107 protein-coding genes and 1 pseudogene (2 of these 108 cut by a window edge) are annotated in these 115,343 nt (G+C 60.3%); 66 read left to right on the top strand and 42 right to left on the bottom strand.

The features are described 5' to 3' along the window. A protein-coding gene (locus tag CPA54_RS00785; protein WP_249085371.1) for a lyase family protein crosses the window boundary here: on the top strand, window positions 1–641 show its final stretch. It extends 766 nt beyond the left edge of the window; only the last 641 of its 1,407 coding nucleotides appear in the window; the start codon falls outside the window, past its left edge; its stop codon occupies window positions 639–641. A gap of 79 nt (window positions 642–720) precedes the next feature. On the opposite strand, the gene purF is transcribed toward CPA54_RS00785, so the two are convergent. From purF to CPA54_RS00770, 3 genes are all read right to left on the bottom strand, one after another. Beyond that, window positions 721–2,163 carry an amidophosphoribosyltransferase gene (gene purF, locus CPA54_RS00780; RefSeq protein ID WP_086431176.1) on the bottom strand — a complete coding sequence of 481 codons (1,443 nt, stop codon included), beginning with the start codon at window positions 2,161–2,163 and terminating at the stop codon, window positions 721–723. Between the two features lie 140 nt (window positions 2,164–2,303). Then, window positions 2,304–2,858 (bottom strand): CvpA family protein, encoded by a 555-nt coding sequence (locus CPA54_RS00775; RefSeq protein ID WP_081562928.1) that lies wholly within the window; start codon window positions 2,856–2,858, stop codon window positions 2,304–2,306. A gap of 52 nt (window positions 2,859–2,910) precedes the next feature. Further along, entirely contained in the window at window positions 2,911–3,219 is a 309-nt protein-coding gene (locus tag CPA54_RS00770) for a hypothetical protein (RefSeq protein WP_193699548.1), read from the bottom strand. A 300-nt stretch (window positions 3,220–3,519) separates the two neighbouring features. Between CPA54_RS00770 and CPA54_RS00765 the strand changes: the two genes are divergently transcribed. The 3 genes from CPA54_RS00765 to CPA54_RS09200 all read left to right on the top strand — a co-directional run bounded on the left by CPA54_RS00765 (window position 3,520) and on the right by CPA54_RS09200 (window position 7,966). After that, a complete protein-coding gene (locus CPA54_RS00765; RefSeq protein WP_249085370.1) occupies window positions 3,520–5,211 on the top strand; it encodes a Hint domain-containing protein in 1,692 nt (563 codons plus the stop codon). A 149-nt stretch (window positions 5,212–5,360) separates the two neighbouring features. Further along, a complete protein-coding gene (locus tag CPA54_RS00760) occupies window positions 5,361–6,068 on the top strand; it encodes a hypothetical protein (RefSeq protein ID WP_103765352.1) in 708 nt (235 codons plus the stop codon). Further along, complete coding sequence (locus CPA54_RS09200; protein ID WP_249085369.1) at window positions 6,065–7,966, top strand: ShlB/FhaC/HecB family hemolysin secretion/activation protein; 1,902 nt, start codon at window positions 6,065–6,067, stop codon at window positions 7,964–7,966. Before CPA54_RS00760 ends, CPA54_RS09200 begins: the two co-directional genes overlap by 4 nt. Here CPA54_RS09200 and hemA read toward each other — a convergent pair. Then, window positions 7,963–9,171, bottom strand: a complete 1,209-nt coding sequence (gene hemA / locus CPA54_RS00750; RefSeq protein WP_043560936.1) for a 5-aminolevulinate synthase — start codon at window positions 9,169–9,171, stop codon at window positions 7,963–7,965. The genes CPA54_RS09200 and hemA overlap by 4 nt on opposite strands. Window positions 9,172–9,367: 196 nt before the next feature. Between hemA and CPA54_RS00745 the strand changes: the two genes are divergently transcribed. Beyond that, on the top strand, window positions 9,368–10,633 hold the full coding sequence (locus CPA54_RS00745; protein WP_086431179.1) for an MFS transporter: 1,266 nt from the start codon (window positions 9,368–9,370) through the stop codon (window positions 10,631–10,633). 114 nt (window positions 10,634–10,747) lie between these two features. Here the strand turns inward: CPA54_RS00745 and CPA54_RS00740 are convergent, their stop codons facing one another. Further along, window positions 10,748–17,878 (bottom strand): autotransporter domain-containing protein, encoded by a 7,131-nt coding sequence (locus CPA54_RS00740; RefSeq protein ID WP_249085368.1) that lies wholly within the window; start codon window positions 17,876–17,878, stop codon window positions 10,748–10,750. 250 nt (window positions 17,879–18,128) lie between these two features. Further along, window positions 18,129–19,745 (bottom strand): NAD(P)/FAD-dependent oxidoreductase, encoded by a 1,617-nt coding sequence (locus tag CPA54_RS00735; protein ID WP_249085676.1) that lies wholly within the window; start codon window positions 19,743–19,745, stop codon window positions 18,129–18,131. Window positions 19,746–19,939: 194 nt separating this feature from the next. On the opposite strand from CPA54_RS00735, the gene CPA54_RS00730 reads away from it, so the two are divergent. The 3 genes from CPA54_RS00730 to CPA54_RS00720 all read left to right on the top strand — a co-directional run bounded on the left by CPA54_RS00730 (window position 19,940) and on the right by CPA54_RS00720 (window position 23,503). Further along, window positions 19,940–21,046: a cation diffusion facilitator family transporter gene (locus CPA54_RS00730; RefSeq protein ID WP_249085367.1), complete on the top strand. Its 1,107-nt coding sequence runs from the start codon at window positions 19,940–19,942 to the stop codon at window positions 21,044–21,046. Continuing rightward, entirely contained in the window at window positions 21,027–21,977 is a 951-nt protein-coding gene (locus tag CPA54_RS00725; protein WP_086441335.1) for a cation diffusion facilitator family transporter, read from the top strand. The genes CPA54_RS00730 and CPA54_RS00725 overlap by 20 nt, the downstream gene beginning before the upstream one ends. 170 nt (window positions 21,978–22,147) lie before the next feature. Next, window positions 22,148–23,503 (top strand): chloride channel protein, encoded by a 1,356-nt coding sequence (locus tag CPA54_RS00720; RefSeq protein WP_103765828.1) that lies wholly within the window; start codon window positions 22,148–22,150, stop codon window positions 23,501–23,503. Window positions 23,504–23,551: 48 nt separating this feature from the next. On the opposite strand, the gene CPA54_RS00715 is transcribed toward CPA54_RS00720, so the two are convergent. Continuing rightward, window positions 23,552–24,634 (bottom strand): WD40 repeat domain-containing protein, encoded by a 1,083-nt coding sequence (locus tag CPA54_RS00715; RefSeq protein WP_249085366.1) that lies wholly within the window; start codon window positions 24,632–24,634, stop codon window positions 23,552–23,554. Beyond that, window positions 24,631–25,695, bottom strand: coding sequence for a GTP-binding protein (locus CPA54_RS00710; protein ID WP_248460380.1), 1,065 nt, complete (start codon window positions 25,693–25,695; stop codon window positions 24,631–24,633). Before CPA54_RS00710 ends, CPA54_RS00715 begins: the two co-directional genes overlap by 4 nt. 231 nt (window positions 25,696–25,926) lie before the next feature. On the opposite strand from CPA54_RS00710, the gene CPA54_RS00705 reads away from it, so the two are divergent. The 3 genes from CPA54_RS00705 to CPA54_RS00695 all read left to right on the top strand — a co-directional run bounded on the left by CPA54_RS00705 (window position 25,927) and on the right by CPA54_RS00695 (window position 30,714). Then, window positions 25,927–26,916 carry an aldo/keto reductase gene (locus CPA54_RS00705; protein ID WP_081562594.1) on the top strand — a complete coding sequence of 330 codons (990 nt, stop codon included), beginning with the start codon at window positions 25,927–25,929 and terminating at the stop codon, window positions 26,914–26,916. A 251-nt stretch (window positions 26,917–27,167) separates the two neighbouring features. Next, a complete protein-coding gene (locus CPA54_RS00700; RefSeq protein ID WP_249085365.1) occupies window positions 27,168–28,808 on the top strand; it encodes a Hint domain-containing protein in 1,641 nt (546 codons plus the stop codon). Window positions 28,809–28,968: 160 nt separating this feature from the next. Further along, complete coding sequence (locus CPA54_RS00695) at window positions 28,969–30,714, top strand: Hint domain-containing protein (protein WP_249085364.1); 1,746 nt, start codon at window positions 28,969–28,971, stop codon at window positions 30,712–30,714. Between the two features lie 77 nt (window positions 30,715–30,791). Here the strand turns inward: CPA54_RS00695 and CPA54_RS00690 are convergent, their stop codons facing one another. Beyond that, the gene (locus tag CPA54_RS00690) at window positions 30,792–31,514 is read right to left on the bottom strand and encodes a hypothetical protein (RefSeq protein WP_249085363.1); all 723 of its coding nucleotides are present in this window, start codon (window positions 31,512–31,514) and stop codon (window positions 30,792–30,794) included. A gap of 106 nt (window positions 31,515–31,620) precedes the next feature. After that, window positions 31,621–32,253 carry a hypothetical protein gene (locus tag CPA54_RS00685; protein ID WP_249085362.1) on the bottom strand — a complete coding sequence of 211 codons (633 nt, stop codon included), beginning with the start codon at window positions 32,251–32,253 and terminating at the stop codon, window positions 31,621–31,623. Window positions 32,254–32,548: 295 nt separating this feature from the next. Here CPA54_RS00685 and CPA54_RS00680 point away from each other — a divergent pair, with 295 nt between their 5' ends. Beyond that, window positions 32,549–33,499 carry a DUF2272 domain-containing protein gene (locus tag CPA54_RS00680; RefSeq protein WP_081847765.1) on the top strand — a complete coding sequence of 317 codons (951 nt, stop codon included), beginning with the start codon at window positions 32,549–32,551 and terminating at the stop codon, window positions 33,497–33,499. Between the two features lie 7 nt (window positions 33,500–33,506). On the opposite strand, the gene CPA54_RS00675 is transcribed toward CPA54_RS00680, so the two are convergent. Beyond that, the gene (locus CPA54_RS00675; protein ID WP_043560957.1) at window positions 33,507–33,878 is read right to left on the bottom strand and encodes a rhodanese-like domain-containing protein; all 372 of its coding nucleotides are present in this window, start codon (window positions 33,876–33,878) and stop codon (window positions 33,507–33,509) included. 277 nt (window positions 33,879–34,155) lie between these two features. On the opposite strand from CPA54_RS00675, the gene CPA54_RS00670 reads away from it, so the two are divergent. Beyond that, entirely contained in the window at window positions 34,156–35,178 is a 1,023-nt protein-coding gene (locus CPA54_RS00670; RefSeq protein WP_081562599.1) for a cysteine synthase A, read from the top strand. Window positions 35,179–35,198: 20 nt separating this feature from the next. Here CPA54_RS00670 and CPA54_RS00665 read toward each other — a convergent pair whose 3' ends face one another. Continuing rightward, window positions 35,199–36,527, bottom strand: a complete 1,329-nt coding sequence (locus CPA54_RS00665) for an RsmB/NOP family class I SAM-dependent RNA methyltransferase (RefSeq protein ID WP_086431828.1) — start codon at window positions 36,525–36,527, stop codon at window positions 35,199–35,201. Between the two features lie 94 nt (window positions 36,528–36,621). Between CPA54_RS00665 and CPA54_RS00660 the strand changes: the two genes are divergently transcribed. The 4 genes from CPA54_RS00660 to CPA54_RS00645 all read left to right on the top strand — a co-directional run bounded on the left by CPA54_RS00660 (window position 36,622) and on the right by CPA54_RS00645 (window position 41,140). Then, window positions 36,622–37,299 (top strand): YggS family pyridoxal phosphate-dependent enzyme, encoded by a 678-nt coding sequence (locus CPA54_RS00660; protein WP_154980978.1) that lies wholly within the window; start codon window positions 36,622–36,624, stop codon window positions 37,297–37,299. Window positions 37,300–37,468: 169 nt separating this feature from the next. After that, window positions 37,469–39,439: a potassium transporter Kup gene (locus CPA54_RS00655; protein ID WP_043560963.1), complete on the top strand. Its 1,971-nt coding sequence runs from the start codon at window positions 37,469–37,471 to the stop codon at window positions 39,437–39,439. Window positions 39,440–39,441: 2 nt separating this feature from the next. After that, window positions 39,442–40,611, top strand: coding sequence for a radical SAM family heme chaperone HemW (gene hemW, locus CPA54_RS00650; RefSeq protein ID WP_249085361.1), 1,170 nt, complete (start codon window positions 39,442–39,444; stop codon window positions 40,609–40,611). Window positions 40,612–40,687: 76 nt separating this feature from the next. Continuing rightward, window positions 40,688–41,140, top strand: coding sequence for a DUF1489 family protein (locus CPA54_RS00645; protein ID WP_249079282.1), 453 nt, complete (start codon window positions 40,688–40,690; stop codon window positions 41,138–41,140). A gap of 3 nt (window positions 41,141–41,143) precedes the next feature. Here the strand turns inward: CPA54_RS00645 and CPA54_RS00640 are convergent, their stop codons facing one another. Beyond that, window positions 41,144–41,821, bottom strand: coding sequence for a 4-hydroxythreonine-4-phosphate dehydrogenase (locus tag CPA54_RS00640; RefSeq protein ID WP_232317267.1), 678 nt, complete (start codon window positions 41,819–41,821; stop codon window positions 41,144–41,146). Between the two features lie 138 nt (window positions 41,822–41,959). Between CPA54_RS00640 and pdxH the strand changes: the two genes are divergently transcribed. Then, a complete protein-coding gene (gene pdxH / locus CPA54_RS00635) occupies window positions 41,960–42,619 on the top strand; it encodes a pyridoxamine 5'-phosphate oxidase (protein ID WP_249085360.1) in 660 nt (219 codons plus the stop codon). 70 nt (window positions 42,620–42,689) lie between these two features. On the opposite strand, the gene CPA54_RS00630 is transcribed toward pdxH, so the two are convergent. The 9 genes from CPA54_RS00630 to rimP form a co-directional block, all read right to left on the bottom strand. After that, complete coding sequence (locus CPA54_RS00630) at window positions 42,690–44,117, bottom strand: nitronate monooxygenase family protein (RefSeq protein ID WP_043560968.1); 1,428 nt, start codon at window positions 44,115–44,117, stop codon at window positions 42,690–42,692. A gap of 75 nt (window positions 44,118–44,192) precedes the next feature. Beyond that, window positions 44,193–46,343 (bottom strand): polyribonucleotide nucleotidyltransferase, encoded by a 2,151-nt coding sequence (pnp, locus tag CPA54_RS00625; protein ID WP_081562601.1) that lies wholly within the window; start codon window positions 46,341–46,343, stop codon window positions 44,193–44,195. Between the two features lie 196 nt (window positions 46,344–46,539). Next, on the bottom strand, window positions 46,540–46,809 hold the full coding sequence (gene rpsO / locus CPA54_RS00620) for a 30S ribosomal protein S15 (protein WP_043560974.1): 270 nt from the start codon (window positions 46,807–46,809) through the stop codon (window positions 46,540–46,542). Then, window positions 46,793–47,767: a tRNA pseudouridine(55) synthase TruB gene (gene truB / locus CPA54_RS00615; protein WP_043560977.1), complete on the bottom strand. Its 975-nt coding sequence runs from the start codon at window positions 47,765–47,767 to the stop codon at window positions 46,793–46,795. Before truB ends, rpsO begins: the two co-directional genes overlap by 17 nt. 18 nt (window positions 47,768–47,785) lie before the next feature. Then, window positions 47,786–48,229 carry a 30S ribosome-binding factor RbfA gene (rbfA, locus tag CPA54_RS00610; RefSeq protein ID WP_043560980.1) on the bottom strand — a complete coding sequence of 148 codons (444 nt, stop codon included), beginning with the start codon at window positions 48,227–48,229 and terminating at the stop codon, window positions 47,786–47,788. Then, window positions 48,226–50,964: a translation initiation factor IF-2 gene (gene infB, locus CPA54_RS00605; protein ID WP_043560985.1), complete on the bottom strand. Its 2,739-nt coding sequence runs from the start codon at window positions 50,962–50,964 to the stop codon at window positions 48,226–48,228. Before infB ends, rbfA begins: the two co-directional genes overlap by 4 nt. A 16-nt stretch (window positions 50,965–50,980) precedes the next feature. After that, the gene (locus tag CPA54_RS00600; RefSeq protein WP_227449778.1) at window positions 50,981–51,646 is read right to left on the bottom strand and encodes a DUF448 domain-containing protein; all 666 of its coding nucleotides are present in this window, start codon (window positions 51,644–51,646) and stop codon (window positions 50,981–50,983) included. Continuing rightward, entirely contained in the window at window positions 51,621–53,162 is a 1,542-nt protein-coding gene (gene nusA, locus CPA54_RS00595; protein ID WP_043560987.1) for a transcription termination factor NusA, read from the bottom strand. The genes CPA54_RS00600 and nusA overlap by 26 nt, the downstream gene beginning before the upstream one ends. 34 nt (window positions 53,163–53,196) lie before the next feature. Further along, a complete protein-coding gene (gene rimP, locus CPA54_RS00590; protein WP_081563379.1) occupies window positions 53,197–53,784 on the bottom strand; it encodes a ribosome maturation factor RimP in 588 nt (195 codons plus the stop codon). A 261-nt stretch (window positions 53,785–54,045) separates the two neighbouring features. Between rimP and CPA54_RS00585 the strand changes: the two genes are divergently transcribed. The 3 genes from CPA54_RS00585 (at window position 54,046) to CPA54_RS00575 (ending at window position 56,926) form a co-directional block, all read left to right on the top strand. Continuing rightward, entirely contained in the window at window positions 54,046–54,627 is a 582-nt protein-coding gene (locus CPA54_RS00585) for a hypothetical protein (protein ID WP_154980972.1), read from the top strand. Window positions 54,628–54,710: 83 nt separating this feature from the next. Then, a complete protein-coding gene (locus tag CPA54_RS00580; RefSeq protein WP_081563380.1) occupies window positions 54,711–55,994 on the top strand; it encodes an AAA family ATPase in 1,284 nt (427 codons plus the stop codon). Continuing rightward, window positions 55,991–56,926, top strand: a complete 936-nt coding sequence (locus tag CPA54_RS00575) for a hypothetical protein (protein ID WP_043560993.1) — start codon at window positions 55,991–55,993, stop codon at window positions 56,924–56,926. The genes CPA54_RS00580 and CPA54_RS00575 overlap by 4 nt, the downstream gene beginning before the upstream one ends. A gap of 8 nt (window positions 56,927–56,934) precedes the next feature. On the opposite strand, the gene CPA54_RS00570 is transcribed toward CPA54_RS00575, so the two are convergent. Together CPA54_RS00570 and CPA54_RS00565 are read right to left on the bottom strand one after the other, a co-directional pair. Then, a complete protein-coding gene (locus CPA54_RS00570) occupies window positions 56,935–58,455 on the bottom strand; it encodes an ABC transporter substrate-binding protein/permease (RefSeq protein ID WP_052349215.1) in 1,521 nt (506 codons plus the stop codon). A 68-nt stretch (window positions 58,456–58,523) separates the two neighbouring features. After that, a complete protein-coding gene (locus tag CPA54_RS00565) occupies window positions 58,524–59,267 on the bottom strand; it encodes an amino acid ABC transporter ATP-binding protein (RefSeq protein ID WP_249085359.1) in 744 nt (247 codons plus the stop codon). A gap of 193 nt (window positions 59,268–59,460) precedes the next feature. Between CPA54_RS00565 and ccmA the strand changes: the two are divergent. Together ccmA and ccmB are read left to right on the top strand one after the other, a co-directional pair. Continuing rightward, window positions 59,461–60,042: pseudogene (ccmA, locus tag CPA54_RS00560) on the top strand (heme ABC exporter ATP-binding protein CcmA); the annotation flags it as partial. 54 nt (window positions 60,043–60,096) lie between these two features. After that, the gene (gene ccmB / locus CPA54_RS00555) at window positions 60,097–60,801 is read left to right on the top strand and encodes a heme exporter protein CcmB (RefSeq protein ID WP_081847766.1); all 705 of its coding nucleotides are present in this window, start codon (window positions 60,097–60,099) and stop codon (window positions 60,799–60,801) included. Window positions 60,802–60,867: 66 nt separating this feature from the next. On the opposite strand, the gene accC is transcribed toward ccmB, so the two are convergent. Genes accC through aroQ form a run of 3 tightly spaced genes read right to left on the bottom strand, consistent with a single transcriptional unit; the run spans window position 60,868 to window position 63,124 of the window. After that, window positions 60,868–62,223 carry an acetyl-CoA carboxylase biotin carboxylase subunit gene (gene accC / locus CPA54_RS00550; protein WP_043560997.1) on the bottom strand — a complete coding sequence of 452 codons (1,356 nt, stop codon included), beginning with the start codon at window positions 62,221–62,223 and terminating at the stop codon, window positions 60,868–60,870. Next, window positions 62,223–62,678: an acetyl-CoA carboxylase biotin carboxyl carrier protein subunit gene (locus CPA54_RS00545; RefSeq protein ID WP_043560999.1), complete on the bottom strand. Its 456-nt coding sequence runs from the start codon at window positions 62,676–62,678 to the stop codon at window positions 62,223–62,225. Before CPA54_RS00545 ends, accC begins: the two co-directional genes overlap by 1 nt. Continuing rightward, window positions 62,675–63,124: a type II 3-dehydroquinate dehydratase gene (aroQ, locus tag CPA54_RS00540; protein ID WP_249085358.1), complete on the bottom strand. Its 450-nt coding sequence runs from the start codon at window positions 63,122–63,124 to the stop codon at window positions 62,675–62,677. The genes CPA54_RS00545 and aroQ overlap by 4 nt, the downstream gene beginning before the upstream one ends. Before the next feature lie 174 nt (window positions 63,125–63,298). Here aroQ and CPA54_RS00535 point away from each other — a divergent pair, with 174 nt between their 5' ends. Then, entirely contained in the window at window positions 63,299–63,889 is a 591-nt protein-coding gene (locus tag CPA54_RS00535; protein ID WP_086431804.1) for a septal ring lytic transglycosylase RlpA family protein, read from the top strand. Window positions 63,890–63,900: 11 nt separating this feature from the next. Here CPA54_RS00535 and CPA54_RS00530 read toward each other — a convergent pair whose 3' ends face one another. Continuing rightward, a complete protein-coding gene (locus CPA54_RS00530) occupies window positions 63,901–64,878 on the bottom strand; it encodes a YihY/virulence factor BrkB family protein (protein ID WP_227449777.1) in 978 nt (325 codons plus the stop codon). 56 nt (window positions 64,879–64,934) lie between these two features. Then, the gene (locus CPA54_RS00525) at window positions 64,935–65,693 is read right to left on the bottom strand and encodes an aspartyl/asparaginyl beta-hydroxylase domain-containing protein (protein ID WP_227656466.1); all 759 of its coding nucleotides are present in this window, start codon (window positions 65,691–65,693) and stop codon (window positions 64,935–64,937) included. Window positions 65,694–66,159: 466 nt separating this feature from the next. Between CPA54_RS00525 and CPA54_RS00520 the strand changes: the two genes are divergently transcribed. Then, on the top strand, window positions 66,160–67,299 hold the full coding sequence (locus CPA54_RS00520; protein WP_043561002.1) for a type III PLP-dependent enzyme: 1,140 nt from the start codon (window positions 66,160–66,162) through the stop codon (window positions 67,297–67,299). A gap of 45 nt (window positions 67,300–67,344) precedes the next feature. Here CPA54_RS00520 and CPA54_RS00515 read toward each other — a convergent pair whose 3' ends face one another. Next, a complete protein-coding gene (locus CPA54_RS00515) occupies window positions 67,345–69,138 on the bottom strand; it encodes an ABC transporter ATP-binding protein (protein WP_249085673.1) in 1,794 nt (597 codons plus the stop codon). A gap of 153 nt (window positions 69,139–69,291) precedes the next feature. On the opposite strand from CPA54_RS00515, the gene nth reads away from it, so the two are divergent. Together nth and CPA54_RS00505 are read left to right on the top strand one after the other, a co-directional pair. After that, window positions 69,292–69,990, top strand: coding sequence for an endonuclease III (gene nth / locus CPA54_RS00510; protein ID WP_373364563.1), 699 nt, complete (start codon window positions 69,292–69,294; stop codon window positions 69,988–69,990). 116 nt (window positions 69,991–70,106) lie between these two features. Further along, on the top strand, window positions 70,107–71,051 hold the full coding sequence (locus CPA54_RS00505) for a glycosyltransferase (protein WP_043561007.1): 945 nt from the start codon (window positions 70,107–70,109) through the stop codon (window positions 71,049–71,051). Between the two features lie 7 nt (window positions 71,052–71,058). Here CPA54_RS00505 and CPA54_RS00500 read toward each other — a convergent pair whose 3' ends face one another. Next, window positions 71,059–73,275 (bottom strand): ComEC/Rec2 family competence protein, encoded by a 2,217-nt coding sequence (locus tag CPA54_RS00500; protein WP_249085357.1) that lies wholly within the window; start codon window positions 73,273–73,275, stop codon window positions 71,059–71,061. Between the two features lie 132 nt (window positions 73,276–73,407). Between CPA54_RS00500 and gltX the strand changes: the two genes are divergently transcribed. The 9 genes from gltX (at window position 73,408) to CPA54_RS00455 (ending at window position 85,392) form a co-directional block, all read left to right on the top strand. Then, on the top strand, window positions 73,408–74,811 hold the full coding sequence (gene gltX / locus CPA54_RS00495) for a glutamate--tRNA ligase (RefSeq protein WP_154980969.1): 1,404 nt from the start codon (window positions 73,408–73,410) through the stop codon (window positions 74,809–74,811). Continuing rightward, window positions 74,808–75,746, top strand: coding sequence for an aspartate carbamoyltransferase catalytic subunit (locus CPA54_RS00490; protein ID WP_249085356.1), 939 nt, complete (start codon window positions 74,808–74,810; stop codon window positions 75,744–75,746). Before gltX ends, CPA54_RS00490 begins: the two co-directional genes overlap by 4 nt. Then, window positions 75,743–77,020 carry a dihydroorotase family protein gene (locus CPA54_RS00485; RefSeq protein WP_103765816.1) on the top strand — a complete coding sequence of 426 codons (1,278 nt, stop codon included), beginning with the start codon at window positions 75,743–75,745 and terminating at the stop codon, window positions 77,018–77,020. Before CPA54_RS00490 ends, CPA54_RS00485 begins: the two co-directional genes overlap by 4 nt. Then, a complete protein-coding gene (gene plsY / locus CPA54_RS00480; RefSeq protein ID WP_043561018.1) occupies window positions 77,017–77,652 on the top strand; it encodes a glycerol-3-phosphate 1-O-acyltransferase PlsY in 636 nt (211 codons plus the stop codon). The genes CPA54_RS00485 and plsY overlap by 4 nt, the downstream gene beginning before the upstream one ends. Continuing rightward, window positions 77,636–78,844 carry a DNA-processing protein DprA gene (gene dprA / locus CPA54_RS00475; protein WP_249085355.1) on the top strand — a complete coding sequence of 403 codons (1,209 nt, stop codon included), beginning with the start codon at window positions 77,636–77,638 and terminating at the stop codon, window positions 78,842–78,844. Before plsY ends, dprA begins: the two co-directional genes overlap by 17 nt. 60 nt (window positions 78,845–78,904) lie before the next feature. Continuing rightward, window positions 78,905–81,631: a type I DNA topoisomerase gene (gene topA, locus CPA54_RS00470; RefSeq protein WP_043561693.1), complete on the top strand. Its 2,727-nt coding sequence runs from the start codon at window positions 78,905–78,907 to the stop codon at window positions 81,629–81,631. 178 nt (window positions 81,632–81,809) lie between these two features. Beyond that, window positions 81,810–83,687 carry a S41 family peptidase gene (locus tag CPA54_RS00465; RefSeq protein ID WP_249085354.1) on the top strand — a complete coding sequence of 626 codons (1,878 nt, stop codon included), beginning with the start codon at window positions 81,810–81,812 and terminating at the stop codon, window positions 83,685–83,687. Between the two features lie 34 nt (window positions 83,688–83,721). Further along, window positions 83,722–84,075: a DUF1491 family protein gene (locus tag CPA54_RS00460; protein WP_154980966.1), complete on the top strand. Its 354-nt coding sequence runs from the start codon at window positions 83,722–83,724 to the stop codon at window positions 84,073–84,075. 171 nt (window positions 84,076–84,246) lie between these two features. Further along, entirely contained in the window at window positions 84,247–85,392 is a 1,146-nt protein-coding gene (locus CPA54_RS00455) for an OmpA family protein (RefSeq protein ID WP_043561026.1), read from the top strand. Window positions 85,393–85,520: 128 nt separating this feature from the next. Here the strand turns inward: CPA54_RS00455 and CPA54_RS00450 are convergent, their stop codons facing one another. Then, window positions 85,521–86,129, bottom strand: coding sequence for a hypothetical protein (locus CPA54_RS00450; protein ID WP_249085353.1), 609 nt, complete (start codon window positions 86,127–86,129; stop codon window positions 85,521–85,523). 261 nt (window positions 86,130–86,390) lie between these two features. Here CPA54_RS00450 and CPA54_RS00445 point away from each other — a divergent pair, with 261 nt between their 5' ends. Further along, window positions 86,391–86,927 (top strand): hypothetical protein, encoded by a 537-nt coding sequence (locus tag CPA54_RS00445; protein WP_081562618.1) that lies wholly within the window; start codon window positions 86,391–86,393, stop codon window positions 86,925–86,927. Between the two features lie 41 nt (window positions 86,928–86,968). Continuing rightward, a complete protein-coding gene (locus CPA54_RS00440; protein ID WP_408902131.1) occupies window positions 86,969–88,966 on the top strand; it encodes a type IIA DNA topoisomerase subunit B in 1,998 nt (665 codons plus the stop codon). Between the two features lie 65 nt (window positions 88,967–89,031). On the opposite strand, the gene CPA54_RS00435 is transcribed toward CPA54_RS00440, so the two are convergent. The 3 genes from CPA54_RS00435 to CPA54_RS00425 all read right to left on the bottom strand — a co-directional run bounded on the left by CPA54_RS00435 (window position 89,032) and on the right by CPA54_RS00425 (window position 91,897). Next, on the bottom strand, window positions 89,032–89,868 hold the full coding sequence (locus CPA54_RS00435; RefSeq protein ID WP_043561701.1) for an aldo/keto reductase: 837 nt from the start codon (window positions 89,866–89,868) through the stop codon (window positions 89,032–89,034). 116 nt (window positions 89,869–89,984) lie between these two features. Further along, entirely contained in the window at window positions 89,985–91,115 is a 1,131-nt protein-coding gene (dinB, locus tag CPA54_RS00430) for a DNA polymerase IV (protein ID WP_249085352.1), read from the bottom strand. Window positions 91,116–91,132: 17 nt separating this feature from the next. Further along, window positions 91,133–91,897: a LexA family transcriptional regulator gene (locus CPA54_RS00425; protein WP_249085351.1), complete on the bottom strand. Its 765-nt coding sequence runs from the start codon at window positions 91,895–91,897 to the stop codon at window positions 91,133–91,135. A gap of 245 nt (window positions 91,898–92,142) precedes the next feature. Here CPA54_RS00425 and CPA54_RS00420 point away from each other — a divergent pair, with 245 nt between their 5' ends. The 4 genes from CPA54_RS00420 to CPA54_RS00405 all read left to right on the top strand — a co-directional run bounded on the left by CPA54_RS00420 (window position 92,143) and on the right by CPA54_RS00405 (window position 95,186). Continuing rightward, entirely contained in the window at window positions 92,143–92,790 is a 648-nt protein-coding gene (locus CPA54_RS00420) for a hypothetical protein (protein WP_043561032.1), read from the top strand. Between the two features lie 299 nt (window positions 92,791–93,089). Beyond that, the gene (locus CPA54_RS00415; protein ID WP_043561037.1) at window positions 93,090–93,494 is read left to right on the top strand and encodes a hypothetical protein; all 405 of its coding nucleotides are present in this window, start codon (window positions 93,090–93,092) and stop codon (window positions 93,492–93,494) included. After that, on the top strand, window positions 93,484–93,942 hold the full coding sequence (locus tag CPA54_RS00410) for a hypothetical protein (RefSeq protein ID WP_249085350.1): 459 nt from the start codon (window positions 93,484–93,486) through the stop codon (window positions 93,940–93,942). The genes CPA54_RS00415 and CPA54_RS00410 overlap by 11 nt, the downstream gene beginning before the upstream one ends. Window positions 93,943–93,956: 14 nt before the next feature. Then, a complete protein-coding gene (locus CPA54_RS00405) occupies window positions 93,957–95,186 on the top strand; it encodes a PBSX family phage terminase large subunit (RefSeq protein WP_081562625.1) in 1,230 nt (409 codons plus the stop codon). 12 nt (window positions 95,187–95,198) lie between these two features. Here the strand turns inward: CPA54_RS00405 and CPA54_RS09155 are convergent, their stop codons facing one another. Beyond that, window positions 95,199–95,330, bottom strand: coding sequence for a hypothetical protein (locus CPA54_RS09155; protein ID WP_256462226.1), 132 nt, complete (start codon window positions 95,328–95,330; stop codon window positions 95,199–95,201). Window positions 95,331–95,366: 36 nt separating this feature from the next. On the opposite strand from CPA54_RS09155, the gene CPA54_RS00400 reads away from it, so the two are divergent. From CPA54_RS00400 to CPA54_RS00375, 6 genes are all read left to right on the top strand, one after another. Next, the gene (locus tag CPA54_RS00400) at window positions 95,367–96,803 is read left to right on the top strand and encodes a DUF1073 domain-containing protein (RefSeq protein ID WP_154980962.1); all 1,437 of its coding nucleotides are present in this window, start codon (window positions 95,367–95,369) and stop codon (window positions 96,801–96,803) included. After that, window positions 96,800–97,729: a DUF2213 domain-containing protein gene (locus tag CPA54_RS00395; protein WP_052349251.1), complete on the top strand. Its 930-nt coding sequence runs from the start codon at window positions 96,800–96,802 to the stop codon at window positions 97,727–97,729. Before CPA54_RS00400 ends, CPA54_RS00395 begins: the two co-directional genes overlap by 4 nt. A gap of 35 nt (window positions 97,730–97,764) precedes the next feature. Beyond that, on the top strand, window positions 97,765–98,265 hold the full coding sequence (locus CPA54_RS00390) for a hypothetical protein (protein WP_249085349.1): 501 nt from the start codon (window positions 97,765–97,767) through the stop codon (window positions 98,263–98,265). Between the two features lie 56 nt (window positions 98,266–98,321). Then, complete coding sequence (locus CPA54_RS00385) at window positions 98,322–99,347, top strand: hypothetical protein (protein ID WP_052349250.1); 1,026 nt, start codon at window positions 98,322–98,324, stop codon at window positions 99,345–99,347. Between the two features lie 3 nt (window positions 99,348–99,350). After that, a complete protein-coding gene (locus tag CPA54_RS00380) occupies window positions 99,351–99,764 on the top strand; it encodes a hypothetical protein (RefSeq protein ID WP_181005249.1) in 414 nt (137 codons plus the stop codon). A gap of 66 nt (window positions 99,765–99,830) precedes the next feature. Continuing rightward, window positions 99,831–100,295: a DUF4054 domain-containing protein gene (locus CPA54_RS00375; protein ID WP_248630321.1), complete on the top strand. Its 465-nt coding sequence runs from the start codon at window positions 99,831–99,833 to the stop codon at window positions 100,293–100,295. A gap of 56 nt (window positions 100,296–100,351) precedes the next feature. Here CPA54_RS00375 and CPA54_RS00370 read toward each other — a convergent pair whose 3' ends face one another. Then, on the bottom strand, window positions 100,352–100,543 hold the full coding sequence (locus CPA54_RS00370; protein WP_043562128.1) for a hypothetical protein: 192 nt from the start codon (window positions 100,541–100,543) through the stop codon (window positions 100,352–100,354). Between the two features lie 137 nt (window positions 100,544–100,680). Between CPA54_RS00370 and CPA54_RS00365 the strand changes: the two genes are divergently transcribed. Genes CPA54_RS00365 through CPA54_RS00320 form a run of 11 tightly spaced genes read left to right on the top strand, consistent with a single transcriptional unit; the run spans window position 100,681 to window position 107,591 of the window. Then, window positions 100,681–101,070 carry a hypothetical protein gene (locus CPA54_RS00365; RefSeq protein ID WP_043562126.1) on the top strand — a complete coding sequence of 130 codons (390 nt, stop codon included), beginning with the start codon at window positions 100,681–100,683 and terminating at the stop codon, window positions 101,068–101,070. Beyond that, window positions 101,016–101,597 (top strand): LIC_12616 family protein, encoded by a 582-nt coding sequence (locus CPA54_RS00360; RefSeq protein WP_249085348.1) that lies wholly within the window; start codon window positions 101,016–101,018, stop codon window positions 101,595–101,597. Before CPA54_RS00365 ends, CPA54_RS00360 begins: the two co-directional genes overlap by 55 nt. 30 nt (window positions 101,598–101,627) lie before the next feature. Then, window positions 101,628–102,797 carry a DUF3383 family protein gene (locus CPA54_RS00355; RefSeq protein ID WP_248630319.1) on the top strand — a complete coding sequence of 390 codons (1,170 nt, stop codon included), beginning with the start codon at window positions 101,628–101,630 and terminating at the stop codon, window positions 102,795–102,797. 3 nt (window positions 102,798–102,800) lie between these two features. After that, a complete protein-coding gene (locus CPA54_RS00350; RefSeq protein ID WP_249085347.1) occupies window positions 102,801–103,244 on the top strand; it encodes a phage tail fiber protein in 444 nt (147 codons plus the stop codon). 11 nt (window positions 103,245–103,255) lie between these two features. Continuing rightward, on the top strand, window positions 103,256–103,720 hold the full coding sequence (locus CPA54_RS00345; protein ID WP_081562633.1) for a phage tail assembly chaperone: 465 nt from the start codon (window positions 103,256–103,258) through the stop codon (window positions 103,718–103,720). Between the two features lie 14 nt (window positions 103,721–103,734). Next, a complete protein-coding gene (locus tag CPA54_RS09150; protein ID WP_268235067.1) occupies window positions 103,735–103,857 on the top strand; it encodes a hypothetical protein in 123 nt (40 codons plus the stop codon). Further along, window positions 103,844–104,851 carry a hypothetical protein gene (locus tag CPA54_RS00340; RefSeq protein ID WP_249085346.1) on the top strand — a complete coding sequence of 336 codons (1,008 nt, stop codon included), beginning with the start codon at window positions 103,844–103,846 and terminating at the stop codon, window positions 104,849–104,851. Before CPA54_RS09150 ends, CPA54_RS00340 begins: the two co-directional genes overlap by 14 nt. Before the next feature lie 21 nt (window positions 104,852–104,872). After that, window positions 104,873–105,571 carry a hypothetical protein gene (locus CPA54_RS00335; protein ID WP_086431786.1) on the top strand — a complete coding sequence of 233 codons (699 nt, stop codon included), beginning with the start codon at window positions 104,873–104,875 and terminating at the stop codon, window positions 105,569–105,571. Continuing rightward, window positions 105,568–105,867, top strand: a complete 300-nt coding sequence (locus tag CPA54_RS00330; protein WP_043562113.1) for a phage baseplate plug protein — start codon at window positions 105,568–105,570, stop codon at window positions 105,865–105,867. The genes CPA54_RS00335 and CPA54_RS00330 overlap by 4 nt, the downstream gene beginning before the upstream one ends. Next, on the top strand, window positions 105,864–106,883 hold the full coding sequence (locus tag CPA54_RS00325) for a hypothetical protein (protein WP_249085345.1): 1,020 nt from the start codon (window positions 105,864–105,866) through the stop codon (window positions 106,881–106,883). The genes CPA54_RS00330 and CPA54_RS00325 overlap by 4 nt, the downstream gene beginning before the upstream one ends. Before the next feature lie 54 nt (window positions 106,884–106,937). Then, on the top strand, window positions 106,938–107,591 hold the full coding sequence (locus CPA54_RS00320; RefSeq protein WP_043562108.1) for a Gp138 family membrane-puncturing spike protein: 654 nt from the start codon (window positions 106,938–106,940) through the stop codon (window positions 107,589–107,591). 4 nt (window positions 107,592–107,595) lie between these two features. On the opposite strand, the gene CPA54_RS00315 is transcribed toward CPA54_RS00320, so the two are convergent. The 5 genes from CPA54_RS00315 to CPA54_RS00295 all read right to left on the bottom strand — a co-directional run bounded on the left by CPA54_RS00315 (window position 107,596) and on the right by CPA54_RS00295 (window position 109,829). Beyond that, complete coding sequence (locus CPA54_RS00315) at window positions 107,596–108,168, bottom strand: hypothetical protein (protein WP_043562106.1); 573 nt, start codon at window positions 108,166–108,168, stop codon at window positions 107,596–107,598. A 78-nt stretch (window positions 108,169–108,246) separates the two neighbouring features. Beyond that, window positions 108,247–108,402 (bottom strand): hypothetical protein, encoded by a 156-nt coding sequence (locus CPA54_RS00310; protein WP_156878807.1) that lies wholly within the window; start codon window positions 108,400–108,402, stop codon window positions 108,247–108,249. 148 nt (window positions 108,403–108,550) lie between these two features. Continuing rightward, a complete protein-coding gene (locus CPA54_RS00305) occupies window positions 108,551–108,919 on the bottom strand; it encodes a hypothetical protein (RefSeq protein ID WP_249085344.1) in 369 nt (122 codons plus the stop codon). A gap of 122 nt (window positions 108,920–109,041) precedes the next feature. Next, complete coding sequence (locus tag CPA54_RS00300) at window positions 109,042–109,377, bottom strand: hypothetical protein (RefSeq protein WP_143539976.1); 336 nt, start codon at window positions 109,375–109,377, stop codon at window positions 109,042–109,044. Between the two features lie 281 nt (window positions 109,378–109,658). Beyond that, window positions 109,659–109,829, bottom strand: coding sequence for a hypothetical protein (locus CPA54_RS00295; RefSeq protein ID WP_156878808.1), 171 nt, complete (start codon window positions 109,827–109,829; stop codon window positions 109,659–109,661). Between the two features lie 414 nt (window positions 109,830–110,243). On the opposite strand from CPA54_RS00295, the gene CPA54_RS00290 reads away from it, so the two are divergent. The 7 genes from CPA54_RS00290 to CPA54_RS00260 form a co-directional block, all read left to right on the top strand. After that, on the top strand, window positions 110,244–110,453 hold the full coding sequence (locus CPA54_RS00290) for a hypothetical protein (protein WP_249085343.1): 210 nt from the start codon (window positions 110,244–110,246) through the stop codon (window positions 110,451–110,453). 489 nt (window positions 110,454–110,942) lie between these two features. Then, window positions 110,943–111,572, top strand: a complete 630-nt coding sequence (locus tag CPA54_RS00285; RefSeq protein WP_249085342.1) for a Gp138 family membrane-puncturing spike protein — start codon at window positions 110,943–110,945, stop codon at window positions 111,570–111,572. A 66-nt stretch (window positions 111,573–111,638) separates the two neighbouring features. After that, entirely contained in the window at window positions 111,639–111,989 is a 351-nt protein-coding gene (locus CPA54_RS00280) for a hypothetical protein (RefSeq protein ID WP_249085341.1), read from the top strand. Next, window positions 111,976–113,202 (top strand): baseplate J/gp47 family protein, encoded by a 1,227-nt coding sequence (locus CPA54_RS00275; protein ID WP_249085340.1) that lies wholly within the window; start codon window positions 111,976–111,978, stop codon window positions 113,200–113,202. The genes CPA54_RS00280 and CPA54_RS00275 overlap by 14 nt, the downstream gene beginning before the upstream one ends. Continuing rightward, entirely contained in the window at window positions 113,199–113,795 is a 597-nt protein-coding gene (locus CPA54_RS00270) for a DUF2612 domain-containing protein (RefSeq protein ID WP_249085339.1), read from the top strand. Before CPA54_RS00275 ends, CPA54_RS00270 begins: the two co-directional genes overlap by 4 nt. Next, window positions 113,792–114,895 (top strand): glycine-rich domain-containing protein, encoded by a 1,104-nt coding sequence (locus CPA54_RS00265; protein WP_249085338.1) that lies wholly within the window; start codon window positions 113,792–113,794, stop codon window positions 114,893–114,895. Before CPA54_RS00270 ends, CPA54_RS00265 begins: the two co-directional genes overlap by 4 nt. 60 nt (window positions 114,896–114,955) lie before the next feature. Then, window positions 114,956–115,343: the beginning of a right-handed parallel beta-helix repeat-containing protein gene (locus CPA54_RS00260; protein WP_249085337.1), read on the top strand. It continues 1,622 nt past the right edge of the window; only the first 388 of its 2,010 coding nucleotides appear in the window; it begins with the start codon at window positions 114,956–114,958; the stop codon falls past the right edge of the window.

Genomic DNA, 115,343 nt, shown 5'->3' with positions numbered 1-115,343 from the left:
ACTTCACCAGCGGGGCCAACAAATTTGCCCTGCAGGGAGCGCATGATGCTCTGGTGCATCTCTCCTCTACCCTGCGGACGCTGGCGGGCAGCCTCTTCAAGATAGCCAACGACATCCGCCTGCTGGCCTGCGGCCCCCGGGCGGGGCTGGGTGAGCTGAACCTGCCGGTGAATGAACCCGGCTCTTCCATCATGCCCGGCAAGATCAACCCCACACAGGCCGAAGCCCTGACGATGCTGTGCCTTCAGGTCATGGGCAATGACGTGGTCGTAGGCATGGCAGGCGCTGGCGGAATGCTGGACATGAACGCCTACAAGCCCGTGATGATCCAGAACATCATGCAGAGCCTGACCCTGCTGCATGACGGCATGGAAAATTTCCGCCGCTTCCTCATCGAGGGCACGACCGCCAATGAGGACCATATCCGCCAGCAGCTGGACCATTCCCTTGTGCTGGTCACGGCCCTGTCCCCCAGCATTGGGTATGACAGAGCCTCGCAGGTCGCTCACCATGCCGTGGAGAACGGTCTCAGCCCCCGCCAGAGTGCGCTGGCTCTCGGCTTCATGACAGGTGAGGAGTATGACCGTGTGGCCGACCCGAAACTGATGCTCCAGCCGAACATCAAACCACCCAAAAACTGAGAGGCAGCATCCACACACAAAAAAGGCCTGGCAGAACCAGCCGCTAGGCCCTTTTTTATGCAGCGTGGGCTTGACCCACTTACTGCTGGATCAGATTGCCATCCTTGTCCACCAGTGTGATGGGGTAATCCCCGGAGAAGCAGGCATCGCAGTTTGTATGGTTCTCCACCGGCCGCCCCTGATGACCAAGGGCACGGTAGAGGCCATCGAAACTGATGAACGCCAGACTGTCCGCATTGATGGCCTTGCACATCTCTTCCAGCGAATGACGGGCGGCCAGAAGATGCTTCTCGGAGGGCGTATCAATCCCGTAGAAGCAGGGATGTTTGGTCGGTGGAGAAGTGATGCGCATGTGCACTTCCTTCGCTCCCGCTGCCCGGACCATGTCCACAATCTTGCGGGATGTTGTGCCGCGCACGATGGAATCGTCCACCAGAATGACCCGGCGTCCTTCCAGCACGGCCTTATTGGCCGAGTGTTTCATCTTCACGCCAAGATTACGGACCTGATCGGTCGGCTGGATGAACGTCCGGCCTACATAATGGTTGCGCACGATGCCCATCTCATAAGGCAGGCCACTCTCATGAGCATACCCGATGGCAGAAGGCACGCCAGAATCCGGCACAGGCACGACCACATCAGCGTCGACCCCACTCTCCCGGGCCAATTCGCCACCGATGCGGGTTCGCACTTCATAGACGGACTGTCCCTCCAGCACGGAATCCGGCCGGGCAAAATAGATGTATTCAAAAATGCAGAACCGGCGGCCAACATCCCCAAACGGCCAGAGAGATTTCACCCCATCCGCATTGATGACGACAATTTCACCCGGCTCGATGTCACGCACATAGTCAGCACCGATGATGTCCAGCGCACAGGTCTCACTGGCAAGCACCCAGCCGCCCTGTTTGTCCTCATGCCCGGGCATGCGGCCCAGAACCAGCGGTCGCACGCCCAGCGGGTCCCTCATCCCCAGCATCCCGTCATCCGGTGTCAGGGTAATGAGGGAATAAGCCCCCTTGATCTTCTTTGCCGCATCCATCAACCGCTCGATCACCGTGTCATAGAGCGAAATGGCGACAAGATGGACGATGACCTCCGTATCCATCGTGGAATGGAAAATACAGCCACGCTTTACCAGCGCCTTGCGCAGGGTGGCGGCATTGGTCAGATTGCCATTATGGGCCACGGCCAGACCACCAAAGGCGTAATCGGCATAGATGGGCTGGACATTGCGCACATGGCTGCCACCCGTTGTGCCATAACGGTTGTGCCCTATGGCCGCCTCCCCCGGCAGGCCTGCTATCACGTCCTGATTGCCAAACACATCCCCGACAAGGCCCAGCGCCTTGTGCTGGTGGAACGTGTCGCCATCAAAACTGACGATACCGGCCGCCTCCTGACCACGATGCTGGAGGGCATGCAGGCCGAGAGCTGTCAGCGCTGCCGCATTCGGCACACCCCAGACACCAAAAACACCACATTCCTCATAGGGACGACTGGACGATTCAGGAAAAGACATATCGATGGAGCAAACCTGACGGGCGAATCCCGCTCATATCTAAGTGGCACAGCGGCACAGGCAGCCAACCCCTTGAAAAAACCGGCCATTGCCCTTCTTCAGGGCAGCCTGTCCGTCAGGGTGATGCCTGCGACCCCCCTTCAATGGCTATTCGATGGCAGAAAGGCAAGATGTTCCGACCATGAAAGCGGTATATATCCCTGCAAAAAAGCCACGCCACGCACCACGAAGGGTGCAAGGACGCTCCCCTGCATGGCGGCTTCCAGCCAGTCCTGCGCCAGATAGCTGCCCGCACAGAAGAGCAGCACCAGCACGACATAACCCCGCACCAGCCCGAAACCAGCCCCAAGCAGCGCGTCCAAGGGGCCGGAGAGCAGCCCTCTCATGCCACGGGCCAGCTGGCTGGTCACCAGATTCAGAACAATCATGACCAGAACGAACAGCCCCAGCCGCCCGCCCCAGGTGAAAACAGCCGTCCCCTGAAAGGTAGGGGAAACAAGCGGAGCCAGATGGGACAAGGCCACGCCCCCCCAGCGGCCTACCAGCCAGAAACTGCCTATCCAGACCAGCAGGGCTCCGCTCTCGTGCGAAAGCCCTCTCACCAGCCCCCAGAGGGCCGACAGGCCAACAAGAACCAGCATGGCCCAGTCCATCGCGCCAAGATGCTCCAGAAATGTTCCGTGCAGGCCTGTCATTGCGGCTCCCGTCGCTCTTCCACCATCAATCCCGCTACCTGCCACCAGCCTGTCAGGGCAGCTTCGTGGAGCGGTAACGGCCCCCCTTGCGGGCCCGGATGCCACGTTTCAGCAAATCGGATGAAAGGTCAATCCGCTCACTCAGTTCCTGCCAGATGGCACTTTCATCCACACCATGCTGCTGCCATATCTTCCGTATCTCCAGCAGGAACACCGCACTATCCTCGACCAGGGCCTTCGGCTCCCCGTACAGATAGTCCAGAAGACAATCGGTAGCCTGCTCGGCCAGCATCTTGCATTCCTGCCCATCCTTGTTTCTGACCCCAGCCATGGCTGGCCCATATCGTGCAGACTGTGTCATTTCGGCTCCCATCATATCCACCCTGCCCCTCCTGCAAAAGAGGAGAGGGCACACAGGTCTGTTACCCACATTCAAGGGAGGAACAGAAATTAATAAAAATTCAATAATAAATTTATTAATACTATGTTAGTGAAAAATAATACAATTCATTAACAGGAAAATCTTTTCTTTTTCTAATACCATTCAAGGAATTCAGATATCATCGCTGAAATTACACCACAAAAATACCACAGAGCCTCATCATCATCTCCCTATTTCGTACAGAATCATCGACGGTCTGCACCCCACTGGAGAACAGTCATGTCAATCACATGGGAAAAACCACAGAAGTACTCCAACCTGTCTCCTGATACAGGGGGCGGCAATACTGCTGGTCTCCCCGGCTTCTGGTTTGGTCCGGAGACCCTCCCGAACCCAGCAACCGGGAACGTTTTCAACACCCGGCTCACTGCAACAAACCAGCTCACTTCTGCCCAGCCGATATATCAGCTGGCCATGGTCCAGGGCGTGAACATAAGCCAGTCGGGAGACAAGGCTGTTGTCCTCATGCATATCCCCAACACAAATGTTTTTGCTGTAACGTACCTGTCTTATGTAGGTTCGTTTACCTACAGGGATGTCATTCCTCCAACTCCTTCTGTCGTTGCAGAGTTTGCGATAAAGAATGTTCAATTCATAAAACAGATAGGGGACGGGCAACAGTATGCCCCTCTTCCTCCTGACGAACAACAGACGTATCTTGGCCTGTCCAATCTGGCAGCAGCCGTCCAAACCGGGAAGCATTATCTCTATCTACAGCTTGTCCCCAATACGGGCTTTGATTCCCTGAATCAGGGCAGCCCAGCGACACCGGGATCGCCTGTAACACTCAGCAATGTCGACTGGACCTTTGACACCGGCGTCACCAACATCGACATTGCCTGCTTCCTCCCCGGGTCCATGATCATGACGGATGCTGGACCTCGGGCTGTCGAAACTCTCGCTGTCGGTGACCTCGTCCTGACCGGCCCTGACGGCAACCAGAAGCTGGAGCCCATAACATGGGCAGGGCGGGGCCATATCGATGTCCAGCCCCATCTGCCGGATGACCGGGCAGGCTATGCCGTCTGCATCAGAAAAAATGCACTGGGAGATGGCTGCCCTGATGCCGACCTGTATGTAACATCAGAGCACACGCTCTATCTTGATGGCCATTTCGTCCCGGTGCGGATGCTCGTCAATCACCGGTCCATCCACTATGACCGTGAACGTCTCTCTTATGACTATTATCACTTTGAGACGGCAGAACACAGCATCGTCCGTGCCAACAGCGTGATGACGGAAAGTTATCTCAGCGGCAGCAGCCGCCGCAATTTCCATGAGATGACTTTCCTCCAGGAAGGAAATGTCGTGGCTTTCCCGCCCTCCAAGAGCTGGGAAAAGGATGCCTGCGCTCCGCTGACCGTGGATACCGCCTCCATCCGGCCACTGCATGAGGCGCTGGACGAGCGGGCGCGTGCCCTCGGTTTTGCCCGGCAGGTACCACCTGTCTCCCTGGTGCAGGATTCAGACTTCCATCTGGTCACCAATGCCGGGGACGTTCTCTATCCTGTCCGCCGGATACAGGACCGGGCCATCTTCCTTCTGCCGGAAGGCGTGACAGCCCTTTACCTTCGCTCCCGCACAAGCCGCCCCTGCGACACCATCGGCCCCTATGTGGATGACCGCCGTTTCCTCGGTGTCCTCGTCGGTGCCGTGGAGCTGTACCAGGAAAAGCAGACCCACCGCCTGACATCCCATATGTCGGATCCTCACGCTTCCGGCTGGGATGTGGTGGAGAACAGCCCCTGCCGCTGGACAAACGGCAACGCCCTCCTCTCTCTGGAAGAGTTTCCCACCATTCATGAGCGGGACATGCTGAGCATCCAGCTCCTGGCGGAAGGGCCCTATGTTGATGAGGCCGGGATAGCCCAGCCAACCATTTCCCTGCCTGAAAGTGTGGCACAGAGATGAGGCCCCTCCCGGCCTGTCCCAACCATATCGGGACAGGCCGGGACTGTTCCCACTCCCCCGAAATACTTTGCCACTCATGAAAGATACTTTATACATCCCCTGTCCGTGAACGGCTGCATTGTCTGTCCACCAAGGGGGGGTCATCTGTCATGGGTGCCTGCACCACAGCCATTCTGACCAGAATCCTGCCTGCCCTGCTGGCTGGCGGTGTACTGTATGTCTCTGCTCCCCGGTCAGCATTGGGCCAGAGCACACCGGTGGCCGGTTATTCCCCGGGCGCCCGGAGCGCAACCACCGCCAACACGATGCTCGACAGTGTCGTGGGCAACACCCATTCCCCCATAAAGAACCAGACCAGCCTTACCGGGGAACTTTACCATATTGCAGCGGATGGCACGGTCACGGCGCCCAACGGGCTGCTTGTCTCTCCCGGCGGGTGCCAGACACCGGGCACGGCCCATCTGCCAACCTCCATGAAAACTGCAGGGCCACACACGCCGTACCGCTTCGGCACGCTGAGACACGGCAAAGGGTTCGAGACGGTAACCATCGGAGTCAGCGCCCAGCCCGACCTGACCACGACAGACCCCAAGGCGCCCAGGGCACGCCGTGCCACCCTGAATGCCTCCTTCGGCCCGACCGGGCTTTACATTCTCCCGGAACCCTGCGCCCGCACCGGCTCCAGCGACAGCGCCCTGACGCTGGATGCCGCCGCCAGCCTGGCCAGTGCCGACGGGAATGCCTTTACCCTTGCAGGAAACCGCTCCAGCGAAATTCCCGTCAACAAGGCGGAAACCCTGCCTGATGGAGATGTGGAGCTGCGCAACAGTGCTCTCCCCGGTGCTGCTGCCCCGTGACCGTCAGCCCGTTCCGTCTTTTCGCCCTGCCCGTCCTCTCTTTCCCGTCCTGCGGGTCCGCCATGGCTCTGGCAGCCCTGTTTCTACCGGGAACAGCCATGGCCCAGACCATTCCTCCGGCCAGCACCCCCGCCGGGATTCCGGCTACAGCCCTGCCCACCCCCCTGGGGTTTTTCAATCATCATACGATCGGCAGTCCCTCTGCCGATACCAGGGGGACCGAACCGGATACCAGCCGTACACCATCATCCCACCCCATCATCCCTCTCCAGCCGGGGACTGCGGGCCCCAACCCGACCCCGCATCTGGAAGACACTCTCGCCCTGCCCCGCCTCCAGGCCGTCATCCTGCAGCCGGCAGGCCATACAGGCAGCAGAACAGCCCAGCAGCCCATTTCTTCCGAAGGGCTGAAGCTGAGCCACGCACCCGGTCTCTATCGGGTAATCCTCCCCTATATCGGCCATCCTCTGACATTCCAGAAAATGCATGAGCTGACGGGAGCCATCGCCATCTTCTTCCGCCAGCATGACCGGGCCTTCATCAGCATCACCGTGCCTCCCCAGCGTGTACACGAGGGCGTGCTGCATATTGATGTCTCGGAATACCGGCTTGACCGCATCACCGTGCATGGCAACCGCTGGACACCTGCCTGGCAGGTCCGGCAGGCCAGCAACCTCACTCCCAACCAGACCATGGCCCTGACGGCCCTCCAGACAGACCTGGACTGGCTGAACCTCAACCCCTTCCGCACGGCGGACCTCATCTACCGCCCCGGCAGCCACCCCGGCAGCACGGATGTGGACATCAACGTGACAGACCGCTTTCCCGTCTATGGCTATGCCGCCATGAACAATCAGGCGGACCGCTCACTGGGCCGGCTCAACTGGTACACGGGGGCCTCATGGGGCAATGCTTTCGGGCTGGGACAGATACTGACCTACCAGTTCAACCGCACCTTCATGAACCGGTTCGACAACCACACGGGCAGCTGGACCATCCCGCTCCTCGGCCATAATGCCTTGCAGATTTTCGGGAACTATGCCCTCTCCCACCCGACCAGCAACACGCCGGGCCTCATCAACCGGGGTCTCAGCGGGCAGGTCTCACTGCGCTGGCTGCACATGTTCGACCATATTGCCCTTGGCCGGGATGCCGGGCTGGACGGCATGATCCAGCTCGGTTTTGACTGGAAAAACACCCATTCCGACCAGTTCTACCATGCCCACACCATCACGCTCTCCAAAGCCGCCACGGCCCAGTTTGTCGTGGGCTATACAGGGTCCATACAGGACCCGTGGGGGCAGACGCAGATCAACAACCAGTTTTTCTACGGTCCCGGCGGCCTGATGAAAAATGATACGCGGCGAGCCTATGAGAGCATCTTCCCTCTCTCCAGCCCCAATTATGTCTATGACCGGCTGATGCTCACCCGGACACAGAACCTGCCCTACGGCTTTTCTTCCACAACGAAGGTAACATTCCAACGGGCCAGCAAGAACCTGCTCTATAGTGAACAGCTCATGATCGGCGGCATGGGCAATGCTCGTGGCTATTTTGCCAATACATCCTTCGGCAGCAACGGCAATGCCGTCAGCGAGGAAGTCTTCACTCCCGCTCTCTCCCTGCTCCAGCTGGCTCACCTGCCCACACCGGGACAGCCGGACAGCAACAAGCTTGGCATCTTCTGGGACTGGGCGGACAACCGGCAGGTCCACCATGTGGGCACGGGCGCCCGGGCGGCCACCCTCGCCAGCGTGGGCGCCGACCTTACCGGCAGTCTGAACCAGCACATCAACGTCACTTTTGATGCTGGCATCCGCCTACGCCGCATCCACACGACGGAACTGGCAAACCGTCGTGGGACCTTCTGCGACTTTCAGATTGTCGGAGGCTTTTAAGCCTCCGAACGGGGCAGTTTCAGTTCTGTCCAGAGCGTGTCCAGCGCACTGACCAGAGAGGTCAGCTCCTCTTCCGTATGGAGCGGCCCCGGGGTCAGGCGCAGGCGCTCCGTCCCTCGGGGGACGGTCGGATAGTTGATAGGCTGGAGATAATGGCCGAAGCGCTTCAGCAGGCTGTCCGTCAGCTCACGGCAGAGGGTGGCATCTCCCACCATGACGGGCGTGATGTGCGACTGACCAGGCATGTAGGGGATTTTCACCTCGTCCAGCTTCTTCCTCAGCAGGGCCACGGCCTCCCGCTGCCCCTTGCGCTCGGCATCGCTGTGGCGCAGATGCCGGACACTGGCCAGCACACCCGCCGCAATCATCGGCGGCAGGGAGGTGGAGAAAATGAAGCCTGAGCCAAAAGAGCGCACGAAATCACACAGGGCAGCAGAGGCTGCGATATAGCCCCCCACCACGCCATAGGCCTTGCCCAACGTCCCCTCGATGACGGTCAGCCGGTGTTCCAGACCACGCTCCTGCGCTACGCCGCCACCCTGCGGGCCATACATGCCCACGGCATGGACCTCATCCAGATAGGTCATGGCGTTGTAACGGTCGGCCAGATCGCAGATTTCTTCAATCGGAGCAATGTCACCATTCATGGAATAGACGGACTCGAAGGCGATGATCTTCGGCGTATCCAGAGGCAGCTCTTTCAGCCTGGCCTCAAGGTCTTCAAGATCATTGTGCCTGAAGATGCGTTTCTCCGCACGGGAATGGCGGATGCCTTCGATCATGGAGGCATGATTGAGTTCATCAGACAGCACGACACAACCTTTCAGCCGTGCGGCCAACGTGCCCAGCGTCACCCAGTTGGAGAGATAACCGGAATTGAAAAGCAGGGCACTTTCCTTGCCATGCAGGGAGGCCAGCTCCTTTTCCAGCAGGACATGGTGATGGTTGGTGCCGGAGATGTTCCGTGTCCCGCCTGCACCTGCACCACTTTCATCCAGAGATTTATGGATGGCCTCCAGCACTGCGGGGTGCTGCCCCATACCCAGATAGTCGTTGGAGCACCAGACCGTTACATCACGCCCGACGCCATGGTGGAAGGCTTTGGGAAACCTGCCGACGTGACGTTCCAGCTCCGCAAAATAACGGTAGCTGCCATCAGCCCGGAGGCCATCCAGCGCATTCTGGAACAGGGTATCATAATTCATAGACATTGCTCTCCTCAGGGTCATCAATTTATGGTCCGCCCCCCAGAAAGCAAGGTTTAAACACTGTTATAAACGAAAACATGGTTACAGGACCCATTAAACAGGACTATCTGGCTACAGTTTTTTTACCCACTCCTCTATAGCTGGTGGCTCCATATCTCCCTAGGCGGGGAACATCGTTTGCCGGAGGCCTGTCTTGCCTGTTTCCGCTTCTTCCTCCTCTCCGGGTGGCCGGCCCGGATTCAGCGCCCTGCTGCCTTACTGGCAGGTCACCCTTGCTGCTTTCAGCGGCTGGTTTCTCGATGCCTTTGACCAGACAACCCTGATGTTCACCCTGCCCGACATTGCCCGGGATTTCGGCTGCACGCTGGCCGCCCTTGGCAGTGTCTTTCTGGCACAGGCTCTGGGACGGGCCGTAGGCAACACGGGTTGGGGCTGGCTCTCCGACCGTTTCGGCCGCAAGCCTGCCTTCACGCTCGGCATCCTCTTCTTCGCCCTCTTTGCCGCCCTCACGGGGACAACCCACAGCATCACCACGCTGGTCATCACACAATTCCTGTTCGGGATCGGTTTTGGTGGAGAATGGACGGCCTCCGCCACCCTGCTGATGGAAAGTGTTCCCGGCCCGCTGCGGCCTCTGGCCTCCGCCACCATGATGGCCGGTTACGAAATCGGCTATATGGCAGCGGCCGGAGCACAGGCCCTCATCCTGCCCCATCATGGCTGGCGTGTCATGTTTTTCATCGGGCTGCTGCCTGCCCTGCTCATCTTCTTCATCCGTTTCAGGGTGAAGGAAAGCCCTCTCTGGCTCGCTGCGCAGGAAGAGAAAAAGCGTCAGCACGATCAGGCTCCGGCAGAACCGGCCGCCTCTTTCTGGCAGACTGCCCGGCAGTTCTGGAACGGCGCCGCCTTCCAGGCCATTGCCTTCATGTGTTTTCTGGAGTTCCAGAAGGCCGCCCTCTACACATTCTATCCTGCCATCCTGCGGGACAACCACCATCTCAGCCCCCAGCTCATCTTCTGGCCGGTGGCCCTCTACTGCCTCGGCTCGCTTGCCGGGAAGATCCTCTGCGGGGCACTGGCAACCCGCTTCGGGGAAGGGCTCGTCATGCGGGTGGCGCTCGGAGCTGTCATGCTGCTGATCATCCCCTTCCTCACAGCTGGACCATGGGCCATCCTGCTGGCCTCCGCCTTCTTCATCGGGGCAGCGGCCTCCGGTATCTATGCTCTGGTGCCCCATTATCTCTCCCAGCGCTTCCCCGATGCAGGCCGCAGCGCAGGCATGGGCACCAGCTATGCTGTCGGCTCTCTGGGGCAGGGTGTGGCCGGGCGGCTGGTCCCCTCCCTTGCTCCGCTGCTGGCAGGAGGGTTGCCTGCTGCCGCCATCCTCTGCGTTCTTTCGGGAAGTTTCATCAGCCTCGGCATCACAGTCTTCCGCCCGAAAGACGTGCAGGATTTCTGAACCGTTCCGCCTTCCCTGAAGGCCTTTCTCCCTGGCAGAAGGGCATGAAAAAACGGGGTGGAGCCTGCGCCCCACCCCGTTCCTTCCAGCAGGAGATGTCCCCCGGTCCGCCTCTCAGAAGCGGACCTTGACGGACCCTGTCCCACCACTCTCGGTGGACTGGTTGCCATACTGCCCGATATAGGACAGGTCCAGGTCAACACGCTCGCTCACCCGGGCGGTCACACCAGCCTGCACGACGGCCGCATTTCTGGAAAGCAGCACACCGGCCACATCCATGTCACCGGCACCACTACCCATGGCGAAGGTCTCACGCTGGCGGGAGCCCGTCCGACCAAAGGCATGACGGTATGCAGCGGACAGGTGCGGCATGAAGACCGCCTTGCCAATGCCTACAGTCGTTGCCGTGCGGAAGCCGAAGCTCGAGAAGGTCACACCCGTATCCGTCCCGTGGCTGTGCAGGGCAGCCTCGTTGCCATGCTCACGATAGCTGTCGCTCTGCATGTTCACATAAGCCACGTTCATGAACGGCTCGAACATGCTGCGTTCCCCACGGAACTTGTAACCCAGCTCCCCGAAGCCCTGGGCCGTACCACCCAGATAGCTGCTGCTGAGACGCCCGCCATAATCACCCACGGCAACATGACGATGGGTATTGATGACGTTCCAGCTATAGATGGCCCCGAAGCGGAGATTCAGGCGACCCCAGTGCGTCCCGGCATAGGCACCAATGCTGATATTGTTGCTGTTGGCCGAGGAGGAACGACCACGCTGAACGTTGAACTGGGAATGACCGTAAGAGATCAGCCCGCCAACACGCCAGTTGCTATGGTTGATTGGCCCATCCGCCCCGATGACAAAGCCTGCGGTGTTATGGTGCATGAGGGCAGCATTGCCGTCCCCACTGTTGAAGCCCATGCCACCATAGGCCTGCCCCCACAGGACCGCATGATCGGAATAGCAGGCGCCATCCTTCCTGCGTGTCTTCAGGTCATAGAAGCTCTGGCCATTGTGACCATAGTCACAGTCGGCCGCAGCCAGACGGTTCAGGGCTGCATTGCGGATATAGAAGCTGTCCTGGATCAACCCTGTACGGATGGAGGCGTGAAGCTCACCAGACAGGTTGTTCAGCGCATGACGGGCCTGGTCTTTTGTCAGGACCGTCATGGCCTTGGCCAGATCACTGTTTTCGGAGATATGGTTCAGCCCTTCCCCGGCAGCGATCTCGTTGCGGGTCTGGCCCACATACTCGAAACCATGGATGGAACGACGCAGCATCACATCCACATCATTGCCCTGATAGACAAGACGAGGATCAAGATAGGCGTAATCCTGACCGATATTGGTCTCCAGGTCATCATAATGACCATTCACGCCACCATTGGCCGTCAGCACATGGTAGGCCTGACCATATTTCAGGGCCGTCGGGTCCTTCACCTTCAGAGCCAGCGTACCCCCCTGGAGGTCCGCCTTGCCTGAGACCAGAACCTGGTCAGACTTCAGCTCGCTGTAGGAGAAGCCGTCCGGTGCGACCAGCTGACGCCCGGTCGCCTCATTGCTCCCGCGGATGGACAGGACCGAGCCCTTGGCCATGGTCAGATCACCCATGACATGCAGGGCACCCGCATCTGTCTCGTTGCCAGCCCCCAGCATACCGCCGCTGGACACGACCGTGCTGCCCACGGAGCCATTACCGGCCAGAACGGCACCATGCTGCACGGTCATGGCAGAATGGCTCATGTTGCCATCAACAATCATGTCTCCGGACTGGATGTCCGTCGGACCATTGAAGCCGGAACCATCACCAGCAAACGTGAACACCCCAGTGCCCGTCTTGGTCAGGGCATGATCACCGGCACTGCCATCATCCGTCAGGACGACATTATTGCCCAGTGTCATCCGGTTCTCATCCTGCACGTCGAACACTGCCCCCTTGGAGCCGATGGCCGTATTCACGTTGCTGGTCAGATCAGAACCCTTGATGTTCTGGAGCGTACCGCCATCCAGCGTCAGCTGGGCCTTGGCACCCTCTTCGGCCACTAGGCCGGGCTTGCCATCAATATCACCAGCACTCAGCCTGCTGCCACTCAGCACATCGAGTCTGGCGTCGGTGCCATCAGCCGGAGCTGTCTCCGCTTTGGCAAACACGACCGGACCATGGCTGTGGAGAGCTGCACCATCAGAGAGGCTGACGTCACCCGCCTTGCCTGCACCAATCTTCACACTACTGTCTGTCGTCAGCTGAGCCTTCGCCCCGGCCAGAGCCAGCGTACCACCAGCCACGGAGACAGGCCCCCCAAGATGGGACTGGTCTGTCAACGTCTCATGACCACCGGAAAGTGTCAGCCCGCCATTGCCGGACAGGGACCCGGCATAGGTATCCTTGGCATTGGTCAGAGTCAGGGTGCCATTGAGAACACCATTTCCAGACCCGGCAAGGGAGCCGGCATCAGAACCATGATCCGTGACGCTGAAAGATCCGCCATTGGCCGCCAGCGTCCCGGCAATCTGGTTCCCGTCAAGGGTCAGGTCACCCTTGCTGTTGGTGACATCACCCGTGACATGGTTGCCTGCACCCAGCGTCATGCTGCCGCTGTTGTCCGCAGAGGCCAGAGTGCCACCCGTCGCCTTGAAGGTCGCCCCGTCAGCATTGGTCACGTGACCAGCCGTGCTGTCTGCCAGAGAGGCCGTACCAGCCTGGTTGGCAACATCAGCCAGCGTGGCGTTCTGTGCCGCCAACTGACCATGGTTGGCCGTCGTCCCGGCAATCTGGTTCCCGTCAAGGGTCAGGTCACCCCTGCTGTTGGTGACATCACCCGTGACATGGTTGCCTGCACCCAGCGTCATGCTGCCGCTGTTGTCCGCAGAAGCCAGAGTGCCACCCGTCGCCTTGAAGGTCGCCCCGTCAGCATTGGTCACGTGACCAGCCGTGCTGTCCGCCAGAGAGGCCGTACCAGCCTGGTTGGCGACATCAGCCAGCGTGGCGTTCTGTGCCGTCAAGGTACCAGTGTTGGTCGTGGTCCCTGCAACCTTGCCACCATTGACGTCAGTCGCAGCAGCGTTGTTCAGATTGCCAGCAAGGGACCCTGTCAGGTTCAGACGACCGTTCTGGACATCCGTATCCCCCGTGTAGCTGTTCGCCCCGCTGAGCGTTGTCGTGCCCTGCCCTTTCTGGACGAAGGAGCCGGTACCGGAGATCGTCTGACCCAACGTGACATCATTGCTGTGATCCACAGCCAGAGTCCCGTCATTGACAATGTCCTGCTGGCCGACAGACCCTGTCGTCCCACCATTGCCGAGCTGGAGCGTGCCAGCCTCAACATGGGTCGGCTTTGCAAAGTCATTGTCGGAGCTGAGGATGAGCGTACCAAGGTCCGTCTTTTCCAGCCCTGTGCCGCCATCAACCTTGCTGCCATCAATGACAGAAGCGATCTCTGCCGTGATGTCCTTGCCAGAAGACGTCCCGTCACCCACACGGATGACCGTCTTGCCGGTGGAGGCATACAGGTTGTCGCCTGTCACGAGGTAATTCTTGCCATCAAGGTTAGCAAACTGGGCACCGGAGAAGATGACCGGAGCCTGCGTGCCATCCTCGGCCTTGTCATTGACATGGACCGTACCGGCAGAGGCTGCAAAAATGGCCATGTTGCCATTCTGCCACTGGCCGTTGGCAGAGCCGTCGGCTGTAGCCCAGCTGGGTGTGCCCTGCGGTCTTGCCGCCGTCCAGACACCATCCCCACCGTCAACGCGGCCATTGCCCCTTCCATCATCGGAGCGATGGGCGCTGCTGCCACCATCCCAGTAGTTGAATCCACCTGTATTGACCGCCAGGTTGACCTGATGGTCGATGGATGTCTGGACAACCATCCCCTCTGGAAGAGGCTTGGAGGCCACGTCAACCGACTGCTGGGTTCCAGAAAGCACACCACCGTAGCTGTACAGACGGTACAGACCGGCCATCAGCGAAGAATTGTTCACATCCGGACCAGCATCAACCGGCTGGATGGACAGCGTGCCACCAAGCGCCAGGTTCCCCTTGACGTTGATGAAGTCGTTGTAGGCGCCACCTTCCGTATCAGCCTGCCCCAGACGGAAAACCTGACGGGACCCATCGGCCAGATTCAGGCTCCCGTTGACGGTCAGTGTGGACGGCGCCTCAGCCGTCCCGGCGGCCAGTGTCCCGCCAGAGCCGATATTCACATCGCCACCGATCGTCCCCGTACCGCGCAGCGTGGCGCCATCGGTAACGGATGTCAGACCCTTGGCGGCGCTGTTGTCACCGTTCACATCGAGCTGCCCGCCCGTCTGCACGAGAGTGTTGCCAGAATAGCTGTTATTGCCTGTCAGGACTTCGTGCCCACCAGAAACCGTCAGCCCGCCATTGCCACCCATGCTACCGGCATAGGTACTGCTGGCATTGGTCAGGTTCAGCGTGCCTTCCAACTGGGCATTGCCGCTCCCTTCAAGAGATCCGGCGGTGAAGCCGTTATTACCGATGGTGAGCTGGCCACCATGAGCTGCCAGCACGCCCTTTGTTTTGGAACCATCCAGCATCAGGTCGCCTGCGTGCTGGGCAATGTTCCCATGGACAATGACACCCTGATCCAGCGTCATGTTGCCATTGTTCACGACAGAGTCCAGCTGCCCGCCCGCTGCACTGAAGGTCCCGCCGGATTCGTTGGTGACATCAGCCAGTGTCGCCTTGCTGGCGGTCAGTGTTCCACTGTTCGTGGTCGTACCAGCAACACGTCCGCCAGTGATGTCTGTCGTTCCGGCATTGTTCAGCGCACTGGCAAGGCTCCCTTTCAGGGTCAGGCCACCATTCTGCGTGACATCGGTCTCACCCGTGTAGGTGTTGTTGCCTGCCAGGGTCTCACGTCCCCCGGAGATGGTCAGCCCGCCATTGCCGGAGATGTTGCCTGCATAGGTGTCAGCTGCCTTGGTCAGGTTCAGCGTGCCTTCCAGCTGACCATTCGCACGACCGGCAAGCGATTCTACACTGGCGCCACCGCTGGTAATGTCAAACGTGCCGCCCCTGGCAAAAAGCACGCCGTTGACCTGAGAATCATCAAGGGTCAGCTTGCCGTCATTCTGAAGGATATCACCATTGACGACACTCTTCTGCGCCAGAAGGAATGTCCCCGTGTTGGTGAACGTCGCCAGCTCACTGTCATAGAACTCTGCATCACCACCATTGGTGAAGTTGCCCTTCCTGGGCACGGAACCCGCCCGGTTGGTGAGGTCATCCTCATCCCCCATCCGGTTGGTGATCGTTGCTCCGGAATCCCCACTGCGGCCTGCCAGAACGTCCGAATTGCTCTCCGAGTCCGCAGCGGACGGGAGGCCCGGAACCTTGGAATGGACAGCCAGAACCTTGCCGGTATTCGCAAACCGCCCATCAACAACCGTATCCTTGAAGTCCAGCACGCTTTTTTCGGTGCTGGTCACTTCATGAACAAGCGTGTTCCTCAGGGTCGCATTGCCACCAAGATTGACAAGATTGGCCAGCGTGCTGTCCGTGGCCGTAAAGCTGCTGTTGTTCGTGACCACGCCCTTGACGTTGGTATGATCAACAGACGCCGTACCGATATTGGCCAGTGTCCCGTCCAGCTCACCACCCTTCTGCACATACGTGCCGTTGGTCTGGTTGATGACCTGACCCGACAGCGTCGCATCCGTCACGGACAGGGTACCGGCTTCCACGTTCGTCATGCCCTTGTAGGCAAGATTACCCGAAAGCCCCAGGGTCCCCGTGCCGGTCTTGTCGACCCCACCATCCCCCGTCAGGCCGCCTTTCCATGACATGGTGTTGCTGTCCTGGACATTGAACTCGTTCATACCAGTCAGATTGGCAGCAACCGTGCTGGTGAAATCACGCCCCTGGATGTTCCGTATCGTGGCGGCATCAAGATTGATGGCAGCCTTGGCTCCGTCCTCTGCGGCGATGGCAGGAGAAGAGCCATCATCACCAGCTACCAGCACACCATGATCCAGCACATTCAGCGTGCCATCGGAGGCTGCGCCGGTCCCCGGCACACCGAAGCGGATCGTCCCGTCATTCTGGAAGCGCCCGCCATCAACCGTCACGGTCCCCTTGCCACCAGCACCGATGATCGTGTTGCCGTTCTGCATCGTACCATCGACACCGACAACGAGGCTCCCGTTGCCGCCATCCTCGCCAAACCTTGCTTCATCAGCGCGGAAGCTGGCACCGTCGCTGATATTCACAACACCGGTCCCCTCGTTACCGATGTGGGCATTGGTAGCTTCCACGGCAGAGCCTCTGCCCGTCACATTCACTGTGCCAGTCAGAGACGGTGAAGCTGCGGCATAAAATTCATCAGCCTCAACACGGGAACCATTCTCGACGTTCAGCTCACCATTCTGGTAAATGCCAACGGCAACATACGCACCCTCGTTGGTACGGTTGTTGATCTGCGCTCCGTCCGTCAGTGTGGCATCACTCTTCCCGATCGGGCCAGACCCACCACCATAAGTCGGGTCGCCGTTACCGATGAAGACGGACTTCCGCTGTATCCTGGCGTCCGGACCTTCCAGCACCAGATGACCCTCATTCCCCCGTGCCAGACCAACACTCAGCGGACCTATTGGACTGCCTTTTGCCGTGGACAAGGACCCTTTGTCCCGCAGGATCAGCGTACCATTGCGGATGTCCACAGTGCCGTCGATCTGGTTCTGGCCTGTCAGCACCTGTGTGCCAGACAGCAGACTCAGGACACCCGTTCCCTTGAGGGACCCGCCATACGTCTCCCCTTTACCTTGGGCGATCGCCAGCTCCCCCTGATAAGGGGCGGACAGATCGGGGGACGGTGTCATGACTAAACTGGTGTTGTCACCCGCCTTGTCGAGCACGGCATCTGCACTGCCTGCCAGGGACTGCACCAGCGTACCACCATGGCTCGCCCCGTTATGCCCGAAAATGGCCGTGCCCCCATCCAGATGCAGGGTACCAGCCACGCTTGTACCATCCAGACCGAGCTGACCATCCTTCTGGTACAGGTCCCCCTTGACCTCCGTTCCCTGGGGAAGGTTGCGCGTCTGAGTATTCGTCATGTCTCCGGAAGAAACAGACGCACCATCATCGGCACGGGCCACACTGCCCACCCCAGCGACCAAGGATACTCCGCTGAGCAGAGCCAACATGTAACCAAAACGGCGATACCCTGCCTTGTGGCTCGCCAGATACCGCAGCGGGGCCTGCCCGCTCTGCCCAGTAATCAACACCGGCTTATCCTTTAATATCCACACTGTTGCAACTGGAGGTGCTGCGTATACCTCCGCCCACTGTGGAAACCGGTACCTGGTGATTAGGGTCTAATTATCACATAACTTTGGCAGAAACTTGACTAACAAATTACTTCTTTTAATTTTATGTTAATATGCTCTGTTATGTTAGGTAATTATGATATGTTTCATTAATAAATGATTTCCAATATTCATGAGGGAGCCCGCAGAACTCCCATCTGGCCTCCCATCACAGGGAGGCCACCAGCCACTCCGCCACACGGATGCCGTCAATCCCGGCGGAGAGGATTCCCCCAGCATAGCCAGCTCCCTCACCAGCAGGGAAAAGCCCCCGCAGAGCTGGACTCTGGCCCGTGGCGTCACGGTCAATCCGCAAGGGCGAGGATGTCCGTGTCTCGACACCGGTCATCACGGCATCATCCATGCTGTAACCCTTGATCCTGCGCTCGAACCGGGGCAGGGCTTCCCGGATGGAGGCCACCACGAAATCCGGCAGACAACGGGAAAGGTCAGTCGGCGTCACACCGGGCTGGTAAGAGGGCACGACCGTGCCCAGAGAGGTGGAGGCCCGCCCTGCAAGGAAGTCCCCCACACGCTGCGCCGGAGCACGATAATCCCCGCCACCTGCCACGAAGGCCGCCTTCTCCCACTGACGCTGGAAGGCGATCCCCGCCAGCGGCTCATCCGGGAAATCGACACCGGGGCGGACCTCCACCACGATGCCGCTATTGGCGTTCCGCTCGGCCCGGGAATACTGGCTCATCCCGTTCGTGACGACCTGATCCTTCTCCGAGGTTGCCGCCACGACCTGCCCACCGGGACACATGCAGAAGGAATAGACACCCCGCCCCGTGCTGGCATGATGCACCAGCTTGTAATCGGCCGCACCAAGCAGCGGATGCCCCGCCTGCGGGCCAAACCGGGCCACGTCGATCACCGCCTGCGGATGCTCGATCCGCACTCCGATGGAGAAAGGCTTGGCCTGCATCGGCACACCTTCCTCATGCAGCATGGCGAACGTGTCCCGGGCAGAATGACCGACCGCCAGAATCACCCGGTCAGCAGGCAGCACTTCCCCGGTGGAGAGACGCAGCCCCGTCACCTGTCGGCCACCACCCTCACAGGGTGCCGTCTCGATGCCCTCCAGCCGGGTCTCGAAACGGTATTCCCCTCCCAGCTCCTCGATCTGCGCCCGCAGGGACTGCACGACCGTCACGAGCCGGAACGTCCCGATATGCGGCTTGGAGAGGGTCAGGATTTCCTCCGGCGCACCGGCCTTCACGAACTCCTCCAGCACCTTGCGCCCCAGATGGCGGGGATCCGACACGCCGGAATAGAGCTTGCCATCGGAGAATGTTCCGGCTCCCCCTTCACCGAACTGCACGTTGCTTTCTGCCGTGAAGCGGGATTTCCGCCAGAGGGCGAACGTATCGACCGTACGGTCCCTCACGGCCCGGCCACGCTCTATGATGATCGGCTTCAGCCCCGCCTGGGCCAGCACGAGAGCTGCCATCAGGCCACAGGGCCCCGCCCCGATCACGACGGGCCGCTGCGTGCGCCCGGCGGCGTGAGAGGGCAGGACGGGCGGAATCCAGCGCATGTCCGGCGTCGGACGGACATGCTGGTCCCCGCTGAAACGGGCCAGCACGGCATCCAGCTCCCGCAGCTCACAGTCCAGCGTATAGACGAGCTGGATGTTCCCCCGCCGTCGGGCATCATGCCCCCGGCGGAAGACATGATAGGCCAGCAGCTCCTCCGGCCTTACGGCCAGACGGGCCACGATGGCGGCCCGGAGGTCTTCCGGCGTGTGGTCGAGAGGGAGGGCAAGATTGCTGAGGCGGAGCATGGGGGAAAAGGCTGTCATGCCCGTTCCTTTAAAGCCAGCACCGGGGCACTGGCAAGCAGGGAGGACAGACAGGCCACCGGTCCCGGTCCCTGCCCTGCTCCATGTGAAACAGGACAAGAAAAATGGTGAAAGCTGGATAGGTCTAACTTATACTGCATCCCCTCATACATCTTCGTGCCTATCAGGGTTCCTCCATGACGACCACGCCCCATCCTCCACACGAGCCGGCAGAAGGCACAGCCTGCTCCCACCACGACCATGATCACCACGACGGGCATGGGCATGGGCATGGGCATGGGCATGGGCATGGGCACCATCATCATGGCGGGCACGGGCATGTCCACGCTCCGGCCTCCTTTGGTGGCACGTTCCTCATCGCCATCATCCTCAACACGCTCTATCTCGTCGGGGAAGCCGGATGGGGCTTCGCCGCCCACTCCCTCTCCCTGCTGGCCGATGCGGGGCACAATCTCTCGGACGTGCTGAGCCTGCTGGCCGCATGGGGGGCCCAGATACTCGCCCGCCGCACCCCCAGCGAACGCTTCACCTACGGGCTGAAACGCGCCACCATCCTGACGGCCCTGCTCAACGCCACCATCCTCCTGCTCGTCACCGGGGGCATCATCTGGCAGGCCATCTGGCACCTCATCCATCCCGAAACCGTGCAGGGACAGACCATCAGCATCGTGGCGGGCATCGGCATCCTCATCAATGGCGGGACGGCCCTGCTGCTCATGCGGGGCGCCCATCATGACCTGAACATGCGGGGAGCCTTCCTGCACATGGCCTCCGATGCCCTCATGGCCCTGGGCGTGGTCATTGCCGGTGTCCTCATCACGCTGACCGGCTTCTCCTGCATCGACCCTCTGGCCAGCCTCATCGTGTCGGGACTCATCATCTGGGGGACATGGTCCCTGCTGACCCATGCACTCGGCCTGGCCCTTGATGGCGTGCCGCAGACCATCACTCCCCGTGCCGTGGAAGACGCCCTGCGGAGCCTGCCCGGCATTGCCGACCTGCATCACCTTCACATCTGGCCCATCAGCACGACCGAGACAGCCCTGACGGTCCATCTGGTCCTCCACCCCGTGCCGGAAGACTGCACCATTCTGGAAGCCCAGAGCCGGACGGCCGACCTTCTGGCCCGGGCGACCATCCTGCTGCGGGAGGAATTCGCCATAGGCCATCCCACCTTCCAGGTGGAACCGCCCGAAGGAGCCGGCTGCGCCACACCCGGCTGCAACACCCCCCACACCGCCCCGAAAGAGACGGACTGCACCCATGACCACCACCACGCCTGAAACCGCCGTGCCAAGGGAGAACACGACCACGCCACTCCGCCTGCGGGTGGCCCGTCTTTCCATCCTCGTCAGCCTCGTGGTGCTGGGCATCAAATATGCGGCATGGGCCGTCTCCGGCTCCGGTGCCCTGCTGTCCGATGCCATCGAAACCATCCTCAACGTTCTGGCCTCCGTCGGCACGCTCTGGGCCGTGGCCTTTGCCGCCCGCCCGGCAGATGACAACCACCCTTACGGGCACGGCAAGGCGGAATATGTCTGGGCCGTCATCGAGGGGGTTCTGGTGGTGCTGACGGCCCTGGTCATCCTGGCCATTGCCGGGCACGATGCCCTGCACATACAGGCCCCGGAAGCTCCCCTGCCGGGGGCGCTCCTCAATGCCTCTGCCGGGGTCATCAACCTCATCTGGGCCCTCATCCTGCGACGGATGGGCCGGACACATCACTCACAGGCCCTTAGTTCGGCCGGGGATCATGTTCTCTCCGATGTCTGGGCCAGCCTGGCCCTGCTGGTCGGTGTCTGCCTCATCCCCCTGCTGCACTGGCTCTGGCTGGACCCGCTGCTCTCCGCCCTCGTGGCCCTGAATGTCCTCTGGACCGGCTTCGGCATGATGCGCCATTCCATGACCGGCCTGCTGGACGAGGCTCCACCGCCGGAACTGGTCCATGAGGTCGGCCAGACCATCACGCAGGCAGGCCAGGGAGCACTGGAGGCCCACGACCTCCGCATGAGGCGGGTGGGGTCCCTCTATTTCGTGGAGTTCCACCTCATCGTGCCGGATGAGATGCGCATCACGGACGCCCACGACATCTGCGACCGGATCGAAAATGCCATCCGGGCCGTGCTGGGCCGCTCCTCCATCCATATCCATGTGGAGCCGGAGGACCTCGCCAAACGCCACAAGCCCGGGGCCAGCGGTGTGCTCGTCATGTAACCGTCATGTCACATCTGCCATGCAAAACCATGGCCCCCCTTGACCGCAGGGAAGGCTCCGTCCGAAACAGGGCATGACCTCTTCACCCCCAGCCCTGTGACGGATCCACCCCAGACGTGTCCGATTCTTCCCAAAGCGCCCCCGCTCCTGCCCCCGGTTCACCCCACGCCATGAGGCGGCGCAACCGCATCACGCATTTCCGCCGTTCGGCCCGGATGCGCACCTCGCAGTGGCGACGGACCTTCATCTTCTGGGCCGGGGCCATCACGGTCGGCATTGCGGCGTGGCTGTTCGCCCGGGCGGCTGACTATGCCAGCTCCCTCTGCATGGGCCTCCAGCACTGGAATCCCTATGTCATGTTCGCTGTCATTCCCAGCGGGCTCGCCCTCTCCATGTGGCTGACAAAACGCTTCTTCCCCGGGGCGCAGGGGTCCGGCATCCCGCAGACCATCGCCACGCTGCATATTGAGGACTTCTCCCTCGTCAACCGCATCCTTGCCCTGCGCATTGCCGTCGGAAAGGTGTGCATGACCACACTCGGCCTGCTCTGCGGGGCCTCCATCGGGCGGGAAGGCCCCACGGTGCAGGTCGGGGCGGCCATCATGAACGCCTATTCCCGCTTCTTGGGCCATGCCAACGTCTCGACCCGTCGGGGTGTCATCCTGGCAGGCGGGGCTGCCGGTGTGGCCGCCGCCTTCAACACACCCCTGGCTGGCATTGTCTTCGCCATCGAAGAACTGGCCAGTTCCTTCCAGCAGCGGACATCCGGCGTGATGCTGACGGGCGTCGTCCTCGCCGGTGTGACAGCCATTGTCCTGACGGGCGGAAACTATACCTATTTCGGCCATGCCTCGGTGGATGTTCCCGTCGGAACGGCCTGGATTGCCGTGCTGGCCTGCGGCATTCTCGGCGGGCTGGGCGGGGGGCTCTTCTCCACCATTCTCATCCGGGTCGGCAAGGGTCTGCCCGGCTTCATCGGGTCCATCCAGAAGAACCGGCCCATCCTGTTCACGGCCCTGTGCGGGATCATCCTCGCCATGCTGGGCTTTGCCAGCCACGGTGACACGTTCGGCACGGGCTATGTGCAGGCCCATCATCTGGTGGCTGGCTCCCGCCATGCTCACATGTCCTATTTCCTGATGAAATATGCCGCCACCATCATCTCCTACTGCTCCGGCATACCGGGCGGGCTGTTTGCGCCGTCCCTCTCCATAGGAGCCTCGGTGGGGGGCTGGGTTGCCCGCTTCCTACCCCACACAGCCCCCGGAGCCGTCGTGCTGCTGGGCATGGTCGGCTATTTCTCCGGTGTGGTGCAGTCCCCGCTGACGGCCACCGTCATCGTGATGGAAATGTGCGACAACCAGCAGATCACCCTGGCCCTGCTGGCCACGGCTTTTCTGGCCTTTGGTGTCTCACGCATGGTCTGCCCCCACTCCCTCTACGGGCGTCTGGCCGACCAGTTCATGGCCCGGCAGGAAGGGTATCTCCAGAAGAAACACGAAGAGAACAAACAGTCCAAGGACTGAGAAAAAAAGATGGTCTGCCGGACTGGAGGCAGACCATCCCTGAGGACATCAGCCCTGAGCGGACAAGTCCACAACCCCGACATAGCCTTCTTCGGTCCCGAAGATGACGGCTCCCCCCTGCGGGGTGAAGGCGATGGCATTCACAGCACCACGGGCGGCACCACCGCTGCGCTGGCCATTGCAGAGTGGCAGGATGCGGCCCTCTCCTGCGGCAGCCTCGTCAGCATGATTGGGCACTTCCGCCAGAAGGACCGTGCCATCCTCAAACCCGATGGCCAGAATGTCATCCGTGGGATGGGCACAGACGCAGGTCACGAACAGCCCCGGCAGGCGGGCCAGCTCCATGGGAGGCTTGCCCATCGGCCCCCCCCCGAAGAACGGCCACAGCACGGCGGCATCCGCCCCTGATGTGGCCAGCCAGCGACCCTTGCGGGTGAAGCTCATGGACCCGATCTTGCGGGGATAGCCACTCATGCGCATGTTGTGCCCGTCAGACAGACGCCAGCCATGCAGCTCATTCTCCTGCATGCTCGTCACCAGTGCCTCGCCGCCCGGATGGATGCACAGCCCGGTATGGCTGCCCTTCCATTCCAGAGAACGGACATTGGCGTCCTTCGCCTGCACGAACCACATGGACACGCCATTATAATGCGAGGCAGCCAGCCTCTTGCCTTTGGCATCGAAGGCAAGACCGCTCAGGGCCGAAGGATGGTCCAGCACCTTCAGGGGTTCATCCGCGCCGTGGGCGTAGAGATGAACCTCCTTCCTGCTGGCGCAGGCCCAGTGGGTAGGCGTACTGGCCAGACAGTCCACCCAGCCACGGCCCTCATGACGGTCTGTCATGGTGCCATCGGCCCGTGTTTCCACGACACGGCCATCTTCCCCGCCACTGAGGAAGCTGTCCTTCCCGCAACCCTGCGCAAGGGACACCGCCCCGTCATGCACAGACAGGCACTGCCAGTCTTCGGAAGCCCGCAGGCCGTCCCGGGAGATGAGGATGAGCTCTCCATCCATCGTCAGGGCGGCAAAGGTCCGGCCATCACGGCTGGCCTGCACGCCGGTGATCGGAGCCTCAAACTGACGCTCGGCCCCACGGGTCTGCAACAGGGTCCTGCTCTGCGGCGCACTCATACGGCCACACACCCTTCAAAGCCACGCTGAAGCTGTGCACAGTCCAGCTTGCGGCCAATGAACACGATGCGGGACTGTTTCGTCTCTCCCGCCCTGAACGGCCCGATATAGTCGCCATCCGCCATCATGTGCACGGCCTGGAAGGCAAAACGCTCGTCCTTGCCCCTGAAATGCAGGATGCCCTTTGCCCGCAGGATGTCCGGTCCCTGCTCCTGCAGGACAAGGCCGATCCAGGCGTGGAAACGTTCCTCATCCAGCGGTTCCGTCACGGTGAAGGAATGGCTCGTCACATCCTCGCTATGGGCGTGATGATGCCCGCCCGGCCCGTGGGCGGCCTCATGATGGTGGTCGTGGTCATGACAATGGCAATGGTCGTGATCGTGATGATGGTGGTCATGCCCGTCCTCCTCAAGGAAGTCCGGCATGGTGGACAGGGCACGCCTGAGGTCGAACCCGCCACGGTTGAGGATGTCATCCAGAGCCACCTTGCCCCGCTCGGCCCGATGAATCCGCACGACGGAATTGATGGCCCGCAGCTTCTGCTCCACCCCGGCCAGTGCGGCCTCATCCAGAAGGTCACATTTGTTCAGGATGATGACATCGGCAAAAGCCACCTGATTGACGGCTTCCGGGCTTTCCTTAAGGGTCTGGAGCACGTTGTAGGCGTCCACGACCGTCACGACGGCATCCAGCTCGGCTTTTTCACGGATGCCCTCATCCACGAAGAAGGTCTGCGCCACGGGGGCCGGATCGGCCAGGCCGGTAGTCTCGACGATGATGCCATCAAATTTGCCACGGCGGCGCAGCAGACGGCTGAGAATCCGGATGAGATCGCCCCGCACCGTGCAGCAGATGCAGCCATTGTTCATCTCGAAGATTTCTTCGTCAGCATCGACCACCAGATCATTGTCGATGCCCAGCTCCCCGAACTCATTGACCACCACGGCGTAATTCCGCCCGTGATCGGCTGTCAGGATGTGGTTGAGCAGCGTGGTCTTGCCCGCTCCCAGAAAGCCGGTAAGAACCGTGACGGGGATTTTTCTGGTCTGTGAATCAGCCATGATGTCTGTCCTTGTTCTCCTTGAGAGTTGAGCTGAGCATACTCTTCTCCCGTCTCAAAACCAAAAAGAAGAACAGGTGGTTGCATAACCCGCCGCCCCTATCCCAATATGGGCGGAGAGGCCGGAAGGGCCTTGCCCGCCCCCGCATGATGAGGGGCCGCCCTCCAGGTCCGGGCCGAGGCACGATTCATTCCGCATCCTCCGCCCTCATTTTCTGATGGAGACAAACCCATGAATGAAAACACCATTCTCATTCCCGGTTTTGACAGACCCGTATCACGCGTTGCCCTTGGCACATGGGCCATTGGCGGCTGGATGTGGGGCGGCCCTGATGACGACAATGCCGTCCGTACCATCCACCGTGCCCTTGATGAAGGCGTGGACCTGATCGACACCGCTCCGGTCTATGGCTTTGGTCATTCCGAGGAAGTCGTGGGCCGTGCTCTGGCAGAAAAACCCCACAGGGCCCGCATCGCCACCAAGCTCGCACTGGACTGGAACGACGATCACCAGCCGTTCCGCAATTCCAGCCCTGCCCGCATCCGCAAGGAAGTGGAAGACTCCCTGCGCCGCCTGCGTGTCGAGACCATCGACCTCGAGCAGGTTCACTGGCCGGACCCCAACACGCCGATCGACGAGACGGCCCGTGAGCTCCAGAAGCTCCACAAGGAGGGGAAAATCCGTGCCCTTGGCGTGAGCAACTACTCCCCGGAGCAGATGGACATCTTCCGTGAGGTGGCCCCGCTGGCCAGTGTCCAGTCCCCCTACAATCTCTTTGAACGTGAGATTGAAAAGGACGTGCTGCCCTATGCGAAGACGCACAAGCTCGTCACGCTGGCCTATGGCCCGCTCTGCCGTGGCCTGCTGACCGGCAAGATGACAGCGGACAAGACCTTCCCGGAAAGTGATCTGCGGTCTGGCGACCCCAAGTTCCAGAAAGAGCACTTCAAGGACTATCTGGCTGCTGTGGACGAGCTGAAGACGATTGCGGACCGCCACGGCAAGTCCCTCATGGTGCTGGCCATCCGCTGGGTGCTGGACCAGGGACCGACCATTGCCCTGTGGGGTGCCCGCAAGCCGGAACAGATTGATGGTGTTGCGGATGTCTTCGGCTGGCAGCTGACCGATCAGGACAGGAAGGATATTGACGCCATTCTGGAACGTCATGTCCCCACACCCATCTCTCCTGCCTTCATGGCCCCACCGGCCCGGAAGTCATGAGAAAAAACTTCACGTTAAATTGAAGCAGTGTGGCGAAGAAGTGGCATGGCTTTCTGGCCACTTCTTCTGCTGCTTTTGGACCAGAACATGACATGGGCCAACATACGGAAAAATATGAAGTCCTTCTTTTTGAAGTTAACTTTATATTAGTTTTTATACAACTTTAATGCCATTTTTTGTTAAGAAAATTATAAGATGAACGACCTATATCCTTTCCGGAGAGCAAGCCTTACCTCCGAAGGATACAGACGTTGGCTGGTAACCCGAAACCCGTTGTCGCTACCGGGACCTACCTGGTGGATATCGCCTCCCTGACAGTTGACCCGAGAACGAAACGGGCCACCATCTCCAATCCCAAATATAACGTGGAAGCCACTTTCACGACCCATACCCCGACCGGTCGCAATGACAAGAAGGTCCAGGATTTCACTTTCCAGGATCCGCAAACGAAAAAACAGCTTACCGGCAGTTATGATTACTCATGGGGCAACAAGTCGGTAAACGGCTTCATCATCGGCAATGGGTCGGGGGGCTATTACATCATCACCTCCGCCGTGCCTGGCAGCTCCTCATCCACCATTGATGGTGCCACCCTGCTTGACCCCTCGGAGGCACGTTACACTTACATCAACGATTCCTCCAGAAACTGGGCCAATGGCAACTTCTTCGACCTCGATCTGAATGGTCAGCATTATTACTTCCATCAGGACAATGATGGTACAGCCACTGATGGTGCTCTGAACGAACAGTTTACCTTCAATACATGCTTTCTGGCTGGCAGCCTGATCGAAACGCCAGACGGCCCCCGCAAGGTGGAAGAGCTCAAGACTGGTGATGTCATTCTCACCCACAACCCCATCAGCGGGCAGACCCTGCCGCAACGTCTCACATGGGCAGGCAGAAGTCGGCTGCGGATAACATCCTCCCCCCATATGGATATGGCCGGCTACCCTGTACGGATCAGAAAAGACGCCCTGGCGGATGGCGTACCCTCCGAAGACCTTCTGGTTACGGCGGAGCACTGCCTGTTTCTTGATGACCGCTTTGTCCCTGCCCGCATGCTGGTCAATGGCCGGTCCATCCATTTCGAGATGACAGACAGAATCCGGCAGATGGCCTGCGACATTTTCCACATTGAGACGGAAATGCACAGCGTCATCTTCGCCAATGATGTGATGACGGAAAGCTATCTGGATACGGGCAACCGTTACCAGTTCGTGGGGTCCAGCCATGACAGTCATACAGGCAATGTCATCACCCATGACTTCTCTACACGGAAACGGTCATGGTACCGTGATGCCGCTGCTCCCCTGTGCACGGCCCGGGAATTCGTGGCGCCCCTTCATCAGGGATTCCTCCAGCGTGCAGAAGAGCTGAGTTTCCCCATCCAGCACCCCTACAAGGCTGAGGCCCTTTGCGAGGATCCAGCCTTCCACCTGGTCACGGACCGGGGAGAGGTCCTGCATGAGAAGCGGACATCCGCAGGGTACCGGCTCTTTTCCATTCCCCTCGGAACAACCCATGTCACGCTGGTCTCCAGAACAGGCCGCCCCTGTGACACTCACGGCCCCTTTGTTGATGACCGGCGCACACTAGGGGTACTGGTCGGAGAAATTCTCCACTTCCAGGCTACCCATTCCACCAGCATCGACACACACCTGACGACCGATCAGCTGGATGGCTGGTGCGGGCTGGAAAACCCCTCCATGCGCTGGACGCAGGGGGCTGCAAGACTCCCTCTTCCCAGTCAGCCGGAATACAATGATGGTGTGGAGACGGGGCTGCTGGCCATACAGATCATGGCGGCAGGCCCCTATCCCCTGTCGGCCAACAACTCTCTGGAAGATGAAGCTGACATGACGACACAGCCCGGTCTCGTCAGGGCTGTATAACGAAGGAAAACTGGGGGCGTCTGATACTGGTTCCCACGAAACACCAAGAGAACATGAGTAGCAAAGGAACCTTCCTTCCGCTCTTGTGCACCTGAAATGCGCTACCTGCCCGATCAGAAAATACGATTTACCAGAAAAAAGAATGTACATTTATTGATATTTGGTTAATTTTACTCAAAAGATAATTGAATTTGCACTTAAAATATTATTATTATATGGTAAAGGAAAGATTGGCTCTTTTGGAGAATCATGCATGCCCGGCAATCCGCAGCCTGTCGTTGCACTTGGAACATATAGAGTAAATATTGCATCCCTATCTGTTGACGCAAATGGAAATGGCTACATAACATCCCAGTTGTTTGGTGTTGATGCCACTTTTACAACACACACTCCTACCCGGGCATCCGACCAGAAGGTACAGGACTTTGTAATAAAGGATCCGAATACGGGAAGTGTCATTACATCTGGTGGTTATGATTTCTCTTGGGGAAATAAGGCTGTAAATGGTTTTATCATTGGTAATGGCAGTGGTGGGTATTACGTTATCACGTCTGATGTTCCGGGCAGCTCATCTTCCAGTATTGATGGACGCTCCCTGATCGACCCAACACAAGCGCAGTATTCATACAGTTTTAATTTTCGACTTCCTTGGTCTATCGGGAACAATTTTACTCTTTGGTTAAATGGAATTCCTTACACCTTCAAGCAGGACGATAACGGTACAGCAACAGATGGCTCACTTGGCCAGAAATTTACATTTGATACATGCTTTCTTTCTGGAACCATGATTGAAACCCTCTCAGGGCCGAAAAAGATAGAAAATTTGACCAGAAATGACGTTGTAATTACTTTCAATCCTGAATCGGGACGAAATGAGCCTCTTCCCCAGCATGTTGTCTTCTGCCAACAGAGCAGGGTCCGTATAGACTCATCTCTCCCCTTGGACATGGCCGGCTATCCGGTCCGTATCAAAAAAAATGCACTGGCAGACAATGTACCTTCCGAGGATCTTCTGGTTACCGCGGAGCACTGCCTGCTTCTGGAAAAACATTTTGTTCCAGTCCGTATCATGGTGAACGGACGATCAATATATTATGATACAAGCATGCACGATACAGCCGAAAAGAGCGGACCATTCTCTTATTATGACATATTTCATATAGAAACATCAACACACAGCATCATTTCTGCAAATAATGTTCTTACGGAAAGTTATCTCAATACAGGAAACCGTTTCCAGTTTCAGCGAGATAATGGAGACACAAACGTCATAGAATATGATTTTACTTCAAAAAATCTATCATGGGAGAAAGATGCTGCAGCGCCATTATGCACAGCAGAAGATTTTGTAGCTCCTATCCATCAAAAGCTGCTTGAACGTGCAAAACAGCTTCTGTTTCCAGTTCAGCACGCCTACAAAACTGAAACCGTGTCCCACAATCCTGCCTTGCAACTACTCACGGAACAGGGGCATGTTCTTCAGGAAAAACGGTCCTCAAACAACTACAAAGTATTTCACATACCTGCCGGGGTAAAAAGAGTAACCATCCTCTCAAAAACAGGAAGACCTTATGACGTCCATGGTCCTGTCGTGGATGACAGGCGCGAGCTTGGCGTTTTGGTAGGAGAAATACTTTATTTCCATGGAATAGATTGCATAAATATCGATAGACACCTAACACATGAAGATATGGAAGGCTGGTTCGATTTGGAAAATTCTAAAATGAGGTGGACTAAAGGAGCGGCTACCCTTGATCTACCCCATACCAGTCAACACTCTGTAACAGAAGCTGGACTGCTGGCCATCGAAATCATTTCCGCTGGGCCTTATCCGGCTGATGCAGAACATCCGCTGACGACCTATCAAAACGAACTGAAATACAAACCCGTCAAAAAAGCGGGATAAATCAATGGATAACGGAGAGCTTGTTCCAACACCGCATTGGATCAATGCTCTCCGTTTCCTGCCATATATGCCAACCTTTACTGGCCGGATGGAGCAACGGCAGTTGGTGTCAGGGTCATGCCCGGAATACCAAGGGCCTGTTTCTCTGCCGGGGTCATGATCCAGCTGTCCTGCTGTGTATCCGGGGAGCCTTCACCATGGAACTCCCGGATCCTCTTCTTTGATTTCTTGTGCGTGTGCTTACGCACATACTGATGCTTCTTGCGGACAATCCGGCTCAGGTCTTTTTCAACATGCACGGCCGTCACGTCATTATCCGCATCAACCGTAATCCTGTTCCACATGAACATGGCTGGTGCCACATCATGCTGTGAGGGCTTCCCCTGCTGGGCAGCTGCCTCGTCATTGACATAAAAATGAGGCCGTGTGGCGAGAAGCCAGCTGCCAGCCGGAAGGTTGGCAAACACCAGCTGACAGGCATCATTGCGGGCAGCATGCCGCACCAGGGCAAGGGCCTTGCTGTTGCCAATTTTCTCCCTGAACCCCGCCTGTGCCATATCGATGCGGAGATAATCACGGAAATACGGGGCATCCGGCATCAGCATGACATCCACATCAGCAACCCTGCAGGAAAGCTGTGGATGGAGGTTATCGTGGCCAGAAAGCTGCACGGCCAAAGTCCTGTTACCTGGCTGTCCAGCCCAGGCCAGCTGCTTGACCTTGAAATTTCCGTCATAGCCGGAGCATCCGCTCAACAGTCCCATGATCCCGGCAAGTCCTGCCAGAGTATACAGTCTCATTTTTCCAAAAACCATTATCCGGAATGATCCTTCTTCCAGTGACGTCAAATCTCTATGGCGCAGCCATACCGTCTGCATGATGGACGGCAAAAGATACGGAATGCCATCATTTTGCCTCGACCACCTGTCGCATCTTCTGGTCGGAGAGTCCCAGCCCCTTCATTTCTTCCTCTGTCGGATGCCACGTACTGACATCCGCAGCCGCTCCAAAATGTCGGGCCTTGAACAGGCCGATATCATTTCGCCTGTTGCCATCCTGAACAACCTGTCGTGCAATGACCCCCATGTCATCCTGCACGACAATACCTCCCCACAACAGGTTGAAGCCGGAAATATTGCTGCGCAGCTCCATCCCACTCACCCAGTACGTCTGCGGTTGCGCCAGATAATGCTGGATGTTGCCAAAAAACACCCATTTTCCAGCAGGAACATTCCTAAACACAAATGTGCACATGGCCTGCCGGGGAGCCTTGCGCAACAGGGCCTTCGCCTTCCGGGTAATGTCACCCTTAAAATGATAGGGGGACTGCAGTACCCGTATCCAGTCCCGATAGTACGGTGTATCCGGGAAGAGGAACGAGTTTTCCACCAGATTGGCACAATAATACTGCTTTTGCCCAAAAATGGCGGACGCCCGTACGATCACGGTTGCATGTCCAGTCCGGGCCGCCCAAGCATGATCCTCATCCTTATACGGTATCTTGACCGTATCACAGCCACCAAGCACCATCAGGGACACGCAACACATGAATGTACCTAGAATGGAGTATCGTCTCATACCCTGCATCCCCCAGTCTTATTCTGAACGAATACGACCAGTTACTCAAAATGCATTACAAATGCCATAGTTGTGACATAAAATAACGCCCTGCCCCTGAAACCATATTACCCCGTCCCGGTAAGTCGACAGACCACCATCCTTTCTCCTGCCGCTTTAGCAAAATACGTTCCCAATCCTATGAAAACATTCTAATCTGGGCCTCTTCCGGGCATGAAAAATGCTCACAGACGCAGCAGGCAAGCGTAAGGTCATCATGAAGGCAGTTCGTCACTCTGAAAGCAATCAGGCGACCCATTGGGATGTCGCCCGCAGGGCCCTAGCTGGCTGGGGGGCGCTCTGCGGTCTGGCCCTGCTTGCCGCATGTAGCAGCAGCCAGCATTCTCCTGCTCTCACCCCCATGACGCAATATGCCAATGGGCAGACTGGCCCGCTGGGATACGACACACATGTCCCGGCTTTTGCCAGCGAAAATTTTGCCCCCTTCAACCGTCAGGATGTCGCCGCCATCGCCCTGCGGGAATGGCGGATGTTCGGAAGTCCGGTTGCCGATGCGGACCCGCATGACAGGCCAGAGCCCACAAGCCCCGCCCTCAAGCCGGAGCGTCTGCCCGGCCTGTGGCAGCGCATTGGTGAATATTGGTGGATCGGCCAGGCCCCGGAAGAAAATGAGGCCCGCTGGACAGGCCGTACCGATGGCAATGGCACCCTGTTCTCCTTCCAGCGGGACGGCAACTACGCTTGGTCCGCCGCCTTCATCTCCTACGTCATGCGCATTGGCGGTGCCAATATCCGCTTCCCCTACTCCCCGAACCACGCCACCTACATCAATGCCGCAGCCTCCGGCAACAATCCGGGCATTTCAGCACAGAATCCCGCCAATTATGCCCCACGGTTGGGGGACATACTCTGCGTGGGCCGTGGACGGAGCCGCAGCATCACATATGCCATGCTGCCGACCTCCTACGGCTTCCCGGCCCATTGCGGCATCGTGGTGGCCACGGGCCAGAATGCCCCGCCTTTCGGCAAGGAAATCAGCATCGTGGGAGGCAATGTGGATGATGCCGTCTCGCTGACCCACGTTCCAACGGACAGCACCGGCCATGTCAGCACACCAGACGGGCGAAGCTACGACAGCCGTTACCCGTGGTGTGCCATCCTGACCCCCCGCTACGATGCCGACATGGACCCGAACAGCGGGCAGTAAAACGATCCTACTTCACAGGCAGGCCGCTGGCCTTCCACCCCGTGCCGGGGCCATGCCTGTCTTCGAAGCCATCAGCAACGTTCGTCAGCGTCCTGTACCCGGCCTGGGCAGCCAGTGCGGCAGCCTTCTGCGACCGCATGCCTGAACGGCAGATGAAAAAGATCGGCGTGGCCTTGTCCGGCACGGCCTCTTCCAGTCCGTGGAGGAACTCGGCCTCACTGCCTGCCCCCCATGTCAACGCCACAACCTTCCGGCCCAGAGCTCCCAGCTCTGGCAGACCTACCTGCGCCCATTCCTCCGGTGTACGGACATCCACCAGCACGGCCCGTGCATCAGCCTGAAGACGGTCCCAGCTTTCCTTCGCAGTACAATGTTCCATGTCAGCCTCCTTCTACGCAGGCGCCCCGTCCCGGCCATGTTTCGCTCCCCCAACAGACGGGCGAACATTCACGACCCGGAACCGTACAGCCAGACCTGCACTCATCATACAACCTGATGTTGTTCCGCTCTCCCCAGAGTTCAATGGCGGGGAGAGTATTATAACCATCTTAAATAGTTATAATGATTCTTCCACACCATTTTACGTAGAACATAATGATGATACCCTCTCTGCCATCATGACCTCGCCCCACACCATCCACTGGAACAAAGCACATATGTCACATCTGTCATCCCATCCTCACGCCTTGCCCTGCCCCTCTCTGGTGGAAGCCATTGGCAATACCCCGCTCATCCGCCTGCATCATGCTTCCGAGATCACGGGCTGCACCATCTATGGCAAGGCGGAATTCATGAATCCCGGCGGGTCCGTCAAGGACAGGGCGGCCCTTTCCATCATTCAGGACGGTTTTGCCCGTGGTGCCCTCAGCAAGGGCGGCACGATCGTGGAAGGCACGGCAGGCAACACGGGCATCGGCATCACGATCGTGGCCCATGCACTGGGCTGCAAGGCCGTCATCGTCGTGCCGGAAACCCAGAGCCGGGAAAAGCTGGACTTCCTCCGCATGATCGGAGCGGACCTGCGCCTCGTGCCCGCCAGACCGTACCGGGACCCCGGCAATTACGTGCATGTCTCCCGCCGTCTGGCCGAAGAAACCGGGGCCTTCTGGGCCAACCAGTTCGACAACACGGCCAACCGGGACGCCCACCGCACGACCACGGCCCCGGAAATCTGGTCCCAGCTGGACGGAAAGGTCGACGCCTTCACCTGCTCCTGCGGGTCCGGCGGTACACTGGCAGGAATCGCCTTCGGCCTGCGGGAGCTGGCCCAGCGGGATGGCCGGAAATCTCCCGAAATCGTCCTGGCCGACCCGGAGGGCTCCGGCCTGTATGGCTGGGTGACCGCCAATGACCTCAGCATCACCGGCAGTTCCATCACCGAAGGGATCGGCCAGTCCCGTGTGACGGCCAATCTGGAAGGCTGTGCGCCCGATCACGCCGAACGCATCCCCGATGCCGAAGCTCTGGAACAGATCTACCAGCTCACCATGAAAGAAGGTCTCTCCGTGGGCGGGTCATCAGGCATCAACATTGCTGCGGCCATCCGCACGGCCCGCCGTCTCGGGCCGGGGCATACCATCGTCACCATCCTCAGCGATGGCGGGGCACGATACCAGTCCAAGCTCTTCAACCCGGACTTCCTCCGCAGCAAGAACCTGCCCACCCCGCCCTGGATGTGACATCCCGGGCTGGTCCGCTCCTAACGGCGGATCAGCCGGGCGGCAAAGAAGCCATCCATGCCCCCCTGTGCCACGTTCATGCCCGGATGGGTACGGAAGTACCCTTCCTCCGTGCGGGCACGGGGAAGAGCCGCCAGCTCATCCTCCGTAAAAGGAGACAGCTTCCACCGGCCATCTTCCAGAGCGTGAGCGATACGCTGCGGACCTTCCTCATCCTGAAGGGAACAGACGGCATAGAGCAGCATCCCGCCCGGCTTCAGCATGTCATAGGCGGCATCAATGAAACGGTCCTGCCCCGCTGCCAGCGTGGTGATGTCCCGGGGGCGTTTGATCCACAAGACATCCGGGTGACGCCGCAGCGTCCCCGTGGCCGAGCAGGGCGCATCCAGCAGCACGGCATCCAGCGGCTCGGAAGGACGCCAGCGAAGGGCATCCCCCACAATGACCTCGGCCTTCAGCTGGAGGCGGGCCAGATTCTCCTTCAGCCTCTGGGCACGGGGCTTCTCACGCTCCACGGCCATCACCTCGGCACCCGCACAGAGCAGCTGGGCCGTCTTGCCCCCCGGTGCGGCGCACAGGTCGGCCACCCGCTTCCCCCGCATGTCGCCCATCAGCCGGACCGGCATGGCCGCCGCCATGTCCTGCGCCCAGAACTGCCCTTCCGCAAAGCCCGGCAGGTCTGCCATTTTCGTGCCCGCCGGGTAGCGGACCGTCCCCGTCGGCAGGGTCTCGCCCCCTTCCGGGGCCTCATAACCAGGCTTCACGGTGAGGTCCAGCGGCGCTTCCTGATAGAAACCCTGCGTGATGGACCGTGCCCGCCGCCCCCAGGAACTCCAGAGCCAGTGCGGCACATCCAGCCGGGCATCATCCAGCCCCTCCTTCAGCGTTTCAGCCTCCCGCACCACACGGCGCAGGACGGCATTGGCCAGACCGGCAAAAGGCGACAGGCCACGCCGGTGCAGGAGGTCCACGATCGTGCCCACGGCCGCATGAGGGGGTGTCTGAAGATGGATGATCTGCGCCACACCCAGCAGCAGGGCACAGCGGACCGGCTCCGGCGGCTGGCGGCGGAGGAGCGGCTGGAGCAGCTCCGTCATGCTGCCCAGATGGCGGAGCGTGGCCGCCGCCAGACGGTGGGCGGCCGCACGGTCCCGTCCCTCGCAGCTGCTGCGCTCCAGCGTGGTTTCCAGCATCCGGCGATGTTCCACCACACCGCAGATGATGTCGAAGGCCAGATCCCTCACCGGGTCTTCATGGCGGGAAATGGAGGCAGGGCGGGCAGCAGGCCGCCGCCCCCGGCCACCCTTGGGGTGTGAACGGGCTGGACGGGGAGAAGAAGCATTTGTCATGCGCCCGTTTTCAGGAGTCAGCGGCAGGAAAGTCAAGATGGTTTTTACACGCCCCCTTGACCCTCCCCGCCAAAGGGGCTGCAATCCATCAATCATGACAGACCATACCATCGCCCATGCCTTGGAAGGCATCCAGACCCGCATCAGCGCCGCCTGCCAGAGGGCTGCCCGCCCGGCGGAGGCGGTCAGCCTCGTGGCCGTCAGCAAGTTCCATCCGCAAAGTGCGGTACAGCAGGCCCTTGAAGCTGGGCAGCGCATTTTCGGGGAGAACCGCGTGCAGGAGGCCGCCGCCAAATTTCCTGCCCTGCGGGAAAAATGGCCGGACCTCCGCCTGCATCTCATAGGCACGCTCCAGAGCAACAAGGCAACCGAGGCCTGCGCCCTTGCCGACGTGATCGAAAGTCTGGACCGCCCCTCCCTCAGCACGGCGCTGGAAAAGGCGTCCCAGAAAACGGGCCGCCTGCCTGAGCTGTTCGTGCAGGTGAACATTGGTGATGAACCGCAGAAATCCGGCATCGCCACCTCGGAGGCGGACCGGTTCATCGAGGATGCCCTGCGCCGTTTTGGCCAGCATGTGAAAGGTCTCATGGCCATCCCGCCCGCCAACGAAGACCCGCGCCCCTTCTTCCACAGGCTGGCGGAGATGAACCGCCGCCATGGCCTTCCCGCTCTCTCCATGGGCATGTCGGCCGACTTTGAGACCGCCATCGCCGAGGGGGCAACACTTGTCCGTGTCGGCACGGCCATCTTTGGAGACCGCCCCGCCCCGTAATATCGGCATGACAGAGATGACAGTTTTTTCGGGCTGTCTCTTGCATTCCCCATAAAAAAACTGTCATGAAGCCAGAATCATTACAGCCTGTGCTTCCTTCCGTGGGGGCACTTCTGCCTGTCTTCCTGCGGGGGATGGGTGTCTATCAGTCATACAGGATGGTTTCACCATGTCTGAACAGGATAGCGTGTCCCTCAAGGAATCTTCTTCTGACGCCCGGTATCCCAGCTCTGTTGGTACGCCAACGGCAGCACCACCGCCGCCGGAGCCCGGCGGGCACAGCCACCCCAAGGGCATTGGCGCCATGCTGGCCGCTCTGGGTGTCGTATATGGCGACATCGGGACCAGCCCGCTCTACGCCCTGCAATCCTCCATCCGCAATGTCGGGTCGGAAACCCACCCCGCCCATGCGTGGGAAGTCATCGGGCTGACCAGCCTCACCTTCTGGGCCCTGATGCTGGTTGTGACCATCAAATATGTCATTCTCATCATGCGGGCCGACCATAACAAGGAGGGGGGCATCATCGCCCTCATGGCTCTGGCGCAGCGTGTCTGCAAATCCAACTATTTCCGCTGGGTCTTCGGGCTGATCGGCATTGCCGGGGCCTGTCTGTTCTTCGGGGATGGCATCATCACACCAGCCATCTCCGTCCTCTCCGCCGTGGAAGGGGTGGAGGTCTCGGTGCCGGAGGCTTCAGCCTTCATCATCCCGGCGGCCATCATCATCCTGCTGGGGCTGTTTGCCGCCCAGGCTCTGGGCACTGGCAAGATAGGCCGGGCTTTCGGGCCCATCATGCTGGTATGGTTCTTCACCATCGCCATACTGGGGGCAAGAGGGATCATGCTGCATCCGGGTGTGCTGCTGGCCCTGTCCCCGCTGGAGGCCATCCGCTTCATCGTCACGCATGGCAAGCTGTCCTTCATTGCGCTGGGATCGGTCGTGCTGTCCGTCACCGGGGCGGAGGCCCTCTATGCCGACATGGGCCATTTCGGGCGCACACCCATCCGCTTTGCATGGCTTTTCCTTGTGCTGCCTGCCCTGACGCTGAACTATTTCGGGCAGGCTGCCTCCATCATCCACAACCCGACCACGTTGGCCAATCCTTTCTACTATCTGGCCCCGCACTGGATGCAGATACCCATGCTGCTGCTGGCGACCATGGCCACCATCATTGCCAGCCAGGCGGGCATCTCTGGCAGTTTCTCCCTCTGCCGCCAGCTCATCCAGCTTGGTTACCTGCCCCGCACACGCATCATCCACACCAACCCGCATGAGGAAGCGCAGATCTACCTGCCGTCCCTCAACTGGCTGCTGGCCTTCGGGTCCGTCGTGCTGGTCATCGCCTTCCGCTCTTCTGCGGCCCTGGCTTCTGCCTACGGCATCGCCGTGACAGGGACCTTCCTCTGCACCTGTGTGCTGGCCATGGTGGTCTTCCGCCGTGTCTTCCAGTGGAAGAGCTATGCCGTGGGGACCGTGTTCGGCTTCTTCTTCATCATGGATGCCGTCTTCTTCTCCTCCAACGTGATGAAGATTCCGGATGGAGGGTGGGTCCCGCTCAGCATCGCCGTTGGCAGCACACTCATCATGACCACATGGCAACGTGGCCGCCAGCTCATCCGCAACACGAAAAAACGTGATGCCGTGCCGATGGGCTCCTTCATCACCCGGTTGACCCAGTCCCGCACCATCCGTGTGCCCGGTCTGGCCGTCTTCCTGACCTCGGACCCGGAAATGGTGCCGGATGCCCTGCTCTACAACCTGCGGCACAACAAGGTCCTGCACCAGACAGTCCTGTTCGTCACCGTGCAGACGCTCGACCAGCCGGAAGCGGACCCCGACCAGCGCATGACTGTCAAGGAACTGGCACCAGGCATCCGCCGGGTCATCATCCGTTACGGCTTCATGGAGATGCCCAACCTGCCCCTGACACTGGCTGGCATGACAGAAATGGATTTCGACCCCATTCAGGCGTCCTATTTCACCTCGCATGACCTCGTCTTCCGCTCCAAGGTGCCGAAGATGTCACTCTGGCGGATGTGGGTGTTCCTCTATCTCCTCAACAATGCCACGTCGATTTCCGAGTTCTTCCGGATTCCGCCGGAGCGTGTCATGGAGTTCGGGGTACGGGTCGCGATCTGATCGTGGCCCACCAGCCCCTTCCGCTTTCGCTCTACATCCACTGGCCTTTCTGCCTTGCCAAATGCCCGTACTGTGATTTCAACTCCCATGTGCGGGAAACCATCCCTCAGGAGCGTTTCGCCAACGCCCTGAGGGCCGAGCTGGAGCATGAAGCCACACGGCTGATTCAGGACGCCCCCCGGCAGCTTGTCTCGATCTTTTTCGGAGGGGGAACGCCCTCCCTCATGCAGCCGGAGGCGGTCCATCATCTGATCGAGGATGCCCGCCGCCTCTTCCCCAGCGTGAATGACCTCGAGATCACGCTGGAGGCCAACCCCACCAGTGTGGAGGCCGACAGGTTCCGTGCCTTTGCAGAGGCAGGCGTCAACCGTCTTTCCCTCGGCGTGCAGAGCCTTGATGAGACCGACCTGGCCGCTCTGGGGCGGCAACATTCGGCACGACAGGCCATTGCGGCCCTGGAGCTGGGGCGCAGCATTTTCCCCCGCCTCTCCTTTGACCTGATCTATGCCCGCCCCGGCCAGACGGAAGAAAAATGGCGTGCGGAACTTCGGCAGGCCCTGGCTCTGGCCGCAGACCACCTTTCACTCTACCAGCTGACGATCGAACCCGGCACGAAATTCGAGGCCCAGCACAGGCGGGGCAACCTTGTCCTGCCTGAGGATGATCTGGCGGCGTCCCTCTACATGATGACCCGTGACGAAGCCGCCCGTTTCGGCCTGCGTGACTATGAAATCTCCAACTATGCCATCCCCGGTGCCGAAAGCCGCCACAACCTCACCTACTGGCATTATGACGACTATCTGGGCATTGGCCCCGGTGCCCACAGCCGCCTGACCTTCAGGGGCCAGCTCCACGCCACACGCCGCCATCGTGCCCCGGAACCCTGGGCAGAGCGTGTGGAAACACATGGGCATGGCACAAGGGACGATGAAACACTCTCACCGGACATGAAGGCTCATGAAGCCCTGCTCATGGGGCTGCGCCTGCGGGAAGGCATCAATGCGGCCCATTTCAGCAGACGGACCGGCCTGCCGCTGCGAGACTGCCTCGACCCCGTCATTCTGGAGGCCTGTCTTGAGGAAGGCTATCTGGAACAGGATGCCCAGACCCTCCGGGCCACGGATGAAGGCCGTCTCCGGCTGGAAGCCCTGCTTGGCCAGCTTGTTCTCTGAACGCCACCTTTGAAAAGAACAGACTGCACCCCATCTACAGGGGCAGCCTTCCATCATCCACAGCGTGATGCCCGCCATGTCTGCACAGAAAGCCCCCACCCTCCACATGATAAAGCTGATCGTAGGCTGCACCTCCCCCGAGATGCTGCGGGACTGGGTGGCGGTGGAACGCCACAAGGGGACAGCCTACGTGCGCACCCGCACCATGCCCAAACGGGCTGCGGAAATCGTGCAGGGTGGCGGGTCCATCTACCGGGTCATCAACGGTCTCATCATGTGCCGGCAGCCCATCATCGGGTTTGACAGCTACACCCGGGATGACGGCCATCCCGGCACGCTGATCCTCGTCTCGGACGAGGTCATCCCGACCCAGCCACGGCCCATGCGGCCTTTTCAGGGCTGGCGGTACTTCAAACCGGAAGATGCTCCACCCGATCTTGGTCAGGGGGCCGCTGATCTCCCCGATGACGGGATCAGTTCCCTGCCGGCCTCCCTCCGCAACCAGCTGTCCGAGCTGGGCCTTCTGTAACGGTCAGGAACAGCAGGCCATCACGGCCCGGAGCTGATCTTCCAGACCACTGCTTTCGGCGGGAAATGTCCCTTCCAGAGCCGATGTCCCCACGGTGAACCCCGCCGCCCCGGCCTGCCGGACCGTCCTGATCTGTTCCGGTGTGCTGATGGACCCTGCCACAATCACGGGTTTCTTTACAGCTGCACAGCTGGCCCGGATGACCTCCGGGACATTCCCGTCATTCCGGTACGCCAGCAGGTCCAGCCCCGTCACGGCGGGATGGGCGGCCCATTCCACCGCATTGCGGGCTATTTCCTCCGGTGAGCCTTTCAGCACGCTTGGATGCCCCACAACATGCCCTGCAAACGGGTAGTAGGCTACGTCATGCCCTGCCAGAAGAGGCAACACATCCGGCACATGCGTGCCTCCCATCAGGCAGTCCACCCCCAGGGACAGCCCGGCCTTGACGGAATCCAGCTCCCGCTCCCGGTCCGGTGACACGATTTCCAGGTATGAAGTCGCTCCAGCAGAACGGATCCTGTCCGCCAGTATCCGCAACTGCTCCACGGGCAGACCAATATCCTTGAAGCCAACATGCCGGATGCCCAGCCGCAGGGCGATGTCCACAGCCTCCAGAGCATTGTCCACCGTGCGGTCATCACGGGTCAGCATAAAAATGAACCGGAGCGCTTCCATCATCCCTCGTCCCTGACTGTCCTGATCCTCTCTCCCTCATATGGGATGCACATCATACCCAGCCAAGCCCCTATGGACATTCCCCCCCAGCCCCTCCCATGATGGTAGGCCAACATGGCTACAGTGACAGGACACGCCACCATGAACGATACGCCCCACAAGAAGACCCCCGATGACTCCATTGAGGCAGCCTTTCAGGATGATGAGCAGACCATCACCGGAGAAGACCCTTTCCTGCTTTTTCATGAATGGCTGACGCTGGCCGGCACGAAGGAACCCAATGACCCCAATGCAATGGCTCTGGCGACGGTTGATGAACATGGCCTGCCCGATGCACGCATGGTGCTGCTGAAAGGCGTTGATGAGACAGGTTTCATCTTCTACACGAACAGCGAATCTGCCAAAGGACGGGAACTGGAAGGCAACATGCAGGCGGCCCTGCTCTTCCACTGGAAGAGCCTGCGCCGACAGGTCCGCATCCGGGGCCGGGTCTCACGTCTTCCTGCCGTAGATGCGGACGCCTATTTCGACTCCCGCCCCCGGGCGAGCCGCATCGGCGCCTGGGCCAGCCAGCAGTCCCGCCCCATCGCCAGCCGCACAGCCCTCTGGAAGGCCGTGACAAAAGAAACGGCCCGTTTCGCCATCGGGCCCATCCCCCGGCCACCATACTGGAATGGCTATCACGTCACCCCGGCCTCCATGGAGTTCTGGATGGACAAGCCATTCCGCCTCCATGACCGGGTACTCTTCACCCGTACACAGGATGGCCAGCACTGGACAACACAGCGTCTTTTTCCGTGAGAGCAGGCACAAAAAAAGGTGCGGGCCCAAAAACCCGCACCTTCCCATGGTCCATGACTGGCAGAGGCTGTTACCGCCCTGTCATGATGCGATCGACCAGCTCCTTGACGGTCGGAATATGCCCGTTGGCGTAGAACGGGTCTGTGGCAAAGCGCCACGCATTCGTTCCACCGAAGACCAGATTGTGGTCCACGATCTTTTTCTGCTCCTCTGGCGAGACATCCTGCAAATGGGAGATCGTCTGAAGGGTCTTCTGAATACAGAAAGAACGGGGATCCGCCCGCTGGCCTGTGCTGAAGGTCGGGCCCTTCTGGCTCCAGTTGGAGAAACGGCACTGGGAAAGGCACCCCATGCAGGCCGCCTGATCAGCCAGAACCTGCCGGGCCGTCTCCAGCGTCTCGAATACCACAGTATCATCCGGCGTCCGCATGGGCTGGGTATACCCGGCGGCCTTCCAGCGATTCACCTTCTCGGCATCATCAGCCCGGACAAAAACCTCCCGTCCTCGCCCGCCCAGACAGATGGGCGTATCAAACTCGGCTTCTGCTGCCGCACGGAAAGCAATCTGTCGCTCGGACCGCTCATACAGCTCCCGCAGGAAACCATTTTTCACGGCCGATGAATAAAAACCTGTCGGAGAGAAACGGTTCAGATAGACATCACCCTCCTTCAGCGTCAGCAGCAGCTGCTTCCACGCATCCGGGACAGGGCTTTCCTGCGTCAACAAGGGGCGGGTACCGAACTGGAAAGCAATCAGCCCGATCTCGGGGTTGTCCAGCCAGTCACTCCACTCTTCCAGATGCCAGACACCACCAGCCATGATGATGGGCACATGCTGAAGGCCAAAACCATTCATGACCTTCCGCAGGGCTGCCACACGGTGGTAGGGCTCCTCCGGTTTCAGAGGGTTTTCCGTATTTGAGAGGCCATTATGACCGCCGGCCCGCCAGGGGTCCTCATAGACCACACCGCCCAGCAGCTCGGAAAAACGCACATAGGAGCGCTTCCAGAGCGCACTGAACGCACGGCCGGATGAGACGATCGGGTAGTAATGTATCCCGAACTGCGCCGCAATTTCAGCCAGCCGGTAGGGCATCCCTGCGCCACAGGTCAGCCCCTGGATCAACCCGGGAGCACCTTCCAGTATCCCGGTGATGACTTCCTCGGCAGCGCCCATTTCCCACATGAAATTGGCATGAACACGGCCACGGCCACCGGAAATGTCCCGGGCTATCCGTGCCTGTGCGATACCCCCTTCTATGGCATAGCGCACCAGCTCGGCCTGCCGCTCCCGGCGTGTCCGGCCATGATAGACCTGCGGAACAGGATTGCCCTGCTCGTCATAACTGTCCGCATTGACAGCAGAGAGCGTTCCGACCCCACCTGCCGCAGCCCAATGACCCGCAGACACACCATTGGAGACAGAAACACCTTTGCCCCCTTCGACCAGGGGCAGAACCTCCTGACCACCAAAACGGACGGCATTGATCGACTTCATAGAGGCCAGATGTCCCCACTACTCAATCACAAAACTCACTCATGCAAAGGGAGCCTGGGCTCCCCTCACACATCCTTACTCCGCATCACGACGAGGGCGACCCGGCTTTGCGCCAACGCTCTCCGTAATGTCCGCACCAGTCTCCTGGTCCACGACACGCATGGAAAGCTTCACCTTGCCACGATCATCAAAACCAATGACCTTGACCTTGACGGCATCACCCTGCTTGACAACATCCGTTGTCTTGGCGACCCGACCATCCGTCAGTTCGGAAATATGAACCAGACCATCCTTGGGGCCAAGGAAGTTCACGAACGCACCGAAGTCGGCCGTCTTGACAACCTTCCCATCGTAGATGCGTCCCATCTCCGGTTCCGCCACGATGCCCTCAATGCGGCTGATGGCCTTCTGGGCCTGCTCATCACTGGCGGCAGCAATCTTGATGACGCCGTCATCCCCGATATCAACCTTGGCACCAGAATATTCACAAATCTCACGAATGACCTTGCCGCCCGATCCGATCACATCACGGATCTTCGCAACAGGAACGGTCATGGTCGTGATCTTCGGTGCATTGCCAGCCACGTCGGAGCGTCCCTCGGAGAGAGCTTTGCTCATTTCACCAAGAATGTGCAGACGGCCTTCACGGGCCTGCTCCAGCGCCACCTTCATGATTTCCGGCGTGATGGAAGTGATCTTGATGTCCATCTGGAGAGCGGTCACACCCTCGGACGTACCAGCAACCTTGAAGTCCATATCCCCAAGGTGATCCTCATCCCCAAGAATATCTGTCAGGACAGCATGGCCACGCTCTTCCTTGATAAGGCCCATGGCAATGCCAGCCACCGGGCGCGGCATGGGTACGCCGGCATCCATCAGGGACAGGGACGTTCCACAAACCGTAGCCATGGAGGAAGAGCCGTTGCTTTCCGTAATTTCGGAAACGACACGCAGCGTATACGGAAAATCTTCCTTGGACGGCAGGAGCGGATTGATGGCACGCCACGCCAGCTTGCCATGTCCGATCTCACGACGGCCCGGAGACCCCATGCGGCCACACTCACCAACGGAGAACGGCGGGAAGTTGTAATGCAGCATGAAGCGGGACCGGTATTCCCCTTCCAGCGCATCAATCACCTGCTCATCCTGACCTGTCCCCAAGGTGGCGACAACCAGCGCCTGCGTCTCGCCACGGGTGAAAAGGGCAGACCCATGAGAGCGGGGCAGCACACCAACCTCAGCCATGATGGGACGCACCGTCTTCGTATCACGGCCATCGATGCGGATGCCCGTTTTCAGGATGGTGCCACGGACAACCTGTGCCTCCAGATCCTTGATCATCGGCTTGGCCAGCTCGGCATCAAAGCCTTCCTCCTCAAGGGTGGCCACGATCTTCTCGCGAGCCGCGGCAACCTTCTCCACACGGGCCTGCTTGTGGCGTTCCTTGTAGGCCTCGGCAATCAGCTTGTTGCCCACCTTGTCCACACGCTTGCGCAGGGCGACCTCTTCCTTGGAGACCTCCGGCAGGTCCCACGGGGCACGGGCAGCCGATTCTGCGAGGTCGATAATCGCATCAATCACCGGCTGGAAAGCCGTATGACCCAACATGACAGCCTCGAGCATCTCATCCTCGGAGAGCTCCTGCGCCTCGGACTCAACCATCAGCACACCCTCGGACGTACCAGCCACCACGAGGTCCAGCGCACTGTCCTTCACCTGGCTGAGGGTCGGATTGACAACAAACTTGCCATCAATGTGACCGATACGGGCAGCCCCAACCGGACCGAAGAAGGGAATACCGGACAGTGTCAGCGCTGCGGAACAGCCAATCAGAGCCACCAGGGCCGGATCATTTTCCATGTCATGGCTGAGGACCGTGGCAACGACCTGAACCTCGTTCCGGAAATTGTCCGGGAAAAGCGGACGGATCGGCCGGTCGATCAGACGGGAGGACAGCACCTCATGCTCGGACGGACGGCCTTCCCGCTTGAAGAACCCGCCGGGAATCTTGCCTGCAGCGTAGGCCTTCTCCTGATAGTTCACGGTCAGCGGAAAGAAATCCTGCCCCGGCTTCACAGTCTTGGCACCAACGGCAGTACAGAGCACGACCGTATCACCATAGGTGACCACAACGGCCCCATCAGCCTGACGGGCAATCTTGCCCGTCTCAAGCACCAGCGGACGGCCGGCCCATTCAATTTCTTTGCGGAAATAATTGTCAAACATTCTGTCTTCCTCCGGAAGCAATAATCACGGCCCGACCGGTACCAGACTACAAACAGCGTTTCGGACGGCATGGCGAGGATGACGCACCAGACGCGTCATGACACCATGTGGCCTGAAACGCCGGAAAAGCGTTTTCTGGCAGCTCAACCCGGGCCCAAATCCGGGGGAGACCTCTCCCCCGGAGAAAGGTCGAAAATCAGCGGCGCAGGCCGAGACGTTCGATCAGAGTCTTGTAGCGCTCTTCGCTCTTGCGCTTCAGATAATCCAGCAGCGCACGACGGCGACCGACCAGCATCAGCAGACCACGACGGGAGTGGAAGTCCTTGTTGTGGCTCTTCATGTGCTCGGTCAGGTTCACGATGCGCTCGGTCAGCAGGGCGACCTGCACTTCCGGGGAGCCCGTATCACCTTCGGCACGACGGTATTCAGCGATAAGCTGGCTGCGACGTTCAGCTGTAATCGACATCCTGTTCTCCAAAAAACAAATGATTTTCCAACATTCTGACTGCCCGCAACCGCCCTTCGGCAACCCGGCACAGCCCGATGACATGCTCCCCGATCATGACCCGCCAGAGTGGAACAGTCTCCACCCCATCAGGCACGCCCCCCTCAAGATGGGCCAGCGTGACAGCCTGCCCACAGATCAGGGATTTTCCTTCCGCTTTCGTGACGGCCAGCGCCGGGATGTCGACCAGCGCGGTCGCCGCCTCCAGCAGAGGAACCGGAAGAACACATGCCTTGTCTCTAGTTTCGTCCGTTTTGTCCAGCCCTAACTGTTCTGCTGAACAAGCATGGGAAAGATCAAACGGCCCGCATTTTGTGCGCCGCAGAACAGAGATATGCCCCACAGTACCACAGGCCAGAGCAATATCCCGCGCAAGCGACCGCATATAAACCCCCTTGCCTGACTGGACGTCAAAAACGGCCGTATCGGCATCGGGGCGGTCCACGAGAGTAATCGAATCGATTCGAGCAGGACGGGGGGGAAGTTCCGGCGGACGCCCCGCCCGGGCCAGATCGTAAGCCCGCTGCCCACCGACACGAAGAGCCGAAAAAACTGGAGGCACCTGCATCACATCCCCGCAAAGCGAAGGCAATACAGCCCTGATATCTTCATCCGATGGCCGGACATCGGACGTTGCAAGAACATCACCCTCCCGGTCATCCGTCGTCCGGCTTTCACCAAAAGAGAGGGTAAACCGATACCGTTTGGTTGCATCCATGATGTACGGAATGGTGCTGGTTGCCTTGCCAAAGGCGATCGGCAGAACACCTGACGCCAGAGGATCCAGAGTCCCGCCGTGGCCGGCCTTGCGTCCATCAAAAAAACGCAGCAGCCGGTTGACCATCGTTGTGGAACTCGGCCCCAATGGCTTGTCCAGAATCAGCCAGCCATGGATGTCCCTGCCTCTCTTGCGTGCCATCAGTATTCTGGCCCGGCCTCAGTCTTCATCATCCAAAGCCTGGTCACGGTGCAGGTCCCGCTGGACCTCTGGCGAGCGCAGGATGCTCTCCACTTCCATCGCATGCTCCAGAGACGTATCAGGCTGAAAATGCAGCTCCGGCACTGTCCTCAGACGCAGGGCCGTGGAAAGACGTTTCCGCAGGAAAGAGGCCACACGCTTCAGAGCTGGCAGGACAGCCTCAACATCATCTCGCCCCAGACGTGTGACGAACACCGTTGCATGGCGCAGGTCCGGTGAAATACGGACCTCCGTTACCGTGATGGTCACACCATAGAGTTCCGGGTCGCGGAACTCCGTTCTGGCAAACAGTTCTGCGAGAACATGGCGGACCTCTTCAGCTACACGCAGCTGGCGGGTGCTTGGGCCGACGGCGCTTTCACCCGCCGGCCCGAGGAGGTCAAAGGAAGGCCGCGTCTTCAAGCCGGGATCTCTTCCATCTCATAGCATTCAACCACATCACCTTCCCGCAGGTCATTGTAACCGGCGAAGGAAAGGCCGCACTCATAATTATGAGCCACTTCACGGACATCATCCTTGAAGCGTTTCAGCTGGCTCAGCTCACCCTCATGAATGACGACGTTGTCACGCAGCAGGCGTACGCCACAGCCACGTTTGACGACACCCTCGGTGACGTAGCACCCGGCAACCTTGCCGACCTTGGTAATGTTGAAGACCTGACGGATCTCTGCATAACCAAGGAACTTCTCCCGATGCTTCGGTGCGATACGTCCTTTGACCAGCTTCTCCACATCATCAGAGACCTGATAGATGATGGAATAGTAGCGGATGTCCACACCATCACGCTGGGCCAGCTCACGGGCCTGAACGGTAGCTCGCACATTGAAAGCAATGATGACAGCATTGGACGCCTTGGCCAGCTGCACGTCACTTTCGGTGATCTGACCAACGCTGGCATTCAGCACCCGCACGGCCACTTCCTCATGGGAGAGCTTCTCAACCGTTGCCTGAATGGCTTCGGCAGAACCCTGCACGTCCGCCTTGACGATCAGGGCCACTTCCTTCTGCTCACCAGCCTGGATGCGGGCCAGCATCTGGTCCAGCGTACCACGGGCAGCAACCTGCATGGCGGTGGCCTTCTCCCGGGCCTTGCGCTGGCGGAACTCGCTGATCTCACGGGCACGGTTCTCGCTATCGACAACCACAAACGGCGCACCGGCATCCGGCACCCCGCTCATGCCCAGAATCTCGACCGGCACGGACGGTCCAGCCTTCTTGATCTGCTTGCCATGATCATCAAGCAGCGCACGGACACGACCCCAATGGGCTCCGGCCACCACGATGTCCGTCCGGTTGAGCGTCCCTTTCTGGACCAGCACCGTTGCCACGGAACCACGGCCACGATCCAGGCGGCTCTCGATGACGGCACCCTCGGCAATCCGGTTCGGATTCGCCTTCAGATCAAGAATCTCGGCCTGAAGCAGGATGGCTTCCAGCAGACGGTCAAGACCATCACGCTTGAGGGCGGAGACCTCCACCTCCTGCGTGTCGCCACCCATGCTCTCCACCACGATCTCATGGTTCAGCAGCTCATTGCGGACACGGTCCGGATTGGCGCCAGGCTTGTCCATCTTGTTGATGGCCACGATGATCGGCGCATTGGCAGCCTTGGCATGTTTGATGGCCTCAATCGTCTGCGGCATCACGCCATCATCAGCAGCCACCACCAGAACGACAATGTCCGTCACGGAAGCGCCACGGGCACGCATGGAGGTGAAGGCTTCATGGCCCGGTGTATCGATGAAGGTTACCTTCTGACCGGAAGCCACGGTTACCTGATAGGCACCGATATGCTGGGTGATCCCACCAGCCTCGCCATGGGCCACGTCTGTCGTGCGCAGGGCATCCAGCAGGGAGGTCTTGCCATGGTCTACATGGCCCATCACCGTCACGACCGGCGGACGGGGCTTCATGTCCTCCGGCTTGTCCTCAATGCCCTCGATGCCCAGCTCAACGTCACTATCTGCCACACGCTTGATGCGATGGCCGAATTCACTCACGACAAGCTCGGCCGTATCACCATCGATGCTCTGGGCAGCCGTTGCCATGACGCCCATCTTCATCAGCATCTTGATGACCTCGCCCTGACGGGCAGCCATACGGTTGGCCAGTTCACCCACGGTGATGGTTTCCGGCACGGTCACGTCACGCACGACACGAACCTGATCGGAACGCAGGCGCTCCAGCTCGGCCTGACGGCGCTCGCGGTCACGCTGACGCCGGACGGAAGCCAGCGAACGGGTCTTGCCGTCATCACCTTCAATGGCGGCACGGACGTCAATACGGCCTGACCGACGGTCCTGACCACCACCCCCGCTGCGGCGGGGCGAAGAACGGCGGGACGACGGAGAAGAACGCCGGGCGCCACCGGCACCGCCACGACGGGAAGGCCCTGCTCCCTCGTCATCGGCACCTCCCACGGCCCCAGTGCGTCCCCGCAGGTGCAGCGTCTCGCTGGCGTCATTGCTGGAACGGGCTGAAGAAGCCCGTGAAGACGCCGCCGTATTCAGCGGGCGGCTCGGCATGATGGCCCGCTCGGCCAGCGGACGCAGACGCTTGGTCGGCTCGGCCAGCTGCACACCCCCGGTCGTGGAACCCGTCAGCGGCGGCGGCACCTTCCGTTCAGCTTCCTGGCGACGGGCTGCCACTTCGGCCTTCTTGCGAACTTCTTCCTCGGCCGCACGGCTCCGGGCCTCTTCCTCTTCCTGGGCACGACGGCTTTCGGCCTCAGCCTTCTGCCGGGCCTCTTCCTCAGCAGCGGAACGGATACGGATCTTCTCGGCTTCCCGGCGGGCTTCCTCTTCTGCCTCACGCCGGGCAGCCTCTGCGGCGGCCTCAGCCAGAACGCGCTGGCGCTTTTCCTGCTCGGAAGCCGTCAGGCCACGGACACCAGCCGTGGCACGACCGCCACGCCCCCCTGCGCCCCCGCTTCTCTTGGGCTTGCGCACTTCAACCCGGACCTCCTTGGAGCGCCCATGGCTGAAGCTCTGTCTTACAGAGCCAGCCTCTACGGTCCGCCCCACGTCCTTGCGTCCTGCCGGACGCAGGGACAGGCGGCCGGAGCTCTTGCCCTGCCCTTCTTTTGGGGTGGTCCCCTTTGGAGTTCCGTTCTGGTTGCGCTCGTTGCCGTCGCTCATAATTTCTGCCTGTTCCTTACTGCCCTACCGTATCAGGGCCCGGGAGCGTGCCTTCGGCCACCCCCGCAAATCTCTTATATTCTGCCTTCAGCCGCTCTGCCAGAGCGCCAGGAGCCATCACGGCATAAACCGCACGCTCCCTCCCGAAGGACGCTGCCAGGATATCCCCCGGCACCCAGACCACCGGCAGCTCCCGCTGGCCTGACAGCAGACGGGCCACCTCATCCTGGCTCGCACCTGCTGCACAAATGACAACCCCGACTCTGCCAGCAACGATCCGTTCCCGACACTTCTGGAACCCACAGACCGCCTCACCAGCGCGTCGGCCCAGACTGATACCATCCAGAAGACGCTTTGCCAAACCATCCCTGAGAGACTCCACAAGCCCCACAGGCACGTCCACCTTCTGCCGCGCCGCCCGGGAGAAGGCCCGAGCCAGCTGTCCATCTTCCAGAACAGCCCTGTCCGCCTGCACCCACATGCCACGCCCGGGCAGCCGGGCGGCAAGGTCCGCCACGATCTGGCCATCGGGCCCGACGACAAACCGTATCATGTGACACGGCTCACCATGTGTGCGGCTGATCAGACAGCGCCGCCGGGATGAGGCACGACGCCCCCGCCCGGACGGGCCATCATCCACATCGGGGATATGATCCTCAGTCGTGACCCGAGTCTCCTTCACCAGCTCCCTCGTCACCCTCAAACCAGTGGGCACGAGCGGCCATGATGATCTCATTGGCCTCGGCTTCCTCAAGTGGCTCATCACCACCCAGAAGCTCGATCAGCTCATCGGCAGCGAGGTCGGCCAGGTCATCCAGCGTCCTGATCCCCTTCTCCCCGAGTTCAACCAGAACCTGGAGGGAGAAGACACCAAGATTGACCAGATCATCACTGACACCCAGCTCACGACGCCGCTCATCCAGCGCCTGCTCACGACTGGCCAGATAATTGTTGGCACGGTTCATCAGCTCTTCGGCCACTGCCTCATCGAAACCTTCAATGTCGTGCAGCTCTGCCGGGTCGGCATAGGCCAGGTCCTCGATGGTATGATAGCCCTCGGTTACCAGCAGTCCGGCAATGACATCGTCCACATCCAGCTCATTGACGAACTGGCTGGTCCGCTTGCGGAACTCTTCCTGACGGCGTTCCGATTCCTCAGCTTCGGTCAGGATGTCGATGTCCCAGCGGGTCAGCTGGCTGGCAAGGCGAACATTCTGCCCACGCCGACCAATGGCCAGTGAGAGCTGCTCATCCGGCACCACGACCTCGACCCGGCCGGCATCCTCATCCATCACCACCTTGGTCACCTCAGCAGGCGCCAGGGCATTCACCACGAAGGTAGCCGCATGGGGACTCCAGGGGATGATGTCGATCTTCTCCCCCTGAAGTTCCGCCACAACAGCCTGCACACGGGACCCACGCATACCCACGCAGGCACCGACCGGATCGATGGAGGCATCACGGGACTCGACAGCCATCTTGGCACGGGAACCCGGATCACGGGCCACGGCCTTGATCTCGATGATCCCGTCATAGATTTCCGGCACTTCCTGTGCAAACAGTTTGGCCAGGAAGCCCGGATGGGTACGGGAGAGGAAAATCTGCGGCCCGCGGGGCTCGTCACGCACATCGTAAATGTAGGCGCGAATGCGGTCGGAGTTGCGGAACTCCTCACGGGGGATCATTTCATCACGACGCAGCAGCCCTTCGGCCTGACCGCCCAGCTCCACCATAAGGTTGCCGTATTCGGTCTGCTTGAGCGTCCCGTTGATGATCTCACCCACACGGTCCTTGAACTCGTCATACTGGCGTTTGCGCTCATACTCACGCACACGCTGGACGATCACCTGTTTGGCTGTCTGCGCCGCAATACGGCCGAAATCGATCGGCGGCAGAGGATCGACGATAAACTCACCTTCCTGGATCTCAGGCCGGAATTTCCGGGCGATCTTCAGGGGAATCTGGGCATCCTCATTTTCCACAACCTCGACGGCTTCCGTCCAGCGGCTCAGCCGGACCTCTCCCGTCTTGCGGTCGATCGTGGCACGGATGTCCTTCTCATGCCCATATTTCGCACGGCCAGCCTTCTGGATGGCCTGCTCCATGGCTTCGAGCACCTGCTCACGATCAATATTCTTTTCCCTTGAGACCGCATCAGCGACCAGAAGCAGCTCAGGACGGGTAACAGATGTGTCCATCAGATCGGACCTCCAACCAGCATAAGACGGGTCATCAGTTTTTCTTCCCCGGCTTTTTGGGTTTCAGCTTTGGCGCCCGGCGGGTCCTGCCATCGGCCTCGGCTTCGTCTTCCTGCGCCACGCCTGCCAGCGCAGCACTTGCCTCAATCAGCTCATCCGTCAGGACCAGCCGTGCCTTGCGCATGTCATCCAGCGGCAGGGCCACTTCCTGCCCGTCATCCAGACGAAGCAGGCCAAGCCCGTCACGCTCGCCAAGGACAATACCGGCAAAACGCTTGCGACCATCCAGCGGAACCTCCAGCTCCACCTTGGCCAGATGCCCGGCAAAACGTTCCCAGTCCTTCGCCCGGGTCAACGGACGGTCGATCCCGGCAGAGGAAACCTCCAGCATCCATGCCCCTGGTATCGGGTCATCCACATCCAGCACAGCGCCCACTGCGTGGCTGATCTGCTCGCAGTCATCAACACTGATGAGCGAGCCATCGGCACGGTCGGCCATGACCTGGACGGTCGGTGTCTCATGCCCGAGAACCGAGAGGCGTACCAGCTCGTACCCCATGTCGGCCAGAGTCGGGGCAATCCTGTCCGCAATGCGTGCTTCCAGCCCGCTCAGACGGCGGATACCATGGGAGCTTTCACCCTCATGAAACGGAGCGGATGGACCGGACTGGTCCGACGATGTGGAAAAATGATCCAAAACAAAAAAGGCGGCCCGTCAGGGCCACCCCCCAAAAGAGCGGAAAGTGAAAACATCTCCCTGATACGACAGAGCCACACCCAATGCAAGCACTTCCCGCCCGCAACTGCTCGACAGGGAAAAGATGAAAGAAACGCCATTCTGCCTTCCTGCCCTTATGGTATATGGTGATGCGAAATGACAGCCATGAACCAGCCTTCCCCCTCTCCCGAACCACAGAAACAGCCTCTCTGGCGCCCCGTGGCCGTGGTTGCGGCCGTTGTGGGACTGGGGGGCGCCCTTCTGGCATGGCATGGCCAGCCATCTCCGCACGATGCCGCCCAGCAAACACCACAACCCCAGGCGGCGGAACAGGCCATTCCCATGGCGGCAGGCTCACTCCCGCTCTCCATGCTTCCCCCAGATGATGCAGCCCGGGCCATTGCCCGCAGCACAATCCCTGCCCAGCAGAAACCTGCCCTTCTGGCCGCACTCAAGGACAACCGCATCCGGCTGGCAGCCCTCCCCCTGGCCGATGCGGCAGGCCATGCGGGACAGATGCTGACCGTAAGCAGCAGTGGCATCAGCCAGCAGATCATCCTCGGCCCCAGAGCACAGGCCGTGCTGCTCCCCATCGCCCGGGAAGGCATCGTCACACTGACACGCACCAGTCCAGCAGGCATGGGCCCCGTATCCATTGCAACGCTGGACATGTTCCATAATGTCGTGGTCCTGCCTCCCCTTACCCCTGCCAGCCCTTCCTTCGCCATCCCGGTGGTTGTCCAGTAGCTGTCAGGAAAAGGACTTGACCCCATCCCGGCCTGCCAGTGAAAACAGGGGGTTCCCCTCCTGGCAGGATGCAGAAGCCCATGATGAAATCCCTGATCCCCTGGCTCTCCCGCATGATGCCCCTGATGATGGCGGCCTTCCTGATACTGGCGGCTGTCCAGCTGGCTCTCATGGTCCATCTCTCCCCCACGGCGCTGCTGCATGCGCTGCTCGTTGCTGCCAACTGGGCCCGCCCCGGCTATCTTCCCGCCGGGATCGCCGGGCTTGCCCTCTCTCTTGCCGGGGTGTTCTACTGTCTCTCGTCCGACCGTCTGGCCCGCCGTGGCCTGCGCCACAGAAAGAGTCTTCTCATGGATGTTCTCAGCCGTCTGACCAACCGCACCGCTCTGGAGGAAATGCTGGCACGCCAGCAGCGTGAGAGTGCCATCAATGCTGAGGAGCTGGCCGCTGCCCTGCGTGCCCGTGTCATCGGGCAGGACCAGGTCTGCGAGGATATTGCCCAGCAGCTGCGCCGCCGGCTGGCTCTCCAGAACCGTGACCGTCCCGTCGGGGTCTTCCTCCTTGCTGGGCCGCCCGGTACCGGCAAGACCTATCTGGCCAAGCAGATTGCCAACCAGACGGAACGCCCGCTGCTGCATTTCGACATGACCCAGATGTCCAGCCCGCATGCTGCCACACAGCTTTTCGGCTCTCCCAAAGGCTATGTTGGGTCTGACACGTTCGGGCGGCTGACAGGTGGCCTGAAGGAAAATCCCGATGCCGTCGTCCTGCTGGATGAGATCGAAAAGGCCCACCCGGACGTCTTCAAGAAATTCCTTACGGCCTGGAATGACGGCCATGTAACGGAAGCCTCCACCAACGAGCTGGTACCAACCACACGGGCCATCTTTGTTCTGACATCCAACATTGCCACGGATGCTCTCAGCGCCATTGCGGACAGGCTGGCTGACGAGCCCGAGAAAATGCGGGCCGAATCGACCGAAGCCCTGCGTCGGGCCGGGTTTGCGCCGGAGGTCCTGAACAGGCTGGACCGCATCTTCGTGTTCCGTGCGCTGCGGGGGCTGGACCTCGCCCGTGTAGCTGCTCTGGAAATCGAGCAGATGATCCGTGGCTACGGGCTGAATGTTGAAGCCGGTGGCATCGACCCTGCCCTTCTCTTCGAAATCCTTCAACGCCAGCAGAAACTGGGCAGCATGGCCAGTGCCCGGGATATTCTCCGGTCCATTGAAGACATGATCAGCGACAGCCTCATCACGGCCCGCCAGCAGGGACGCACCCATGTCCACCTCGTCATGGAAGGAGAAGGACGCATCCGGGCTGAAACAAGCGAAGAGCCTCAGGAAAGAATGAACAAGGCCAGCCTGTGAAGCATCTCCTCCGTACCTGCATCTCCCTTTGGAAGCAGGCCCCCCTGTGGCGCCTCTCCTTCATGATCGGGCTTGGCGGGCTGGTGATGGCAGCCTTTTTCCCAACCCCCTGGCTGAAAAAACAGGCTCCCTGGCTCCCCGGCATGGCGCCGGCAGCAACGCACGCTCCTCACGATTCAGCTCATGCAGACGGCGGCCCGGGCGATGCTGACAATGCACCCTCCGGGCCGATGCCGGTGCATCTGCAATATCCCAGCATGTCTGAGATTGTACGGGATCGTGTTATCCTGGGTGGCCATACCATTCCTCTACCCAAAGGAGAGTGGCACCCCATTCTCTCCGCCCAGATCAGCAACGAGTCCCCCCTCTCTTTTCTGGCTCTTGTCCGTACACATCAGGGGGCCATTACCGGCCTCATCATCGCCCAGGCAACCCAGCAGCCCATTGCTCTGGACCGGGCTGGGAACGTGACGGGCATCTGCCATGATGACCGCAACTTCCTCAATCACAGCCTGCCGGTCTCTCCAGCAGGAGAAGACTGCATCGGCTCTGGTACTGTGGTGATACAGGGCAATGATGTCAGCACCAATCCACTCATCAACCAGTCCATCGCCCGCTTGCAGGCCCTCGGCGTCACGCCCATCCCCCCCCTGTTTCTGGCTGTCCAATGGCGACACGTCGCTACCACGACGGATGGTCAGGCCCAGGTTGGCCTTGTGGACACGCTGATTCCACCACTGGACCAGCAGACCCACCAGCTGCTTGCCCCCATTCCCGTCTGGTCCAGGGATGCGCTGTCACCCTACCCCGAGGCCAGAACATTCCTGACCAGGATGCGCAGCTGGGCGCTGGAATGGCAGAAAGCCCTGCAGCTGGGGTTCGGGAACCAGTTGCAGGGTCACACCCCGCCACCGGACCCGCTGATCCCCTGATGGGGCCTTCAGTGATGCCCCTTGGCGACGACGCGCCCCATGCGCTTCTCCGCCATGCGGGCGAGGCGCACAAAAGGCAGGCCAACCAGAAGATAGGCCAGACCGACCATGAGCCCCGTGCCGATATAGTCATAATAGGTTGACGAGAGACGGATATAGGTCTGGCTCAGCTCTGTCAGCGTGATGACGGAAACGAGGGAACTGTCCTTGAGCAGGGCAATGAAATCGTTCGTCATGACGGGTACGACCGTGCGGAAGGCCTGCGGAACGATCACGAGCCGGAGGGCCTGCATGTGGGTCATGTTCAGGGCGATGGCCGCTTCCATCTGTCCACGGGGAACAGAAAGCAGCCCCGCCCGGTAATTTTCCGCCTCATAGGCCGCATAATTCAGCCCCAGCGACAGCACGCCCGCCGCAAAAGGCGACAGACGCAGACCAAAAGCAGGCAGTCCATAGAAAATGAACAGCACCTGTATCAGTAACGGCGTGCCCCGCACAATCTCCACATACAGCCCGGCCAGCCAGCGTAACGGTGCCACCCCGTAAGCCCGGGCCAGAGCCAGCACCAGCCCCATCGCCACGGCAAGCACCATCGCCAGAGCCGACACGCCCAGCGTCATCAACGCCCCGCTGCCTATCAGAGGCAGAAAACTGACATAACGGTGGACCATGGCCTGCACACTGCTGCCGGACATCCGCTCCATCGTCTGGCGGTAATCCACCCAGGCCGTTGGCTGGACTGTTGAGAGAGTCTGATCCCCCGTGTAATCGGCCATCTGCGGCGTCCAGAGATTCCAGCGGGCCAGAATCTGATGCAGGGTGCCATCGCTCATGAGATCACCCAGAACGGAATCCACAGCATCACGCAGGCCAGGATTGTTCTTGGGAAAGGCAATTCCATAAGCCACACGACCGATCGGCGGCCCAACGAGCTTCAGATCATCCGACCGGTAATAAAGGGCAATAGGCTCATCAATCAGAATGGCATCAAGACGTCCGTTCTTCAGGTCAGAAAATAGATTTGTCTCTTCATCATAAGAGCGCACATTGGCCGGATCGTGATCCAGCAGAAGACGCTCGGCAGCCGTGCTCTTGATGGTCCCGACCACATGGCCTTTCAGGGCATCAAGCGTGTCCAGCCCTTTTTCATCATTCCGCAGGACAATCCGATCCACCGTCACATAATAGGGCCGGGAAAAAAGCACGGCAGCCTTATGCTCCGGCGTCATCTCGATACCATCAATGACCAGGGCATACAGGTCCCGTGAGAGGCCGGGGATCAGCCCGTCCCAGCCATTCTGTACGAAACGCCCATGCCGTCCCATCCGGGCGCTGATGGTCTGCATCAGGTCATATTCAAAACCTGTCATCCGCCCTTCATGGGCTGGATCGTGAAAGACGTAAGGCACGTTGGCCTCTCCGTCCGACGCCCAGGGAAGGTCCCTGTCATCCGTAGCACCGGGAACCCGCAGGGAAGCTACTGCTGGAGTACCGCCTTCAGCCCAGGCAGGAGCGGACAGACCTGCCATACCCCACAGCCCGAACAGGGCCAGAGCCAGCGCAAACATCACACGCTTCATCACCGTGCCCCCATTCATCAAAGGAGTGTCCGCAGGAAACGCCGGGTTCCTGCCTCACGCGGGTTGGCGAACATCACATCGGGGTCGCCACTTTCCACAATCTGTCCAGCTTCCATGAACAGCACACGGTCCGAGGCCGCCCGGGCGAAACGCATGTCGTGCGTCACGACGAGCTGGGTCATGCCTTCTGCATCCAGCGCCCTCATGACAGACAGCACCTCTTCGGAAAGTTCCGGGTCCAGAGCGGATGTCGGCTCATCATACAGCATGACGGAAGGCTTCATCGCCAGAGCCCGGGCAATGGCCGCACGCTGCTGCTGCCCGCCGGACAGACGGTCCGGGTAACGGTTCTTCACGGCGGCAAGGCCAACCTTCTCCAGCAGTTCGCAGGCAACATTCTTCGCCTGCGTCTCACTCATGCGTTTGACCTGCATGGGGGCCAGCATGACGTTCTCCAGCACCGTGCGATGTGGAAACAGGTTGAAGGACTGGAAGACCATGCCCACATGGCTGCGCAGACGGTGGGCCTGAACCTCGTCCGCACGGCGCCATGAGCCCGTACTGGCCACGGTCACATCCTCAACCCGCACCTCTCCGGCATCGGGATGTTCCAGAAAATTGAGACAGCGGAGGAACGTTGATTTTCCACAGCCGGACGGCCCGATGATGGAAATCAGCTCCCCACGTTCCACTTCCAGAGAAATTCCCCGCAGAATTTCATTCCCGGCGAAAGACTTGGCGATACCGGTCGCCTTCAGCACCCAGTCAGTCAGTTCCGAACATCCTCCTGCACGCTACAACATGGACAACCATCCTGTAGTCATTCACCATGCGCTTTCTTAACCATAACCACCCTTCAAGCAAAACATCCTTTTCTGTATTTTCCACCCGGAAGGGCATATTTTTCTCCCGGACCTTCCCCAGGCCCCTTCCAGCTCCACATGAAACATCACCATGGCCTCCAGCACCTCATGCCCGCCTGCCTCTCCACCACAATCCCTTCTCCGGCTGGATCATGTCCGGCTGGAGCGGGCAGGACGCTGTCTGGTCCCTGATCTCTCCCTGAACCTCGCTACCGGTGATGCCCTACTCCTTACCGGGCCAAATGGTACGGGCAAGTCATCACTTCTGCGGCTGATGGCAGGGCTGTGTCCCCCTGCTGGAGGCACAGTGACCCGCCGGGCCGACATTGCCTGGCTTGGCCCTGCTGACGCCCTGAAATCCACCCTGACGGTCGAGCAGAATCTCTGTCTCTTCATGCCTCATGGGACAGAAACCATCCATGCTGCCCTGAAGCGTCTGGCGCTGGCCCATCTTCTGGACTGCCCTGTCCGCCTGCTCTCGCTGGGGCAGAAACGTCGTGTAGCCCTGAGCCGCCTGCTGCTCCTTCCCGATGCCCGGCTGTGGCTGCTGGATGAGCCTGCCAATGGTCTGGATGCTGCCAGCCTTGCCCTGCTGGAGACCCTGCTGGCAGAGCATCGTGCCCGTGGGGGGGCCGTGGCCATTGCCTCCCATGCGCCACTATCCCTACCGGGCAGCCAGCACCTCACACCCGGCATGGTGGCACCATCCATCACGCCAGACCTGACCATGCAAACCCCGCCAGTGCATGAGGAGCCAGCCTCGAAAAAGACCCTTCATCCATTGCTCCTGCATCTGCGCCGGGAGCTGCATCTGGCCCGCCTGAACGGTGCCGAAACCGTAGGGGGGCTGCTGTTCCTGACAGTCTGCAGCACACTTTTTCCTCTTGCCCTCGGCCCCACCCCCGCCCTGCTCCAGCAGACCGGCCCGGCCATTCTGTGGGTCTGTACCCTGCTGGCCTCACTCCTGCCGCTGGAGCGCCTCTATGATGAAGATGCGGAAGACGGATCACTGGACATGCTCCAGATCACCCTGCACCCTGCCTTCATTGCGCTGGGGAAAATGTTCGCCCACTGGGTGACAGGTGGACTGCCCATCCTGCTGGCCACCCCTCTGCTGGCCCTGTTCTTCCAGCTGCCAGCCCATAACCTGACGGTGCTCATGCTCAGCCTTACTCTGGGCAGCCTGACCCTCTCTCTCACAGGGGGCATGACAGCGGCCATAACACTGGGAGCACGCCGCAACAGCCTTCTGCTCCCCGTGCTGACACTGCCGCTGATGACTCCTGGTCTCATCTTCGGCACACTGGCCTGCACCACCCCGACAGGAACAGCCTGTACGGCCAATCTGAGCCTTCTGGCGGCCCTTTTCCTTCTGGCCCTGCCGGGCTGCCCCCTCATCGCTGGAGCCAGCCTGAAAGAAGCACGGGGCTGACCATAAAAAAAGCCGCTCCCTGCTACGGGAACGGCTTTCTGAACGGACAGGCCGAAGCAGAAATCTTCAGGCTTTGTCCGCCTGAAGTTTCGCCACGAAATTCTCCAGCCAGTGAATGGTATATTCACCCTTCTGGAACTCCGGGTCTGCCAGAATTTTCTGATGCAAAGGAATGACCGTCTTCACCCCCTCCACAACACACTCCGTCAGGGCCCGCTGCATGCGGCTGATGGCCAGCGCACGGGTGGGAGCATGAACGATCAGCTTGGCAATCATGCTGTCGTAATAGGGAGGCACCCTGTAACCGGCAAAGAGCGCACTGTCCATACGGACACCAAGACCACCGGGAGCATGGAACACCTTGACCGTCCCCGGGTTGGGCGCAAAGGTTTCCGGGTCCTCGGCGTTGATGCGGCACTCGATGGCATGGCCGTTCATCACGATGTCTTCCTGCCGGTAGCTCAGCTTTTCACCAGCGGCCACACGGATCTGCTCCCGCACGAGGTCCACATCGCAGACCATTTCCGTCACCGGATGTTCCACCTGAAGGCGGGTATTCATCTCAATGAAGCAGAACTGCCCGTCCTGATACAGGAACTCGAGCGTACCGGCATTGCGATACCCCATGCGTGACAGGGCATCCGTAACAGTTTTGCCAATCTCGTTGCGCTGCTCTGGCGTGATGACGGGGGAACCGGCTTCCTCCAGCAGCTTCTGATGGCGACGCTGGAGGGAGCAGTCACGCTCCCCGAAATGCACGACATTGCCGTGCGTGTCACCCATGATCTGAAGCTCGATATGACGGGGCTTGTCGAGATATTTCTCCAGATAGACCTCGTCATTGCCAAAAGCGGCACGGGCTTCCGTCCGGGCCACGCTCCAGGCTTCCTCCAGCTCATCAGCTGTCTGGGCTACCTTCATGCCACGACCACCACCACCGGCAGCGGCCTTGATAAGCACCGGATACCCGACACGGGCCGCAACTTCCCGGGCCTCGTCCAGGCTCCGCAGGGCCCCGTCCGACCCGGGCACCAGCGGCACGCCGAGGGCCTCCATGGTCGTTTTGGCGGTGATCTTGTCACCCATCATGCGGATGTGCTCGGCTGTCGGGCCAATGAAGGCGATGCCGTGCTCCTCCACCGTTTCGGCGAATTCCGCATTTTCGGAAAGGAAGCCATAGCCCGGATGGATGGCCTCTGCTCCGGTGATGGTGGCGGCAGAAAGAATAGCCGCCACATTCAGGTAAGAATCACGGGAGCTTGGCGGCCCGATGCAGACAGCCTCATCGGCCAGACGCACATGCATGGCGTCAGCATCTGCCGTGGAATGCACCGCCACCGTCTTGATGCCCATCTCCCGGCAGGCGCGCAGCACCCGCAGGGCAATCTCGCCACGATTGGCTATCAGGATCTTGGAAAACATCACTCGATGATCGCCAATGTTGCCCCGAATTCAACCGGATCGCCAGATGCCACGCAGTAGCGGACCAGCTTGCCTGCACGCGGTGCCTTGATCTGGTTGAAGGTCTTCATCGCCTCGATGAGCATGATGGTCTGCCCGGCAGCGACCTGGCCTCCTTCCTGCACGAACGGAGGGGAGGAGGGGTCCGGTGTCAGATAGGCCACGCCCACCATCGGGCTGGGAACAGCGCCAGGATGGGATGACGGGTCTGCCGGGGCCACGGCCTCTTCCGCCACGGGGGCGGGAGCCGCAGCAGGAGCAGCGGCCACGGGAGCAGCCGCAGCCTGTACGGTCACATTCCGGGCAACACGAAGGCGGCTGTCGCCTTCGGAAACTTCAATCTCGGTCAGGCCTGTATCCGTCAGGATATCGGCCAGTGCCCGAATGGCCTCCTTGTCCACGAGCATACGGCTCATCCTTCATCCTCAATCATATCTGCCACCGCCTGGAGAGCATGGGCATACCCGCGTATCCCCAGCCCGCAGATGACTCCACGGGCTGCCTGTGAAACATACGTGTGATGACGAAATGCTTCCCGGCGATGAATGTTAGACATATGCACCTCAATCACTGGCAGCTCAACAGCCAGCAGCGCATCAAGCAAAGCAATCGATGTGTGCCCATAGGCCGCAGGATTTATGACAATACCGCTTGCACGGCCCCGGCATTCCTGCACCCATGACACAAGCTCCCCCTCGCCATTGGTCTGGCGGAAGTCGATCGTCACATCGAGCCGCTCCGCAGCCTGAAGGCACAGCTGCTCCACATCATCCAGTGTGGCTTCGCCGTAAATCCCAGGCTGCCGCAGCCCCAGCATATTCAGGTTCGGTCCGTTCAGGACAACAATAAGAGGTCGCTTCATCCGAACGGCTGATAGCACCTTCATCTTCATCAGGTAAAGCCACTTCTTTTACAGTCTGGCACCGCAATCTTCATATGTTATCCAATAGTTTACAATCATCTGGACGCCCACGCTGGCCCATCTGTTCAAGTTGTGACACACTCGGGATGACCATCAACAATATCCGTGGGTAACATGAAGGCAAACACACCTTTTCCTGCTTCCATGGAAGCTGTCGTCCCTCATGGGCGGAACAGGCGGTTCCCCTTCACAACCTCTACCCTGCCGTGTCTGATCATTCTTGCATGTCTGGGGCATGTCGCCTCCAGCCCATCCGCTCTGGCGGCCGGGATGTCATCAGACGTGGAGAAGACGGAAGAAGCTGCACTCCCTCCCACGCAAAGCGGGCTGGCCAGCTGGTATGGCGGCAAAAAGCTGATCGGAAAACGGACTGCCAGCGGCGAACGCTTCAGCCCCGATGCGCTGACGGCCGCCCATCCGTCCCTCCCTCTGGGAACGAAACTGCTGGTCCATTCATCCGTCACGGGCCGATCTGTCATCGTGAGGGTCAATGACCGCGGGCCAGCCGACAACGACCGCATCATCGACCTCTCACAGGGGGCTGCGGCCAGCCTGGGAATCATGAATCACGGTGTCAGCCACATCACCATAACGGTCCTTCCCCGCCGCCGCTCCCGTTTCCGCCACCCTACCGACATGCACGAGATTCTTCAGGACCAGGCCCGTCAGGCCGAAAAAATCGCACAGGACAGCCCGCTCCGGTAACCGGCAGCTCCTCAGTGATCCGCTGGCCTGACGGGGATTCCCATTTCCTTGCGGACGATCCGCCGGTAGCCCCGCTCCTCCAGCTCGGCATTCAGCACGGCGCCAAACAGCACGACATACGCACTGACAAAAAGCCACATCATGACAGCCGCCACGGCACCCAGTGGCCCATACGTCGTGCCATAACTGGCAAAGTGCGAGACGTACCACGAAAAACCAATGGACACGCCAACCCAGAGCAGGGTCGCCAGAAACGCACCGGGCAGGATCCAGCGCCATGATGTCATGCGCTCCCGGCACGGGGCGATACGATACAGCACGATCAGCGCCATGAAGACGAAACAGAGCATGATGGAAGGGGCCAGCCAGTGAACGAGAACGGGCGTGCCCTGCTCCACCAGAAAATGGAGCGATGGCGGCAGGCTATCTATCGTCACCCCCACATAACTCAGATAGCGTGGCAGATAATCCACGATGGCCGGAGCCGCCACCATGAGCGCCAACGTCAGGCAGGCCCCTATCACGGCCAGAAGAGTTGTGCCGAAGGCCAGAACCTGAAAATGCAGGAAACCACGAGTTTCCCTGGCATGATAGACGATATTCAGGGCAGACAGGATGGACTTGCTGCTGGCCGTGACGGACCAGAGAGCCACCAGCAGGGAAAAAACCAGCCCCAGGGTCAGTGAGGACTGAGGCTGAGTCACCAGCGCATGGATCCTGTCGAAGATCATCTCATAGGCGGCAGGAGGGAGCATGTGCCTGACGACACGCAGCTGCTCTTCTGCCGTCTGTACGTCAAAAGCCAGCCCATAGACAGAGATCAGCGCCGTCAGGGCGGGAAACAGCGACAGGGTTGCAAAGAAGGCGCATCCCGCCGCACTGAGGGACGTCTGGCTGTCCCCGCTGTTGCTCAGGACCTGCCTGAACGTGGCCCAGAGGCCTTTTGGTGGTGGCGGAGGCTCCAATGGCATCTCGATCTTGTCGGGCACGGGGTGCGCTTTTCCTCTCCCTGCGAGGCCGTGACAGCAAGATCACGGCTCCATCATCACACTTTCTCCAGTTCAGCCTGAATACGGTTCCAGCGTTCGATATTGTTCTGGGCATCCCTGACAAAGGCGGATTTTTTCACCCCTCCAAGGAAAATACGCTGCATCAACCATCCCAGACCACGGGTAGGCCGCTCAAACTGAATGAACAGTATGCCACGCACCTCATCGGTGTTGTTCTGCACCGTATGCCGGTAGGTATCATCAAAGATGAACAGCCTGCCATCATCCCAGTGCAGCGTGTGATCTGCGACCTTGATCCAGCAATTATCACGATCTCGTGGAACCCCCAAGCCCTGATGTGCATTCAGCATCCCTTTGGTAACCCCTTTATGGGGTGGAATTTCCCCACCGGGCTCCAGAACAGAGAACAGGGCGGAACAGAGACCCGGAATCCCGGCCACAAGCTGGGCCGTAACAGGGGCCTTGGCACAATTCTCTGGAACAGGAATGCCGTAGCCGTACAGAAAAAATGACTTCCAGCGGCTGTCCGGCGCAATGCGCTCGTGATCGGGCGAAAGGTCACGCAGGGGCGGAATTTTCTCACGCTCAGCCATGATGGCCTGAAACTCTTTCTGCATCAGCGGGGCAGCCTTCTCCAGGGCCACCGCCCAGGGAAACAGGCCATTGTCCAGCAGAGGTGTATTGGGGACCAGTGACCCTCTGGCAATCAGGGCATTGAACAAGGGGCGCAGCGCCTTGCCAACCCGCACAAGAAAGGGGCGTTTTTTCTTATCGTCATGACCTACCGTCATCATGTCCTCCATTAGCAGAAAACACATCAAACCAGTCCACGCAGACGTTACACTGTTACCAGAACAGTTTTCTTAACTGAAAGTCACCCTATCGACATGGCATCTACCGGCCATGACTGACCCCACTCAACAACACACTGAATTTTAATAAAAATCCTTCCTGAACAGAGCGCTCCCTTCCCGTCCCCTCCTGCTGAATGGCTGGCTTGACATCACTTTTTTGTGATGAGAACCATACCCGGAAGCCACCCTTCAGTTTCCCCTTGCATTGAAAAAAAATCTGGGCATTGTCACGCACTCCACGCAGCAACGCACGTGCCACTGGCCCTCATGAGGTTACGCAACGACGTCAAGCGCTCTGGCCCCGTATCCCCTTGCCTGCAGGGGGCAGGCGGAATCCCGCCGGTCCGTTCGACCGTTTCGCAACATCTCCCCCGACCGGGGAGAATTTATAGGGGACGTGAGTATCATGACTCCCAGAATCGCCCGTTTTCTCACCGAACAAAAACCCGCCACCCCTTGCCTTGTCGTGGACCTGGACTGCGTACGCACGCAGTACCACGCCCTGCACGATGCCCTTCCCTCCGCCCGGATCCATTACGCCGTAAAGGCCAATCCGGCACCAGCGATCCTGAAGGAGCTGCATGCCCTCGGCTCGTTCTTCGACATCGCATCCCCCGGAGAGATCGACATCTGCCTGCAAGCAGGCATTCCGGCGCAGAAACTTTCTTTCGGCCACACCGTCAAGACAGTGCGCTCCATTGCCTATGCCCATCAGAAAGGCCTGACACTCTATGCATTCGACTGCATGGAGGAGCTGGAAAAACTGGCAGAACACGCCCCCGGCTGTGAGGTTTTCTGTCGGCTGGGAGTTCTCAATACCGGGGCGCAGTGGCCGCTCTCCCGCAAGTTTGGCACGACGCCGGAAAGCGCTTTTACCCTGTTGCAAAAAGCCCGTGAGCTGGGCCTGAAACCAGCTGGTCTGTCTTTCCATGTCGGTAGCCAACAGACCAGCACGACAGCCTATGCCGACGCCATTGCTCAGGCTGCCGAAATCTGCCACCGCCTCCAGAAGCAGGGCATCACGCTGGACTTCATCAATATGGGCGGGGGCTTTCCAACCTATTACAACAGCCCCATCCCCAGCATCGACCAGTTCGGCACGACCATAACGGAGGCCATGGCAGCGCATTTCCCACAAGGGGCCCCCCGCATTCTGCTGGAGCCGGGCCGCTACATGGTTGGCAGTGCGGGAATCGTGCATACCGAGGTCGTGCTGGCCAGCAGGCGGGGCGGTGAGGACAACACTCCCCGCTGGGTCTATCTGGATATCGGCCGCTTTGGTGGTCTGGCGGAAACAGAAGGCGAATCCATCCGCTATGTCTTCCAGACACCCCATGACGACACCACGAGCAGCCGCTCACCCTGCATCCTGGCCGGGCCGACATGCGACAGCATGGACGTGCTATACGAGAAAAATCCCGTTCCCCTGCCAGAAGAGCTCAAGGCAGGAGACAGGATCAACATCCTCGCCACTGGTGCCTATGTGTCCACTTACTGCTCGACCGGGTTCAATGGCTTTCCACCACTGGATGAACATTACATCTGACCCTTCCGCAGGGCAGGAGACGACCATCCAGCATCAGCCAGCCCGTTACGGGCTGGCTGCATCAAGCGATTGCAGCGACACGAGCCGCCGATAGGCCCCGCCCTTCAGAGCCATCAGACTCTCGTGCGTGCCATCCTCAACGATCTGCCCCTGATGAAATACCAGAATCCTGTCCAGGTCACGCACGGTGGCCAGACGGTGCGCCACAACCAGTACGGTGCGTGTTTCCATCAGGCGGGTCATGGCCTCCTGCACCAGCATTTCTGATTCAGAATCGAGGCTTGCCGTGGCTTCATCAAAAATCACAATCGGCGCATCAACCAGAAAAGCCCGGGCAATCGCCACGCGCTGGCGCTCTCCCCCGGAGAGCTTCACGCCACGTTCACCAACCAGCGTCTCATACCCTTCGGCAAGACGGGTAATGAATCCATCAGCATTGGCAAGCCGTGCCGCCTGCTCGATCTCCTCCCGGGTGGCATCAGGCCGACCATAGGCAATGTTCTCAGCCAATGTTCGATGGAACAGCATGGGTTCCTGCGGGACAAGCGCAATCTGGCGCCGCAGGCTCTGCTGGGTGACGTAAGCAATATCCTGCCCATCAATCAGAATATTGCCACCATCCACATCATACAGACGCTGCAACAACCGTGTCAGCGTCGTCTTGCCCGACCCGGACGCCCCGACCAGGGCCACACGGCTCCCCGGTGCGATCCTCAGCGACAGCCCCTGATAGATCGGCTTTTCCTGGGATGGATACCGGAAACTCACATCCAGAAGGACAATCTCCCCCGCCGTCACCTCCAACGGAATGGCACCGGGGATATCCCGGATGGCCGGTTCGCTCGAGAACAGCCCGACGAGTTCTTCCATCTCATTGACCGACCGCTGAACCTGGCTCACCTGCTGCCCCAGATCCCGCAGATAACCCTGGATGAGGAACATCATCGTCAGCACATAGGCCACATCACCCGGCCCGGCCATACCACGCCACCAGAGCAGCACAGCCAGACCAATCATCACCACACGCATCAGCAGCGTATAGGACGCCTGAAAGTTGGCGCTGTTCGTCCCCCGATACCAGCTGTAATAGGTCTTGTCCGCCCACGTGCGGGCTACGGCATGGAGCTGCCGCTCCTCCCGTTCCTCCGCCCCGAAACTCTTCACCACCGCATTGCAGGTAATGGCATCCCCCAGCACGGCCCCCATCCTGGAATCACAGGCGTTGGATATCCGGGCTGTTGGCGCCACATAACGCAGAGCCAGCCAGATGGACATGCAGGCAAACAGCCCGACCATCACGGCCAGCACCAGCCCCATGAGGGGCGCCCGCACCAGCAGGACCAGGGTCGTCCCCAGCAGGACCAGAACCTCTGGCGTAATGAGCAGGAGAAGCGTGTCATCCAGCGTATCAATGGCCCAGATTCCCCGGGTGATCCGCCGCACGGTAGAGCCCGCAAAATTGTTGGCGTGCCAGTCTGACGAGAAACGCTGCACCCGGGCGAAAGCATCATCCAGCACCCGGCGCATGACAGCAAGGCTGAGTTTGCTGATCCCCAGATAGGAAGACCGCCGGCCCATGACGCCCACCAGCCCCAGAACCAGCAGCCCGCTGACCATGAGCAGGGCATCATGCAGCAAAGCCTCCCGGCCACCAGCAGCCGATGAGGCAGATGTCGTTGTGGAAATATCACCCACCAGGCGACCAGCCAGAAGAGGAGTGCATATATCAGCTACCGTGGCCAAGGCCACACCGCCCAGCGTCCATGCCAGCATGGCAGGCTGGCCCAGCCAGCGCTTCACCACAAAAACCAGTATCGCCCCAAAGGAGAGTTTCTTCATGCTGTCCCGTCCATCCCCATTCTCTGCCACGTCTGCCTTTTCCTCCTTCAAAACCTGTCAGACCACACCCGGCCCCTCCGCTTGAAGAAAAACCCGACTCCCCTTAGGAACGGACAGAGTTTTTCCCATAATGGCCGGACCCACCATACCCTCATGGCTTCTACCAGCACGCCCCGCACACGCTCGACCAGCTCCCAGCCCCGCATGAGCCTGAAGGCCGTCCGCGCCTTTCTGGCCGCGCTGGAAAAAGCACACCCGGACGCCCGCAGCGAGCTGATCTATCACAACACGTTCGAGCTGCTCGTCAGTGTCGTGCTTTCAGCACAGGCGACGGATGTTTCCGTCAACAAGGCCACCCGTGCCCTGTACGAAGAAGCCCCCGACCCTGCCAGCATGGCCGCACTGGGTGAGGAAGGCATCGCCAGACATATCCGCACCATAGGCCTCTGGCGCTCAAAAGCCCATAACGTGGCCCTGCTCTGCCAGCAGCTGCTGGAAAAACATGACGGGCAGGTCCCCGGAAGCCGGGAAGAGCTGGAAGCCCTGCCCGGCGTGGGTCGGAAAACAGCCAATGTCGTCCTCAACATCGCCTTCGACCAGCCAACCATGGCTGTCGATACCCATATTTTCCGCCTCGGCAACCGTACTGGCCTCGCACCGGGCAAGACCGTCCGTGCCGTGGAGGATGAGCTGGTCCGCCGCATCCCCAAAGAGATGCTCCGCCCTGCCCATCACTGGCTCATCCTGCATGGCCGCTATGTCTGTAAGGCCCGCACACCAGAATGCTGGCGCTGCCCCGTCACTGAATGGTGTCTCTACAGGGAAAAGAACAAAATACCCCCCAAGCGCTGAGCAGGCCACAAGCTTCTCCTCCCAAAAAAGCCTTCATATCAAGTCCTTTATTTTATCGTAAAAGTCTATAAAAGACCTTTTGTGTCTAATTTTACGATCAAACCATGAGATAGACCATGCCATCGCCTCGACTGGAAGAGACGGCCATCGTTTTTGGCACGAATGGCAAAGACCTCTGGGCCACGCTCTGTGCCATCCAGTCCGTCGTGGATCACAATCCCCGCACGAAGCTCGATTTCCACATCCTCCACACCAATGTGGCGCCAGCCCTCCAGCTCATCATCAGTGACCTGTTCCGAACAGAATACAGCCTGCTGACCTTTCACGATGTCGGACAGAAAGCCGCAGCCCTGCGCCTGCACACCCATCAACGATGGCGCAATGAATGTTTCTATCGCTGCTATCTCCCGGTGCTGTTCCGGGATGATGTCCATGTGCTCTGGCTGGACAGTGCCCTGCTCGTTACCGGACCATTGCCCCCCCTGCTGAACCGTTTTCCCCGGCAGGCCGCCATCGGTGCCGTGGCCGACCCTGTCGCCCAGATTCTCCGCCAGCATGAAGTGCCCATCCATACCCTGCTGGGCGATGCTCCCGCTGCCGGGCTGCCCGATGTCTCCCTGCCCGACTATACCCGCCAGCATCTCTCCCTTGCCCGGCCGGAAGACTACTTCAACAGCAGCATGATGCTGCTCCGCCCCCGGCTCATCTCACCGTCGCAGATAAACCGCTGCTTCACCCTTGCCACACGCCCCTATCTCTGCCCGGGGACAGACATCCTCAATCAGGTCTTCCACGACCATGTCCATCTCCTGCCCGAACGCTGGAACTTCCTGACCGGCAAGCTGACGGAAAATCTCTGCCTGCATCTCCCGGAACCATGGAAGAAACGCCGGGAAAGCGAACGGCTGAAACGCTGCATCATCCAGTTCCCCGAGGGGACCAAACCGTGGGAAGACCCGGCATTGCCTGGTGCCAGCCATTACCGGCGCCTCTCCGCTGCCCTGGAGCAGCGCCTCAGCCGCATTGCCCCGCCACTGATCCGTACATTGTGCGGGTCCTGATTCCCTTTCACTCAGCCGGAGCTGGTGGCAGGGGCACGACATTCTGGAACGCTCCTTCGCCGGTCCAGAGGCGATCCCCCTGCACCATTCTGTCCGACACGAGCCTGATACCACCCGCCCCCGTCCCATAAACGGCCCAGCTTCCTTCCCGCCGCAGATCAGCCGGGCCAAGCTGCCGGACAGACGGACAGAGAGGATGCTGTCCGCCCATACGTATCTCCAACACAACATCCCGGCATGATGCCTCTCCACCACGCTCCGGCCCGGCAACCCCACGCCACAAAACCAGCCGATCATTCCCAAGGCGTAGATGACAGAGACCTGCCGCACAGTCCGGCTGCCCCAGCCCTCTGACATTCCAGCCCAAGGCACGCTGCATCTCCTGTCGGACCAGCCCGCTACCAGGGCGCCCCTCCATCACCCTCATGGCCCCTTCCTGCCGGACAGCCAAAACGGCACCCTGCTCCACCAGCAGCATCACGGGCCGGTCCACCAGCCAGGGTGCTGAAAGCGCCACAGCCATCACACCCACGCCAGCAAACCGGCCCCATCCCCGCCACAGACACATCACGGTCAGCCCCAGCAGATACAGCCCCACCCCCCAGGCCGGAAAAGACGGCACCGGCAATGATGCAAGCGGAGCCGCCGCCACACACCCTGCCAGCCAGCCGATACCCTTTATGCCCCACCCCATCACGTGCAGTGGCCCCGAAGAAAGGCCAAATGGCATCAGCAGCAGGGCCACAATCCCGGCAGGCATCACCCAGACACCCATCAAGGGGACTGCCAGAAGATTGGCCATGACAAACCATGGCTGGAAGGCGCCGAAATACGCCATGCTGAGCGGCAGGGTCGCCAGTCCGGCCAGCAGGGAGGTCAGAACAAGGGCCACCAGCAGAGCTGCCCCCCGCCGCCAGAGAGCCGGGGCCTGCTGCCCATGATGCCCTCCCAACCGGAACAGCCAGTTCCTCCATGATTCGTGACCCGCAATCAGAGCCATCACAGCTGCGAAAGACATCTGGAAGGAAACATCCAGCACCAGAACAGGAGACATCACCTCCAGCATCAGGCAGACCAGAGCCAGCCCCCGCATGGAAACGGCCCGCCGCCCCAGCAGCAGGGCCAACACGGCCAACCCCGCCATGCCCAGCGCTCTCAGCCCCGGCACATGCAACCCTGTCAGCACCACATAAACCACCCCGGCCCCAAAAGAGACCAGCATGGCAACCTCACGACAGGGCCAGTAGGCCGACAGGCGCTGCGACAGGCTGAGGCAACGTCTGACCGTGGCAAACACCAGCCCCATCACCAGCCCCAGATGCAGGCCCGCCACGGCCAGAAGATGCGCCAGCCCGGCAGCCGCATAGCTCTGCCTCGTCTCGGCAGAAAGACGGCCCGTTTCGCCACACAGCACGGCGGATGCCACCGCTCCCACCTGCCCCGGCAGGGCCGCTCCGATCATCCAGGCCATTGTCTGCCGCAGATGGACCAGCCTGTCATCCAGACGGCCCACAACACCACCTGCCGGTGCAGCTCTCAGCGGCAAGGGCGGTGAAAGGGCCAGTCCCGCTCCGGCACGTCCAGCAAACCAGGCCGCACGCTGCCCATCATGCCCTCCCGGCCAGAGCGGTGGGGGCGGAGAGCGCAGAAGCGCCCGTATCCGCACAGGCTGGCCTGTCACCAACGCCATCAGGCCATCTTCCTGCCCTTCTCTGGGCAGAAAGGTGACAGTCACCCGCCGTTGCAGGGGCGCCATGCCATTCCACCATGGAGAGTCGAACACGGCCCCCTCCACCACCACATGCCAGCTGGGCTTCTGCCCTTCATGTCGGCCTGGAACAGGTTCCAGAGCCGCCAGCCGTCCTTCCAGCCAGACCGATTCCATGGGCAGGAGCGGCATGGGGGACTGCCGGACAGCCTGCCCCCAGGCCAGCAGAAACCCCAGGCCAATCACCAGGAGGCCACTTCCCAGACAATGCCCCAACACCTGCCAGTGTGCCGCCTGTTCCGTCCCGGCCACCATCCAGCGGCAGCAGGCCAGCAACACCAGCCCCATGCCCGCCAAACCACCCATCATCAGGCCTGTGCTCCACGCAGGTTCTGCCGGCAGGGCAAAATACCCCACAATGCCCAAGGCTACACCGACAGGCAGCCAGCAGGTCAGGCGACTGCCCTGCCGGGCCAGCCCCGACGCTACCATCCTGAGTACAGCCTGCCCCATCATTCTCCGCTCTGCCGCCTCCTGCATCCACCCCTGGCCCGTCCATTCCACAAGTGCCGCTGCCTGTGATAAAGCCCATGATGACACATTGAAGTGGATGGCCCGACCCATCCCGGCATGTTATAAGGCCTGCTCATGAAGATCCGTACCCGTTTTGCCCCCTCGCCCACCGGCCTGCTCCATATCGGCAACGCCCGTGCTGCCCTGTTCAACTATCTCTTCGCCCGTCATCACGGTGGAGAATTTGTCCTGCGCATCGAGGATACAGACCGGGAACGCTCCACCCAGCACGCCGTGGACGTCATTTTTGATGGCCTGAAATGGATGGGACTGGACTGGGATGGAGAGCCTGTCTTCCAGGCCAGCCGGCAGGACCGTCATGCCGAGGTCGTGGCCCAGCTCATGGAAAAGGGCATGGCCTACCGCTGCTACTGCACGCCCGAAGAGCTGGCCGCCATGCGGGAGAAGGCCCGGGCCGAGAAACGCCCGCCCCGCTATGATGGCACATGGCGTGACCGTGACCCGTCCGAAGCCCCGGAAGGCGTGCCTTATGCCATCCGCCTCAAGGCCCCGAAAGAGGGTGAGACCATCATCAGGGACCATGTGCAGGGCGAGGTCCGTGTCGCCAATGCGGAAATGGATGACCTCATCCTGCTCCGCTCCGACGGGACACCGACCTATCTGCTCGCCGTGGTGGTGGATGACCACGACATGGGCATCACGCACGTCATGCGGGGTGACGACCACCTGACAAACACCTTCCGTCAGGCCATGATCTATCGGGCCATGGGCTGGGACCTTCCGGAGTTCGCCCATCTGCCCCTCATCCACGGGCCGGATGGAGCCAAGCTCTCCAAACGTCATGGTGCCCAGTCCGTCGTGGACTTCCGTGAGGAAGGCATCCTGCCGGAGGCCCTCTGCAACTATCTGCTGCGCCTCGGCTGGGGACATGGCGATGCCGAGGTGCTGGACCGTGAGGAACAGATCAGGCTTTTCGACATGGACGGCATCGGCCGCTCTCCCTCCCGGATGGATTACGTCAAGCTCAGCCACCTCAACGGCATCTGGATGCGCCGTGCCGATGACGAGCGGCTGACGGCCCTTGTCATGCAGCGCCTGGAGCGACGTGATGACCTTGACCATGACGAGACGGTCCGTGCCCGTGTGCTTGCCCTCATGCCGGGGCTGAAGGAACGGGCAAAGACGGTCGTGGAGCTGGCCGAGAACGCCGCCTTCGCCGGGCTGCGCCTGCCGCTGACCATCACCCCCAAGGCGGAAAAGCATCTGGGCGAGGAAGGCCGGAAGGTTCTCGCCGGGCTGGAGGAAAAACTCGCCGGGCTGGAACCTTTCACGGCAGAAGGGATCGACAGCACGCTGCGGGCATTCGCTGCCGAGCATGAGCTGAAACTGGGTGCCGTCGCCCAGCCGCTCCGTGCTGCCATGACAGGTACCACGACATCGCCCGGAATCGACCTCACGCTCGCCGCATTGGGCCGGGATGAGGTTCTCGCCCGCATCCGGAGTGTCCTGTCCGCATGAACCCCACACACCACACGCCCCATCTTCTCGGCATTGAAGGCATGACAGAAAAGGACATCACGCCTTTTCTGGACCTCGCCGAGAGCTATGCCCTGCTCAGCCGTTCCCGCAATGCACCACGGGACGTGCTACAGGGCCGTACCGTCATCAATCTCTTCTTTGAGGACAGCACGCGCACGCGCACCAGCTTCGAGCTGGCCGCCAAGCGGCTGGGTGCCGATGTGGTGAACATGACCGTCGCCACAAGCTCGGTCAACAAGGGCGAAACCCTGCTGGACACGGCCTCCACCCTCAACGCCATGCACTGCGACCTGCTGGTGGTCCGCCATGCCCAGAGCGGTGCCCCGGCCCTGCTCTCGCAGAAGGTCGAGGCCAGTGTCGTCAATGCCGGGGACGGGATGCACGAGCACCCCACGCAGGCCCTGCTGGACGGCCTGACCATCCGGCGGCATTTCAGCCGCCTCAGCGGGCTGAAAATCGCCATATGCGGCGACATCGCCCACAGCCGTGTGGCCCGGTCGGACATTCACCTCCTGCGGGCCATGGGCAACGACATCCATCTGGCAGGTCCCCCCACCCTGCTGCCCGGTGCCCTCGGCACGCTGGAAGGCGTCACCCTGCATCATGACATTGATGAGGCCCTGAAGGATGCGGACGTGGCCATGTGTCTCCGTGTCCAGCGGGAGCGCATGGGCAGCGGCCTTGTCCCCAGCGCACGGGAATATTTCTCCCTCTTCGGGCTGGACCGCCGCCGCCTCGCTCTGGCCAAGCCAGGAGCCCTGGTGATGCATCCCGGCCCGATGAACCGGGGTGTTGAAATTGCCTCCGATGTCGCCGATTCGCCACAGAGCGTCATTTCTGAACAGGTCGAGATGGGCGTGGCCGTCCGCATGGCTGTCCTCGACCGTCTTTCCCGCATGAAGAATCCCGCATGAGCAGCATCCTTTTTGAAAATGTCCGGCTGATTGACCCTGCCTCCGGGCGGGATGGCAAAGGGAGCCTTCTGGTCGAGAAAGGGCGCATTGCCGCCCTCGACCCAAAAGATGCTCCCAAGGCTGCCCGCATCGTGGATGGCAAAGGGGCCGTCCTCTGCCCCGGCCTCGTGGACATGCGGGCCAGCTTTGGCGAACCCGGAGCTGAATACCGGGAGAGCATTGATTCCGGTATTCAGGCTGCCGTGGCAGGAGGCATCACCTCCCTGGCCCTGCTTCCCGATACCGAGCCTGCCATCGACAACCCGGCACTCGTCCATTACATCCGCCGCCGTGGGGAAGAGACTGGTCTTGTCTCCATCTATCCCTATGGAGCCCTGACAAAAGGCTGCGCCGGAACGGACATGGCCGAAATCGGCCTGCTGAAAAAAGCCGGGGCCATCGGCTTCACCGACGGTGCCCGGGCCATTGCCGACACCAAGCAGATGCGCAACCTGCTGGCCTATTCCGGCTTTCTGGATACCGTCATTGTCCTCCACCCGGAAGATCCATCCCTGGCCAAAGGGGGCTGCGCCACTGCCAGCCCGCAGGCCGTGAAAATGGGCCTGCCACAGATTCCCGCCTGCGCCGAGGCCATGATGATCGCCCGTGACCTTCGCCTTGCCGAACTGACGGGCGCACGCATCCATTTCGGGCATGTTTCCACCGGGGAAGCCCTCGGCCTGATTGCTGATGCCAAAAAGCGGGGCATCCGGGTCACCTGCGACACGGCACCGCCCTATTTCGCCATGACGGAGGCGGATATCGGGGATTTCCGCACCTACGCCAAGCTCTCCCCGCCGCTGCGGCTGGAGGCTGACCGGCAGGCCGTTCTGGCGGGTCTGGCAGACGGCACCATTGATGCCATCGCCTCCGATCACAGCCCGGCCGATGCGGATGACAAGCGTCTTCCCTTTGCCCAGGCCCGGGCTGGCGGGACCGGCCTCGTCACCCTGCTGGGTGTCACGCTTCAGGCTGGCCTGCCGCTGCTGGAGGCCCTGCGCCTGCTCACCGTGGCTCCGGCCCGTCTTCTGGGGCTGGAAGCCGGGACGCTGGCCGTCGGTGCCCCGGCAGACCTCTGCCTGTTTGACCCGGAAGAAGAATGGACCGTCACCGCGGGCAGCCTGCCCGGCCGGGCACAGAATACCCCCTTTGATGGCCGAAACCTCAAAGGACGTGTCCTGCGGACCTTCCGTCAGGGTCGCGAAGTCTTCACTGCCAAAGGTCTCCCTGCATGAGCGGCATCCTGACCTGGTCCCTCATGCCCCCCAGCCTGCCTGTCATCGCTCTGGGGGCCTATCTTCTGGGGAGCATCCCTTTCGGCCTCCTGCTTACCGCACTCAGTGGGCAGGGTGACATCCGGCGCATCGGTTCCGGCAACATCGGGGCCACCAACGTGCTGCGGACAGGCCGCAAAGGCCTCGCTGCGGCAACCCTGCTTCTGGATGCCTTCAAGGGGCTTCTGGCCGTCCTGCTGGCGGAGGCCCTCTCCCCTCACGACACGGCCCTGTGCCTCTCCGTAGCAGGGTGTGCCGCTGTCGTGGGGCACTGCTTCCCCATATGGCTCAGGTTTCGTGGCGGCAAGGGCGTTGCTACAGGCATCGGTGTTTTCTGGGGCATGTGCTGGCCGGTCGGGCTGCTCTGCACCCTGCTCTGGCTGGCTGGTGTCCGTCTGAGCAGGATTTCTTCCGTGGGGGCGCTTCTGGCTTTTCTGGCAGCACCGTTCCTGATGGTGGCCTTCTCTCTGGCACCCATCATGTCGGCCCGTCCCATTGCAGCAGCATGCATCACCCTGCTGATCCTCCTGCGCCATTACGGCAACATTGCCCGCCTCTGTAGCGGAACGGAACCCCGTGTCGGACAGAAATGAGCCAGCTGCATTATCAGAAGCCAACCTGACAGCAACGGAACGTCTGGCTCGATTGCGGCTGGCCCGCACAAAGGGCATTGGCAACGCCACATTCAGCCGGTTGATGGGCCTTTACGGCACGGCAGAGCAGGCCATTGCAGCGCTGCCTGCCCGTGCCCGCCTTTCCGGCCGTCCGGCGCCAGCCATTCCCTCCGCATCCCGCATGGAAGACGAAATTGCCTGGCTGGGAAAACGGGGAGGCCACCATCTGCTACGCTCCGACCCTGCCTATCCCCGCCTGCTGGCCGGACTGCCGAATGCTCCCGTACTTCTATTCACCCAAGGCAATACAGACCTGCTCTCCACACCCTCCCTGGCCATTGTCGGGGCCCGCAAGGCCTCCAATCCGGCCCTGAAACTGACAGAGGAATTCGCCGCCGGTCTGGCAGAAGCCGGCCTGACTGTCGTTTCCGGTCTGGCCCGTGGAGTTGATGGAGCGGCCCACCGGGGAGCCCTGCCCTCTGGCCGGACTATTGCCGCCCTGCCCGGCGGGCTGGACATTACCTACCCTCCCGAACATGCAGGCTTGCAGGCCGCCATAGCCCAGCAGGGCTGCCTGATTACGGAATATCCTCCCGGCATGCCGGCCAATGCCCGCCATTTTCCACGGCGCAACCTTCTCATTGCCGGTCTGGCCCGTGGCTGCCTGCTGGTTGAGGCAGCCAGACGCTCCGGCACACTCATCACGGCCCGACTCGCTGCAACCTTCCAGCGTCTGCTCTTTGCCGTGCCTGGCTTTCCCGGCGATCCACGTTCCAGCGGCGGGAATGACCTGCTGAAACAGAATCAGGCCATACTGGTCGAGCAGGTTCAGGACATCCTGTCCGCCCTGGCAGACACGCCCTCACCAGACCCCGGACTGGCCCCATGGAGCAGGCCTCCCTCACGCCAGCCATCCCTTTTCACACTCACTGAAAAAGTGCCGACCGCCCCGCCAGCTGCCCCCCGGAAAGCCCCTGCGGCCAGTCAATCATTACCGGAATCTGACGAAAAAAATATTCTCTCCCTGCTGGCGCATACCCCCTCCACTGTTGACGAGATTGCATCACGCTGTCAGTTGTCCATCTCAGCAGTTGCGGCAATACTCATCGAGCTGGAAATGAACGGAGCTGTCCAACGCCACGACGATGGGCAGATCACACTTCCCAGCTAGCGGGCATCGGCCAGACAGCCTTACCACCAGGACACCAGAGACCGGGAAAGACTCATGGCAGTGAAGAATGTTGTGGTTGTAGAAAGCCCTGCCAAGGCAAAGACCATCAACCGTTATCTCGGCAGCGATTATACCGTCATCGCCTCCTTCGGCCATGTGCGGGACCTTCCTCCCAAGGATGGAAGCGTGCGCCCTGACGAGAATTTCGCCATGTCGTGGCAGACCGATGATCGTGGCTCGAAACAGATTGCCACCATTGCCAAGGCTCTCAAAGGGGCCAGCAAACTGATTCTCGCCACCGACCCGGACAGGGAAGGTGAGGCCATCTCGTGGCATGTCCGCAGTGCCCTTGAGGAAAAAAAGCTCCTCAAGGATATTGAGGTCGAGCGGGTCACCTTCAACGAGATCACCAAAAACGCCATCGCTGCGGCCATGAAGGCCCCCCGTACGCTGGACCGCCCCCTGATTGATGCCTATCTGGCCCGCCGTGCGCTGGACTATCTGGTCGGCTTCACCCTGTCTCCCGTTCTCTGGCGCAAACTGCCGGGCAGCCGCAGTGCAGGGCGTGTGCAGTCTGTCGCCCTGCGGCTGATCTGCGAACGGGAAGCGGAAATCGAGGTCTTCAAACCCCGGGAATACTGGAGTGTGGAAGGTCTCTTCACAACTCCCGCCAAGGCGGACTTCACCGCAAAACTGACCCATCTTGAAGGCAGAAAACTCGACCAGTTCGCCCTGACCAATGAGGACATGGCCCACAGGGCCCGTGATCTGGTCCGCTCCTCCGCCCTCAGCGTACGGAAGATCGAGCGGAAGCGGACACGCCGCAATCCGGCACCGCCTTTCACCACCTCCACCCTCCAGCAGGAAGCCTCCCGCAAGCTGGGCATGAGTGCACAGACCACCATGCGCACCGCCCAGCAGCTTTATGAGGGTGTGGACCTGAATGGCGAGACGTTCGGCCTGATCACCTACATGCGTACCGATGGCGTCACCATGGCCTCGGAGGCCGTGCAGGCCATCCGCTCCCATATCAGCTCATCCTTTGGCAAAGATTACTGCCCGGGCAAGCCACGCTCCTACACCACGAAGGCAAAAAACGCACAGGAAGCCCACGAGGCCATCCGCCCTACCGATGTGTCCCGTACACCTTCTTCTGTCGCCTCCGTGCTCACGGCGGACCAGAAACGCCTTTATGAGCTGATCTGGAAGCGCTCCGTTGCTTCACAGATGCAGTCTGCCGAGCTGGACCAGACAGCCGTCACCATCGGTGATGAACAGGAGCAGACCCTGCTGCGGGCCACCGGCTCCATCATCGCCTTTGACGGCTTTCTGAAGCTCTATATCGAAGGCCATGATGACAAGGAAAAAGGCGGGGATGATGACCAGAACCGCCTTCTCCCCGCCATGAAGGAAGGCGACCAGCTGGGCACGAAGGACGTGACAGCCGAACAGCACTTCACCCAGCCACCTCCCCGCTATTCCGAAGCATCACTGGTCAAGAAGATGGAAGAAATCGGCATCGGGCGGCCTTCCACCTATGCCTCCATCCTCAGCGTCCTGCGGGACCGCAATTATGTGCGCCTTGATGCCCGACGCTTCGTGCCGGAAGACAGGGGGCGGCTGGTCACGGCTTTTCTCACCTCTTTCTTCCAGCGTTATGTAGATACGGGCTTCACGGCCTCGCTGGAGACGCAGCTGGATGACATCTCGGATGGCCGGGCTGACTGGCATGATGTCATGTCCGCCTTCTGGAACGACTTCTCGGCCACGGTTGCCAAGACAAAAGACCTGAAAATCTCTGATGTCATTGATGCGCTGGACCAGGACCTCGGCAACCATTTCTTCCCACCCCGACCGGATGGCAGTGATCCACGCAGCTGCCCGTCCTGCACTGATGGACGGCTGGGCCTCAAGCTGGGGCGGCATGGAGCCTTCCTGGGATGCTCCAACTATCCGGAATGCCGTGTCACCCGCCCCCTGGCGGTTGATAATGGCGAGGAGACTGCCCTACCGGACGGTATGCGCCTGCTTGGCCATGACCCTGCCACGGGCGAGGACATCACCCTCCGTCGTGGGCCTTACGGGCTGTATGTCCAGCGTGGCGAGCCGGACCCTGAAGACAGGAAGGCCAAACCAAAACGGGCCACCATCCCCAAGGACCGTAACGGCGAAACGCTCACCCTTGAGGAAGCCATCGGCCTTCTCTCCCTCCCCCGTGAGGTTGGCCCCCACCCGGAAACGGGCGAGATGATCACGGCCGGTCTTGGCCGTTTCGGACCGTTCGTCAAGATGGGCAGCATCTACGGCACGCTCAGCAAGGATGATGACGTGCTGACCATCGGCCTGAACCGGGCCGTTGATGCTCTGGCCAAAAAGCTGGCCTCCATCCGCACGTTGGGTACGCACCCCAAGGATGGTGAGGTCGTCATGGTCCGCAAGGGACGTTTTGGTCCCTATGTGCAGCATGGCCAGACCATTGCCACTCTCCCCAAGGGGGACTCGATGGATGACGTCACGCTGGAAGAGGCCCTCACCCTGCTGGATGAAAAAGGCAAACCGCTGAAAGGTGGCCGCAAGACAACCACGAAAAAAACGGCCGCCAAAAAGACCACGACCAGAAAAACCACTACGGCGAAGAGCACGACCAGAAAAACGGCCACCAAAAAGGCAGCGACAGGGAAGGCAACCAGCAGAGCCAAAACGACAAAAAGCGGAACCACAAAAACCGGCAGCCGCAGCAAAACCTCACCAGAGGCGCCCATCAGCAAGGATGACCTTCCTTTCTGATTTCCCTTCTTCCATGAATGCGGCATAATAGCGGGGGATGTGTCTTCCATGATGGCACGCCCCCGGCCCGCGACGGGCACGATCCGCCCTGCCCGGCCTCTGTCCCCGAAAGAAACCATGTGACAGTGTCCCGGCTTTTCATCTTCCCTTTTTCTTACCAGTCCGGTCCATCGCCTTCATGATGCCAGTTCGCCTCCTGCGTCCCGTCTGCACAGCCTTCACCGGGGTTGCCCTGTCCGGCGTGCTGACAGTCGGCTCTGCCATCGCCCAGCCTGTTCAGGCCCATCCTTTCTGGAGCCGGCTGCTCCACCATTTTGCCGGCCGCCCTGGAGCACCCTCCTCCACCCCGGTCGGATCCATCGCCACCACAACATCCCAACCCGCAGGGACAGGCAGCTCCTCCCGACCCACCCCCGTCCCCACCGCTCCGGCTCTCCCGGAATTCACGGATGAAGACCGGCTGGCAGAGCTGACATTATCAACCGCCCTTACATTCATGCTTCCCCGGACGCTGACCCCGCACACACCGCAGGAACTCTGCCTCTGGGGGATGCAGGCCCTGCTGGAAGTCCCCCAGCCTTTACAACAGCCGGACCATGGGCAGGCGCCATCATCCAGCTTCACCCTCGCCGTCCAGCCCGGAACCATGTTCAGCCCGGCTCACATGAGCCTGCTCCATGACAGGCACCCTCTGCTGTCTGTCCGGACACCCGGCAAGGACGACGTGACCGGCTGGAGCCATCTGAGCCTCCAGCTCATCACGCTCCTGCGACGTGATGTGCCATCCTACCAGCTCATGAATGATGAAACCCTGCTGAGCCGTTTTCTCAATGGCCTTCTGGCCAGGCTGGACCCCTATTCCCGCTATCAGTCTCCTCCACCGCCGCCCAGCCAGTCTGATGCCGTCACCCCTGCCCAGCCCCCACCCAAACCCGCAGCAAGCGTCGGGCTGACCCTCCGCCGGACACGAGCCCATTTCCCTGTCGTGGCGGCCCTCAACCTCGACAGCCCTCTATGGGATGCCGGAATCATACCGGGAGACAGCCTGACCAGCCTCGACCACCAGAGCACACGCCAGATGGCCCTGCCCGCCCTCCAGGCCATGCTGACTGGCCCTGCTGGCAGTACGGTGGAGCTGGAATTCCGCACCAAGGACGGACATCATCTCATCAGGAATTTCACCCGTGGGCGCATGGCAGAAGAAAGTGTCTTCCCTGAACAGGCCGGGCGGTTCCCCATCCTACGGGTCACCCATTTTTCCAGCCGGACGGCCGAAGAAGTCAGCCAGTATCTTTCCACGCTCCTGCCAGAAACACCCCCAAATAGCAGTCTGCCCCACCCTCCAGACGGCCGGACCCCACCAGCACCCACCCTGCCCGGCCTCGTGCTGGACCTGCGCGGGAACCATGGAGGAATCCTGCAACAGGCGGTCATGACGGCGGCGCTCTTCCTCGACCACGGCGTGATCGCCACGACCGAAGGACGGGCGGCGGAGGCCAATCACGTCTGGAGCATCCAGGGCGGGGATCTGACCAACAATACCCCGCTGGCCCTGCTGGTTGACCAGGATACGGGCAGTGCAGCCGAAGTTCTGGCAGCAGCGCTGGCCGACCAGCAAAGGGCCGTTGTGACCGGCAGCAGCACCTTTGGCAAAGGCATGGTCCAGATTTCTTCCACCCTGCCCAACGGGGGGCACCTGTCCCTGACATGGGCACACATCACCGCTCCCCAAGGCTGGGCCCTGCAGGACCTTGGGGTCCTGCCCCAGCTCTGCACAAGCCCCCAGGGACAGTTTTCCCTCCAGGACCAGCTGGCAGCGCTTCGTGCTGACCAGTCCCTCATGACCGATGCCCTGCGCCAGTCCCGCCTCATCAGCACAGACAGCCCGGAGGCGGCACGGCGTGCCCTGCGACAAGTCTGCCCCCCTGCCGCTGCCAGCCCGACCGACATCTCCGCCGCTCTGGCACTTTTCATCATCCCCCACACCTATCGTGCTGCCCTCCTGCATCTGCCGGACAACACGGCAATTCACCCGGCGGCCAACACCACCCCATGACGACTATGCACCATCTGGCAGGGAGACCAGACTCATGTTCCATGGCCTGAAAACCGGATTCTGGGTCCGTGCCACCCTCAGGCACCTCAACCAGAATGGCCTGATGGCCGTTCTGGTCCGTAAAGGTGACGAAGATGCTGGCAGTGTCTTCATCATGCTGAATGGCCGGGATGGACGCATCGCCATATTACGGGAACAGGGTGCGACATGGCTGCGCCAGACCTTTGAGGACAGCGACACGGAAAGTGCCATGATGCAGGCCAATGCCTATCTGGAACGGCAGAAACGGTACGACCCTGACCTCTGGATCATGGAGGTTGATGTCCTAGACAGCACCCACCCGCTGGAACATGACATCACCACACGCCGCTTCAGCCATGAAGACTGACCAGCCCCATGTTCCCCGGGGGCCGACCGACGCCTCATCCACCTGTAACACATAGGACACATCTTTTCCCGATTCAGACGCAAACGGCACAGGTATGTCCCGGCAATCCATTGCGTTTACTGTCACTTTCAGTGAAAAGGGTAGCCACCTGTCTGGCTGGAGAGTAATTACATGACCGCACGCCCCTCCATTACATCACTGCTGGCCCGCAGCGCCTGTGCCGCCTGCCTGTCAGTCATGGCGTTTGGTGCGGCCCGGGCGCAGCCTGTCCGTGGCCTCTATGTCGGCGGGGCAGCGGGGGCGAGCTTCAACCAGTCCCAGACCGTCAATCCCCACACGAAGCTCTTTGCGCATGGTCGGGACGACTTTGCGACAGGCATCACCGGGCTGGGCAGCATCGGCTGGGGACTGGGGAACGGTTTCCGTGTGGAAGTGGAGGGCAACTACCGCAACAACCGCCTTTCCCGGTTCCATTCCCCCGGCTTCAGCAGCACAGCCCATGGTCACCAGCAGAAATACGGGGGCATGGCCAATGCCCTGTTTGACATGGATATCGGCCAGAACTGGATCTACCCCTATTTCGGGGCTGGTATCGGTTATGGAAGCCAGTTCACGAACACCAGAATCCAGGGGACAGGCGCAGACAGGGGCTACAGGCAGCGGACCCGTGACAGCGCAGGCGGCTTTGCCTATCAGGGCATCTTTGGTGTTTCACTGCCCGTGCCATGGGTTGTTGGCCTTTCCACCACAATGGAATATCGCTTCTACACCATCACGGGCCGCCACAGGCACTTCACGACAGCATCCTACAACATCGCTGCCCCCGACAGTGGACCCGTCAGCGGCAAGCGTGGCAGCCGGACAGATTTCAACCATTCCCTGATGCTCGGGCTGCGCTATGAGTTCAACCCGGCTCCGCCGCCACCGACACAGGCCCCCACCCTCTCCACCCCGGCACCTGCCCCCGTCCGCACCTATCTGGTGTTCTTCGACTGGGATCGTGCCAACCTGTCCGACCGGGCGCGGGCCATCGTGGAAACAGCTGCCCGCAACTCCACATCAGCCCAGTTCACCCGGATCCAGGTCAATGGCCATGCCGATTCTTCGGCTGTCCGTCCTGGCAGCCGGAAGGCTGAGGCCTACAACATGGCCCTGTCTCTCCGCCGTGCGCAGACCATCAAGGCAGAGCTGATCCGCGATGGCGTACCGGCTGGCGTCATCGAGGTTCACGGTTTTGGTGATTCGAAGCCACTGGTCTCCACCCGCCCCGGTACGGCAGAACCGCAGAACCGCCGGGTGGAAATCGACTTCCAATAAACAGGTACTTCAGAGTCTGACCGGCCTTCGCCTGCCGGTCAGACATCCTGATGTGCCCTCTCAAAAAACAGGCCGGACACGTATTCAGTGTGTCCGGCCTGTTTTTTCTGACAGGTCTCTACGCCCTGTTACTTCGTCTTGGCTGCCGGAGCGTGCCTGCTGACGGCATGGTGCACCGTTCGGGAGGTCGCATGATGGACAGCCTGAGGCGTCTTTTTCTCAGTTGATTCGGCCATCTTCTTGTCCGGTTCCGCAGAAGGGGCAGGGGCAGCCGCAACGACAGCCGGCTCGACCTGCACACGGACCTGAAGCTGACGGCGTGGCTGTGCATGGGCAGGAATCAACTCCACGGTGAAGCCGTCAGCCCCCTTGTAATCCGCCGCAGGGGTGTATTCCACATATGTGCGATTATCATAATTATACAGAAAGGCCCTGCCATTCTCCGGCGGAGGAACCACACCAAAAGACACGTAACTGCCTCCCCCCCCTTTGCTGATGGAAAACGGGCAGGTACCGCCATCACCAGCGCTGACCGTCATGCTCACACTCATGCGGCCCGTGGCGTCTGTCTGCACAGGCGATACCTCACAATGAGCAGCCCGCTTCTCGTTGGCAAAAGGATTGGGAGGAATCTCGATGCCACTCGGCCCCCTTGACTGCTGGCCGACACACCCGCCAAGGGCCAGAAGAGTTGCACCGACAACCCCTGCCCGCACTAGAAAACTGCTCTGCTGCACAGTCCACTCCAGAGAAAACTAAAAACAGATAAAAAAGGCGCATCCAGGCCCCTGCCCGCAATCCGCCAGTTTTCAGAACGCACGATACGCTTTCAGCACCATCATGAGAATGAGGTCTTCCATATTTCTTTCTCTGTCAGTTATGTTTAACGTTTCCTTCATCATTACACGGCCATATCCACCAAAGAATTGCCCGTCTCAGGGCAGACTTTCCCAAATGACCATGATATAGGCAGAGAACCTGTCAGCGGGAGTTTTCATATGTCTCTTCTGTCCTACGGCCTGTCCTTCTCCAGGACTGGACTGGCCCTTGCCACTGCGGCTTTTTTTGCCATTGCCCCTGCCTCATGGGCAGCAGCCTGCCACTCTTCGGCAGAAGACCATTCAGCCTTCAATCTGGCTGGTCTGAAATCGGAACTCATGGTGACGGCTCTCTCCTGCCAGACGCAGGACCGTTACAACCAGTTCATCACACGCTTCCGCCCCATCCTGACAGAATCGGAAAGACGGCTGGATTCCTATTTCCACCGGACATTTGGCCGCCAGGCGCAGAAAAAACATGATGATTACATCACCCAGCTGGCGGATGTGCAGTCCTTGGGGGGGCTGAAGTCCGGTACGGCCTTCTGTGCCCAACGTGTGCCGATGTATGACGAGATCGAGGCGCTGGACGATTCGAACAGCGACCTCGCCCATTATGCCGAGGCCAAGGATATTGTTCAGCCTTCTTCCTACGAAAGCTGCACGGCACCCCAGCCTCCCCACCGGGCCACGAGCCGCCGCAGGCGCCGGGGCTGACCTCCCGCCCCTCCCCACGCCCCGACAGACAGGATCACAGGATGGCCGATATGTTCGAGCAGGGTTCCACACCTGCCCCCTCCCATGTACAGCCAGCTGAACAGTATGATGCCGGGGCCATTGAGGTCCTTGAAGGGCTGGAGCCCGTACGCCGTCGCCCTGGCATGTATATCGGGGGTACGGACGATGCGGCCTACCACCATCTTGCTTCCGAAATCATTGACAACGCCATGGATGAAGCCGTGGCGGGTCATGCCACGACCATTGAGGTCTGTCTGGAAGACGCCCACACCCTGATGGTCCGTGACAATGGCCGTGGGATTCCGACTGACCCCCATCCCCGCTTCCCGAAAAAATCAGCCCTTGAGGTCATTTTCACCACGCTCCATGCGGGGGGGAAATTCTCTGGCAAATCCTATGCCACATCAGGCGGTCTGCATGGTGTGGGCAGCTCTGTCGTCAACGCACTGGCCTCCCATCTGGAAGTCGAGGTCTACCGCAACCGCAAGGGATGGCGACAGACTTTCTCCCGTGGTCTGCCAACCAGTACGCTGGAAAGCACAAAACCTGCCATCCAGCGTGGCACGATGGTGCGTTTCACCCCGGACAGTGACATTTTCGGCCCCCTGCATTTCTCCCCGGCCCGCCTGTACCGCCAGTGCCAGATCAAGGCAGCGCTGTTCCGGGGGGTCAGCATCACATGGTCCTGTGCCCCGGAACTTCTGAAGGGGGACAATGCTCCACCAGCCGAAGCTGTCATCGCCTATCCAAATGGTCTGGAAGATGCCCTGACGGCTGATCTTGGTCCCTCACCTGCCCTGCTTACCCCCCTCTGGGCTGGTGAGGCTGAGCTGCCTGTGGCTGCCGATGGCCAACCCGGTGGGCGTGTCGAGTGGGCTGTTGCCTTTCTCGACCAAGGAAACAGCGCTCTCATTTCCTACTGCAACACCATCCCCACACCACAGGGTGGCACCCATGAGAACGGCCTGCGAGCGGCACTCGTCAAAGGCTTCCGCAACTGGGGGGACCAGCGCAAGATTCGCCGTTCCAGCACCATCACGGCGGAAGATGTGCTGGGCACCATCAATGCCCGTCTGTCCGTCTTCATCCGCAACCCACAATTCCAGGGACAGACAAAAGACAGGCTGACCACACAGGAGGCCAGTCGCCTCGTGGAAGGTGCCCTGCGGGACCGGATCGACCACTGGCTGGGGGGCAATCCCCAGCAGGCTGACAGTCTGGTCAGCTATATGGTCGAACGGGCAGAAGAACGCCTGCGCCGCCGTGAAGCCCGTGAAACAACCCGCAAAACGGCGACAAAGCGCCTGCGTCTGCCCGGCAAGCTGACAGACTGCTCCCGCAGCAATGCCCATGAGACGGAAATCTTTCTCGTGGAAGGCGAATCAGCCGGGGGGTCTGCCCGTCAGGCCCGTGACAGGGAAACACAGGCCGTTCTGCCCCTGCGGGGCAAGATACTCAATGTCGCCTCTGCCACACAGGAAAAACTGCTGGCCAATACGGAGCTGAAAGACCTGATCGAGGCACTTGGGTGTGGCTTTGGCAAGACTCTCGACCTTGAAAAACTGCGCTATGGCCGCATCATCATCATGACAGATGCTGACGTGGATGGCGCCCATATCGCCTCCCTGCTGATGACCTTCTTCTTCCGGGAGATGCCGGACCTCGTCCGGCAGGGGCACCTCTACCTGGCGCAGCCACCACTCTACCGGCTCACTCATGGCAGCAAGACCGTCTACGCCATGAACGATCTCGACCGTGACCGCAGGTTGAAGACGGACTTCAAGCCCAATGCCAAAGTTGAAATTTCACGCTTCAAAGGGCTGGGGGAAATGCCGGTTTCCGACCTCAAGGAAACCACCATGTCCCCTGCACGCCGCACACTCCTGCGTGTAACCGTCCCGACAGAAGACAACCTGATGACCCGCAGACGGATCGAGAGCCTCATGGGCCGCAAGCCTGAGCTGCGCTTCCAGTTCATTCAGGAGCAGGCCCAGTCGGTCAATCTTCTCGATATCTGACACGCCCGAGCATCCCCGGAAACAGGAAAAGGCGCATCCCACAAACAGGATGCGCCTTTTCCATGTCAGCCGAATACCGGATTCGCCGGATTCTCTCCCATGCGGCCATCCGCCCTATGGAGCGTGGCGATCGCCGCCATCTCCTGCTCGGGCAGGACAAAATCGAACAGGTCCAGATTCTCTGCCATGCGCTCCCGATGAACTGATTTGGGAATCACGATCACCCCATTCTGGAGGTGCCAGCGCAGAATCACCTGTGCCGGGCTTTTGCCGTGGCGTCTGGCAATATCACCGATCAGCTCGTTGTTCAGTACAGTCCCCTTGCCCAGAGGACGCCACGCTTCGGTCTGAATTCCCACGCTTTTATGAAAAGCCCGCAACTCCTCCTGCTGGAAGAAAGGATGAATCTCGATCTGATTGACGGCAGGCACAACACCTGTCTCATCCATGATTCGCTGGAGGTGATCTTTCTCAAAATTGGACACGCCGATAGACCGGACACGCCCCTGTTTCTGCAGGTCGATCAGAGCCTTCCACGTCTCCACATACAGTCCCTGCTGCGGCATTGCCCAATGAATGAGGTAGAGATCCACCACATCACGCTGCAGCAGACGGGCACTCTCATCAAAAGCTTTCAGGGTCGAATCATAACCCTGCTCGTCATTCCAGACCTTGGTTGTGACAAACATGGCGGGGTGCCCTTTCAGCCCCTCGCCAACTCCCGCCTCATTGCGATACAGCCGGGCCGTATCCACGGCCCTGTAGCCCAGCTCTATGGCTGTTCTGACAACATCAGCTGTTTCATCAGGCGGTGTTTCCCAGACACCAAGCCCGATCCACGGCATGGCATGACCATCATTCAGCTGTACACAGGATGCAGCATCCTTGGGAAAATCACTCATGTTCCCTCCCTGATTCTGGGCGACACGGCACTGACCACCAGCCAGTGCCGCCGGTTCATTCATCCTCGCTCTTCCCGAAAGATCAGGCAAGCCATTCTCCATGCACTCCCGGGAGATCAGACAGTCTGCTCAAACAGACCCATCTGTACCGGCAGGGAACGGTCCTCATACGACACCAGCGAGGAAATGGTCAGTCCCAGCAGTCGCACTGGCCGGTCCAGCGGAAAGAAACTGCGCAGAATTTCCAGAGCCACTGGCAGCAATACGCACTCATCGGCGGCAGGGAAAGCCATTGAGCGAGCCCGGGTTACCGTATGAAATCCGGCATAGCGCAACTTGAGCGTAACGGTCCGTCCGGCAAGGCGCTTCTGCGCACAGCCAGCAGCCAGTTTGCTGACAATCGCTTTCAACGTCGCTGCCAGCCTGTCCCATTCAGCCACGTCATGCGGAAAGGTTGTCTCCGTTCCCAATGACTTCCTGGGCCGGTTGACCTCTACCGGGCGATGATCCTGACCTCTGGCGATATCATGATAGAACTGGGCTGAACTGCCAAAATGCTGCCTCAACTCCGGTACTGTCCATTTTCTGAGGTCCGCTCCCGTGTGGATTCCCAGACCATGCATCCGCCGCGTGGTCGCCGGCCCCACACCATGGAATTTCTCCACAGGCAGATCCGCCACGAAAGCAGCGCCCTGCCGGGGGGAAATCACAAAAAGCCCGTCGGGCTTTCGCTGCCCCGAAGCCAGTTTGGCCAGAAAACGGTTATACGATACCCCCGCTGAGGCCGTCAGCCCTGTCTGCTGCCGAATATCCCGCCGGATGGCTTCAGCAACGGCTGTAGCAGATCCATAAGGAGGCCACTGTTCCGTAACATCCAGATAGGCCTCATCCAGCGCCAGCGGCTGTATGAGCGCCGTATAATGCCGGAAAATGGCATGAATCTGAGCCGAGACAGCACGATAGACGTCAAAACGGGGAGGAACGAAGATCAGCTCCGGGCAACGTTCCAGTGCCATGTGCGAGGGCAAAGCGGAACGTACACCAAAGACACGGGCCTCATAACTGGCAGCGGCCACGACACCTCTACCCGACCCACGCCCCACAGCCACTGGCCTGCCACGTAAAGCCGGATTGTCCCGCTGCTCGATGGAAGCATAAAACGCATCCATGTCCACATGCAGGATCCGCCTCGCAGCGTCATCAGCCCTACCCTCTTTCACCCTTTCCAACCCCGCCAGATGGGACATGCCTGCCTCAGCCCCTCTCACGATCTCTGAAAAGATGCCGTTGGCATCGGCACATAACTGCCGACAACCAGCGCAAGGATGGTTACATCCGGGCTCTCAGCAGCGCTGTGGCAGACCGTATCACCCGGTGCAGGCAGGATGATCGGTGACTGAAACTCCGGCTCGGTACTCTGGGGCCAGAGAACCATCTGCCCGCTTTCCTTGACCTGAACCGCCTTTATGGTGGCCTCGAAACCATCCGACACTCTGGAACGTTGCATGGCGACCACATAATCCCCATTACGGGGCCGGCGTCCCAGCTCGGAAAAATTGATGACGATAACCACCGAACCATCCTGAAACACACGGTTCATGGACTGCCCCTTCACCATCAACCCGTATCGCTTCAGACCGGGATAGGCTGCATCGTAAGGAATGGTGATCGCATACTGGTCTGGAAGAGGCCATTCATGTGCCTCCTTCCAGACCCCGGCCTGCACCTCACCACAGACCTGCACCTGCGAAACAGGCAGATTAGGAGACGGCGCTGGCTGTTCGACTGTCTTCTGCTCTTCAGACCTGCTGATCTCTGCTACCAGCGGACCAACCGGCACACCCAGCACCTGGGCCAGGGCTGCCAGTTTGTCCGTACGGGGGAGATGTTTGCGCCGACGCATGTCCCGCAAAAAATCCACACCAACAGCAGGATTGATCTCACGGGCTTTCAGACAGGCCCGCCTGTCGGACAATCCCTGGGCCGCCAGAAGGGAATCCAGATGCGACAACAACGATTCAATAGACATGGTACGGGGATTATCCCTCTTTCCTGCGTATGTCCAGACAGGGGACACCTTAGGTCCTGTTAATTTTTCTTGACATTTAAGGGTATATCCCCGCATCCTCAGAGCAATTCCTTACAGGAGGCTCTCCGACACTCAATCTGCCAAGGAAGAAATACCCTCACTGCTTTCATCCTCTCCATATGACCTGATTGTCATGGGGCCATGCCCCATTACGGACCATAACGCAGTTTTCCGGGAGAATTCCTTTGTCTCGCATCACGCACATCACGACCACCCCGACCCGGGAGCGGACCCGCAAGCCCGATTATGAAATCATCGGCCGCAGGCGCCGCCGTGCCAACACTCTTGGTGCCCTCTCCTCACGTCTGACTGCTGATGTCATTTCTGAAGCAGAACAGTGGGTCAAGGACTGGATGCTGGCCGAACACGGCTATCTCGACATCATGAAAAATGGCGGCGCCCCCGCACAGGCGGGGAATGTCTTCACCTTCAATGCATTGCAGGGCAAAGCCTGGGGGCGGCTGAACGCCTTCCGCCGCCATGCGGGACGGGCCCGACACCAGCTGCTCGTAAACATGCTGGGACTCGGCTGGTCCTTTTCTTCCCTCGGCTCCAAACTCTATCCCGATCTGCACCCAGACAGTGCCCGCAAAAAGGCTTCGGAAGAGTGCGCCGCCACACTGGAAATGCTGGCCGCCTTCTGGCAGGGACAGAGACGCGAAAAAGCCAGACAGGCTGTCACCATTGCCCGGGAACATCGCAAAGGGCTCGACATGATGACCCTGTCCAGACGCTATCATCTGGCCCCTGAAGGTCTTGAGAAGATCATCCGGCATGGCGAGATCATCCTGAACAAACCCCAGAAGATCACGGCTGCGGAACTCCGCAACTGACCATGGCACCCGGATTGCTTTTTTCCTGTTGACAGCTTACCCGCTTTAGCCTATAAAAAGGACATCATCACGAGCCGTGCGCCCAGAGGGGTGTACGGCTTTTTTCATGACTGCTGTTCCAAGACAGACAGCTTTTCTTTCCCTTCAGGATGGATTCCGCAAACCACCGCCCTTCCCGGCGGTGCGACCCCATGCGCCATGATCCACCTCCACTGCACCACCGAGGCCCATCCTGCCGGACATGCATGATCCGGCTTCCATGCCCGGCACCTGCATTCATTAAAAACGGACTTTCTTCCATGGCTCACATGCCTTCCTCCCCCGCCGAGCAGCCGCTCGGCCGCGGCCGCATCGTTCTGACCAGACGCGGCCTCTGCACCGTTCTTGCCGAAGAGGGCAACAGTCTTGTTCTCTGCCCGATCCACGAAGCTCCAGCCCTGACACACAGGGCCGACATTCCTCTGACATGGAGGGATGAACTCATTCTGGGACTGAAACAAAATGCGGTCGTCAGGGCCATTCCCTTCCTCAAGCAGCGTCAGGCCGTCACCCCCCAGCCTGCAAGTCTCTCCGCCTTCACCCTCACCCAGCTCCGCCTCCGGACACACCGGGAACTGCAGGTCAACGCTCTGGAAAGTGACAGGCTGCCCTTCTTCTCTGGCAGACATGCCCGCAACCGCCTTCATGCGACCCATGTCTCATGACACGCCCCGCAAAAAGCCTGTCTCCTTCTCGCAGAAACTCTTTGATGAAATGATGGAAGACCTCATGCTCGGCACTCCCCTGCATGACATCTGCTCCGGCGCACGGCGCCCCACCCTGCGCAGCTTCTATCGTTGGCTCCAGAAACATCCGGCCCTCCTGCCCCGTTATCGCCGGGCACGGGAACTGTCTGCCGACAGTCTGGAAAGCACCATCCTCTCCCATATCAGGGCCATGCCAGAAAAAGCTGATGCGGCCACGGTCAATTTCCACAAGCTGAGGTTCGACATGCTCCGCTGGATCATGGCCCGCCGTGCCCCAAAGCGGTATGGCGACCGGCAGACCATGGAACATGCCGGGCATGATGGCGGCCCCGTACACACCATCCAGCGGCTCATCATTGATCCCGCTGCTCCGGGCACAACACCACCGGACACATCACCGCAATAAAATGCAGGGGCCTCATGACAACAGACCGGGTCACCATCATGACACCCCGGGCCTTTGCGCCCCTTCTACAGCCTGCCCGCTATAAAGGCATCTGGGGAGGACGAGGTTCCGGGAAGTCCTGTTTCTTTGCCGGAATGCTGATCGAACAGGCCACACTGCGCCCCGGGTTGCGGGCGGTCTGCATCCGGGAAATCCAGAAATCCCTGACTGTTTCCGTTCACCAGCTGCTCCGGGACACCATCGCACGCCTGAACCTGTCCCACCTCTTCACAGTTTTGGACAGGGAAATCCGTACACCCGGCGGCGGTGTCATCCGCTTCCAGGGGATGCAGTCCCACAATGCCGAAACCATAAAATCCCTGGAAGGAATGAACATCGCCTGGGTGGAGGAAGCGCAGTCCCTCTCGGCCAGGTCCCTGAAACTCCTGCGCCCGACCATCCGCCAGCCCGGTTCCGAACTCTGGTTCAGCTGGAATCCCAATCATCCCTCCGACCCTGTGGATGCCTTCATGCGTGATCCTGCCACGGAAGGTGACCCCTCCTTCATCACGATCCGGGCGAACTGGTCAGACAATCCGTGGTTCCCAAATGTTCTGGACCAGGAACGAAAACGGGATCAACATCTGCGACCACAGGACTATGGCCATATCTGGGAGGGAGGCTATCAGCTGCATCACGAAGCCCTCATCTTCCCCGACCGCATCACGGTTGAAGAGTTCCGACCCCCCAGCAACTGCCGCTTCCATTTTGGAGTGGACTGGGGCTTCTCACGGGACCCCACAGCCGTCATACGCTGCTTCATTCACGAGGACATCCTCCATATCGACCATGAGGCAGGCGGCACCCACATTCCACTGGACCACCTGCCTGCCCTGTTCGACAGGATACCGGGCATCCGCCACTGGCCCATCCGGGCAGACGGTGCCCGGCCGGAAACGATCAGTTACCTTCGCACCCGCCATCATTTCCGCATCAGTGCCGCCCGAAAATGGCCCGGAAGCGTACAGGATGGCATCGAGAGGCTGCGCTCCTTCCGGTCCATCCGCATCCATCCCCGCTGCCAGCAGACAGTCCGTGAGTTCCGCCTCTACCGTTACAGGTCGGACCCGCTGACAGGCGATGTCCTCCCGCAGGTGGAAGATGCGAACAACCATTACATCGACGCCCTGCGTTACGCTCTGGATGGCCTCATCACCAACCAGTCCCCCCTGCCGGATTTCTCACGGTTTGCACCACCTACCTGATGGACATGGCTCTCACGGATGACCCAGCGCCCAGACCAGCCATCCCCCTACGGCTCCCCCCAGTATCAGCCCACCCAGAAGGGCCAGCAGAAGCATCCGTCCGGCAATACGCTGTGATGATGCCTTCCAGTCGATCCATCTCATGACACGTCTCCTTTCCGTTACAGATAGGCCTTGCCCATGCCCGGTTTTTCTCTCACCCGTCTGTTTGAAAAACAGCCCACAACAACCGCACGCCCCCGGCAGGAACCCGCCGCTCCACGTCACACCAGTATGGCCGGGAAGACAAGTCCCCACTGGCTGACCCGCCTGTGGCGGGCCTCCCACACCATCCCTACACCCGATGACAGAGAGACAGCCACGCCATTCTCCCCCTACCGGCCACCACCGGGCGTCGTGCCGGAAGGGCATGACCAGCCCGGCATGGATTCTGCCCCCACGGCCATGATGGACATGGCCTGCTGGGCCATGGGACAGACGGCAGCCCAGCCATCATGGATGGCCGACGGGCTTGGTTTTCTGGGGTATCCGACCCTCGCCCAGATGGCCCAGCGGGCGGAGTTCCGCAAACCCTGTGATGTCATCGCACGGGAAGCCACACGGGAATGGATCAGCCTCAGCACGCACAACCCAGACCATCCCTCTCCGGCTCTTCCGTCGGATCCCGCAGCCCGCCTTCATGCGCTGGATGTGGAGATGAAACGGCTGAATGTCCGCGAGCTTCTGCACCAGCAGATTCTGGACAGCCTGCTCTACGGCATCGGCCACATCTGGCTCAACATGGCTGACACGCCCCGCACGACCTATGGGCAGACACTCCCGCTGCCCCTTACCCCCCACGGGGTCCGCAGGGGAACTCTGGCCGGGCTGAAAAACATCGAACCGGTCTGGACCACGCCCAACGCCTACAATGCCGACTCTCCCCTGCAGGATGACTATTACCGGCCCCGCAACTGGTGGGTGCAGGGTAGCCTTGTCCATCGGGACAGGCTCATCAGCATGGTGCCTTATGGCGTATCCGACCTCTTCAAACCGTCATTCAATTTCGGCGGGATGAGCCTGACACAGCAGCTGCGCCCCTATGTCCACAACTTCCTGCGGACCCGCAACAGCATCAGCAACATCACGACCAATTTCTCCAGGCTTGTCCTGAAGACCGACATGGGCGGCCTGATGGCCACCGGCACCAGCGACGAGGCCGACCCGACAGCCTCCATCACGGGGCGGGCCTCCTTCATGCAGAAAATTTCCGAAGGACAGGACATCATCGTGGCCGACCGGCAGAACGAGGATGTATCCATCGTGGCCACACCCCTGACAGGGCTTGCCGACCTCCAGTCCCAGGCCATGGAAGCCATGGCCTCCATACCCGGCATACCGCTCGTAAAGCTCTTCGGCATCACCCCCAACGGGCTGAACGCCTCCTCCGCTGGAGAAATCAGGGTGTTCTACGATGAAATCGCCGCCTTTCAGGAAGCCCACATGCGGCCCGTGCTGAGCCGCCTGCTCACCCTGATCCAGCTCAACCTCTGGGGAGACACCGACCCTGCGCTGGAGATCACCTTCAAGCCCCTCTGGCAGCAGACCACACAACCACAGCCATCCGAGGCCTCATGACCATTCTCGCCTATGACCGCACCGGGTCCGTCCGCAGTTTTGATGACAACGGACGCCTCCGTGTGGAACGGACCCCCATCAGCAAGGCCAACATCTGCCTCTATCAGGGGCGGGAAATTCCCGACCATGCCCGGCTGGGCCTGAACCCGGACCAGTCCTACCGCCTCCTGCGGGACCCGAAAGAACTGGAAAAGGCGGCAGACAGTTTCAACTCCCTGCCTGTTCTGGAGGAACACGTCCCCACCAGTGCGGATGCCCACCCAAGGGAGCTGACGGTCGGCTCCACCATGGACAATGCCCGCTTCGAAAGCCCCTACCTGACGGTCGGCATGGTCATCTTTGATGGTCCTGCCATCACCCGCATCCAGTCCGGTGACCAGAAGGAACTGTCCTGCGGCTACGCCTATGAGGCGGACATGACACCGGGCACCCATGAGGGCCAACCCTATGACGGACGCATGGTCAACATCCGGGGAAATCATATTGCTCTCGTAACAAAAGGACGGGCCGGCCCTGACGTGCTGGTCCATGATTCTTCAGCCACAGGGAAAGCAGCCACCACCATGACACGGAAAGACGACACGCCCACCGCCGAGGCACCCCACCATGAAGAGGCGGAATCTGCCCTGAACGAGGCCATCCAGAAGGCCCTTTCCGCCGACCGCGCCCTGCGCCAGGCCACGGAGGAGGCACGCCGCCTTGTCCGCCCCCTGGTCGGAGAGGTTCATGGCATGGAAAGTGCCGATGACGTCTACCGCTATGCCCTCCGGCAGTCCGGCATGGCAGCGGACAGTCTCGCCGCCATCAATCAGGCCGGTCTTCATGCCCTCGTCCAGACCCGTCTGGAGGCCATGACTCCACCCATCACGCACGCTCCTGCCGCTGATGAAACCGCCACCGGGTATACGGCCCCACGCCGTTACTGACCCCATCCCTGCCCAGATTTACAGAAAGCACATCCATGTCCGATTTCCAGCAGACTGTCTCCTACACATGGCCGCAGGGTTTTCCCGGAGCCCCGGCCAGTGCCAACCCCATCCGCACGGCCATCGCCCCGGAAGGCGGATTCATCGCCGGAGAGGGCGGGCTGACCATTGCCCGTTTCGTCTGGCGTCATGAAGACGGCGTGAGCCTGAGCCACACCGGCACCACCACACCGGCGGGCTTCCTCTACCGTTCGCAGCAGGGGCTGACGACGCAGTATCTCCAGTCCGCCACCATGACCCTGCCGCAGGGCTTCATGGCCAGCCTTGCTGAGGGCGGAGACTTCTGGGCCGTGGCCAGCACGGCAGCCACGGCGGGACAGGCCGTCTATGCCTCCACAGGTGACGGCAGCCTCCAGACGGCCCCGGCAGGCAACACACCGCAGGGAACCGTGGCCACAGGCTGGACGGTCTCCCGTGGCGGCAGTGCGGGAGAACCGATCATCATTTCCGGCCCCATGCACCCCATGACGGCCTGACCCCTCTTCAACCCGCCCGCCCCTTCTCCGCTCCCGACCACAAGCAAGGTATCACCATGCCCCACTCCATTTCTTCCGCCATGCTGAAACGTGACTTCGGCATTCATGGCGTGCTTGACCACGCCATGGCCTTCGACAGCGCCGTGACGGCTCCCAATTCCGGCATTCCGTCCATCTTTTCCACCTATGCCGACCCTCGCACCATCAAGGCTCTCATCACACCCATCCGGGCCGAGGCCATCTATGGCCAGGGCCAGAAAGGCGACTGGCTGACGGACACGGCACAATTCCCCTTTGTCGAACTTTCCGGCCAGACAGCTTCCTACGGGGACTATGACAGCTCCGGGGACAGTGACGTCAACGCCAACTGGGTGCAGAGGCAGTCCTTCCATTTCCAGACATGGACCCGCTGGGGAGAACGGGAGGCGGAACGCATGGGGGCGGCACGGCTGGACTGGGTCTCCCGCAAGAATGAGGCGTCCATCTCCATCCTGAACAAGACGAGCAACCGCATCAGCCTCTTCGGAATGGAAGGTCTCCAGCTGCGTGGTGCCCTCAATGACACAGCCCTGCCACCGGCCATCCAGCCCACCCCGAAGATTGCTCCTTCCGGAGCGGCAACGGGCAGCAGCGACTGGCTGAGCATGACCGACCCGATGCAGGTCTATGCCGACATTCTCAAGGCCTTCCAGCAGCTTTCCGAACAGATGGGCGGAAATGTCACGCTGGAAAGCCCCCTGACCCTCGTCATTCCGACGGAGCGGCAGCAGTGCCTGCTGTACACAAACCAGTTCCGTGTCTCCCTTCGTGAACTGCTGCGGGAGAACCTGCCCAACCTGAAGATCGAGACCCTGCCGGAAGCCGGCAGTACGCTGTCTGGTGGTCTCAGCAAGGTCACGCAGATGCAGCTCTTCCTGCGGGAGGTGGACGGGCAGGAAAGTGTCACCACCGCCTTTACCGAGAAGCTGCGTGCCCATGCGGTCGAACGCTACAGCTCCTACATCCGCCAGAAAAAATCCCAGGGCACATGGGGAACCATCTGGTTCTACCCGGTGGCCTGCGTCACCATGACAGGAATCTGAACCATGGCCGATACTGTCACCGTCCTCTGCCGTCTGCCTTCCGGCATCCGGCTCGACCTGCATGACCTCTCCAGCCTGAGCGAACGGACACAGGCCACGGCCCCCGTCATGACTCCGCCACAGGCCCGGTCCTCCATACTGCTGAATGGCATCCGGCAGGACCCGCTCTACCATCCCGTGGAAAACCGCCTGCTCGGGCGGGCAGGACGGACCACTGTGCCGACCAACTTCTGGAAAGCCTGGCTGGAACAGAACAGGCAGAGCGACCTCATCACCCGGAAGATCATCTTTGCCGAAACCACGCCCGCCCGTGCCGACAATGCCATGGCCGAACTGGCCAAGGACCGCACGGGGCTGGAAGGGGCTGACAACACCACCCTGGCCGAAGGTGTCACCCCCATGCAGAAAACAGCCTGACCACCCGCCCGTGCCTTATGCCCTCCAGCCAACGGCACGGGCCTCCAACCGGGAGACAATGCCACCATGACGGACTCCTCCCCCCCAGGGCAGGTTACCTTTTCCTATCAGGACTGGCTCGCCGCCTATCCGGCCTTCGTCGGGCATGTCAGTGCCGGGCAGGCGGAAAGCTTCTTCCAGCTGGCAGAACTGATCCTCAACAATACGGGCCGTTCCCCTGTCCGGGACATGACACGACGCAGGACGCTGCTCTGGCTGCTGGTAGCGCACCAAGCGCAGCTCTTCGCCACCGAAACACCAGCCCAGTCTGGTGAGGCCACCGGCAGCCCGCCAGCGGCACCGCCAGTCGGACGGGTCGCCTCCGCCACACGGGGGGCCGTCTCCATCACACTGGATGGCAGTGCCCTGCCAAGGCAGGCCGGGTGGTTCAGCCAGACACAGTATGGACTGATCTTCTGGCAGGCCACGGCCCCCCTCCGCCAGATGCGCTTCCTGCCTGGCCAGGCACATCCAGCCTACCTCTGGCCCTGATACGGAAACGGCCCACCCCAGAAGGGTGGGCCGTCTTCCATCATCACCTGACGCTCTCAGTGCCAGAGCAGCTTCCAGACAACATAGGCGAACAGGAAAGGCACCACGAGATGGACCAGCGTACCGAAGGTGATACGCTTGCCATCACCGGCCCGCATCATCAGGAAAATGGTCCGTGTCAGAGAAAGCAGACACAGGATCAGCACCACGGCAAACAGCACGGCCTTGCCGGTTACAGCACCATACATACGATCTTACTCCTGTCTCACTGGCTGAACACGCATCCGCAACCAGCCAGAACTGGCCGTAAGGTGGCGCAGTCATGCGCTTTCGTCAATCCAGTCCCGCCTGACCGGTTTCACCACCTGATGGAAGGCCAGACAGCATGAATCTCTTCTCTCTCGCCAGCAGCGTGACAACCACCATCAACCCGCTTCAGCCTGCCATTCTCCGCCGCATGACAGGCAGCCAGATTGCCGCCGATTACAGCACGACCCCGCTTCATGAGGACATCCCTGTGCTGATCGACATCCAGCCCGCCCCGGCCACTCTCCTCCAGCTCATTGGCGACATCGCCCAGCAGGGAGAAAGCCGCACCGTCTTTCTGCAAGGCAGCGCCCATACTCTCAGTCGCCCTCTGCAGAGCGGGGGCGACAGCCTCCTGTTTGAAGGATCGGAATGGCTGGTCACGAAAATACTCGAACAATGGGGAGCCAATGAATGGTGCCGCCTGATCGTCACCCGCCAGATTCCATGCCGGCAGAGTTCCAGCTGACCCCGACAGACAGCACGGTCATGCAGATGCTGGGAGACTGGCTGAAAGCAGAAATTCTGCCTGAAGGCTGGGGCCTCTTCCAGGGCCAGCAGAACCGTCTGCCCATGCCTTCAGGCAGCCATCTCGTCATGCAGCCAACCACACGCTGTCCGCTCGCCACCAACAGCCATGGCCATGATGAAGAAGGCGTCACCATCTCCCAGCCCGTGGAACTGTCCATCCGGCTCACCGCCCGTGGGCCTGAATCCCTGACGGTTCTGGGCGGTGTCAGCACCCTGTGGCGGGACCGGCGGACCGTGGCGTGGTTCCGCCACAGACGGCCTGACATCGCCCCCATAGACACCGGGCCCCTCACGCAGCAGGACTTCACCAGTGCAGAACAGCAGTATGAGGCCTCCGCCACCCTGACACTGCGTCTCGTCATCATGACCACCCTGAAACGCCCGGCCGAGACGGCCACAGCCCTCGGCATGGCCTCCATGGTGGAAGCCACCCTGGCCACTCCCCTCCCATCTGCCGACCACTGATTCCTTTTTCACAGACAAGGACACTCCATCATGGCCTCCCTGACCGGCACCATCCCTCTTGCCCAGACTGTCAGCATCAATCCCGTCACACTCGGCACAGCCAGTGGCGTTCCTTTCATGAACGGGCTGCTCATCACAACCCCTTCGGATTCAGCCGCTCTCGGTACAGGTCAGCTGAAATCCTACGGCTCCCTGGCAGACGTGACGAAAGACTTCCCCGCCAACAGCCCGGAAGCCCGCATGGCCGCCGTCTATTTCGCCAGCCATGACGATGCAGCCCAGATACCGCCCACCCTGCTGATCCATATGGCGGACCCGGCCCACCAGGCCGATCCTGCCAGCCTGATGGACCTCATCACCAGCCAGAATCAGGCTTTCACCGGCTTCACCACCACATGGGAACCCACCCTGACACAGAAACAGGCCTTCGCCACATGGGTGGCCGGCACGACGGACCGTTACTGGTATGTCCCATGGGACACGGACGAGCAGGCCCTCAACCCGCAGAACAGTGCCAGCTTCGGCACATGGTTGCAGAACCGGAACATTGATGGCACCACCCTGATCTATCAGGACCCTCTAGCTGCCGCCTTCTGTCTCGGCTGGCTGGCCTCGCTCGATTTCAGCGCAACGGACGGGCGCACCACGCTCTGCTTTCGCCGCAGCGGGCTGCTCACCCCCAGCGTGACCGATGCCACGACAGCCGCCACTCTCCGGGCCAATGGCTACAATTTCTACGGGGCCTATGCCAACGGGCTGGGCCGCTTCCAGTGGCTGGAGGACGGGCATGTCTCGGGGGCTTTCCTCTGGGCGGACAGCTACATCAACCAGATATGGCTCAATGCGTCCTTCCAGTCCGCCCTGACCACGCTTCTGCTCCAGACCGGGCAGATTCCGTATGACAGCATCGGGGATGGGCTGATCTCGGCCAGCGTGCAGGACACCATCAACCAGGCCCTGCGCTTCGGGGCCATCCGCCCCGGAATCCAGCTGACATCCCTTCAGAAACAGCAGATCGACCAGGCTGCCGGAACCACCATCAGCGACACGGTGCAGAGCCGGGGCTGGTACTTCCAGCCCAATGCCTCCACCGCCGCAGCCGACATCCGGGCCGCCCGCAGAAGTCCCCCGTGCCGCTTCTGGTACACGGATGGCCAGTCCGTCCAGTCCATTCATCTTGCATCCATCGAGGTCCAGTAAGTCATGTCCCGCACTGCGCTCATCACCTCGGCTGACGCCGTTTTCACCCTCACGGTCAAGACCCTGTTCAATGCGCCCATCACGCTGGAGAACTGGGCAACCGACCATGGCTGGAGTGGCTCCCAGAAGCTGAAGCTGGCCACGACGAGCCTCTCCATTGATGGCCGTCTCAACAAGGGATTTGTCCCTTCGGCCTATCACATGGCCCTGCATTTCTCTGCCGGATCACGCTCCCTTCCCGTCTTCGATGCCATCGCCACGGCCTCCCGGCAGGCCCGGACAGTCTATGAACTGAACGGCGAGCTTCTGCTGCATGGGCTGGGACAGCGTTTCACCTTCACCAATGGCTGCCTGACGGATTATGACCCCGTTCCGGCGGGAAATACAACGCTGGGCAACCGGACCGTGAACATCACATGGGAAAATGTCCTCCCGGCAGGGCTGTAAGGCAACCCACCATGAAAACCATCGAATGGACCCCTGCCGAAGGCCCTGATGCAGGCAAATGTTTTGTCATTTCCCGCATGTCGGCCTTCACGGCGGACCGCTGGGCACGGCATGTCGTCCGTGCCCTGGCCCGTGCCGGAGCCAACACCCCACGAGAGGCCCTGCACAGCGGCATTGCCGGTCTCTCCGGCCAGAGCATGGCCCTGTTCGGGCACATGAGCGATGAAGACTGTGACCGGGCTTTCTCCGGCCTTCTGGACTGTGTGACAATCCGCCGGGACCCCACGAACCGGGCCCTTGAGCCTGCCCCGCTCATCGAGGCGGACATAACGGACCCCAACACGTTGCCTGCCTTGCGGGCAGAGGCCTTCCGGCTGAACGTGGATTTTTTCAAGGCCGCAATTTACCAGATATACCCCCTCATCGCCATCTTGAGGGAGACACAGCCGGACGGGGACCTCCCGCCCGCTGCGTGAATCTCTCCAGTCCGATGGCCTTTGTCATCGGGGCGGGGCTGGCCACACTGCATGAGCTGAAAACCCTCTATGACAGCGAAGACATGTGGCTTCTCTGGGAAATTGCGGCCGTGGAGCGCATGAATGGCCATTCTTGATACACTCATTGCCCAGTCGGACCTGATACGTCCCCCGACCCATCTCCCCCTGAAACAGGGCACGGCAGCCTTCCGGCGGAATGTCATGGGGGCACTGGCCCTTTTCACCGGGGGGCGATCACTCACTGGTCTGAAACAGCAGGACACAGACGGAACAGATGTCCCTGTCATGGCACGCCCTCTGCCCGCCATGATGCCAACGCCGGAGCCACCGGCCCGCCAGAGCGATGCCACAACTCCCGAAGCGAAAGCCCCTTCACCCCAGCCCATGCCTCCCTCGGCGGTACAGACCGTGCGGGACTGGTCCACCCTGCTGGCCCAGTCCACCCCTGCCGCCCGACAGGCCCTGAAGGACGTGGAGCCAACCCTCCACAATGCAGAGCAGGCTCTGGAGCGTGTCCTTCACCTCCAGGCACGACAGGTTGATACGACACGGGAGGGAGCGGACCCCGGCCCCCTCCTGCAAGGTTTTTCAGCCATGATGACGGCCCGCAGCATCCTGAACCTTCATGCTCCTGAAGGCCTCTCCTCACCCCATGATGAAACCGGACGCCAGAAGACACCCCCTCCTCGCCAGCCGGGCAGGCTCCTGCCTGCCATGTCCATCCCATACCTGACCGGCACGGCCTCACGGGAACTGAACGTCTCACCCACGCCGCAGCAGGACCAGGAGCGGCTGCATCGCCTGTCCCTGACCCTTGCCCGTACGGATCAGACACTCTCACGGATGCTTCCTGCAGCACCGGGTTCCCGTTCCCCCGCCATTCCGGGCAGGCCCACTCCCGGTGCAGGGCCAGCTCTTGCCCACCTTGCCCGGCATGTCGAAACCGCAGCACGACCGCACCCTCTCACGACCCACAACACGACCACGCACAGCCCGACCATCAACATCACCGTGACGGCAGGTCATGGCAGACCGCAAGACATTGCCCGTGCCGTGGAAGCCAGCACCATAAAAGCCCTTGCCCGCCAGACCCTCACCCAGACCGGATAATCTCTTTCTGGAGCAGTCCTCATGTCCATCCTGACATCTCTCCGGGCGTCAGCCTCCGCCACCGGTGGTGAAACGCTGGGAAACTGGGCCGTACAGCGTGCCGCCCGCCAATGGGGCATCTTCCGCCGCCCGACGGCTGACCAGTTCAGTTCCCTCACATCGTCCGGTTTCAACCGATCAGCTGGCGGCCCATCCAGTTTCCTGTCAGGCCAGGCGCCAAGACGTGTCCTCTCCGCCGCCCATGTCGATTCCCTGCGACTGGATGAACAGGCCAACATCTGCTCCGCCCCACAGGAAAACGGTACCTTCACGAGCTACAACAAGGTATTCCTGCCCTACCGGGCCATGATCCGCATGGTCTGTGACGGGTCGGAAACAGGCTCCCTTGGTGAAAACCTGCTGCCAGACTTCATACGCAGCACCCTTGGTGTGGGGTCTGACACGGTGCGGAAAGATTTTCTGGAAACGCTCTCCCGGCTCGTAAAGGACACAAACCTCTATTTCGTCGCCACGCCAGAGGGCATCTACCCCAATGCCAACATCACCGGTTACACCTTCACCCGCACGGTCGACAGCGGCGTTGACATCATAACGGCCAACATCACCATTCAGGAAGTCCGACAGGGAAACACGTCCCGCTGGACGGGAAGCCGCCACCCACAGGGTGCGCAAACCCGCAATGCAGGCCCCGTCACCCTTCAGCCGGAGAAACGGACATGATCTACACGGTTCCGCTCCAGCCAACAGCAGCCCAGAGCATGACCTGCCCCATTGCCGGGCTGCAATGCCACATCTGGCTGAGACAGCTTTCCACCGGACTATACATGGACCTGACCGTCGGTACCGAAGCCCTTCTCCGTGGCGTTGTCTGCCAGAACGGGACCAACATCATCCGCAACCCTGCCAGCCTGCTGCCAGGCCGCCTGTACTTCACCGACACACAAGGGGCTGATGATCCCACATTTTCAGGTCTGGGGTCCCGATTCCTGCTTCATTACGAAGATGATACATCATGACAGCCATCACATATCCCAATGCCACCACGACACACAGCTTTGCCCGCAAACAGATAACCGTCACATTCTTCATACCCGGGCTGAACAGAGGCCTGGACAGCTTCACGATTGGCGGGGGACATGCAATACAGGCCACCATAAGACATGCGGGATTCACCACCGGTTCCGAAGCTGACCTCACCATCAGGGGGCTCTCCCAGATAGACAGAGACAGCCTTTCCATCCTTCCCGACCATCCTGCACCAGACAACCTAAACACAATCACTGCTGGCCAGACTTTCATCACCATACAGGCCGGTGATGAAGGGAGCCCACTGACAAACCTGTTCACTGGAACAGTCGACAGTGCCCAGACAGATTATGATGATCTGGACAGTCCCTTCCATATCCATGCCATGACCAGCACCATTCCAGCGTCCATCCTGCCACAGGCCAAAGGCTATGCCGGACCGCAGGACGTCATCACCCTGATGGCAGATATCTGCAAAGAAGCAGGCTTCCAGCTGCTGGATCATGGTGGCTGGGAACGCCATGCCAGCCTGACAAACCATTACAGATGGGGAACGGCTCTTGAGCAGATACAGGCCATCCTGACGGCGACGAAAGGCACCTTCAATCTCTCACCTTTCATCCCCATGATGGAAAGCAACCAGGGGGCCATTCCCTACAGGGGGCTCCTTGAAGTATGGGGGCCGACCTTTACCGGCATCCCGCCAGCAGGGCAGGAATCAACAGTTCCTGTCATCTCAGCCGCAACGGGGATGATCGGCTATCCCCGATACAGCAGTTCCGGCATATCCCTGACAACCCTCCTCCGGCCAGACATCACCTTCTGGCGTCCACTGGCTCTGGAAAGCACCTTTGCACCCGTCACCGGAACATGCACAACCGGCACCCCACCATGGAACGGCCTGTGGCTGGCCACCTTTGTCTGGCACGACATCAGTACCGAGACCTCACATGGATCCTGGCATACACATATGGAATGCATCCGTACGACCCTTGGCAGACGATGACGGGCCGCCACCTTCCTGAACAACCACCTCCAGAACGGCCTGAAGGATCACAGCATGCCTGCTACAGCCACGCCCTATCTCCTGCGCTCCAATGCGGGCAAAAACAGCCTGAAAGGTGCACTGGATTCACTCATTGCCAGCCACATCAACCAGATCGGCCCTTCCATGCTGGTACAGGTAGAAACAGTCACGACCGAGGCCGCTGCCATTACAGGCAAGGTCACGGTCCGTCCCATGGTACAGCAGCAGGATGCGCTCTCCCGCACCCTGCCACATGACCTCATCCACAATGTTCCTTACCTGCGTTTGCAAGGCGGCCGTTCCGCCTTCATCATCGACCCCAAACCGGGAGATATTGGCTTCATCATCATATCAGGGCGGGACCACACCCATGCCATCACGACCCGACAGCCCTCACCTCCTGCCTCGTTCCGACAGTTCTCCATGCAGGACTGCGTATATGTGGGCGGCTTCCTCAATGAAGGGCCAGACCAGTTCATACAGGCAACGGATCAGGGCTGGCGGATCGTGACGCCGGGATCCGTCACCATAGACGCACAAGGGCCCCTCACCCTGAAAGCCAGCCGCATTGAAGCCACCTGCGATATTGTCACATCCGGCGACGTTCAGGCGGGTGGCATCTCGCTAAAACAGCATACTCACGGCGGCGTGCAGACCGGTCCGGGCACAAGCGCTCCCCCGCAATGAAATATCATTTCGGAAACGGCATATTTCCACGCCAGGCTGTCTCAGCCAGTGTGCGGACGAACTCATCCCCGTGATCGAAATCGATGTGGGCTGCGCCCCCTGCCCAGGACATGCTGACAGACGTACTGCCTGCCAGGGCATCAAACAGGGCGTGCCCCTCAGCTTCGGAGACATAACATCCCCATTGCGTGCCCCGGTTGATGATGCCTGTATAATGGAAGCCTTTCACCTCGTATCCGTTGGAGAAACGGACCTCCAGTTCTGGCTGGTGAATCTCATGATTCTTCAGGACGAACATGAGAAAGACATCACCACCCCGACGTGGCGATGCGGACAACATGACATCATTTTCTGCCAGAAGAGCCGTAAGCGTGTGGTCCAGCTCCAGCATCTGCCATTTACCGGTCTGCCCCAAGCGCTGCCCCCCATTGGGAGATACACCAAGAGCGGCCAGACCACTTGTTGTCACCGTTCCATCCTGCGCCACATCCAGCGGGGTCTGGGCCCGGGCATCTGTCAGACTGCCCGCCAGCAGCATCAGACTCAGGCCTGTCATGCACAGTGTCGTCCGCATCATCACTTTCCTTTCCCTCACGATACAGGGGCGGGGGCAGGACGGAACAGGCCCGCCTGCCCATGTCGCCCGTAACAGATTTCAGTCAGTTACAGTTTCGGATTCATCACTGGAGACTTCATCGAGCACTTCATGATGGCGCTCATGAGCCTTTTCACGTTCCTCAGCTGGCATGTTCCTGATCACGTCATGTACTGCCTTCACAGGGTTTGCAGCCGGTTCTTCCTTCTCGGACATGATACTCCCTTTCCAGTCATTCACTATCGGACGCCCTCTTTTCCAGAAGGGCGCAGCCCAGCACTGAACCATCAGGAACGGTCGATCAAGCGCAAGGTCCCTCTATCACTGCACGACTGCCTTGCAGAGAAACCACTGCTCCAGCCGGTTAGCGTTCGCAGATTCCAGAATTCTCGACGTAAGTGACAAGCCGCTGGTCACTCTGCAACAGGGCCGCCGAACTGCCCTTTGCATCGGCTGTCAGCTGACGGATATACTGGGCACAGGGCGAATGGGGGCGGTGTGATACGGCCCAGAGACCATCCCTCACCGTCTCGGCGGAAAGGCCGATGCGGCGCAAATTCTCCTCATCCGTCCGCTGCTCCTGATGATTCACCCCCTGATGCGCCTGCACCTTGGCACTATGCAGCGCCTGAGAGAGGGTGCCTTTGGTTTCGGGCATGTGACTCAATGCATCCGCACGGGCTACTCCGCCCCAGACAGAAACGGCTGCAATTACAAAAAGAACGTGTTTCATGGACAGGATTCCTGCATTACGCCTCATAGGCTACGGAGAAAATAGCGCATCCCGACAACCTCTCCAATGTGGTTTCACCCCATGCGCTGGCAATCAGACAATTTTCTGGCCGGGTGTTGCTTTCAGGGCGCTCTCAGGCCCTGCGGCTCGTCCGTAACGGCATCATCACTGGCCAGATCCGGCCTGTAACAATATTTCGGCACATTTCCTGGCCCATCATCAAAATATCTGAGCACATGGACAACAGCATCGTAGCAATTGCCCCGCCGTTTGTTGATGAGCACATCATAGGCATTATCCGCCACCCGCTTGCTGGAATAAGCCTTGTGAAGAAATTCGTACAGTTTTGGAGGGTCTATGGCGAAAGACCCATCCTCATTTTTCAGATACACAGCCTCCGCCCGTGCCACACCGGGCAGAGCCAGTGCGAACACGGCGCACAGCACCAGATGTTTCATGCCCATAATCCTGTTCATTCCTGAAATTGACGGCACCCACCCTACCGGGTGCAGCCACCGACTCTGACAACCACATCCTGATCCATCAGGGCCACATATGAAAACCACACTCAACGGACCTGTGGAAGAGCCTGCTTCTACCACAAACCTGTGGCGATCGGTTTTTCCAAAAAAGAAAAAGAGAGCCGCACAACGGGCTGGACCAGTTCATCCAGGCAACAGATGAAAGATGGCATGTCGGCAGTAAGGAAGGAGTTTTTTGCTTCCTCCCCCTTACCTCTTTACTTCCCGTAGAACTGGTCCAGAACTTTCAGGAAGTCTTGAGCCTTCATGGATTGCATCAACTGGTTGACCTGATCCTCATTCCCCTCAGCTCTCGCCGAAAGAGAGTATCCCAAAAGCCCAGAAGCCAGAACAAAAGCAACGCCTAATTTCTTCATGATCTCCTCCACGTAACTACTCCTCTTTTTCTGCCTCCAATACCTGCTGGATCAGAAAGGGGATCGTTTCGGCACAGGTGACCCCCATGTGTCTACAACCCGCACAACCTCCCCAACCTCTGACTGAAAAAGTAATTAAATCATGGTTTACGCCAAATAAAACAAAAACACTATTGCGGAATACTGCAATCTTCTCTGGGAAATATTAGAATGATCCAGTCAAGACACTATCCGTCATTACTCTTTTCGCCAAATATAAGGGGAACCAAAACAGCGCATTTTTCCTATCACCAGGCCACCTACTAAATGATATTTACAACGACGTAGAGAATAGTCACAACACCATGGAGAGAGGGGCTGCACCGGGCCGGGATTTCCTTTTCCTGCCTTCTGCGGCCAGACATCTCCTACTATCAGCCCGTGAAGGTGGCAAAAGAGTACACTCCTGCCGGGTGGGTGGCCGGAGAGAATGGCCTCAACCGGCAGGGACAGCGCATCGCCTCAGCCCCATGGAATGGCCTGTGGCTGCCCTACAGCATTACTCACGAGGTCACGTCAGAGATACCGGGCGGCAACTGGCACACATTCGTGGACTGCCAGTTGGCGAACATAGGGCAGCAGATCGCTGTTAAATGATCAGTCGAGGTTCTTGCGCTCGCAGGTGCCAGAACGCTCGACAGACGCAATGACCTTGTCGTCATAATCGGGCCGATCTAGGCCATTCTCATAATCAGCCGTAAGCTGGGCCACATAGTGAGAACATGCGCTATAGGGCTTGTGTTGCGTTGCCCACACAGCCTTCCGGGCCGTGTTGGGAGACATGCCCATTTGTCGCAGATGGATCTCTGTTTCCGCAGCCATACGATTTGAAACGGCATCCCAATCGCTTTGAGAGGGAACAATCTCGGACTGCACGCAGCCACGAGGGCCACAAGAGGCCATCGCCGCCTTCCTGTTAGCTTCCATTTGTCGCTCATTCTGCTGGGCAAGAGTAAGCCCATTATCAGCCCAAGCCACGCCGGACAGCCCAATAAAGGCGACTGTGAGAAGGAGGAAGTGTTTCATGGTCATCTCCCGTGATGTCTGCGTCCATCTAAGCCATCAGAGCAACTGAGGGGAAGCCCCATGACAGAAAACACCAACGCACCTTACTGGAACCGGTCCAGCCCCAACCTCGACATCTCCACGATCATGGACAGGAGGGTGCAGGACCATATCCGCAAGATTGGCCCCTCCATGCTGGTGCAGGTGAAGGCCGTGAAGGCTGGGGCCGCCTCCATCACTGGCATGGTGGATGTGAAACCGATGGTCCACCAGCAGGACAAACAGGGCAAGCCCCACCCCCGGCAGGTCATCCACAGCGTCCCCTATCTCCGCATCCAGGGCGGCAGTTCGGCCCTCATCATCGACCCCAAGCCGGGGGACATTGGCTTCATCGTCATTTCTGGCCGGGATCACACCCATGCCGTCACCACACGGCAGCCCTCTCCCCCCGCCTCGTTCCGGCAGTTCGCCATGCAGGACTGTGTCTATGTGGGCGGGTTCCTGAACAACGGGCCTGACCAGTTCATTCAGGCGACGGATCAGGGCTGGCGCATCGTTACGCCGGGCACCGTCTCCATCGAGGCATCAAAGATCACGGCCAACTGCGATTTCGAGACCAGCGGCGATGTGAAGGCGGCCGGCGTCTCGCTGAAACAACACACGCATGGCGGCGTGCAGGCGGGCGGCGGGAAGACCTCACCGCCAGAGTAACCGTCCTGCATCCATGGTGCCTAACCCTCCCTTCACCGGGAGGGTTTTTTATTGCCCGGAGTTCTCATGAAAACCCTCTCCCTCACCCCTGGCTGGGACCTGACACTGGACAGCACGGGCAATCTGGTCGTGCTGACGGACAAGGCGGCCATCCTTCAGGACATATGCTCTGCCGCCCGCACATGGCTGGGCGAGGTGCTCTACGACACCGGGCAGGGCATCCCCTACGACACGGACATCCTCCGCTCGGACGTGGACCTCTCCTTCTATTCTTCGGAGATCGAGGATGCCGCCACGTCTGTTCCCGGCGTGGCGGCGGCCACCTGCCACCTCGCCAATCCCACCAGGGAACGCCAGCTCACCGGCGTCATTCTCGTAACCTTCAGCGATGGGAGCACGGACCATGCCCAGTTCTGACGCCACGACCAACGTCCCGGCCCCCATCCTCACCGATGCGGGCTTCACCGCCCCTTCCGAGCAGGACATCCTTGCCGGGGTTCTGGCCGACATGAACGCCGCCCTGGGCGGTGGGGCCAACACGGCCCTTTCCACCCCGCAGGGGCAGATCGCCCTTTCCGAGACCGCCATCCTTGGCGACTTTCTGGGGGCGATGATCGCCATATTCAATGGCGTGGACCCGGCCTCTTCTTCCGGGCGGATGCAGGAGGCCATCGGGCGCATCTACTTCATCGAGCGCCGCCCCGCCACGGCAACGACCGTCACGGTGCAGGCCAGCGTGAACGCCCCCGGCCAGACCATCGCTGCCGGTACGGTCGTGGCGCAGGGAACGGATGGCAGCCTCTATGTGGCCCCGCAGGCCATCACGCTTCCCCAGTCCGCCACGGCCAGCCTCGACCTCTCCTGCCAGACCGCCGGGGCCATCACCTGCCCCGCCAGCAGCCTGACGCTCTATCAGGCGGGGCTGGGGCTGGCATCCCTCACCAATCCTGCCCCCGGTGCCACGGGTGCTGATGCCGAAAGCCGCACCGACTTTGAAGCCCGGCGGCAGGCCAGCGTGGCGGCCAACAGCATCGGGCAGAATGCGTCCCTCATGGGGGCGCTTCTGGAGCTGCCCGGCGTGACGGATGCTTATGTGACGGACAATCCGGCACAGGCTCCGACGGTGCAGCAGGGCGTGACCATCCCGGCGGGGGCGCAGTACATTCTGGTGGAAGGGGGCAACCCGCAGGACATCGGCCAGGCCATCCTGCACAAGAAGCCCCCGGGCATCCCCACCGTTGGCACCCAGATCGTCACGGTGCAGGACACCAACCCTGTTTATGCGGGCAACCAGCCATCATACTCGTTCCGCTATGACAGGCCGACGCCGGTTGCTGTCCATGTGGTCATGGAGATTGCGGCCTCGGATGCCGTGCCATCCAATGCGGCACAGCTCATCCAGCAGGCCATCGTGGCGTATCTGACAACCGGGGCCAACCGCATCCGGCTGGGCAGAACCGTCTATGCCTCCCGCCTTTCTGCCGTGGTGGACGGGCTGGGGGACTGGGCAGAGGTGCTCACCCTGTCCATCGGCACTGACGGCAATGCGGGCCAGAACAGGCTCACACTGCCGATCAACCAGCTTCCCACGGTGACGGCGGACACGATCAGCGTGCAGGTGGTGACATGATCGACATACGGGAGACCATCCTCGCCCAGTATGCCAACAGCCGTGCCCTCACCGGCATCCTTGAGCGCTTCAATGCGGCGGTGGACCCGCAACGGTCCATCGAGACCTTCCTCCATGATGTCTGGAACCCGGCCACGGCCAAAGGCTGGGGGCTGGACGTGTGGGGGAGGATTGTTGGGGTCGGGCGGGTTCTACGCATTGACGCGACAGGCTATTGGGGATTCGCACAAGGCTATCCGACCTCCAGAACCTTTGGTGAAGGCATCTGGTATTCCGGGCGTGGAGCAACAGCCAATTACCGCCTGACAGACGAAAACTACCGCCAGCTGATCCTGGCCAAGGCAGCAGCAAACATTTCTGCCGGGTCCATCGCTGACATCAACCGCATCCTCATGATCCTCTTCGGCAACCGTGGCAACTGCTACCTGGCCGATACGAGCGACCACACCATGATGCTCGTTTTCTCCTTCCGCCCCACAGCCATTGACGTTTCCATCATCGCATCCGGTGTGCTGCCCCGCCCCTCTGGCGTGCAGTACCGCTACACCTTCATCCCCCCTGCCAAAAATGATTTCGGGAATGACATTCTATGAAGACTTCCGACCTTCCAGAGAAAATTACCGTTCCTTTTGCCCAGAATGCAGGTCTGGCCTATCGGCGTGACATCCCTCTCCAGAGCAGTGATGCAGGGGCGGCCTCTTTCATGCTGGGTTTCCCCGCGCTGACCTTTCAGCCTACGGGGGCTGGGGGCACACCACCAGATGGCCGGGACATGAACGGCATCCTGTTTGCCCTCTCATCCATCGCACGGGCATGGTGTGCAGGCACCACGATGACATTCGATGCATCATTCGCCCATGATGTCGGAGGCTACCCGCTGGGAGCTGTTCTGCGATCCGCCACGGATCCGACAATTCTGCTCATCAGCCAGCAGGATGGCAACATGACCAACCCCGCGACCGACCCTGACGGAACATACTGGCGGCGCATCGGCAATGATGAGGCACTCCAGCACACACTGGGGGCCCTCTCCGACCGTCTGGACAGCAGGCTCAGCCGTCTTGATGGAGCCTCAGCCAATCTCCTGTTCGCCTCGCTCTATCAGGACGGATCAATACCCACCCCCCCAGCATGGGCCACACGCCTTCATGTCGTGGCACTGGGGGCAGGAGGGGGAGGTGCCAACTGCCAGGCATGGGGCGAATTCTCCAACACCAATTCTTCAGGCGGTGGCGGTGGAGCTGGCGCCTATGCAGAGGGTATCTTCTCCATCTCTCCTGCCGATACCCTGTCCGTCAGGGTCGGCCGGGGGGGCACCACAGAACAGCCTGGCGGCGATACCGTACTGTTCATCAACGGAACTGCCGTCATGACGGCAGGTGGCGGCAGAGGAGCCTCATGGCAGGCAAAGGCCTCCAGTGCTGGGGCCCCTGGCGGTTCCGCACATGGAGGAAACATCCTCATGCAGACCGGTGCCCCAGGGTCAGACGGGCAGAACGGCCCGTTCATTCTTGTTGGCAACGGAGGCGACTCTGCTTTCGGGGGCGGTGGACGGGCCGGTGCACAGGGAGGACTGGATGCCTCCTCCTTCGGTGCGGGAGGAGGTGGAGCCTATGATGCCTTCTCCAAAAACACACTCTTTTCTGGCGGCACAGGAGGCAACGGCCTGATCCGCTATCGCTGGCTGGTCTGAGCGTCATCCAGCCTTTGGGACCGCCCGCAGGCGGCGCAATGAAACCAGCATGAGGAAACCATGACACAACCAGCAAACAGGGTTCCTGCCTGGCGCTCCTACACGGCAACGGGAAACCCGACAGACATCGTCCCCTCCACAACCGTTGCCAGGGAAATTGGCGGCAAGATTGACGCCATCAACGGCCAGGCAGCGGGGCTGACCATTGATGGTGACAGTACCCTTGCAGGAGAAAAAGTCCGGGATGTTCTGGCCCGCTTCCCGGAAAAACTGGTGACCAGCTACGGTGTCACCCACGACCCTGACGGCCAGCACACAGCCGCCAACAGTGCCGCCTATCAGGCCGCCATCAATGACTGTGCAGGCACCTTCCGGCTGGTGCACCCTGCCGGGCTGTCCGTCATGCTTGGAACGCTCCGCATCACCCGCCCGGATACGCATCTCGTCC

The organism is Parasaccharibacter sp. TMW2.1890, assembly GCF_023337645.1.
Taxonomy (GTDB): Bacteria; Pseudomonadota; Alphaproteobacteria; order Acetobacterales; family Acetobacteraceae; genus Bombella; species Bombella apis.
The sequence above is the reverse complement of the archived record's forward strand: the minus strand, read 5'-3'. Positions and strand labels throughout refer to the sequence as shown.

Bases quoted from the DNA above. Each gene is read 5' to 3' on its own strand.
- plsY (WP_043561018.1), top strand. From the start codon at position 77,017: ATGAGCGGCATCCTGACCTGGTCCCTCATGCCCCCCAGCCTGCCTGTC.
- CPA54_RS00330 (WP_043562113.1), top strand. From the start codon at position 105,568: ATGATCTACACGGTTCCGCTCCAGCCAACAGCAGCCCAGAGCATGACC.
- CPA54_RS00360 (WP_249085348.1), top strand. From the start codon at position 101,016: ATGGTGCCGCCTGATCGTCACCCGCCAGATTCCATGCCGGCAGAGTTC.
- CPA54_RS00535 (WP_086431804.1), top strand. From the start codon at position 63,299: ATGAAGGCAAACACACCTTTTCCTGCTTCCATGGAAGCTGTCGTCCCT.
- infB (WP_043560985.1), bottom strand. From the start codon at position 50,964: ATGAGCGACGGCAACGAGCGCAACCAGAACGGAACTCCAAAGGGGACC.
- pdxH (WP_249085360.1), top strand. From the start codon at position 41,960: ATGAACGATACGCCCCACAAGAAGACCCCCGATGACTCCATTGAGGCA.
- CPA54_RS00545 (WP_043560999.1), bottom strand. From the start codon at position 62,678: ATGAGCCGTATGCTCGTGGACAAGGAGGCCATTCGGGCACTGGCCGAT.
- CPA54_RS00315 (WP_043562106.1), bottom strand. From the start codon at position 108,168: ATGATGCGGACGACACTGTGCATGACAGGCCTGAGTCTGATGCTGCTG.
- CPA54_RS00455 (WP_043561026.1), top strand. From the start codon at position 84,247: ATGACCGCACGCCCCTCCATTACATCACTGCTGGCCCGCAGCGCCTGT.
- CPA54_RS00675 (WP_043560957.1), bottom strand. From the start codon at position 33,878: ATGGAACATTGTACTGCGAAGGAAAGCTGGGACCGTCTTCAGGCTGAT.
- CPA54_RS00500 (WP_249085357.1), bottom strand. From the start codon at position 73,275: ATGATGGGGCAGGCTGTACTCAGGATGGTAGCGTCGGGGCTGGCCCGG.
- CPA54_RS00665 (WP_086431828.1), bottom strand. From the start codon at position 36,527: ATGACAAATGCTTCTTCTCCCCGTCCAGCCCGTTCACACCCCAAGGGT.
- CPA54_RS09155 (WP_256462226.1), bottom strand. From the start codon at position 95,330: ATGAGATGGATCGACTGGAAGGCATCATCACAGCGTATTGCCGGACGG.
- CPA54_RS00775 (WP_081562928.1), bottom strand. From the start codon at position 2,858: ATGACAGGCCTGCACGGAACATTTCTGGAGCATCTTGGCGCGATGGAC.
- CPA54_RS00520 (WP_043561002.1), top strand. From the start codon at position 66,160: ATGACTCCCAGAATCGCCCGTTTTCTCACCGAACAAAAACCCGCCACC.
- CPA54_RS00735 (WP_249085676.1), bottom strand. From the start codon at position 19,745: ATGCTCCGCCTCAGCAATCTTGCCCTCCCTCTCGACCACACGCCGGAA.
- CPA54_RS00710 (WP_248460380.1), bottom strand. From the start codon at position 25,695: ATGGCTGATTCACAGACCAGAAAAATCCCCGTCACGGTTCTTACCGGC.
- CPA54_RS00275 (WP_249085340.1), top strand. From the start codon at position 111,976: ATGCCCAGTTCTGACGCCACGACCAACGTCCCGGCCCCCATCCTCACC.
- CPA54_RS00440 (WP_408902131.1), top strand. From the start codon at position 86,969: ATGGCCGATATGTTCGAGCAGGGTTCCACACCTGCCCCCTCCCATGTA.
- CPA54_RS00460 (WP_154980966.1), top strand. From the start codon at position 83,722: ATGTTCCATGGCCTGAAAACCGGATTCTGGGTCCGTGCCACCCTCAGG.
- CPA54_RS00405 (WP_081562625.1), top strand. From the start codon at position 93,957: ATGACAACAGACCGGGTCACCATCATGACACCCCGGGCCTTTGCGCCC.
- ccmB (WP_081847766.1), top strand. From the start codon at position 60,097: ATGCAAACCCCGCCAGTGCATGAGGAGCCAGCCTCGAAAAAGACCCTT.
- CPA54_RS00335 (WP_086431786.1), top strand. From the start codon at position 104,873: ATGTCCATCCTGACATCTCTCCGGGCGTCAGCCTCCGCCACCGGTGGT.
- CPA54_RS00365 (WP_043562126.1), top strand. From the start codon at position 100,681: ATGAATCTCTTCTCTCTCGCCAGCAGCGTGACAACCACCATCAACCCG.
- CPA54_RS00660 (WP_154980978.1), top strand. From the start codon at position 36,622: ATGACAGACCATACCATCGCCCATGCCTTGGAAGGCATCCAGACCCGC.
- CPA54_RS00760 (WP_103765352.1), top strand. From the start codon at position 5,361: ATGGGTGCCTGCACCACAGCCATTCTGACCAGAATCCTGCCTGCCCTG.
- CPA54_RS00690 (WP_249085363.1), bottom strand. From the start codon at position 31,514: ATGAGACTGTATACTCTGGCAGGACTTGCCGGGATCATGGGACTGTTG.
- CPA54_RS00705 (WP_081562594.1), top strand. From the start codon at position 25,927: ATGAATGAAAACACCATTCTCATTCCCGGTTTTGACAGACCCGTATCA.
- CPA54_RS00375 (WP_248630321.1), top strand. From the start codon at position 99,831: ATGACGGACTCCTCCCCCCCAGGGCAGGTTACCTTTTCCTATCAGGAC.
- CPA54_RS00410 (WP_249085350.1), top strand. From the start codon at position 93,484: ATGTCTCATGACACGCCCCGCAAAAAGCCTGTCTCCTTCTCGCAGAAA.
- pnp (WP_081562601.1), bottom strand. From the start codon at position 46,343: ATGTTTGACAATTATTTCCGCAAAGAAATTGAATGGGCCGGCCGTCCG.
- CPA54_RS00350 (WP_249085347.1), top strand. From the start codon at position 102,801: ATGTCCCGCACTGCGCTCATCACCTCGGCTGACGCCGTTTTCACCCTC.
- CPA54_RS00385 (WP_052349250.1), top strand. From the start codon at position 98,322: ATGCCCCACTCCATTTCTTCCGCCATGCTGAAACGTGACTTCGGCATT.
- CPA54_RS00370 (WP_043562128.1), bottom strand. From the start codon at position 100,543: ATGTATGGTGCTGTAACCGGCAAGGCCGTGCTGTTTGCCGTGGTGCTG.
- CPA54_RS09150 (WP_268235067.1), top strand. From the start codon at position 103,735: ATGGCCTTTGTCATCGGGGCGGGGCTGGCCACACTGCATGAGCTGAAA.
- CPA54_RS00325 (WP_249085345.1), top strand. From the start codon at position 105,864: ATGACAGCCATCACATATCCCAATGCCACCACGACACACAGCTTTGCC.
- CPA54_RS00265 (WP_249085338.1), top strand. From the start codon at position 113,792: ATGAAGACTTCCGACCTTCCAGAGAAAATTACCGTTCCTTTTGCCCAG.
- CPA54_RS00305 (WP_249085344.1), bottom strand. From the start codon at position 108,919: ATGAAACACGTTCTTTTTGTAATTGCAGCCGTTTCTGTCTGGGGCGGA.
- CPA54_RS00585 (WP_154980972.1), top strand. From the start codon at position 54,046: ATGAACCAGCCTTCCCCCTCTCCCGAACCACAGAAACAGCCTCTCTGG.
- CPA54_RS00400 (WP_154980962.1), top strand. From the start codon at position 95,367: ATGCCCGGTTTTTCTCTCACCCGTCTGTTTGAAAAACAGCCCACAACA.
- CPA54_RS00310 (WP_156878807.1), bottom strand. From the start codon at position 108,402: ATGTCCGAGAAGGAAGAACCGGCTGCAAACCCTGTGAAGGCAGTACAT.
- CPA54_RS00505 (WP_043561007.1), top strand. From the start codon at position 70,107: ATGCCATCGCCTCGACTGGAAGAGACGGCCATCGTTTTTGGCACGAAT.
- CPA54_RS00320 (WP_043562108.1), top strand. From the start codon at position 106,938: ATGCCTGCTACAGCCACGCCCTATCTCCTGCGCTCCAATGCGGGCAAA.
- CPA54_RS00380 (WP_181005249.1), top strand. From the start codon at position 99,351: ATGGCCGATACTGTCACCGTCCTCTGCCGTCTGCCTTCCGGCATCCGG.
- CPA54_RS00630 (WP_043560968.1), bottom strand. From the start codon at position 44,117: ATGAAGTCGATCAATGCCGTCCGTTTTGGTGGTCAGGAGGTTCTGCCC.
- CPA54_RS00655 (WP_043560963.1), top strand. From the start codon at position 37,469: ATGTCTGAACAGGATAGCGTGTCCCTCAAGGAATCTTCTTCTGACGCC.
- CPA54_RS00285 (WP_249085342.1), top strand. From the start codon at position 110,943: ATGACAGAAAACACCAACGCACCTTACTGGAACCGGTCCAGCCCCAAC.
- CPA54_RS00525 (WP_227656466.1), bottom strand. From the start codon at position 65,693: ATGATGACGGTAGGTCATGACGATAAGAAAAAACGCCCCTTTCTTGTG.
- accC (WP_043560997.1), bottom strand. From the start codon at position 62,223: ATGTTTTCCAAGATCCTGATAGCCAATCGTGGCGAGATTGCCCTGCGG.
- hemA (WP_043560936.1), bottom strand. From the start codon at position 9,171: ATGAATTATGATACCCTGTTCCAGAATGCGCTGGATGGCCTCCGGGCT.
- CPA54_RS00670 (WP_081562599.1), top strand. From the start codon at position 34,156: ATGTCACATCTGTCATCCCATCCTCACGCCTTGCCCTGCCCCTCTCTG.
- CPA54_RS00355 (WP_248630319.1), top strand. From the start codon at position 101,628: ATGGCCTCCCTGACCGGCACCATCCCTCTTGCCCAGACTGTCAGCATC.
- CPA54_RS00580 (WP_081563380.1), top strand. From the start codon at position 54,711: ATGAAATCCCTGATCCCCTGGCTCTCCCGCATGATGCCCCTGATGATG.
- dinB (WP_249085352.1), bottom strand. From the start codon at position 91,115: ATGTCCCATCTGGCGGGGTTGGAAAGGGTGAAAGAGGGTAGGGCTGAT.
- CPA54_RS00435 (WP_043561701.1), bottom strand. From the start codon at position 89,868: ATGAGTGATTTTCCCAAGGATGCTGCATCCTGTGTACAGCTGAATGAT.
- CPA54_RS00725 (WP_086441335.1), top strand. From the start codon at position 21,027: ATGACCACCACCACGCCTGAAACCGCCGTGCCAAGGGAGAACACGACC.
- aroQ (WP_249085358.1), bottom strand. From the start codon at position 63,124: ATGAAGCGACCTCTTATTGTTGTCCTGAACGGACCGAACCTGAATATG.
- CPA54_RS00515 (WP_249085673.1), bottom strand. From the start codon at position 69,138: ATGAAGAAACTCTCCTTTGGGGCGATACTGGTTTTTGTGGTGAAGCGC.
- rpsO (WP_043560974.1), bottom strand. From the start codon at position 46,809: ATGTCGATTACAGCTGAACGTCGCAGCCAGCTTATCGCTGAATACCGT.
- CPA54_RS00645 (WP_249079282.1), top strand. From the start codon at position 40,688: ATGTCTGCACAGAAAGCCCCCACCCTCCACATGATAAAGCTGATCGTA.
- CPA54_RS00770 (WP_193699548.1), bottom strand. From the start codon at position 3,219: ATGACACAGTCTGCACGATATGGGCCAGCCATGGCTGGGGTCAGAAAC.
- CPA54_RS00425 (WP_249085351.1), bottom strand. From the start codon at position 91,897: ATGTCTATTGAATCGTTGTTGTCGCATCTGGATTCCCTTCTGGCGGCC.
- CPA54_RS00715 (WP_249085366.1), bottom strand. From the start codon at position 24,634: ATGAGTGCGCCGCAGAGCAGGACCCTGTTGCAGACCCGTGGGGCCGAG.
- CPA54_RS00570 (WP_052349215.1), bottom strand. From the start codon at position 58,455: ATGGCAGGTCTGTCCGCTCCTGCCTGGGCTGAAGGCGGTACTCCAGCA.
- CPA54_RS00270 (WP_249085339.1), top strand. From the start codon at position 113,199: ATGATCGACATACGGGAGACCATCCTCGCCCAGTATGCCAACAGCCGT.
- CPA54_RS00390 (WP_249085349.1), top strand. From the start codon at position 97,765: ATGTCCGATTTCCAGCAGACTGTCTCCTACACATGGCCGCAGGGTTTT.
- CPA54_RS00730 (WP_249085367.1), top strand. From the start codon at position 19,940: ATGACGACCACGCCCCATCCTCCACACGAGCCGGCAGAAGGCACAGCC.
- CPA54_RS00415 (WP_043561037.1), top strand. From the start codon at position 93,090: ATGGCTCACATGCCTTCCTCCCCCGCCGAGCAGCCGCTCGGCCGCGGC.
- CPA54_RS00345 (WP_081562633.1), top strand. From the start codon at position 103,256: ATGAAAACCATCGAATGGACCCCTGCCGAAGGCCCTGATGCAGGCAAA.
- CPA54_RS00640 (WP_232317267.1), bottom strand. From the start codon at position 41,821: ATGATGGAAGCGCTCCGGTTCATTTTTATGCTGACCCGTGATGACCGC.
- CPA54_RS00720 (WP_103765828.1), top strand. From the start codon at position 22,148: ATGAGGCGGCGCAACCGCATCACGCATTTCCGCCGTTCGGCCCGGATG.
- CPA54_RS00445 (WP_081562618.1), top strand. From the start codon at position 86,391: ATGTCTCTTCTGTCCTACGGCCTGTCCTTCTCCAGGACTGGACTGGCC.
- gltX (WP_154980969.1), top strand. From the start codon at position 73,408: ATGAAGATCCGTACCCGTTTTGCCCCCTCGCCCACCGGCCTGCTCCAT.
- CPA54_RS00490 (WP_249085356.1), top strand. From the start codon at position 74,808: ATGAACCCCACACACCACACGCCCCATCTTCTCGGCATTGAAGGCATG.
- truB (WP_043560977.1), bottom strand. From the start codon at position 47,767: ATGGCACGCAAGAGAGGCAGGGACATCCATGGCTGGCTGATTCTGGAC.
- nth (WP_373364563.1), top strand. From the start codon at position 69,292: ATGGCTTCTACCAGCACGCCCCGCACACGCTCGACCAGCTCCCAGCCC.
- CPA54_RS00280 (WP_249085341.1), top strand. From the start codon at position 111,639: ATGAAAACCCTCTCCCTCACCCCTGGCTGGGACCTGACACTGGACAGC.
- CPA54_RS00680 (WP_081847765.1), top strand. From the start codon at position 32,549: ATGAAGGCAGTTCGTCACTCTGAAAGCAATCAGGCGACCCATTGGGAT.
- purF (WP_086431176.1), bottom strand. From the start codon at position 2,163: ATGTCTTTTCCTGAATCGTCCAGTCGTCCCTATGAGGAATGTGGTGTT.
- nusA (WP_043560987.1), bottom strand. From the start codon at position 53,162: ATGGACACATCTGTTACCCGTCCTGAGCTGCTTCTGGTCGCTGATGCG.
- CPA54_RS00340 (WP_249085346.1), top strand. From the start codon at position 103,844: ATGGCCATTCTTGATACACTCATTGCCCAGTCGGACCTGATACGTCCC.
- CPA54_RS00765 (WP_249085370.1), top strand. From the start codon at position 3,520: ATGTCAATCACATGGGAAAAACCACAGAAGTACTCCAACCTGTCTCCT.
- CPA54_RS00485 (WP_103765816.1), top strand. From the start codon at position 75,743: ATGAGCAGCATCCTTTTTGAAAATGTCCGGCTGATTGACCCTGCCTCC.
- CPA54_RS00300 (WP_143539976.1), bottom strand. From the start codon at position 109,377: ATGAAACATCTGGTGCTGTGCGCCGTGTTCGCACTGGCTCTGCCCGGT.
- CPA54_RS00465 (WP_249085354.1), top strand. From the start codon at position 81,810: ATGATGCCAGTTCGCCTCCTGCGTCCCGTCTGCACAGCCTTCACCGGG.
- CPA54_RS00395 (WP_052349251.1), top strand. From the start codon at position 96,800: ATGACCATTCTCGCCTATGACCGCACCGGGTCCGTCCGCAGTTTTGAT.